Origin of the sequence: Microbispora corallina (assembly GCF_016863035.1) — a bacterium.
Classification (GTDB): Bacteria; Actinomycetota; Actinomycetes; order Streptosporangiales; family Streptosporangiaceae; genus Microbispora; species Microbispora corallina.
Genome location: NZ_BOOC01000039.1, coordinates 1 through 93180 on the forward strand (window position 1 = coordinate 1; position 93180 = coordinate 93180).

General features: G+C 70.2%; 90 protein-coding genes, 1 tRNA gene and 6 pseudogenes. 48 read left to right on the top strand and 49 right to left on the bottom strand.

All coding sequences use genetic code 11. The annotated features are described in order from the left end of the window. Window positions 1–84 precede the first annotated feature (84 nt). Both Mco01_RS31585 and dhaM read right to left on the bottom strand, forming a co-directional pair. Window positions 85–360 (bottom strand): HPr family phosphocarrier protein, encoded by a 276-nt coding sequence (locus Mco01_RS31585; RefSeq protein WP_204060511.1) that lies wholly within the window; start codon window positions 358–360, stop codon window positions 85–87. A 53-nt stretch (window positions 361–413) separates the two neighbouring features. Next, window positions 414–788 (bottom strand): dihydroxyacetone kinase phosphoryl donor subunit DhaM, encoded by a 375-nt coding sequence (gene dhaM / locus Mco01_RS31590; protein WP_204060512.1) that lies wholly within the window; start codon window positions 786–788, stop codon window positions 414–416. Window positions 789–824: 36 nt separating this feature from the next. Here dhaM and Mco01_RS31595 point away from each other — a divergent pair, with 36 nt between their 5' ends. Further along, window positions 825–1613, top strand: coding sequence for an IclR family transcriptional regulator (locus Mco01_RS31595; protein ID WP_204060513.1), 789 nt, complete (start codon window positions 825–827; stop codon window positions 1611–1613). A gap of 11 nt (window positions 1614–1624) precedes the next feature. Here Mco01_RS31595 and dhaL read toward each other — a convergent pair whose 3' ends face one another. Genes dhaL through Mco01_RS31610 form a run of 3 tightly spaced genes read right to left on the bottom strand, consistent with a single transcriptional unit; the run spans window position 1625 to window position 4034 of the window. After that, window positions 1625–2251, bottom strand: coding sequence for a dihydroxyacetone kinase subunit DhaL (gene dhaL / locus Mco01_RS31600; protein WP_239104049.1), 627 nt, complete (start codon window positions 2249–2251; stop codon window positions 1625–1627). A 26-nt stretch (window positions 2252–2277) separates the two neighbouring features. Continuing rightward, on the bottom strand, window positions 2278–3270 hold the full coding sequence (gene dhaK, locus Mco01_RS31605) for a dihydroxyacetone kinase subunit DhaK (protein WP_036321152.1): 993 nt from the start codon (window positions 3268–3270) through the stop codon (window positions 2278–2280). Continuing rightward, the gene (locus tag Mco01_RS31610; protein ID WP_204060514.1) at window positions 3267–4034 is read right to left on the bottom strand and encodes an MIP/aquaporin family protein; all 768 of its coding nucleotides are present in this window, start codon (window positions 4032–4034) and stop codon (window positions 3267–3269) included. The genes dhaK and Mco01_RS31610 overlap by 4 nt, the downstream gene beginning before the upstream one ends. Before the next feature lie 175 nt (window positions 4035–4209). Between Mco01_RS31610 and Mco01_RS31615 the strand changes: the two genes are divergently transcribed. From Mco01_RS31615 to Mco01_RS31635, 5 genes are all read left to right on the top strand, one after another. After that, the gene (locus tag Mco01_RS31615) at window positions 4210–4983 is read left to right on the top strand and encodes a cyclase family protein (protein ID WP_204060515.1); all 774 of its coding nucleotides are present in this window, start codon (window positions 4210–4212) and stop codon (window positions 4981–4983) included. Beyond that, a complete protein-coding gene (locus Mco01_RS31620) occupies window positions 4980–6731 on the top strand; it encodes a thiamine pyrophosphate-binding protein (protein WP_204060516.1) in 1752 nt (583 codons plus the stop codon). The genes Mco01_RS31615 and Mco01_RS31620 overlap by 4 nt, the downstream gene beginning before the upstream one ends. Window positions 6732–6814: 83 nt before the next feature. Then, window positions 6815–7552 carry a lysophospholipid acyltransferase family protein gene (locus Mco01_RS31625; protein ID WP_204060517.1) on the top strand — a complete coding sequence of 246 codons (738 nt, stop codon included), beginning with the start codon at window positions 6815–6817 and terminating at the stop codon, window positions 7550–7552. 21 nt (window positions 7553–7573) lie between these two features. Further along, complete coding sequence (locus Mco01_RS31630) at window positions 7574–7999, top strand: PPOX class F420-dependent oxidoreductase (RefSeq protein ID WP_204060518.1); 426 nt, start codon at window positions 7574–7576, stop codon at window positions 7997–7999. A gap of 59 nt (window positions 8000–8058) precedes the next feature. After that, window positions 8059–8931: an LLM class F420-dependent oxidoreductase gene (locus Mco01_RS31635; protein WP_204060519.1), complete on the top strand. Its 873-nt coding sequence runs from the start codon at window positions 8059–8061 to the stop codon at window positions 8929–8931. Window positions 8932–9066: 135 nt separating this feature from the next. Here Mco01_RS31635 and Mco01_RS31640 read toward each other — a convergent pair whose 3' ends face one another. The 5 genes from Mco01_RS31640 to Mco01_RS31660 form a co-directional block, all read right to left on the bottom strand. After that, window positions 9067–9867: an SDR family NAD(P)-dependent oxidoreductase gene (locus tag Mco01_RS31640; RefSeq protein ID WP_204060520.1), complete on the bottom strand. Its 801-nt coding sequence runs from the start codon at window positions 9865–9867 to the stop codon at window positions 9067–9069. A 10-nt stretch (window positions 9868–9877) separates the two neighbouring features. Further along, on the bottom strand, window positions 9878–10351 hold the full coding sequence (locus tag Mco01_RS31645) for a DUF6789 family protein (protein ID WP_239104050.1): 474 nt from the start codon (window positions 10349–10351) through the stop codon (window positions 9878–9880). A 32-nt stretch (window positions 10352–10383) separates the two neighbouring features. Beyond that, window positions 10384–10794, bottom strand: a complete 411-nt coding sequence (locus tag Mco01_RS31650) for a hypothetical protein (RefSeq protein ID WP_204060521.1) — start codon at window positions 10792–10794, stop codon at window positions 10384–10386. Between the two features lie 312 nt (window positions 10795–11106). Further along, entirely contained in the window at window positions 11107–11523 is a 417-nt protein-coding gene (locus Mco01_RS31655; protein ID WP_204060522.1) for a CBS domain-containing protein, read from the bottom strand. Between the two features lie 139 nt (window positions 11524–11662). Next, window positions 11663–12193, bottom strand: coding sequence for a copper chaperone PCu(A)C domain-containing protein (locus tag Mco01_RS31660; RefSeq protein ID WP_204060523.1), 531 nt, complete (start codon window positions 12191–12193; stop codon window positions 11663–11665). Between the two features lie 160 nt (window positions 12194–12353). Here Mco01_RS31660 and Mco01_RS31665 point away from each other — a divergent pair, with 160 nt between their 5' ends. From Mco01_RS31665 to Mco01_RS31705, 9 genes are all read left to right on the top strand, one after another. Beyond that, window positions 12354–12683 (top strand): putative quinol monooxygenase, encoded by a 330-nt coding sequence (locus tag Mco01_RS31665; RefSeq protein WP_204060524.1) that lies wholly within the window; start codon window positions 12354–12356, stop codon window positions 12681–12683. A gap of 169 nt (window positions 12684–12852) precedes the next feature. After that, window positions 12853–13584, top strand: a complete 732-nt coding sequence (locus Mco01_RS31670) for a TetR/AcrR family transcriptional regulator (RefSeq protein ID WP_204060525.1) — start codon at window positions 12853–12855, stop codon at window positions 13582–13584. 20 nt (window positions 13585–13604) lie between these two features. Continuing rightward, window positions 13605–14888, top strand: coding sequence for a cytochrome P450 family protein (locus tag Mco01_RS31675; protein ID WP_204060526.1), 1284 nt, complete (start codon window positions 13605–13607; stop codon window positions 14886–14888). A 42-nt stretch (window positions 14889–14930) separates the two neighbouring features. Continuing rightward, window positions 14931–15359: a hypothetical protein gene (locus Mco01_RS31680; RefSeq protein ID WP_239104051.1), complete on the top strand. Its 429-nt coding sequence runs from the start codon at window positions 14931–14933 to the stop codon at window positions 15357–15359. Continuing rightward, complete coding sequence (locus tag Mco01_RS31685; RefSeq protein ID WP_036321124.1) at window positions 15353–15586, top strand: helix-turn-helix transcriptional regulator; 234 nt, start codon at window positions 15353–15355, stop codon at window positions 15584–15586. Before Mco01_RS31680 ends, Mco01_RS31685 begins: the two co-directional genes overlap by 7 nt. Further along, window positions 15583–16554 carry an NAD(P)-dependent alcohol dehydrogenase gene (locus Mco01_RS31690; RefSeq protein ID WP_204060527.1) on the top strand — a complete coding sequence of 324 codons (972 nt, stop codon included), beginning with the start codon at window positions 15583–15585 and terminating at the stop codon, window positions 16552–16554. Before Mco01_RS31685 ends, Mco01_RS31690 begins: the two co-directional genes overlap by 4 nt. Before the next feature lie 40 nt (window positions 16555–16594). Beyond that, complete coding sequence (locus tag Mco01_RS31695; protein WP_204060591.1) at window positions 16595–16978, top strand: TraR/DksA family transcriptional regulator; 384 nt, start codon at window positions 16595–16597, stop codon at window positions 16976–16978. A gap of 66 nt (window positions 16979–17044) precedes the next feature. Beyond that, a complete protein-coding gene (locus Mco01_RS31700) occupies window positions 17045–17287 on the top strand; it encodes a hypothetical protein (RefSeq protein WP_204060528.1) in 243 nt (80 codons plus the stop codon). Further along, a complete protein-coding gene (locus tag Mco01_RS31705; RefSeq protein WP_204060529.1) occupies window positions 17284–17709 on the top strand; it encodes a type II toxin-antitoxin system VapC family toxin in 426 nt (141 codons plus the stop codon). The genes Mco01_RS31700 and Mco01_RS31705 overlap by 4 nt, the downstream gene beginning before the upstream one ends. Before the next feature lie 41 nt (window positions 17710–17750). Here Mco01_RS31705 and pruA read toward each other — a convergent pair whose 3' ends face one another. Next, window positions 17751–19376: an L-glutamate gamma-semialdehyde dehydrogenase gene (pruA, locus tag Mco01_RS31710; protein ID WP_204060530.1), complete on the bottom strand. Its 1626-nt coding sequence runs from the start codon at window positions 19374–19376 to the stop codon at window positions 17751–17753. Beyond that, window positions 19376–20287 carry a proline dehydrogenase family protein gene (locus Mco01_RS31715; RefSeq protein WP_204060531.1) on the bottom strand — a complete coding sequence of 304 codons (912 nt, stop codon included), beginning with the start codon at window positions 20285–20287 and terminating at the stop codon, window positions 19376–19378. The genes pruA and Mco01_RS31715 overlap by 1 nt, the downstream gene beginning before the upstream one ends. An 83-nt stretch (window positions 20288–20370) precedes the next feature. Here Mco01_RS31715 and Mco01_RS31720 point away from each other — a divergent pair, with 83 nt between their 5' ends. Then, on the top strand, window positions 20371–21414 hold the full coding sequence (locus tag Mco01_RS31720) for a PucR family transcriptional regulator (RefSeq protein ID WP_239104052.1): 1044 nt from the start codon (window positions 20371–20373) through the stop codon (window positions 21412–21414). Here Mco01_RS31720 and Mco01_RS31725 read toward each other — a convergent pair. From Mco01_RS31725 to Mco01_RS31745, 5 genes are all read right to left on the bottom strand, one after another. After that, window positions 21411–22697: a family 16 glycosylhydrolase gene (locus Mco01_RS31725; RefSeq protein ID WP_204060533.1), complete on the bottom strand. Its 1287-nt coding sequence runs from the start codon at window positions 22695–22697 to the stop codon at window positions 21411–21413. The genes Mco01_RS31720 and Mco01_RS31725 overlap by 4 nt on opposite strands. Window positions 22698–22784: 87 nt before the next feature. After that, window positions 22785–23834, bottom strand: a complete 1050-nt coding sequence (locus tag Mco01_RS31730) for a glycosyltransferase (protein WP_036321112.1) — start codon at window positions 23832–23834, stop codon at window positions 22785–22787. A 113-nt stretch (window positions 23835–23947) separates the two neighbouring features. After that, complete coding sequence (locus tag Mco01_RS31735; protein ID WP_204060534.1) at window positions 23948–24886, bottom strand: anti-sigma factor RsbA family regulatory protein; 939 nt, start codon at window positions 24884–24886, stop codon at window positions 23948–23950. After that, the gene (locus Mco01_RS31740) at window positions 24883–25701 is read right to left on the bottom strand and encodes an MEDS domain-containing protein (RefSeq protein ID WP_239104059.1); all 819 of its coding nucleotides are present in this window, start codon (window positions 25699–25701) and stop codon (window positions 24883–24885) included. Before Mco01_RS31740 ends, Mco01_RS31735 begins: the two co-directional genes overlap by 4 nt. A gap of 46 nt (window positions 25702–25747) precedes the next feature. After that, window positions 25748–27556, bottom strand: coding sequence for a SpoIIE family protein phosphatase (locus Mco01_RS31745; protein ID WP_239104053.1), 1809 nt, complete (start codon window positions 27554–27556; stop codon window positions 25748–25750). A gap of 97 nt (window positions 27557–27653) precedes the next feature. On the opposite strand from Mco01_RS31745, the gene Mco01_RS31750 reads away from it, so the two are divergent. Then, window positions 27654–28367: a GAF and ANTAR domain-containing protein gene (locus tag Mco01_RS31750; protein ID WP_204060536.1), complete on the top strand. Its 714-nt coding sequence runs from the start codon at window positions 27654–27656 to the stop codon at window positions 28365–28367. A 72-nt stretch (window positions 28368–28439) separates the two neighbouring features. On the opposite strand, the gene Mco01_RS31755 is transcribed toward Mco01_RS31750, so the two are convergent. Then, window positions 28440–28796: an STAS domain-containing protein gene (locus tag Mco01_RS31755; protein WP_239104054.1), complete on the bottom strand. Its 357-nt coding sequence runs from the start codon at window positions 28794–28796 to the stop codon at window positions 28440–28442. 187 nt (window positions 28797–28983) lie between these two features. Here Mco01_RS31755 and Mco01_RS31760 point away from each other — a divergent pair, with 187 nt between their 5' ends. The 3 genes from Mco01_RS31760 to Mco01_RS31770 all read left to right on the top strand — a co-directional run bounded on the left by Mco01_RS31760 (window position 28984) and on the right by Mco01_RS31770 (window position 31619). Next, window positions 28984–29763: a SigB/SigF/SigG family RNA polymerase sigma factor gene (locus Mco01_RS31760; protein WP_204060538.1), complete on the top strand. Its 780-nt coding sequence runs from the start codon at window positions 28984–28986 to the stop codon at window positions 29761–29763. Between the two features lie 109 nt (window positions 29764–29872). Then, on the top strand, window positions 29873–30295 hold the full coding sequence (locus tag Mco01_RS31765; protein ID WP_204060539.1) for an ATP-binding protein: 423 nt from the start codon (window positions 29873–29875) through the stop codon (window positions 30293–30295). 19 nt (window positions 30296–30314) lie between these two features. Continuing rightward, on the top strand, window positions 30315–31619 hold the full coding sequence (locus Mco01_RS31770; RefSeq protein ID WP_204060540.1) for an NAD(P)/FAD-dependent oxidoreductase: 1305 nt from the start codon (window positions 30315–30317) through the stop codon (window positions 31617–31619). A gap of 141 nt (window positions 31620–31760) precedes the next feature. Here Mco01_RS31770 and Mco01_RS31775 read toward each other — a convergent pair whose 3' ends face one another. From Mco01_RS31775 to Mco01_RS31790, 4 genes are all read right to left on the bottom strand, one after another. Next, window positions 31761–32180 (bottom strand): CBS domain-containing protein, encoded by a 420-nt coding sequence (locus tag Mco01_RS31775; RefSeq protein WP_204060541.1) that lies wholly within the window; start codon window positions 32178–32180, stop codon window positions 31761–31763. Between the two features lie 403 nt (window positions 32181–32583). Continuing rightward, on the bottom strand, window positions 32584–32772 hold the full coding sequence (locus Mco01_RS31780) for a hypothetical protein (protein WP_204060542.1): 189 nt from the start codon (window positions 32770–32772) through the stop codon (window positions 32584–32586). A gap of 7 nt (window positions 32773–32779) precedes the next feature. After that, window positions 32780–33922 (bottom strand): hypothetical protein, encoded by a 1143-nt coding sequence (locus tag Mco01_RS31785; RefSeq protein ID WP_204060543.1) that lies wholly within the window; start codon window positions 33920–33922, stop codon window positions 32780–32782. Then, the gene (locus Mco01_RS31790) at window positions 33922–34830 is read right to left on the bottom strand and encodes a hypothetical protein (protein WP_204060544.1); all 909 of its coding nucleotides are present in this window, start codon (window positions 34828–34830) and stop codon (window positions 33922–33924) included. Before Mco01_RS31790 ends, Mco01_RS31785 begins: the two co-directional genes overlap by 1 nt. Window positions 34831–34948: 118 nt before the next feature. Here Mco01_RS31790 and Mco01_RS31795 point away from each other — a divergent pair, with 118 nt between their 5' ends. Further along, window positions 34949–35284, top strand: coding sequence for a DUF6458 family protein (locus tag Mco01_RS31795; protein WP_204060545.1), 336 nt, complete (start codon window positions 34949–34951; stop codon window positions 35282–35284). Between the two features lie 125 nt (window positions 35285–35409). Here Mco01_RS31795 and Mco01_RS31800 read toward each other — a convergent pair whose 3' ends face one another. Next, window positions 35410–36840: a sigma-70 family RNA polymerase sigma factor gene (locus Mco01_RS31800; protein WP_204060546.1), complete on the bottom strand. Its 1431-nt coding sequence runs from the start codon at window positions 36838–36840 to the stop codon at window positions 35410–35412. Continuing rightward, a complete protein-coding gene (locus Mco01_RS31805) occupies window positions 36837–37451 on the bottom strand; it encodes a hypothetical protein (protein WP_239104055.1) in 615 nt (204 codons plus the stop codon). The genes Mco01_RS31800 and Mco01_RS31805 overlap by 4 nt, the downstream gene beginning before the upstream one ends. 80 nt (window positions 37452–37531) lie before the next feature. Between Mco01_RS31805 and Mco01_RS31810 the strand changes: the two genes are divergently transcribed. Beyond that, window positions 37532–37605, top strand: a tRNA-Pro gene (locus Mco01_RS31810). Between the two features lie 236 nt (window positions 37606–37841). On the opposite strand, the gene Mco01_RS31815 is transcribed toward Mco01_RS31810, so the two are convergent. Continuing rightward, window positions 37842–38111 (bottom strand): hypothetical protein, encoded by a 270-nt coding sequence (locus tag Mco01_RS31815; RefSeq protein ID WP_204060547.1) that lies wholly within the window; start codon window positions 38109–38111, stop codon window positions 37842–37844. Between the two features lie 895 nt (window positions 38112–39006). Between Mco01_RS31815 and Mco01_RS31820 the strand changes: the two genes are divergently transcribed. Continuing rightward, window positions 39007–40863 carry a DUF262 domain-containing protein gene (locus Mco01_RS31820; protein ID WP_204060548.1) on the top strand — a complete coding sequence of 619 codons (1857 nt, stop codon included), beginning with the start codon at window positions 39007–39009 and terminating at the stop codon, window positions 40861–40863. Between the two features lie 156 nt (window positions 40864–41019). On the opposite strand, the gene Mco01_RS31825 is transcribed toward Mco01_RS31820, so the two are convergent. Beyond that, window positions 41020–41736: an IS110 family transposase gene (locus tag Mco01_RS31825; protein WP_204060549.1), complete on the bottom strand. Its 717-nt coding sequence runs from the start codon at window positions 41734–41736 to the stop codon at window positions 41020–41022. A 235-nt stretch (window positions 41737–41971) separates the two neighbouring features. On the opposite strand from Mco01_RS31825, the gene Mco01_RS31830 reads away from it, so the two are divergent. After that, a complete protein-coding gene (locus Mco01_RS31830; RefSeq protein ID WP_204060550.1) occupies window positions 41972–43237 on the top strand; it encodes an IS3 family transposase in 1266 nt (421 codons plus the stop codon). Here the strand turns inward: Mco01_RS31830 and Mco01_RS31835 are convergent. Then, complete coding sequence (locus tag Mco01_RS31835; RefSeq protein ID WP_204060551.1) at window positions 43212–43352, bottom strand: hypothetical protein; 141 nt, start codon at window positions 43350–43352, stop codon at window positions 43212–43214. The two genes, Mco01_RS31830 and Mco01_RS31835, sit on opposite strands and share 26 nt — an antisense overlap. A 269-nt stretch (window positions 43353–43621) precedes the next feature. On the opposite strand from Mco01_RS31835, the gene Mco01_RS31840 reads away from it, so the two are divergent. The 3 genes and pseudogenes from Mco01_RS31840 to Mco01_RS31850 all read left to right on the top strand — a co-directional run bounded on the left by Mco01_RS31840 (window position 43622) and on the right by Mco01_RS31850 (window position 47916). Beyond that, complete coding sequence (locus Mco01_RS31840; protein ID WP_204060552.1) at window positions 43622–46018, top strand: helix-turn-helix domain-containing protein; 2397 nt, start codon at window positions 43622–43624, stop codon at window positions 46016–46018. A gap of 22 nt (window positions 46019–46040) precedes the next feature. Further along, on the top strand, window positions 46041–46721 hold the full coding sequence (locus Mco01_RS31845) for a YdcF family protein (RefSeq protein WP_204060553.1): 681 nt from the start codon (window positions 46041–46043) through the stop codon (window positions 46719–46721). Between the two features lie 47 nt (window positions 46722–46768). Next, window positions 46769–47916, top strand: a pseudogene (locus tag Mco01_RS31850) (IS3 family transposase). Window positions 47917–47961: 45 nt separating this feature from the next. Here the strand turns inward: Mco01_RS31850 and Mco01_RS31855 are convergent. Together Mco01_RS31855 and Mco01_RS31860 are read right to left on the bottom strand one after the other, a co-directional pair. Next, complete coding sequence (locus tag Mco01_RS31855; RefSeq protein WP_307825710.1) at window positions 47962–48267, bottom strand: IS3 family transposase; 306 nt, start codon at window positions 48265–48267, stop codon at window positions 47962–47964. 46 nt (window positions 48268–48313) lie between these two features. Then, complete coding sequence (locus tag Mco01_RS31860; protein ID WP_204060555.1) at window positions 48314–48892, bottom strand: TetR/AcrR family transcriptional regulator; 579 nt, start codon at window positions 48890–48892, stop codon at window positions 48314–48316. Between the two features lie 89 nt (window positions 48893–48981). Between Mco01_RS31860 and Mco01_RS31865 the strand changes: the two genes are divergently transcribed. Continuing rightward, the gene (locus tag Mco01_RS31865) at window positions 48982–49428 is read left to right on the top strand and encodes an anthrone oxygenase family protein (RefSeq protein ID WP_204060556.1); all 447 of its coding nucleotides are present in this window, start codon (window positions 48982–48984) and stop codon (window positions 49426–49428) included. A 167-nt stretch (window positions 49429–49595) separates the two neighbouring features. Here the strand turns inward: Mco01_RS31865 and Mco01_RS31870 are convergent. After that, window positions 49596–50024, bottom strand: a pseudogene (locus Mco01_RS31870) (IS5 family transposase); the annotation flags it as partial. A 250-nt stretch (window positions 50025–50274) separates the two neighbouring features. Between Mco01_RS31870 and pepN the strand changes: the two are divergent. Continuing rightward, window positions 50275–52707 carry an aminopeptidase N gene (gene pepN / locus Mco01_RS31875; RefSeq protein ID WP_204060557.1) on the top strand — a complete coding sequence of 811 codons (2433 nt, stop codon included), beginning with the start codon at window positions 50275–50277 and terminating at the stop codon, window positions 52705–52707. A 4-nt stretch (window positions 52708–52711) separates the two neighbouring features. Here pepN and Mco01_RS31880 read toward each other — a convergent pair whose 3' ends face one another. Beyond that, window positions 52712–53410: a hemerythrin domain-containing protein gene (locus Mco01_RS31880; protein WP_204060558.1), complete on the bottom strand. Its 699-nt coding sequence runs from the start codon at window positions 53408–53410 to the stop codon at window positions 52712–52714. A gap of 414 nt (window positions 53411–53824) precedes the next feature. Between Mco01_RS31880 and Mco01_RS39360 the strand changes: the two genes are divergently transcribed. The 9 genes and pseudogenes from Mco01_RS39360 to Mco01_RS31925 all read left to right on the top strand — a co-directional run bounded on the left by Mco01_RS39360 (window position 53825) and on the right by Mco01_RS31925 (window position 58230). Then, window positions 53825–54208 carry a transposase gene (locus Mco01_RS39360; protein ID WP_239104056.1) on the top strand — a complete coding sequence of 128 codons (384 nt, stop codon included), beginning with the start codon at window positions 53825–53827 and terminating at the stop codon, window positions 54206–54208. Beyond that, complete coding sequence (locus Mco01_RS40315; protein WP_204060559.1) at window positions 54193–54465, top strand: IS3 family transposase; 273 nt, start codon at window positions 54193–54195, stop codon at window positions 54463–54465. The genes Mco01_RS39360 and Mco01_RS40315 overlap by 16 nt, the downstream gene beginning before the upstream one ends. Beyond that, complete coding sequence (locus Mco01_RS31895) at window positions 54381–54761, top strand: DDE-type integrase/transposase/recombinase (RefSeq protein ID WP_239104057.1); 381 nt, start codon at window positions 54381–54383, stop codon at window positions 54759–54761. Before Mco01_RS40315 ends, Mco01_RS31895 begins: the two co-directional genes overlap by 85 nt. Window positions 54762–54795: 34 nt before the next feature. Then, a pseudogene (locus tag Mco01_RS31900) lies at window positions 54796–55098 on the top strand (IS30 family transposase); the annotation flags it as partial. Beyond that, entirely contained in the window at window positions 55010–55198 is a 189-nt protein-coding gene (locus Mco01_RS40320) for an integrase core domain-containing protein (RefSeq protein WP_372445001.1), read from the top strand. The pseudogene Mco01_RS31900 and the gene Mco01_RS40320, both read left to right, overlap by 89 nt. Window positions 55199–55526: 328 nt before the next feature. Next, the gene (locus Mco01_RS31910; protein ID WP_204060561.1) at window positions 55527–56072 is read left to right on the top strand and encodes a dihydrofolate reductase family protein; all 546 of its coding nucleotides are present in this window, start codon (window positions 55527–55529) and stop codon (window positions 56070–56072) included. A gap of 78 nt (window positions 56073–56150) precedes the next feature. After that, window positions 56151–56492, top strand: coding sequence for a DUF1801 domain-containing protein (locus Mco01_RS31915; RefSeq protein WP_204060562.1), 342 nt, complete (start codon window positions 56151–56153; stop codon window positions 56490–56492). 44 nt (window positions 56493–56536) lie between these two features. Beyond that, window positions 56537–56959 carry a YciI family protein gene (locus Mco01_RS31920; protein ID WP_204060563.1) on the top strand — a complete coding sequence of 141 codons (423 nt, stop codon included), beginning with the start codon at window positions 56537–56539 and terminating at the stop codon, window positions 56957–56959. Further along, window positions 56956–58230, top strand: a complete 1275-nt coding sequence (locus Mco01_RS31925) for an RNA polymerase sigma factor (protein ID WP_204060564.1) — start codon at window positions 56956–56958, stop codon at window positions 58228–58230. Before Mco01_RS31920 ends, Mco01_RS31925 begins: the two co-directional genes overlap by 4 nt. 11 nt (window positions 58231–58241) lie before the next feature. Here the strand turns inward: Mco01_RS31925 and Mco01_RS31930 are convergent, their stop codons facing one another. The 4 genes and pseudogenes from Mco01_RS31930 to Mco01_RS31945 all read right to left on the bottom strand — a co-directional run bounded on the left by Mco01_RS31930 (window position 58242) and on the right by Mco01_RS31945 (window position 73475). After that, the gene (locus tag Mco01_RS31930) at window positions 58242–59234 is read right to left on the bottom strand and encodes a hypothetical protein (protein WP_204060565.1); all 993 of its coding nucleotides are present in this window, start codon (window positions 59232–59234) and stop codon (window positions 58242–58244) included. A 96-nt stretch (window positions 59235–59330) separates the two neighbouring features. Then, the gene (locus Mco01_RS31935; protein ID WP_204060566.1) at window positions 59331–59693 is read right to left on the bottom strand and encodes a DUF4259 domain-containing protein; all 363 of its coding nucleotides are present in this window, start codon (window positions 59691–59693) and stop codon (window positions 59331–59333) included. A gap of 115 nt (window positions 59694–59808) precedes the next feature. Beyond that, window positions 59809–60024 (bottom strand): annotated as a pseudogene (locus tag Mco01_RS39365) (transposase); the annotation flags it as partial. A gap of 359 nt (window positions 60025–60383) precedes the next feature. Further along, entirely contained in the window at window positions 60384–73475 is a 13092-nt protein-coding gene (locus Mco01_RS31945) for a Tc toxin subunit A-related protein (protein WP_204060568.1), read from the bottom strand. Window positions 73476–73687: 212 nt separating this feature from the next. On the opposite strand from Mco01_RS31945, the gene Mco01_RS31950 reads away from it, so the two are divergent. From Mco01_RS31950 to Mco01_RS31970, 5 genes and pseudogenes are all read left to right on the top strand, one after another. Then, the gene (locus Mco01_RS31950; RefSeq protein ID WP_204060569.1) at window positions 73688–75277 is read left to right on the top strand and encodes a hypothetical protein; all 1590 of its coding nucleotides are present in this window, start codon (window positions 73688–73690) and stop codon (window positions 75275–75277) included. Between the two features lie 14 nt (window positions 75278–75291). Continuing rightward, window positions 75292–76722, top strand: coding sequence for a hypothetical protein (locus Mco01_RS31955; RefSeq protein WP_204060570.1), 1431 nt, complete (start codon window positions 75292–75294; stop codon window positions 76720–76722). A 92-nt stretch (window positions 76723–76814) separates the two neighbouring features. Then, the gene (locus tag Mco01_RS31960) at window positions 76815–77063 is read left to right on the top strand and encodes a hypothetical protein (RefSeq protein ID WP_204060571.1); all 249 of its coding nucleotides are present in this window, start codon (window positions 76815–76817) and stop codon (window positions 77061–77063) included. After that, complete coding sequence (locus Mco01_RS31965) at window positions 77060–78772, top strand: hypothetical protein (RefSeq protein ID WP_204060572.1); 1713 nt, start codon at window positions 77060–77062, stop codon at window positions 78770–78772. The genes Mco01_RS31960 and Mco01_RS31965 overlap by 4 nt, the downstream gene beginning before the upstream one ends. Window positions 78773–78817: 45 nt before the next feature. After that, window positions 78818–78943: pseudogene (locus tag Mco01_RS31970) on the top strand (IS3-like element IS1141 family transposase); the annotation flags it as partial. Between the two features lie 63 nt (window positions 78944–79006). Here Mco01_RS31970 and Mco01_RS31975 read toward each other — a convergent pair. The 5 genes from Mco01_RS31975 to Mco01_RS31995 form a co-directional block, all read right to left on the bottom strand. Continuing rightward, complete coding sequence (locus Mco01_RS31975; RefSeq protein WP_204060573.1) at window positions 79007–80023, bottom strand: sigma-70 family RNA polymerase sigma factor; 1017 nt, start codon at window positions 80021–80023, stop codon at window positions 79007–79009. Window positions 80024–80486: 463 nt separating this feature from the next. After that, window positions 80487–81737, bottom strand: a complete 1251-nt coding sequence (locus Mco01_RS31980; protein ID WP_204060574.1) for an RNA polymerase sigma factor — start codon at window positions 81735–81737, stop codon at window positions 80487–80489. A 168-nt stretch (window positions 81738–81905) separates the two neighbouring features. Next, on the bottom strand, window positions 81906–82211 hold the full coding sequence (locus tag Mco01_RS31985; RefSeq protein ID WP_204060575.1) for a hypothetical protein: 306 nt from the start codon (window positions 82209–82211) through the stop codon (window positions 81906–81908). A 112-nt stretch (window positions 82212–82323) separates the two neighbouring features. Beyond that, window positions 82324–83079, bottom strand: coding sequence for a tautomerase family protein (locus Mco01_RS31990; protein WP_204060576.1), 756 nt, complete (start codon window positions 83077–83079; stop codon window positions 82324–82326). A 172-nt stretch (window positions 83080–83251) separates the two neighbouring features. After that, on the bottom strand, window positions 83252–83917 hold the full coding sequence (locus Mco01_RS31995; protein WP_204060577.1) for a winged helix-turn-helix transcriptional regulator: 666 nt from the start codon (window positions 83915–83917) through the stop codon (window positions 83252–83254). A 77-nt stretch (window positions 83918–83994) separates the two neighbouring features. On the opposite strand from Mco01_RS31995, the gene Mco01_RS32000 reads away from it, so the two are divergent. The 5 genes and pseudogenes from Mco01_RS32000 to Mco01_RS39385 all read left to right on the top strand — a co-directional run bounded on the left by Mco01_RS32000 (window position 83995) and on the right by Mco01_RS39385 (window position 85873). Further along, complete coding sequence (locus tag Mco01_RS32000; RefSeq protein ID WP_204060578.1) at window positions 83995–84534, top strand: pyridoxamine 5'-phosphate oxidase family protein; 540 nt, start codon at window positions 83995–83997, stop codon at window positions 84532–84534. After that, window positions 84535–84762, top strand: coding sequence for a hypothetical protein (locus tag Mco01_RS39370; protein ID WP_239104058.1), 228 nt, complete (start codon window positions 84535–84537; stop codon window positions 84760–84762). A gap of 20 nt (window positions 84763–84782) precedes the next feature. Continuing rightward, window positions 84783–85157, top strand: a pseudogene (locus tag Mco01_RS39375) (MFS transporter); the annotation flags it as partial. A gap of 154 nt (window positions 85158–85311) precedes the next feature. Continuing rightward, window positions 85312–85554 carry a hypothetical protein gene (locus Mco01_RS39380; protein WP_239104060.1) on the top strand — a complete coding sequence of 81 codons (243 nt, stop codon included), beginning with the start codon at window positions 85312–85314 and terminating at the stop codon, window positions 85552–85554. A 157-nt stretch (window positions 85555–85711) separates the two neighbouring features. Beyond that, the gene (locus Mco01_RS39385; RefSeq protein WP_239104061.1) at window positions 85712–85873 is read left to right on the top strand and encodes a hypothetical protein; all 162 of its coding nucleotides are present in this window, start codon (window positions 85712–85714) and stop codon (window positions 85871–85873) included. A 99-nt stretch (window positions 85874–85972) separates the two neighbouring features. Here the strand turns inward: Mco01_RS39385 and Mco01_RS32010 are convergent, their stop codons facing one another. From Mco01_RS32010 to Mco01_RS32050, 9 genes are all read right to left on the bottom strand, one after another. After that, window positions 85973–86527, bottom strand: a complete 555-nt coding sequence (locus tag Mco01_RS32010; RefSeq protein ID WP_307825708.1) for a GNAT family N-acetyltransferase — start codon at window positions 86525–86527, stop codon at window positions 85973–85975. Window positions 86528–87104: 577 nt separating this feature from the next. Beyond that, complete coding sequence (locus tag Mco01_RS32015; protein ID WP_204060580.1) at window positions 87105–87902, bottom strand: alpha/beta fold hydrolase; 798 nt, start codon at window positions 87900–87902, stop codon at window positions 87105–87107. A gap of 1 nt (window position 87903) precedes the next feature. Next, window positions 87904–88239, bottom strand: a complete 336-nt coding sequence (locus Mco01_RS32020; RefSeq protein ID WP_204060581.1) for an antibiotic biosynthesis monooxygenase — start codon at window positions 88237–88239, stop codon at window positions 87904–87906. A 66-nt stretch (window positions 88240–88305) separates the two neighbouring features. Beyond that, complete coding sequence (locus tag Mco01_RS32025; RefSeq protein ID WP_204060582.1) at window positions 88306–89784, bottom strand: MFS transporter; 1479 nt, start codon at window positions 89782–89784, stop codon at window positions 88306–88308. 582 nt (window positions 89785–90366) lie between these two features. After that, window positions 90367–90639 carry a VOC family protein gene (locus tag Mco01_RS32030; RefSeq protein ID WP_204060583.1) on the bottom strand — a complete coding sequence of 91 codons (273 nt, stop codon included), beginning with the start codon at window positions 90637–90639 and terminating at the stop codon, window positions 90367–90369. Beyond that, window positions 90639–90914 carry a maleylpyruvate isomerase N-terminal domain-containing protein gene (locus Mco01_RS40325; protein ID WP_204060584.1) on the bottom strand — a complete coding sequence of 92 codons (276 nt, stop codon included), beginning with the start codon at window positions 90912–90914 and terminating at the stop codon, window positions 90639–90641. The genes Mco01_RS32030 and Mco01_RS40325 overlap by 1 nt, the downstream gene beginning before the upstream one ends. A gap of 239 nt (window positions 90915–91153) precedes the next feature. Next, complete coding sequence (locus tag Mco01_RS32040) at window positions 91154–92032, bottom strand: SDR family oxidoreductase (RefSeq protein ID WP_204060585.1); 879 nt, start codon at window positions 92030–92032, stop codon at window positions 91154–91156. Window positions 92033–92104: 72 nt separating this feature from the next. After that, window positions 92105–92329: an SDR family oxidoreductase gene (locus Mco01_RS40330; protein ID WP_372445000.1), complete on the bottom strand. Its 225-nt coding sequence runs from the start codon at window positions 92327–92329 to the stop codon at window positions 92105–92107. After that, the gene (locus tag Mco01_RS32050; protein ID WP_204060587.1) at window positions 92326–92589 is read right to left on the bottom strand and encodes an SDR family NAD(P)-dependent oxidoreductase; all 264 of its coding nucleotides are present in this window, start codon (window positions 92587–92589) and stop codon (window positions 92326–92328) included. Before Mco01_RS32050 ends, Mco01_RS40330 begins: the two co-directional genes overlap by 4 nt. Between the last annotated feature and the right edge of the window lie 591 nt (window positions 92590–93180).

Consider the following 93180-nt stretch of genomic DNA (forward strand, 5'->3'; position numbering starts at 1 on the left):
CGCACCCGAAGTCCCGTGGCGCGGCGGTCCACGACCGCCGCGCCACGGCGCTGCTTCCCGGCGGGCGCCGCGCCCGGCCCGGCCTCAGGCGCCGAGGACGGCGCCCAGGGCGGCAAGGGCCTCGGGGGCGTCGGAACCGGTGGCCCGCAGCGTGACGGACCCGCCGCCGGTCGCCCCCAGGCTCATGACGGACAGGACGCTCCGCACGTCGGCCGCGCGGGAGCCGTACGAGATCGTCACGGACGAGGCGAACGCGGCGGCGACCTGGGCGAGCGTGCTCGCGGGACGCGCGTGCAGATCCTCGGTCAGAACGATCGAGCGCTCGGCGGTCTCCGGGAGCGGCTCAGGGCGTGCGGACATGCCGTGCCTCCTCGGCGGGGACGATCGAGCGCCCGGCGGTCTGCGGGAGCGGCTCAGAGCTTGCGCACATGCCACGCCTCCTCGGCCGCCGCGAGGACGCCGTCCAGTGAGGCCCCGCCGCCGGCCGCGACCACCGCGCTGATCGCGCCCTCGACGAACGGGACGTCGGCGATCACGACGGATCCGGGGCTCTCCAGCAGCCGCGCGGTCAGCACGGAACTGCCGAGGTCGGGGATGAGGACCACCCCGTCGCCGCGGTCCACGTCCTTGATCGCCGCCGCCACCTGGTCGGGGCTGGTCCCCAGGCCGCCGTCGTCGGTGCCGCCCGCCGCCGCCAGCGGCACCCGCGCCCCGCCGATCTGCCGGGCCAGCGCGGCCACCTCGGCGGCCAGGCCGCTGCTGTGGGAGATGAGTACGATGCCAACCATTCGGTCTTCCTGAAGTTCGTTCGGCATAATCGAAAAGTGATCCAATCGGTGGAGCGCGCCGCGCTCATCCTGAAGGCTCTCGGGTCAGGCACCCCCAGACTGGGCGTCACCGAAATCGCCGAGCGGGTCGGGCTGGCCAAGCCGACCGTGCACGGCCTGCTCCGCACGCTCGCCGCGTGCGAGCTCGTCGTCCAGGACTCCGACACCGGGAAGTACGCCCTCGGGCCCGCCGTGCTCCAGCTCGGCAACGCCTACCTGGACGGCTCCGAGCTGCGGGCCAGGAGCCTGCTGTGGGCCGACTCCCTCGCCCAGCGGGTGAACGAGGCCGTCTGGGTCGCCACGCTCTCCGGGACCCGCGTGATCGTCCTGCACCACGTGTTCCGGCCGGACGACGTCGTCCAGATCCTGGAGGTCGGGGCCGCGATCCCGTGGCACGCCTGCGCGCTCGGCCACGCCATCGCCGCCCACGACCCCCGCCGCGAGGAACTGCTGTCGGACGACCTCCCCCCGTTGACCGGGCTGACCAGGACGACCCGGCCCGCCCTGGAGGAGGCGCTCGCCGAGGTGCGCCGGCGCGGCTACGCGGTCGAGGACCAGGAGGCCGCGCTCGGCGACGCGGGCGTCGCCGCCCCGGTCTTCGGCCGCGACGGCACGCCCGCCGGCGCGGTCGGCGTCGTCGGCCCGGCGGAGCGGCTGCTCGACCCCGCCCGCCGGGACGCGATCACGCTGGCCGTCCGCGAGACCGCCCGCGCGCTCTCGCGCGACCTCGGGGCGCCGCGCTCGATCTCCCCGCACCCGGCGTCCCCCGGGGGCTCGGCCGCCTGACGGGCGCGCCCTCATCGGGATCCGGCGGCCCTGAGCGCCCCGAGGATCAGCGCGGTCGAGGCGGCCCCCGGGTCCTCGTGCCCCACGCTCCGGGGCCCGAGGTAGCTGGCCCGCCCCTTGCGCGCCTGCAGGGGGATCGTCGCCTTGGCGCCCTCCTCCGCCGCGGCGGCCGCGGCGTCGAGCGCCTCCTCGGTCTTCAGGCCCTCCTGTACGGCCCGGGCCAGCGCCCGCACGGCCGGGGCGAGCGCGTCGACCATGGTCTTGTCGCCCTCCGCCGCCGCCCCCAGCCGCTGGACGCCTGACAAGGCCGCGTTCAGGGCGTCGGCGAGCCGGCCCGGCGACACCTCGGCCGTGTCGCCGAGCAGCTTGCCCATCTCCCGGAACGCGGTGCCGTACAGGGGGCCGGAGGCGCCGCCCACCTTGCGGATCAGCGTGGAGCCGACCAGGACGAGCAGGGCGCCCGGGGTCTGCGGGGAGGCCCCCGCCAGCGCCTCCCCGGCCGCGGCGAAGCCGCGGTCGAGGTTGGCGCCGTGGTCGGCGTCGCCGATGGCGGCGTCCAGTTGGGTCAGGTGGTCGCGCTGGGCCCGCACGGCCGAGGCGATCTCCTGGATCCAGGCGGCGAAGAACTGCGTGTTCAACAGGGACTCCAGAGGGTCGAGGGCGGTCAGCGGCCCCAGCGCAGCGCCGGCGTCTCCACGGGCGCGTCCCAGAGCCGGGTGAGCTCGTCGGTCAGCGAGCAGGTCGTCACCGAGAAGCCTTGCATGTCGAGACTGGTCACGTAGTTGCCGACCAGGCTGCGCACGGGCGTCGCCCCCTTCTCCGCGAGATAGGCGGCGACCTCGGCGAAGACGATGTAGAGCTCCAGGAGCGGGGTGCCGCCCATGCCGTTGACCAGGACGAGCGTCTCGCCGGACAGGGGGAGGTCGTCGTTGATCGCGTCCATGGCGATCCGGGCGATCTCGCGGGCCTCCCGGTGGGGGGCGCGGGTGCGGCCGGGCTCGCCGTGGATGCCGATGCCGAGCTCGATCTCGGTGTCCCCGAGCTCGAAGGTGGGCTTGCCCGCCGCCGGAACGGTGGAGGGGGTCAGCGCCACGCCGAACGACCGGCTGCGGTCGTTCACCTCCTTGGCGACCCGGGCCACCTCCGCGAGCGGCGCCCCGGTCTCGGCCAGCGCTCCGGCGATCTTCTCGACGAACAGCGTTGCGCCGGTGCCCCTGCGGCCGGCGGTGTAGAGCGAGTCCTGGACGGCGACGTCGTCGTTGACCAGCACGCTGGCCACCTCGACGCCCTCGTCGCCGCTGAGCTCGGCGGCCATCTCGAAGTTGAGCACGTCACCGGTGTAGTTCTTCACGATGTGCAGCACCCCGGCGCCGCCGTCGGCGCCCTTGGTGGCCTCGATGAGCTGGTCGGGGACGGGGGAGGTGAAGACCTCGCCCGGGCAGGCGGCGTCGAGCATGCCGTACCCGACGAAGCCGGCGTGGAGGGGCTCGTGCCCGGAGCCGCCGCCGGAGACCAGGCCGACCTTGCCGGGGCGGGGGGCCTGGGCGCGGAACACGACCTTGTTCTCGACGTCCACCCGGAGGGAGGGGTGGGCGGCGGCGATGCCGCGCAGCGCGTCGGTGACGACCGCGTCGACGCCGTTGATCAGTTTCTTCATGATGCCGTCCCTACTGCAGCTGTGCTCTTCACCTGTGCCCTGGTGCGTGTCGCGGCGAGCGCCGCGTACGCGGCGGCCCCGAGCAGGCCGCCCGCGAGCTCCCCGATCAGGTAGGCGGGGAACTGTTCCCATGCGACCCCGCCGCCGAACGCGGCGTCAACCAGGAAGGGGCCGGCGTAGCGGGCCGGGTTGATGGCCGCGCCCGTCGCCGGGCCGACGATGATGATGATCGCGAAGACGATCGAGCCGATGGCCATGGGCGCCCACCCCGGGACCGCCCGCCGGTCGAGCACCCCGAAGATGACGAAGACCAGCATGAACGTGCCGATGCCCTCGATCAGCGTGCCCCGGGCGAAGCCGACCTGAGCGGCGTAGGCCGTCACGCCGCCCCCGGCCGCGCGGGCCGCGTCGGCGCCGAGCGTCACGAAGATGCCCAGCCCGCCCGCGACGGCCCCGGCGACCTGCGCCAGGACGTACCCCGGCACCTCGCGCCAGGGGAACCGGCCGGTGGCGGCGAGCGCGACCGTGACGGCCGGGTTGACGTGGGCGCCGGAGATGTGCCCGATGGCGTACACCGTGCCCACGATGACCAGCATGAACGCGAAGCTGATGACGCCGAGTTGCGCCATCGAGAACGGCACCTTGGTGCCGGCGGCGATGACGCCGGTGGCGGCGGCGGAGCCGGCCCCGACATACACGAGGAATGCCGTGCCGAGCAGTTCGGCGAGGAGCTTCTGGAGGGTGGAGGGGGGTGAGTCGTTCATGGGACCGTCCCGGTGGTGAACGTCGTTCGACGATGTCGAACGGGATTTCATAGAAGTTAAATCGGGAGCCCACGCGCGTCAAGGCCCGAGCCCGACCGCGCGGTGTGGCGCCGCATATGGCGCTCCGCCCGCGCTGTGTAGGAGGATCTGTGCGTCCTGACCGATGGGAGGCGGCATGTCGCTGTTACGGGATCTGGTGGAGGCCGTCAGAGGCGGCGGGATCGAGGTGCTCGACCTGACCGCGCCGCTGGGGGAGAAGACGCCGATCCTGACCCTGCCCGAGCCGTTCGGGCAGACCGTGCCGTTCACGTTGCAGGAGATCAGCCGGTACGACGACCGAGGCCCGGCGTGGTACTGGAACAACTTCACGACCGGCGAGCACACCGGCACGCACTTCGACGCGCCGATCCACTGGGTCTCGGCGCGGGAGGGCGAGGACGTCGCCCAGGTGCCGCCGTCCCGGCTGGTCGCGCCCGCCGTGGTGCTCGACTTCGCCGCCGAGGCCGCCGCCGACCCCGACTTCCTGCTGGAGGTCGAGCACGTCGACGCCTGGGTGCGCGAGCACGGCCCGCTGCCGGACGGCGGCTGGCTGCTCTACCGCACCGGCTGGGACGCCCGCGCGAACGACCAGGCGGAGTTCCTGAACGCCGACGACACCGGCCCCCACACCCCGGGCATCTCGGTCGCGTGCGCCCGCTACCTGGCGGAGGAGACGCCCATCCTGGGGATCGGCGTCGAGACGGTCGGCACCGACGCCGGGGCCGCGCACTCCTTCGACCCCGCGTTCCCGTGCCACTCGTTCCTCCTCGGGGCCGGCAAGTACGGCCTGACCCAGCTGCGCAACCTCGACCGGCTGCCGCCGACCGGGGCGGTGATCCTCGCAGGGCCGCTGCCCATCACCGGCGGCTCCGGCAGCCCGGCCCGCGTCCTCGCGCTGGTGGAGCGGTGAACGTCGCCGAGGCCGTGGGCGCCGTCCTCGCCTCCCTCGGCGTCCGGGCCGCCTTCGGCGTCGTCGGCAGCGGGAACTTCCACGTCACCAACGCCCTGGTCGCCGGCGGCGTGCGGTACGTCGCCGCCCGGCACGAGGGCGGGGCCGCGACCATGGCCGACGCCTACGCCCGGATGAGCGGCACGGTGGCCGTGCTGACGGTCCACCAGGGCCCCGGGCTCACCAACGCCCTGACCGGGATCACCGAGGCCGCCAAGAGCCGGACCCCGCTGCTCGTGCTGGCCCCCGAGGCGGCCTCGGCACGGTCCAACTTCGCCCTCGACCAGGCCGCGCTGGCCGCCGCCGTCGGCGCCCACGGGGCCCGGGTCGGGTCGGCGGAGACGGTGGTCGACGACACCGTCATGGCCTACCTGGCGGCCCTGCTCGGCCGCCGCACGGTCGTGCTCACCCTGCCCCTCGACGTCCAGGCCGAGGAGCTGCCCGAGGAGGCCGTGCACGCCGTACGGGACCTGCGGGCGGGCCGGGGCGGCGCGCACCGGAAGGCCGCGAGCCGGATAGCGGGGCCGTGGGGCCTGACGTTCCCCGCCGAGCGGGACGCGTCGGGGGGCGAGCCGGAGGACCTGCCGGGAGAGCCGTCCGACGCCATGACCCGGCTCGCCGGGCTGCTCGCCCGCGCGGAGCGGCCGGTCTTCGTCGCGGGCCGCGGCGCGCGCGGCGCCCGGCGGGAGCTGGAGGCGCTCGGCGAGCGGGTCGGCGCGCTGTTCGCCACGTCGGCCGTCGCGAAGGGCCACTTCCACGGCAGCCCGTGGGACCTGGACGTCATCGGCGGGTTCGCCTCGCCGCTCGCCGCCGAGCTGGTCAGCGGCGCCGACCTGGTGGTCGGCTGGGGTTGCTCGTTCACCATGTGGACCACCCGCCACGGCGCGCTCATCGGGCCGGACGCGACGGTCGTCCAGGTCGACCTCGATCCCGACGCGCTGGGCGTGAACCGGCCGGTCGACCTCGGGGTGATCGGCGACGTCCGGGAGACGGCCCGCGCCGTCGGCGCGCTCGTGGACGGCCCCGCCCCGGCCGGCGACCCGTCCTCCCGGGGCTACCGCAGCCCCGCGCTCGCCGAGCGCATCGCCCGCGAGGTGCGCTGGCGCGACGTGCCGTACGAGGACGCGACCGGTGGCGGGCGCATCGACCCCCGCACGCTGACGATCGGCCTCGACGACCTCCTCCCGGCGGAGCGGGTGGTGGCGGTCGACTCCGGCAACTTCATGGGGTACCCGTCGATGTTCCTCGCGGTGCCCGACGGGAGCGCCTTCTGCTTCACCCAGGCGTTCCAGGCGATCGGCCTCGGCCTCGCCACGGCCATCGGGGCGGCTCTCGCGCAGCCGGACCGGCTGCCGGTCGCCGCGCTCGGCGACGGGGGAGCGCTGATGAGCGTGGCCGAGCTGGAAACCGTGGTGCGGCTCGGGCTGCCCATGGTCGTGGTGGTCTACGACGACGAGGCGTACGGCGCGGAGGTGCATCACTTCGGGCCGCACGGCTTCCCGCTGGAGACGGTCACGTTCCCGCCGGTCGACATCGCGGAGATCGCGCGGGGCTTCGGCTGCGCGGCCGTGACCGTGCGGGACGAGCGGGACCTGGGCGGGGTGGCCGAATGGCTGAAGGGCCCGCGCGACCGGCCGCTCGTGGTGCACGCCAAGGTCACCGGCGACGCGCCCTCATGGTGGCTGGAGGAGGCGTTCCGCGGCCACTGAGGGTCCCCGGCGCTGAGGGTCCGCGGCCATCGGACTTTCTTCGCGGGGCGCGGGTTACGGCTCGGTAGGTTACGGTTCCAGGCATGGCTGAGTTCGTGTACCGGCCGGTCATCCGCACCGCGCTGACCGCCTTCAGGCTCCTCGACCTGCGCATCGGGATCGAGGGGGCGGACCGCGTCCCCCGCACGGGCGGGGCCGTGCTGGTCGCCAACCACGTCAGCTACCTCGACTTCGTCTTCGCCGGGCTGGCCGCCCTCCCCTCGGGCCGCCTGGTGAGGTTCATGGCGAAGAAGGAGGTGTTCGCCCACCCCGTCTCCGGGCCGCTCATGCGGGGCATGCGCCACATCCCGGTGGACCGGTCGGCCGGCGCGAACGCCTTCCAGGCGGCCGTACGGGCGCTGGAGGCGGGCGAGGTGGTGGGCAACTTCGCCGAGGCGACGATCAGCCGGTCGTTCACCGTCAAGGACATCAAGAACGGGCCGATCCGCATGGCGGCCGAGGCCGGGGTGCCGCTGATCCCCGTGGCGCTGTGGGGCGGGCAGCGGCTCTGGACCAAGGGGCGGCCGCGCCGGCTGCTGCAGCGCCACGTGCCGATCACGATCCTGGTGGGGGAGCCCACGCACCCGGCACCCGGCGACGACGTCGCCGAGCTCACGGCCGACCTGCGCCGCCGCATGTCCGCCCTGCTCGACGAGGCCCAGCGGGCCTACCCCGAGCAGCCCAAGGGCGTGTGGTGGCAGCCCGCCCACCTCGGCGGCACCGCGCCCACCCCGGAGGAGGCGGCCGCCCTCGACGCGGAGGGCAGGCGCCGGAAGGCGTAGCGCACGGCCTAGGGTCGAGTCATGGAACGGATGACAGACGCCGAGTGGCGGGCGTTCGCCGCGGAGGGGACCCGGACCGGCAAGCTGGGGATCACGCGGGCCGGCGGACGGCCCCACGTGACGCCCATCTGGTTCGCGCTCGACGGGGACGACGTGGTGTTCACCACCCACGAGTCCGGTGTGAAGGCCAAGGTGCTGCGCCGCGACCCCCGCGCGACCCTCTGCGTCGACGACCAGCGGCCGCCCTACTCGTACGTCATGATCGAGGGGGAGGCGGCGCTGTCGGCCGATCCGGAGGAACTGCTGCACTGGGCGACCGTGATCGGCGGCCGGTACATGGGCGAGGAGCGGGCCCGGGAGTACGGCGAGCGCAACGGAGTCCCGGGGGAGTTCCTCGTGCGGCTGCGGATCGGCAAGGTGATCGCGTACCGGGACGTCGCGAGCTGATCGCCGAGGCGTATCGCTCGGCGCCGGTGTCGTGTAAGCATGTAATCAGGAGGTGCTTCGTGAAGGTTGGACTGCAGATCCCCGATTTCACATATCCCGGCGGGCCCCCGACGCTCGGGGCCGACCTGGCGGCCATCGCTCGGACCGCCGACGACGCCGGCTTCGCCACCGTCGCGGTGATGGACCACTTCTTTCAGATCGGCGCGGTCGGGCCGCCCGAGAACGACATGCTGGAGGCCTACACGACGCTCGGCTACCTGGCCGGCCACACGTCCCGCGCCAAGCTGCTCACGCTCGTCACCGGGACCGTCTACCGGCTCCCCGGCCTGCTGGCCAAGACGATCAGCACGCTCGACGTGCTGTCCGGCGGCCGTGCCTGGCTCGGCATCGGCGCGGCGTGGAACGAGGAGGAGTCCCGCGGCCTGGGCTTCCCGTTCCCGCCGGTCGCCGAGCGGTTCGAGCGGCTGGAGGAGACGATCCAGATCTGCCTGCAGATGTGGGCGGGCGACGAGCAGCCGTACACCGGGCGGCACTACCAGCTGGAGCGGCCGCTCAACCGGCCGCAGCCGCTGACCCGCCCGCACCCGCCGATCCTGATCGGGGGCGGCGGCGAGAAGAAGACGCTGCGCCTGGTGGCGCGGTACGCCCAGGCCTGCAACCTGTTCCCGACGCCGGACCTCGCCAGGAAGCTCGACGTGCTGCGCGCCCACTGCGAGGCGGAGGGCCGCGACTACGACGACATCGTGAAGACGGTCTACTACCGGTTCGACGCGGGGGAGAAGGGCGAGAACGCTCAGCAGATCGTCGACGACCTGGGCCGCCTCGCCGAGCTCGGCTTCGGGGAGGCGCTCGGCGCCGTACGGGACGCGCACCGGCTGGAGCCGCTGGAGGTCATCGGCTCCGAGGTCATCCCGGCCGTCGCGTCCCTCTGACCGCGGGACGCGGAGGGGGCGGCGGTCTCCGCCGCCCCCTGCAGTAACTGCGCGGTACGGCCGTCCGCGGTTCCGGACCGCCGGGGCGGTCCTGTCACGAACGGCGCGGTCACGGAGCGGCGGTGTCGGGCGTGCTCACTTGTCGCCGGAGCCGGGTTCGGACATGCGGCGGTGCATGGCCGCCTTCACGGTCTCGGGCGTGACCTTGCTCGCCGCGCCCTGGACCTTGTTCATGAACGAGCCGGCGATCACCCGGTCGTCGCCCTTCATCAGCGCGTCGAAGCCCTGACGGGCCACCTCGGCGGGGTCGTCCTTCGAGCCGGACCCGACCTTGGTGTCCTCCATGCCGGCCCGCTCGAAGAACTCGGTGTCGGTCGGGCCGGGTAGCAGCGCGGTGACCGTGACCCCGGAGTCCTTCAGCTCGTTGCGGATCGCCTGCGAGAACGACTGGACGAACGCCTTGGAGGCGGCGTAGACGGCCTCGAACGGCCCGGGCATCAGCCCGGCGATCGAGGAGGTGAACAGGATCCTCCCCTCGCCCCGGCCGACCATGTCCTCGGCCACGCGCTTGGCCAGGTGGACGGCGGAGGTCACGTTGAGCTCGATGACCCTGAGCTCGTCGCGCAGCGAGGTGCCGCCGGCGAACGCGCCGCCCGCGCCCACGCCCGCGTTGATCGCGACCGCGTCGAGCGGCCGCCCGGCGGAGGTGCTCTCGGCGTAGACCCGCTCCACCTCGTCGTACTCGGTGAGGTCGGCCGGCACCGCGGTCACCCGGCCGCCGTACTCCTCGAGGGACAGCGCGGCGGAGGCGAGCTCGGCGTCCTCGGCGGTGATCACGAGGTCGTACCCGTGCTGGGCGAACTGCCGCGCGAGTTCGAGGCCGATGCCGCTTGAGGCTCCGGTCACGAGCGCGAGCGGCCTGGTCGGTGTCGTCATGTCCTGCTCCCTATGGTTGCGTTGCTGCCGTCCCCCGCCGGCGGAGCCGGTTGAGGGCCAGGGCCAGCGCGGCGCCGTACACCACGTGGCCCGCCGCCATCACGGCCGGGCGGCCCGGCTCGGGGTCGCGGGAGATCGGCGGAAGGATGTCCATGGCCGGGACCCAGCCCTCGTAGCTGGTCACCCAGATCAGCAGGCCGTAGCCCACGCCGAGCGGCAGCCGGACGCGGCCGTCCCGGGCCAGCAGCCCGAGCAGCGCGCCGGATCCCATGCCGAAGGCCAGATGGGCGCCGGCGCCGAGGGCCTTCTCACCCCTCTTGGGCCGTCGCCGGTGGCCGGGGAGGGCCGCCCGGACGATGTGCCTGGGCGGCTGGCCCGGCAGCAGACCGGCCCGCTCGCCGGCGAGCATCACCGCGCTCATCGCGCCGGTGGCGAGCAAGCCGGCCGCGGCGCCGCGGGCGACGTGGCGGATCACCGGGATCACTGCCGCTCCTCCTGTCTGGTCGTGAGGGGGCGTCACCGCCGCGTGGACAGATGTCCGGCGAGCGCCGCGGGGTCGGCGACGGTCACGGTGAGCCCGGGGTGGCGCAGCAGCCCGAACGGGTCGCCGCCGCGCACGGGCTCGCGGAAGCGGACGCACAGCCCGCTCCGCGTGTTGGTGGCGAACGTGAGCCCCCGGTCGGCGAGGGACACATGCGCGCCGATCGCCTTCCACGGCGTGTACGGTCCGGTCGTCTCCGCCCCCACGATGTTGTCCAGGGACGTCTCGACCACCCAGGGCCCGAAGCGGACCCGCAGGGTGCCCCGGCCGACCAGCACTCCCGCCGTGGCGGGCGTGACGCCCAGGACCGTCAGCACGGGCGAGTAACGCGGGTCGAAGTCGAACAGGAAGCGCTCCCGCTTCCCCGGCCGTTCGTTGTCGCTCATCGCCGTCTCCGCTCCTCGGTCGCGCGGCGCCGGGTCGCCCCGGGCCGTACGGGTGCCGTCGCGGCGGCCCGGGAGGGGACGCGCTGCGGCGGCGTACGGGCGCCATACCCTCCTCCGGAGGGCCAAACGGGAACCGCGCGGATCGGCCGTCCGCGCCGGGCGGGCGATCCGGACGCGCGAAGCCCCGGCCGGGGGGCCGGGGCTTCGCGGCGGTGTGAGCCCGCGTTCACGCGTGCGGTGCGCGCCCGAGGTGGGCGGTGCGTGCCCGCGTTACGGGCGCCGTGGGTGCCCGTGCCGGGACGGCGACAGGCGTCAGTCGGTGGTCAGCGCGTCCACCAGGTCGCCGACCGGCGAGTCGGGGAGGGCGCGGGCCACGTCGGCCAGCGCGACGATGCCGACCAGGCGGTGGCCGTCGATGACCGGCAGCCGCCGGACCTTGTACGAGGCCATCGTGCGCAGGATCTCCGCCGCGTCGTCGTCGGCGCCGATGGTGACGGCCTCGCCCTGGGCGAGCTCGCCGGCCAGGCACGACTTCGGGTCCCTGCCCGTGGCCAGGACCTTCACCACGATGTCGCGGTCGGTCAGCATGCCCTTGAGGCGGTCGTCGGTGCCGCAGATCGGCAGGGAGCCGACGTCGAGGCGGGCCATCTTCGCGGCGGCGTCGAGGACGCTCTCGTCCTCGTTCACGCACTCCGCGCCGGGGGTCATGATCTCGCGTGCGACCGTCATGTCACTCCTTCCGTCCGAAATGTTCCGGAAATCCGGCTACCCCTCATCCCTCGCCGTACACGACACCGTTCGTTTTGTTCGGGGTCATCCTGTGATCGCGGTGGTCGTGCTCAAGATCCCGTAGTGCGGTCCTCCCCGGTCACGGCGACGGGGTGGGCGACGGAGCCGGTGAGGCCGACGGCCAGGGGGAGTAGGTGGCCCGCCAGTCCGTCGGCGGCAGCACGGGGACCTGCACCGTCGTGCTCCCCGCGTGCTCGAACGTCAGCCGCATGGGGATCGCCGTGCCGCTCCACAGCGGCCTGAGGAGGCCGGTCATCAGCGCCTGCGGCGCCGGCGTCCCCCCGACGAACCCGTTCGGGGGGACCGCGAGACCGCCGGCGGGCAGGGTCGCCCCCTGGAACACGCCGGGCGCGCTCACCGACACCAGCCTGTCGGCCGCCGCGCCGTCGTTCAGCAGGGCGAGGTACATCGGGACCGAGGCCCCCGGCTGGAGCGGCCGCCCCGGGGGCCCGCCGATCAGGAAGGCGTTCCTGAGCTTGACCCGCCCGAGGTCGGCGTTGGCGCCCTCGTTCTGCGGGATCACCTGGGTGTTGTAGTCCTGCTTGAGGTCGGAGCAGGCGGGCGCCGTCAGGGCGGCGGCCGCGAGGACCGCGGTGAGGATAGGGCGCATGGCCACCTCGGCTCGATAGTCCTGTCCGGTCCGGCAGGCGTACCCCGTCCGCGCCGCCTCTACCGCGAGGACGGCCCGGGCGATCCGGGGGGAGGCCTGCCAGGACGGGGACGTCGCTGTGATGTGATCGGGGGCCGTAGGACATGAGGAGGAAAACGAGATGATCTTCATCGCCGCGAAGTTCCGGGTGCTGCCGGAGTACGCCGACCGGTGGCCCGAGATCGCGGGTGAGTTCACCCGGGCCACCCGGGCCGAGCCGGGCTGCCTGTGGTTCGACTGGTCGCGCAGCGTCGAGGACCCCGAGGAGTACGTGCTGGTGGAGGCCTTCCGGGACGACGAGGCGGGCGCCGCCCACGTCGGGTCGGAGCATTTCCGGCAGGCCCAGCGGACCCTGCCCGCCCACCTCGCGGAGACGCCCCGGATCGTCAACACCACGATCCCGCAGGACGACTGGTCGCTCCTCGGCGAGATGACCGTCGACCGGGCCTGACGCGTACACCCGCCCCGGAGACCCGAGCCCGAGACCTGGAGACCCGACCCGGGGATCCGCGGCGGGGTGACCCTCGCGGACGGACCGCCCTGCCGTTGCCCCCGGCTTCGGCGCGTCGTATCGTCGACTGTATGACCGGATTCGTCAATCTGGTCACGAGGGAGGCGTCGTGACGGAGGCCGACCGGCGGACGGCCGTCCCCGCGGGCGCGGGGCGCGACCGGCGGACCGAGTGGATCCTGGACGCGGCCGGGGAGCTGCTGGTCTCCCGCGGGTACCGGCGGGTGACGATCGAGGAGGTCGCCCGGCGCGCCGGGGTCGGCAAGGGCACGGTCTACCTGCACTTCCCCGGCAAGGAGCTGCTCTTCCTGACCGTGCTGATGCGGGCCCAGAGCCGGATGATCGACCGGTTCGTCCGTCAGGCGGGGGACGACCCCTCGGCCGTCCTGCTGAGCAGCGTGGCCAGGTCGGCGTACCTGTGGGTGCACGAGGAGCCGATCGCCCGCGCCGTGCTCATCGGGGACGTGGAGACGCTGGGCACGCTGAGCAGGAGCGCCGCCCGGGACACCGGCGACCTGCTGACCGTGCGCGAGCGGACCGTCGACGCCCACTTCTCCGCGCTGCGCGAGCACGGCCTCGTCCGCGACGACCAGCCGTTGGAGCTGCAGCGGCACGCGTACGAGGCGATCCTGACCGGGTACCTCATGATCGAGCCGATGACCCCGGGCGCGGCGCCCGACGTGCCCGCCGCCGCCGGCATGCTCGCCCACGTCGTCCGCTCGGCCTTCGAGATCCCCGGCGACCCGGGGGCGGCGCGGGCCGCGGCGCCCCGAGTCGCCGCCGCCTACCGGCGCCTGCTCGACCGCCTGCACGAGGAGATGCGCAGGCGGACACTCATCTGACCAGCCCCTGGAGGGCATACATGAGCACTCCCAGCACGGTCGGCCACCCCGTCAACCTGATGGACCCCGAGCTGATGCGCGACCCGTTCCGCGGGTTCTCCCGCATCCGGGAGCTGACTCCGGTGACGCGGGCCGCGTTCCCCGGCCAGAGCACGCCGATCTGGCTGATCACCCGGTACGACGACGTGGCGGCGGTGCTGTCCGACCACCGCTTTGTCAACGACCCCGCGAACGTCCCGGGGACGGACGCCCCCAACGTCCGCGAGGAGCTGCTGCGGGTCCGCGGCATCCCGGCCGAGTACGCCCGGTTCGTGCTCGACACCGTGCTCGACGCCGACGGCCACGACCACATCCGGCTGCGCAGGCTGGTCTCCCGCGCCTTCACCGCGCGCCGCGTCCAGGAGCTGCGCCCCCGCGTGGAGGAGATCAGCGACCGCCTGCTGGACGCGCTCCCCGGCCGGGCCGAGGACGGCGTCGTCGACCTCGTCGAGCACTACGCCTACCCGCTGCCGATCACGGTCATCTGCGAGCTGGTCGGCATCCCCGAGGAGGACCGACCGCTCTGGCGGGGATGGGGCAGGGCCCTGGTCAGCCAGCGGCGGGGAGCGATGACCGAGCCGCTGCGCGAAATGATCGGCTACATCCGCGGCCTGATCGCCCGCCGCCGGGCTGAGCCGGCGGACGACCTGCTCACCGGCCTGATCCGCGCCCACGACGAGGACGGCGACCGGCTGTCCGACGACGAGATGATCACCATGGTGCTGACGCTCGTCCTCGCCGGCCACGAGACCACCGCGCACCTCGTCGGGAACGGCATGGCCGCCCTGCTGGCCCACCCGGACCAGCTCGCGGCCCTGCGGGCCGACCCGGCGCTGGCTCCTCTCGCCGTCCACGAGCTGATGCGGTGGTGCGGCCCGGTGCAGGGCACCCGGTTCCGCTACGCCGCCGAGGACGTCGAGATCGCCGGCACGCGCATCGGGCGCGGCGAGCCGGTGATGGCCGTGCTGGTGTCCGCCAACTACGACCCCCGCCGGTTCGACGACCCCGAGCGGCTCGACATCACCCGGCAGACGGACGGGCGGCGTGAGGTCCACCTCGGGTTCGGGCACGGCCTGCACTACTGCCTCGGCGCCGCGCTGGCCCGGCAGGAGGCCGAGGTCGCGTTCACCGCGCTGCCGCGCCGCTTCCCGCGGATGGAGCTGGCCGTGCCGCCCGAGGACCTCGAACGCCAGCTCCTGCCCGCAGCGTGGCGGCTGGCCCGGCTCCCTCTGCGGCTCGACCGCGGGCTCGGGAGCGCGATGTAAAGAAAAGTAGACACGAGGTCCGTTTCGTTTTACATTCGGGGCGTGCCCTTCGAAGAGAAGCTCGCGTGGATCATGGCGACGGTCTCGGCCGTCGCCTACGCGGCGTACGTCGTCCTCCTCCTCGGCAGGGCGGGCCCGGTCCCGCTCGCCGAGGTGCCGTACGTGCCGCTGATGCTGGGGACGATCGGCGGCGCCATCGCGGCCCAGATCGTGCTGCGAACGGTGGCGGCGGCCCTCGCCCCCGAGGACGCCGGGATGAAGGACCAGCGCGACCGGGAGATCAACCGGTTCGGCGACCACATCGGCCAGTCCTTCGTGGTCACGGGGGGCGTCGCGGCCTGCGGGCTGGCCATGGCGCGGGCGGACCAGTTCTGGATCGCCAACGTGCTCTACCTGGCGTTCGTACTGTCCGCGATCCTCGGCTCCGTCGCCAAGATCGTCGCCTACCGCCGCGGCTTCTGGCCGTGGTGAGGCCGACCAGGGTCACCAACTCGATCCGGGCCCTCCGCTTCGCCCACGGCGAGATGACCCAGGCGGAGCTGGCGTCCCGCATCGGGGTGACCCGCCAGACGGTCATCGCGATCGAGCAGGGCCGCTACTCGCCGTCCCTGGAGATGGCCTTCCAGATCGCGCGCGTGTTCGGCGTCCCGCTCGACGACGTGTTCCACTACCCCGACGAGCCCGAGGAGGCCTCGTGAAGGCGATCGTCCAGGACGCGTACGGCCCGCCCGACGTGCTGGAGCTCAGAGACGTCCCGATCCCGTCGCCGGGGGACGGCGAGGTGCTCGTGCGGGTGCGCGCGGCCGGCGTGGACGCCGGGGTCGTGCACCTCACGACCGGCCTGCCGTACCTGCTGCGCCTGGCCGGTTTCGGGCTGCGCGCGCCGAAGGTCCCCGTCCGCGGCATGGACGGGGCGGGCGTCGTGGAGGCCGTCGGGCCGGGCGTGACCCGCTTCCGGCCGGGCGAGGAGGTGTTCGGGGTCTGCCAGGGCTCCTTCGCCGAGTACGCGCTGGCCCGGCAGGACAGGCTCGCGGCCAAGCCGGAGGCGCTCACGTTCGAGCAGGCCGCGGCCCTGCCGACGTCCGGGCTGACCGCCCTGCACGGCCTGCGCGACCGCGGCCGGGTCCGTGAGGGCCAGCAGGTGCTGGTCATCGGCGCCGGAGGCGGCGTGGGGACGTTCGCGGTGCAGCTGGCCGGGGTGTTCGGCGCGCGGGTCGCCGGGCTGTGCGGCCCGGGCAAGGCCGATCTCGTCCGCTCGCTCGGCGCCGCGGACGTCTTCGACCACACCCGCGTGGACGTCGCGGACCTGCCGTCCCGGTACGACCTGATCCTCGACATCGCGGGCAACCGCCCGCTGTCGCGGCTGCGGCGGGCCCTCACGCCCCGGGGGACGCTCGTCCTCATGGGCGGAGAGGCGGGCGGCAGGTGGACCGGCGGCATGGGCCGCCAGCTCCGGGCCGCGCTGCTGTCGCCGTTCACGCGCCGGCGGCTGACCTCCCTGCTGTCGCGGCCGCGCGAGGAGGACCTGCGCCTCCTCGCGGAGCTCGCCGGGTCGGGCCGGGTCACACCGGTCGTGACCGGGACCTTCCCGCTCGCGGACGCCCCCGAGGCCGTCCGGCGCCTCGCCGCCGGCCACGCCTCCGGCAAGATCGTCGTCATCGTGTGAGGCGGGCAGGCCCGGCGCCCCGGCGTACGCTGGCCGTGTGATGGCCGAACAGCCGTCCCGCGCGCTGTCCGCGTCGGACGAGGCGGCCCTGCGGGATCTCCTCGCCGCGGAGCGCGCGGCCGCGGTCACCCGGATCGGGGTGCTGACGCGGGCCTGGGACGACATCGTCGCCTCCTCCTCGCTCGTGGCCGTCGACGACGAGCACGATCCCGAGGGCGCGACGATCGCGTTCGAGCGGGCCCACGTCCAGGCCCTGCTCGACCAGGCCAGGAGTCAGCTGGCCGACCTGGACCTTGCGCTGGAACGGCTGGGCCGGGGCCGCTACGGCACCTGCGAGCGCTGCGGGCAGCCCATCGCCCTCGAACGGCTCCGGGCCCGTCCCGCCGCGACCACCTGCGTCCACTGCACCCGCCCCCGCCGCTGAACTCCCGCCCTGCGGCCGTGGTCGCGGCCCCGGCGCCGTTACGGCGAGGTGCGTACACTGGCGGACATGACGGCTGCCCATGATTACGAGGAGATGCATCACCTCGTCGACCGGCTTCCTCCCGCGGGGGTGCGGCGGCTGCGGTTGCTTGTCGAGGCCGACCCTGAACTGGCCAGGTTCGTGGAGGAAGGCGAGGGCGAAGACGCGAGCCGCCGGCTCTCGTTCATCGGGCTTGGAGCCTCAGGCCGATCGGATGTGTCGGAACGGCATGACGAGATCCTCCGGGAGGGGTTGGATCGTCTCCCGTGACGGTCACCCTTGTGGACACCGGCGTGCTGTACGCCGCCATCGATCGGTCGGACGCGTATCACTCGGTGTCGGCTCGGCTGCTCTCCACGCTCCCCGGCCGGTTGCTCGTACCCACGACGGTACTGGTCGAGACCTCCTGGCACGTGGAGAAGAATCTCGGCGGCAAGGCGGAGGCGGCGTTCCTGGCGTCGCTGGCGCAGGGGGAGCTGGAGCTGACCGAGCTCCTTCCCGACGATCTCCACCGGGCGTCGGAGCTGGTCGAGACGTACGTGGAGCTTCGCCTCGGACTGGTGGACGCCTCAGTGGTCGCGCTGGCAGAACGGCTGGGAGTGCACCAGGTGGCGACTGTCGACCGCCGTCACTTCACGGTGATCCGCCCGTGCCACGTGGCCGCGCTGACATTGCTCCCCGCCACCTTGTGATCCGCCGGACGCCCCGCGCCGGGGCGCCCGGCGGAGGGGGGTCAGCCCATGTAGGGGTAGCGGTGGTCGGTCGGCGGGGCGAACGTCTCCTTGATGGTGCGGGCGTTGACCCAGCGGATCAGGTTGAAGATCGAACCGGCCTTGTCGTTGGTGCCGGAGGCCCGGGCGCCGCCGAACGGCTGCTGGCCGACCACGGCCCCGGTCGGCTTGTCGTTGACGTAGAAGTTGCCGGCGGCGAAGCGGAGCCGCTCGGTCGCCGCCGCGATGGCGTGCCGGTCCTGCGCGATGACCGCGCCCGTCAGCGCGTACGGCGACACGCCCTCCATCTGGTCGAGCACGGCGTCGTACGACGCGTCGTCGTAGACGTGCACGGCCAGGATCGGCCCGAAGTACTCCTTGACGAAGATCTCGTCGGCCGGGTCGGAGCACTCCAGCACCGTGGGGCGGACGAAGTAGCCGGCGGAGTCGTCGTACGAGCCGGTCAGGACCTCGATCGAGTCGGTGGCACGCGCGCGGTCGAGGGCCTCCCGGTGCTTCGCGAACGCCCGGGCGTCGATCACCGCGCCCATGAACGTGGACAGGTCGCCCGCCACGTCGCCGACCGTGAGCGACTCGGCGAGGGAGACGAAGTCGTCGCGCATCCGCGACCAGATCGAGCGCGGCACGTACGCGCGGGAGGCGGCCGAGCACTTCTGGCCCTGGTACTCGAACGCGCCCCGGATCAGGGCGGTCGACAGCACCTCGGGGGACGCGGACGGGTGGGCGACCACGAAGTCCTTGCCGCCGGTCTCGCCCACGAGCCTCGGGTAGCCGCGGTAGCCAGTGATGTTCTCGCCGACCGTGCGCCACAGGTGCTGGAACGTGGCGGTCGAGCCGGTGAAGTGGACGCCCGCGAGCTCGGGGTGGGGGAGGGCCACCTCGGACACGGCACCGCCGTTGCCGGTCACCATGTTGATCACCCCGGGGGGCAGCCCGGCGGCCTCCAGCAGGCGCATGGTGAAGTGGGCCGCGAACTGCTGCGTCGGCGACGGCTTCCAGACGACGACGTTGCCCATGAGGGCCGGCGCGCACGGCAGGTTGGCCGCGATCGAGGTGAAGTTGAACGGCGTGATCGCGAGGACGAAGCCCTCCAGCGGCCGGTACTCCATCCGGTTCCACACGCCGGGTGACGACAGCGGCTGCTCGGCCAGCAGGCGGCGGGCGTAGGAGACGTTGAAGCGGAAGAAGTCGATCAGCTCGCAGGCCGCGTCGATCTCGGCCTGCTGGACCGACTTCGACTGCCCGAGGACGGTGGCCGCGTTGAGCGTCGCCCGCCAGGGGCCGCTGAGCAGGTCGGCGGCCTTCAGGAAGACGGCGGCGCGCTCCTCGAACGGCAGCGACCGCCAGGCCGGGGCCGCGGCGCGCGCGGCGTCGACGGCGGCCTGGACGTCACCGGCCGTCGCGTCGGCCGTACGGCCCAGCACCGCGGCGTGGTTGTGCGGCTGGACCACGTCGATCGGCCGGCCGCCGGCCATCCGGCTCTCGCCGCCGATCGTCATCGTGAGGTCGAGGCCCGTCCCGGCGAGCTCCTTGATCCGGCTCTCCAGGGCGGCGCGCTCGGCACTGCCCGGGGCGTAGCCGTGCACCGGCTCGTTGGCCGGGACCGGGACGTCGGTGATCGCATCCATTACTTACCCCTCAGAGCGCGCAGGAAGAAGGCGACGTTGGCCGGGCGCTCGGCCAGGCGGCGCATGAAGTAGCCGTACCAGTCGTCGCCGTAGGGGACGTAGACCCGCACCCGCGACCCGGCCTCGGCGAGCGCGAGCTGCTTGTCGGTCCTGATCCCGTAGAGCATCTGGAACTCGTACGCGTCGCGGTCGCGGTCGTGCCGGTCGGCGAGGAGCTCCGCGATCGCGATGAGCCGGTCGTCGTGCGTGGCCACCATGGGGTAGCCCGTGCCGGCCATGAGCACGCGCAGGCACCGGACGTACGCCCGGTCGACCTCGCCCTTGCTCTGGTACGCGACGGAGGCGGGCTCCCGGTAGGCGCCCTTGACGAGCCGCACGCGCGAGCCGGCGAGGTCGCGGCAGTCGGCCTCGCTGCGGAACAGGTACGCCTGGATCGCCACCCCGGTCTCCGGGAAGTCCTCCCGCAGCGCCCGCAGGACCTCCAGGGTCGAGTCGACCGTGGTGTGGTCCTCCATGTCGAGCGTGACCGTCGACCCGCAGTCGCGGGCGGCGGCGCAGATCTGCCGGGCGTGCTCCAGCGCCATCGCCTCGTCGAGGCGCTGCCCGACCGCCGACAGCTTCACCGAGACCTCGGCCCGGCGGCCGAGCCCCAGCGGCGCCAGCGCGTCCAGCAGGGAGACGTACGCCTTGGCGGCGGCGCGGGCGGTCGCGGCGTCGCGGACCTCCTCGCCGAGGTGGTCGATCGTGACGGCGAGCCCCGCGGCGGTGAGGCGGCGGGTCGCCTCGACGGCGTCCGCGGTCGTCTCGCCCGCCACGAACCGGTCGACGACCTTGCGGGTGACCGGGAGTCCCGACACCGCCCGGCGGGCCAGCGGGCTCCGCGAGCCCGCGAGAAGCAGGGAACCGAGCATGTCCACAGGCTAAATCCGCACGTCACCCAGGTTCCACGGACATCCGCCACAGGCTTTTCCTACAAATGCACAACAATGTCACCATGCAGGACATCGTCGATGAGATCTCCCGGTTGCTCGACGCCTCGGTCACCTTGGAGGACCGTTCGTTCAACCTCCTCGCGTACGGCGCGCAGATCGGCGACGTCGACCGGGTCCGGCAGGAGTCGATCCTGCGCCGGCGCGCCACGGCGGAGGTGCGCGCCCACTTCGAGGCGTACGGCATCGCCACGGCCACCGCGCCGGTGCGGATCCCCGGCCTGCCCGGCATGCTGGGCCGCGTCTGCGTACCCCTGCGGCAGGGCGGCGTGACGTACGGGTACCTGTGGCTGATCGACTCGGGCGCGCTGACCGACGAGCGCCTGGCCGCCGTGGCCCCTCTCATGGCCCGGGCGGCGGCGCTGCTGGCCCGGGAGGCCCGCGGCCGGCACGCCCCGCTGCGGGCCTTCTTCTCCACCGACCCGGCCACCCGGGCCTCGGTGGCGGTGGACGCGGAGGGGCCCGTGGCGGCGGTGGCCGTGCGCACTCCGGCCGACGACGCCGACGGTCCCTGGACGCTGCCGCGCGGCGTGCTCGCCGACCCCGACCTCGGCGAGCCGCTGCTCGCGGTCCTCGCACCCGCCTCCCAGGCGGGGGAGGTCGCGCGGCGGATGCAGGGCCTGTACGGCACGGCCGCCGGCGTGGGGGGAGTCCGCGACGACGCCCAGGAGGCGTGGGAGAGCTGGCGGGAGGCGCTGCTCGCGCTGCGGGTGGCCGAGCACGTCCCCCGGCAGGGCCCGGTCGCGAGCTGGCCGGACCTCGGCGCCTACCGCATGCTGGCCCGGCTGTCCCACCGGGACCTCGCCGACCTCGCCGGCGAGTCGGCCGCCCTGTGGGCCGCCGGGGGCGACCTGGCCGGCTCCGTCGAGGCGTACCTGGACCACGCCGGGCAGGTGAAGGAGACGGCGGCACTGCTGGGCGTGCACCGGCAGACGCTGTACTACCGGCTCGGCAAGGCCGAGCACCTCACCGGCCTCGACCTCGCCGACGGCGAGGACCGCCTGCTCCTCCACCTGTCGCTCAAGGCCGCGGCCCTGACAGGTCCCTAAACCCCGGCGGGGGCGCGGTAGACGCGGACCCAGTCGACGTACATGCTGACGGTCTTCGGCGTCGAGGCGTTTCGGCAGGGCGACCACTGGTTGCAGACCACGTCGTTCTGCAGGGTCAGGCCCATCCGCTGGGAGCGGGGGATCCGGTCGCCGGTGTAGTTCCAGACCATCGTGCCGTCGAGCCAGAACGTCAGCCGGTCGGGCAGCCAGTCGACCGCGACCGTGTGCCACTGGGTGAAGTCGGCGCGCATCTCGTTCTGCGCCTGGCCCTGCTCACCCTTGTGGACGTAGATGCCGCCGGTCTGCCGGGTGGGGTCGATGATCTCGGTGAAGTCGATCTCGCTGTACTCCGGGTCGTTCTGCCGCTCGGGCCACAGCAGCGCGACCGCGCTGTAGCCGGCGCCCTTCTCGGCCCGCAGCCGCACCTCCCACCGGCCGTACTTCTGGGTGATGGAGCTGGCGACGCCGCCGGACAGGTCCTTGCCGCCGTAGAAGCCGCCCGTCATCTTCAGCACGCCGCCGCCGACGCTCGTGGCCTGGTACGTGCGGGGGTTGACGCTCGCGTTGGGGGAGTCGTAGACGCTCCACCGGCTCTGGTCGATCCGGCTGCCGTCGAAGTCCTCGACCAGGATCGGCTGACCCCACTGGGCGCCGGTGGTGGTCCCGCTCGAGGAGCCGCCCGAGCCGGTGGACCCGGCCGATCCGCCCGAGCCGCCCGAGCCGGTGGACCCCGCGCCGTCGGACCCGGTGGACCCGCCCGCGCCGGCCGATCCGCCCGCGCCCTGGGAGCCCTGGGAGCCCTGTGATCCGGAGCCTCCCCACCCGGACGACGGGCGGGAGGGGTGCGGCCGCGGGGGGCGGGTCTCCTGGCCGCCGCCCTGCACCTCGGGGATCGGCTCGATCCCGGACGGCGGCTGGTCGGAGATCACGTAGTCGTTCCCGCCGGGCTCGGGCTCCGGCTCCACGATGTCGACCCGCTTGGGGTGCGGGCGCAGCCGCGCCGGGGCGGCCAGCCGCAGCGGCGGCTCGGGCGTCGCGGTGGGGGACGGCCGGGGCGGCGTGCTCCGCGTCGGGGAGGGGACGGGAGAGGGGGTGGCCTCAGGCTCGCTCACGGGCTCGGAGGCGGTGGGCACCGCGGCCGGGGTGGCGGTGACGGTCGCCCCGTGACCGCCGGCCGACGCGGCGGTCGCCTGCGTCCCGGACTCGCCGGCGGCGGTGAAGACCTTCGTGGAGTCTGCGCTCGAACACGCGGTGGCGGCGGCGATGAGCGTCGCCGCCGCCACGGCTAAACCAGGCCCATGAAGTGACATGGACGCATCTAATCACAGGATTTCACTTCAATAACGGCATAATGCCGATTGCGCAACCGCTCAGGCGCAGGTGCGCTCGTAGACCCGCAGCAGCTCGGCGCTGATGCGCTCGACCGAGTAGCGGGAGCGGGCCCGGTCCGCGGCGGCGTACCCGATGGCGGTGCGGAGGGTGGCGTCGCCGAGGAGCCTGCGGATGCGGGCGGCGATCTCCAGCGGCCGGTCCGGGCGGATCAGGTAACCGGTGACGCCGTCGACGACCGAGTCGAGGTGGGCGCCCGAGGCCGAGGCGATGACCGGGATGCCGCAGGCCATGGCCTCCAGCGCGGCCGTGCCCGTCGGGACGGTCGACGGCAGCGACAGGACGAGGTCGACGCTGCGCATGAGCTTCGGCATCGCGGTGTGCGGCACCTCGCCGAGCATCTCGACGCGCTCGGCGACCCCGCGCTCCTTGGCGAGGATGCGCAGGCGCTCGACGCTCGGGTCGTCGCCGCCCGCGACGACCAGCTCGGCCTCGGGGACGGCCCGCAGCGCGTTCACCGCGCTGGCCGCGCCGACGTGCCCGACGTGCAGCAGCCGCGGCCGGTCTCCGCGCGGGAACGCCGGGCCCTGGCGGCGGAAGCGCTCGATGTCGACGCCGTGGGGGACGACCGAGATGTTGCGCCGCGGGACGCCCATCCGGATCAGCTCGTCCTCCTCGTCGGCGCAGTTGGCGATGACGGCCCGGGCCCGGCGGCCGATGGCGCACTCCAGGCGCCGTACGGGGGCCGGGGTGGCGGCGTCGCCGTGCCCGTGGAACGTCTGCGTGACCGGCACCCCGAGGCCCTCGGACCCGGCGATGGCGGCCAGGCCGCTCGACCACGAGTACGCGTGGATGATGTCCGGGCGGTGCTCCCTCCATCGGCTGCGCAGCCCGGCGCTGAAGTCCGAGATGTACGGGAGGAGGTCGCTCTCCGACAGCTCGACGTCGGGGCCGGCGGGCACGTGCTCGACGGCGGCGCCCTTGACCCTCGAACGCGTGTACACGGTGACGTGGTGGCCGCGGGCCAGCTCGCGGGCGATGGCGGGAGTGTCGGGCGTGAGCTCGTGAGCAGAGACGATCGCGATATCCATGGCACACCTCAAGACAGGAAGGCGCTTGAAAAGGTGTGCCTGCGTCCTAGGCACGATCGATGTGAGGTTGTTTACCTTACTCTGATTCGCGCTAAACGCCTAATCGGGAAAAATCATCCACTCTCCTGCAGGCGGGAGGTCGCCGCCTGCAGCCGTATGGTGCGCGAACCCCCGTCGGAGCGGATGTCCACATGGTCGCACACCTGGCGGGCCAGCCACAGCCCCTCGTCGGCCCGCTCCCCGGCGTCCGGCGGCACGAAACCGGCCAGGGGGTCGTGGCCGGCCACCCCGCCGCCCCCGGCCGCGCGCAGGTCCCACACCGGCCCGCCGAACGTCTCCCACACCCGGATCGTGACCGGCAGACCCAGGTAGCGGGCTGCCTCGTGAACGGCGAGGGCCAGCATCACGGCGCGGTCCCCGGTCACCCCGCGCCGCCCGGCCTCCTCGGTCACGAAGGCGCGCACGTCGGGCAGCACCTCGGCCGTCACGGTCGCGGCGTCGCCGGGAGGCGCGGGCAGCGGCGCGGCGTCGCACGCGCCGATGAACGCCGCGGGGTCGGCGTAGGCGGGCGACGCCTCGACCCGCCTGCCGTCGGGGCTCACCGACGGGTGGGTGCGCAGCGCGTCCTCCGCGACGTCGCGGCCGACCGCCCGCAGGTCGTACGGGCAGATCATCCAGACGCCGGTGCCGGCGAGGAGCACGTTGAGCGCCGACTCCATGCGGGTCCAGGCGAGCACGTCCCGCTCCGACCGTCCCGGCCACACCGGCTCGGCCAGGACACGCACCCGGCCGCGCCCGGCGTTGCGCCGCCAGTACCGCAGGAACGCGGTCGCGCGCTGGGCGGTCCGGCCGCCGAAGTAGGCGCTCTCGGCGTAGTCGACCCGGTCCGCGTCGGCGCCCAGCGCCCCGCCGACCAGGTCGAGGTTGGCCGAGGTGGTGGTGACGAGCACGGGCTCGCCGCGGTCGATGCCGTCCCGGACGAAGGGCACGGCGACCTCGAGGAACTCCTCGTCCGAGCCGTACAGGCTCGCCTGGTGGATCATCTCGGTCATCGGCGGTCGCTCCCGCCCAGGCGCAGGCCGGGGGTGCCGTCCCAGCCGATCAGGAGGATCAGCTCCCGCACGTGGTCGGGGACCCGCTCCAGGACGAGGGAGCGCCGGCTCCCCAGCGAGCCGGCCGTCTCGAGCAGGGCCCGCAGACCGGACAGATCGATGAACGAGACGCCGCCGAGGTCGACGTGCACGTCGCCCCGGCCGCGGGAGGCCGCCGCCCGCAGCGACCTCGTCAACGGCTCCAGCGTGCTCGCCTCCACGTCGCCCTCCACCCGTATGCCGGCGGGCTCGACGGTGCGGCGGATCCGGAGGAGCGCTCCGTCGAACTCCAGGTCACTGTCCGGCTCTTGATGTATCCGGTACAGATCCGACAAAACAACCGGCGGGAACAGGCGGCGGTCGTACTGGCACAGGCCGAGGGCCGTGCCCGTGGAGAACAGGCCGTGCACCCGGCTCTCGAAGTCGGCGAGCCGGTCGGCGCCCTCGCGCAGCCCCCAGCTCATCTCAGCCGTGACCCGTAAGGCCCGGTACCCGTCGGCCCGGGCCAGCCGCGCCGCCTCCGTCAGGTCGCCCAGCATCGTGTCGGCGTCGTACACCTCGATGCGGCGCACGTCCAGGCGGCGGGCGGCGACGTGGCAGCCGGTGTCGACGCCCCACCCGCGCAGCAGGCCGATCGCGACGGCGGGATGCGTGACGTCGGTGAGGTAGAGCACGCGGTCGCCCCCCGCCAGCCCCTCCGACACGTACGGAGCGAGCACCGGCTCCAGCTCCGCCTCGTCGGAGAAGGCCACCGCGCGGTGGTCCCCAGGCCGCATCCCCACCGGTCAAGTCCACCACCAGCCGGGGCCGGGCGGCAAATCCTCAGCGGGCCCGGCGCAGCGTGAGCAGGGTGATCTCGTCCACGGCGTGGGTGCCGGAGAACGCCCGGTGGTCCTCCTCGACGGCCTTCACGACGGCGCCCGGCGGCTGGCCCGCGCAGCGCGCGAGCACCTCGGTCAGGCGTCCCTCGCCGTACGTCTCCCCGGCCGGGCTCTGCGAGCCGACGAGCCCGTCCGAGTAGAGCACGAGCGTCTCGCCCGCCGCCAGCGTGATCTCCTCCGTGGCGGGCACCGAGCCCTCCTCGAACCCGAGCGGGACGCCGCCGCCCTCCGAGAAACGGACCCCGCCCCCCGCCTGCAGCAGCGCGGCCGGGTGGTGCCCCGCCGAGGCCAGCCTGATCTTCCTGCCGCGCACGAACCCGGCCGCGGCCATGACGAACAGGCCGGTCCGCTGCGCCACCAGCGCGTCGTTGATCTTGCGGAGCGCCTCCCCGGGGTCGTTCTCCCACACGCTCAGCACCCGCAGCCCGTTGCGGACCATGGCGGTGACGGCGGCGGCCTCCTCGCCCCGGCCGGCCGCGCTGCCGATGACGAAGCCCCAGCCGCTCTTCACGGGGAACACGTCGTAGAACTCGCCGCCGATCGCGCGCATCCCCGACCCGGGGTGGTACACGGCGCCGATCTCGAAGCCGGGGACGTCCGGCAGCGTCCGGGGGAGCACGCCCGTCTGGAGGGTCTCGGCCGCCTGCGCCCGCCGCTGGAAGCCGTGCTGCGCCTGCATCGCGAGGCCCAGGTGGAGCCCGATCTCCTCCAGCAGGCCGAGGTCGGCCAGCCCGAACGGCGGCCGGTCGCGCAGCCGCACCAGCGTGAGCACGCCCCGGACCTCGTCGTCGGTCCGGATCGGCACGCTGAGCAGCGACCCGGCCCGCATCTGCTGCAGGACGTCCCCGCCGAGCAGCGACTCGTCCGAGAGCATCTCGTGCACGATCCCGCTCTCCGTGGTCAGCACCCGCTCGACGACGGGGGCGAGCCGCGGCGGCGTCTCCTCCACGACCCGCTGCAGGCGGCCCACCGGCTGGTCGCTCGGGGCGATCACGGTGGCCCGCCGCGCGACGCCGTCCCTCAGCACGTCGGCGATGACCCAGTCGGCGGTCTCGGCCGCGAGCAGCCGCGCCGTGCGCAGCAGCGCCACAGGCTCCCGCAGGCTCTCCTCGTCGAGCAGCAGCCGGGTCAGCCGCGACAGCAGCTCGTGCCGCCGGGCCGCCGCCATGATCGCCGGCTCGTCGGGCGAGCTCCCCGCCGGCGCGGCCGGCTCGGGCAGCTGCACCTCCGTCGGCAGCGCGACCGCCGCGATCATCTCCTGCGGCTCGCCCGGCATGCGCAACCGGCTCAGCACCAGCCGCACGGTGTGGGCGCGGCCCTGATGGGCCAGCCGGGTCTGGAACGACGCGCTCTCCTCGCCGTGCAGGACCGAGGTGAACCGCTGGCGGAACGCGGCCCGGCTCGACACGTCGATCAGCAGGGGGAAGGCGCGGCCGATGAGGTATCCGGCGGGGCTGCCGAGCAGGCGCGTGGTCTCGTTGTTGATCCGCCGCACCGTGCCGCCGGTGTCCATGATGATCACGGGGACGGGCAGCGAGCGGAAGACCTGGCGCAGCAGCTTCTGCTCGCGCTGGCTGCCGCCGTCCTTGCGCCTGCGGCTGCGGGCGAGCTCGGTGAGGGCGGCCCTGACCAGCTCCTCGGCCTCCTCCAGCCCCTGGAGTGCGGCCTGCGGCCCGGGGTCGTCCCGTAGGGTGGCGATACGGTCGGCGAGCCCGCTCAGCGCGCGCTCAAGCTCGGCGATGTCGGGCAAGCTGCCCCCCTCTCTCGACGTAGACGCTACGCCAAAGACCGGGTCTAATCGATCCAGCCTGGAATAACCCCGCAACTATGGGAATGGTCTTTCTACCATGGAGACGACGTCCATCCTCGCCCGTGACCTCGCCGCCCTCGGCCGTGTGACCGAGGGCACGTCCCTGGAAAGCGTCCTGCGCGGCATCACCGAGGCCGTGGCCCGCGGGGTGCCGGGATGCGCGGGCGGCACGGCCGAGCTGTGGACGGAGGAGCGGGTGCTGCTCGCGGCCTCCCACAGCGAGCTCACCTCACTGATCGACCGCGAGCGCGACCTGCGTGAGGGGCCGTCGAGGGAGGCGCTGTCGTCCGGGCGGCCCGTCGCGGTCCCCGACGTGATCCGCGACCCCCGCTGGCCCCGGTACGCCGCCACCGCCGTGCGGCACGGCGTCCGCTCGGTGCTCGTGGTCCCCATCGAGGTCGACACCGCCGTCGTGATCATCGGCCTGTACGGCGTGCGGCCCGGCGTGTTCGCCGCCTCCGGTGACGCGGTGACCCCGCTGCTGCGCGAGCAGGTCACGGTGGCGCTGGCCAACATCTGGGAGTTCGACGACGTGCTCACCGGCGCGGCCCAGATGCAGGAGGCGCTGGCCGGCCGGTCGGTCATCGACCAGGCCAAGGGGATCATCATGTCGAAGAGCGGGTGCTCGGCCGAGGAGGCGTTCGAGGAGTTGCGGAGGGTGTCCCAGCACCACCAGGTCAAGGTCGCCGACCTGGCCAAGCTCCTGGTGACCGAGCACCAGCAGAAACACGGGGGAGCGGCCCCCGCGTGAGCCGCCGCGCCGCCTCCCGGCCGGCGCCGTACCCGTACGGACGCGCTGGTGGTGGGGGTGGACGCGTCCGCGCTACGCGGCGAACGCCGTCAGGGCGTCGTCGAGCGTGTCGAACAGCGGGAGGCGCTGGGACAGCCCGGTCACCCACATGACCTTGGAGTTGGGGTACTGCACGGAGACCAGGGCGAAGTTGCCCCCCGCCGTGGTGGACCGCTGCCAGTGGTGCACGATCAGGCCGAGCGCCCGCGAGTCCATGAACGTGACGGCGCCCAGGTCGAGGATCATGTCGGGGCCGTGGTCGTCGGCCTCGGCGTCCAGGTAGTCCGAGAACTGCTCGCGCGTCGTGGCGTCGAGGACGCCGTTGACATGGATCACCACTATGTCTCCCGCCATCGTGGACGACAGGGACAGCAGTCCGTTGTTAGACACCTCGCGCCTCCTCTGCGGCAACATTACTGGTGCCGAAGGGGTGGTGATACTCCCGGATTTGCGGCAATATACTTGACCAGAGGTCCAGCAGAGGGCCTCGTCTCGATACTGTAGCGAGGCGTGCCTTCTGCATGGTGATCCCGGCACGGCAGCGTCCTCGCAAAGAAAATACGAGGGGACTGCGCAGATGGCTGCCGAGGTCCATGGAGTGACCGTCAGCAATCCGACCGCCGAGGAGCTTCTGGACGAGCTGGCCCAGGACGGCCTCTCCCAGGAGCGGCGGGAACGCCTCCGTGAAATGATCGTCGAGATGCACCGCCCCATGGCGAGGGACATCGCCCGGCGGTACCTGAACCGCGGCGAGCCGATGGAGGACCTCCTCCAGGCCGCCTACGTCGGCCTGATGAAGGCCATCAACGGCTTCGACGCCAGCCTCGGCCACAGCTTCCGGGGCTACGCCATGGTCACGATGACCGGCGAGGTGAAGCGGCACTTCCGCGACCGCACCTGGGCCGTACGGGTTCCCCGCCTCTACCAGGAGCGCCGCGCCGAGCTGAACCGGCACGTCGCCGACATGACCCAGGAGCTCGGCCGGTTCCCCACCGTCGCCGAGCTCGCCAAGAAGATGGGCATCTCCGAAGAGGACATGATCCTCACGATGGACGCCTCCGCCGCCTACAGCACGCTCTCCCTCGACGCCCCGATCGGGGCCGACGACGACGCGGCGGCGCTCGGCGACGTCATCCCCGAGGAGGACGACGCCCTGGACACGCTGGTGGACAGGGAGGCCGTCAAGCCGCTCATCGACCACCTTCCCGAGCGGGAGAAGAACATTCTCCTGCTGCGCTTCTATGGCAACATGACCCAGGCCGAGATCGCGGCGGAGTTCGACATATCGCAGATGCACGTCTCGCGGATCCTCCGCAAGACCCTCGACCAGCTCCGGGCGGAGCTCGTCGCGGGATGACGCTGCAGCGGGATGCCCGGGATGCCGCCTATGACCTGGCGGTATCCCGGAGTATCTTCGTCGGTGCCACGGCCCACCAGGTTTGATCGAGCGACATGCGGGGGGAGGCGTGTACCGGGTGAATCAGGACGGCGTTCCGGCGCACGTCGCCAGAGCGGTCAGGGAGCGCTCCTTCTCCTTAGCCGACCTGCCCGACCTGCGGGAGTTCGCCGCCGCCGAGGCCCGCCGCCGCGGTCTGGCCGAGGACGCCCTCGGCGACTTCCTGGTCGCGCTGAACGAGGTCGCGACCAACGCCGTCACCCACGGCTCGACCAAGGCGAGGCTCCGGATCTGGGTCGACGGCGGACAGCTCGTGGTCGCCGTGCACGACGACGGCCGGCACTGGCGCCCCGAGGGCGTCCCCGGCCAGACGCCGCCCCCCGAGAACGCCACCAGCGGCATGGGCCTGTGGGTCGCCCGTCTGCTCAGCACCGATCTCCAGGTGTCCACCGAGCCCAGCGGGACGACCGTCACGATGCGTTTCCCCCTTTAGGGCGGGGTAGGGGACACCCATGGCTGTCCCACGGATCCTGATAGTCGGCGGCGGATACGTCGGCATGTACACAGCGCTCCGCCTGCAGCGCAGGCTTCGCCGCGGCGAGGCGCACGTCACGGTCGCGGACCTCGACTCCTACATGACCTACCAGCCGTTCCTGCCCGAGGCGGCCGCCGGGAACATCGAGGCGCGGCACGTGGTGGTCCCGCTGCGCCGGGTCCTGCCGTCCTGCCGGATCCTCAGCGGCCGGGTCACCTCCGTACGCCTGGACGAGCGCAGGGCGGAGTTCAGCCCGCACGAGGGCCCGAGGCTCACGCTCGACTACGACTACCTGGTCTTCGCGGCCGGCTCGATCTCCCGGCTGCTGCCGATCCCCGGACTCGCCGAGACCGGCATCGGGTTCAAGACGGTGGAGGAGGCCATCCACCTGCGCAACCACGTCCTCGGCCAGATGGACGTGGCCGCGTCCACCCCGGACGAGGAGGTGCGCCGCCGCGCGCTGACCTTCGTCTTCGTCGGCGGGGGGTACGCCGGCGTGGAGGCGATGGCGGAGCTGGAGGACATGGCCCGCGACGCCTGCACGTACTTCGACGGCATCCGCCGGGAGGACATGCGGTGGGTCCTGGTCGAGGCGACCGACCGCATCCTGCCCGAGGTCGGGGCCGACATGGGCCGATGGACGGCCGAGGAGCTGCGCCGGCGCGGCATCGAGGTGCGCACCCGCACGCTACTCAAGTCGGCGGAGGGCGGCCGCATCGTCCTCGACGACGGCGACGAGTTCGACTCCGACACCCTGGTCTGGACGGCAGGCGTGAAGCCGAACCCGCTGGTCAAGTCGGGTGACCTGCCCGTAGACGAGCGGGACCGGATCAAGGCGGACGCCTTCCTGCGCGTCGAGGGCACCGATTTCGCCTTCGCCGCCGGCGACTCGGCCGCCGTTCCCGACCTCACCCGGCCCGGCCAGACGTGCCCGCCCAACGCCCAGCACGCCGTACGGCAGGCCCGGCGGCTCGCGGACAATCTGGTCGCGACGATCAGGGGCGAGCGCTGCCGGCCGTACATGCACAAGAACGCCGGGTCGGTGGCGAGCCTCGGGCTGTACAAGGGCGTGGCCCAGGTCTACGGCAGGGAGCTGCGCGGCTTCCCGGCCTGGTTCATGCACCGGACCTACCACCTCACCCGGATGCCGACCGTGAACAAGAAGACCCGGATCCTGATGGACTGGACGCTCGGGCTCTTCTTCCCGAGGGAGATCGTCTCGCTGGGCGCCATCCAGCACCCGCGCGAGGAGTTCACGCTCGCCGCCCGCAGCGGCAGCTAGGCGCTCCGGACAGCGTGATACGGACGATTGCGCGCAGCAGAGTGCCGCGCGACCAAGGCCCGTGAGGTCACGCGGCACGTCTCTGCGGTCCGGCGCCGTTCCGGTCGACGCCGGCCCAGGCCGTTGGGCTTGGGCGTCGGGCTAGGCGTTGGGCGGGGTCACCGCGATGTCGGACATCGGCGAGGCGGGCGCCCACTCGACCGCGAGGTCGCTGAGGGTGACGATCCCGACCGGCCGCCCGTCGACGACCACGGGAATCCTCCTGACCGCCTTGTCGCGCATCAGCCGGACGACCTCCTCGGGGTCGTCCTCCGGGCCCACAGTGATCACGTCGGACGTGCACAGCGTCGCGAGCGGGGTCGCGGCGGTGTCCCGGCCCTCGGCGACCGCGCGTACGACGATGTCCCGGTCGGTGACGACGCCGCGGAGCTGGTCGCCGCTGACCACGAGCACGTCGCCGATGCCCTGGTCGCGCATCAGCTTGGCCGCCTTCACGACCGTCGCCTCCTCCGGCAGCGTCACCGGGTCGGGGGTCATGACGTCTTCGACTCTGCGCGGCATCTCGGTCTCCTCGGGGCGGGGAACGCCGGTGTCTTCATGATGAGGGGTACAGGGGGTGGGCGGTGGCGGGATTCCGCCTGCCGGAGGACCGCCGGTTCGTCTGCCGGCGGCCCTCCGGGGCCCGCGCTCGCCAGGCCGTCTCCACAGTGGCGCACGGGCCCGTTCATGGGGGAGCGGCGCTTCTCGGGCGGTTCCCGTGTCCGTGCCGTTCTGTTTGTCTGTGCCGTTCCGGTTGTCCGTGCCGTTCTTTTGCCCGGTCCGCACCGCCGCTCTCGCGGCCGGGGCCACGCCACGAGGTGGCGGGCGGTGCCTCAGTGATGAGGCGGTGCCGCGGTGGCGGCGGTGCCGGACGGGTCCGACGGCTGGGGCCGGGGGCGTGGCCGCTGTCGTCGGCGGGAGGGCGTCAGCGGCGGGCGCGGCGCCAGCCGCCCCGCCAGGAGTTGACACTCGCCGTGCCCACGCCGGCCTGGTGGAGCGCGAGCAGGCACAGGCCCAGGGCCAGCAGGGCCGTCAGCCCGATGCCGATGCTCGCGTTGAGGAGATCGAGGAGGAAGGCGATCCCGAAGACGACCGCCGCGGCGATGGCCAGCATGGCTACCTCACTTTCCGTTCAGCTGCAGGAGAAGCGTGTGGTACTCGCGCAGGGCGAGCCGCAGCGCCTCGGTGTCGGAGTTCTCACTGTTCTTCCACTGGTCGAGGAGCGACTGGCGCCGCTTCGTGAACACGGCGAGCGCCTCGTCCACCAGGGCGTCCGCCTGCTCGACCGACTGGCGCGGGTCGTCCACGAACCCGGCCTTGATCTCGCGCCACCGCTGGTCGACGTCCTCGGCGAGACCGTCGGGGCCGGCGGGGGGCGCGGGGGTGACCGGAGTGGCGACATGAGCCATGTCCGGCGCGGGGCCGGGGCTCGCGGCGGGGGCGACGACGATGGGCGCGCCCGCGACCCGGACGTCACCGGCGACGCCGGTGTCGGGCTGGGTGTCGTCCGGTCCCAGCGCGGGGTCCGAGGCGAACGAGCCGTTCCGCCGGTGGGCGTCGTACCCCGGACGGTCGAGGGCGCCGGACGCCGGACGGTCGAGGGGATCCGCCGCGTCGCCGTCCGTGTCGTCCGCGCCCAGGTCGGGCCGGTTCGCGGGGTCGGCGCTCAGAGCGTCGTCCCTGCGGTCGGGGTCGCGGTCCAGGGGGTCGTCGCTTCGGTCGACGCTTCGGTCCATCGCGGTGACGACCGAGGCGTCGTCGGTCCGGCTGGCGGGAGCGGCCTCCGGCGCGAGGACGTCGTCGGGGCGGTACCCGGTGCGGCCGGCCGTGCGGTCGCCGGTGAGGCCGGGATCACGGTCGCGTTCCCCGGCGCCCTCGAACGTCCCGGCGCCGGCTGCCGTACGGTCGTCGTCCAGGTCGGAGCCGTCGTCGTCCAGGTCGGAGCCGTCGCCGTCCAGGTCGGAGCCGTCGCCGGCGTTCGGACCCGAGCCGTCGTGGGTGCCGTCCACATCCGAGCCGGGACGGCCGTCGCGGGTGAAGGAGTCGCGCTCGCCGGGGACGGTGGTGTCGACGGGCTCGTCCGCGGCCGTGCCGGTCTCCCGCGCTCCCGCGGGGGAGAAGACCGGTCCGGGACCCTCGTGCTCGTCGCGGCGGGCGGCCAGGGCCTCCTCCCGGCGCGCCTCCTCCTCCAGCGGCTCGGGAGACTCGGGGGTGGGCCGCTCGGTCAGGTCGTCGCGCCGCTCGGGCTGGTGGTCGGTGCGCATCAGCGGCCCGCCTCCCTGATGTCGGAACGGGCGGCGTGCCGGCCGTTCACGGAACCGGTGGTCACGTCCTCGTCGACCGGGTCGTCCAGGCGGCGTCCGCCGGTGCGGTCGTCGGCGCGGTCGTCAGCGCGGTCGTTCTCGGCGCGCTGCGCGGCGGCCCGTTCGGCGGCGACACGGTCAGCGGCGGCATGGTCGTCACGGAGGGCGTCGTCACGGAGCTGGTCGTCACGGACACGCTCGTCGGTCACGCGTTCGTCGGCGGTGCCAGTGTCGTCGAACCTGCCGGCGCTCACGGAATCGGTGGTCGCGGGGTCGGTGGTCACGGAGTCGGCGGGGACGGCGCCCGCGGCGGTCGTCCGGTCGTCGTGATCGCCGGCGCCGGCCTCCAGGAGCTCCTGGAACAGGGCGCGGTAGTGGACCATCGCCTGGCGGAGCTCCTCGGTGGTGGCGTCCTGCCGGGCGGCGCGGCTGCTGATGTCGTGGGCCTGGCGGTAGTGGTCGAGCGTGGCGGCGTGCGCCACGGACAGGTCGCTCAGGCGCTGCTCGAAGTCGTCGGTCGGGTAGCCGCGGTCCGCCATGACGGCGGTGACCAGGGCGTCCGCCTCGGTGACGGCGAAGCCGGGGGCGTCCACGAACCGCTCCTGGACCTCGGTCCACTTGCGGGTGTAGGTCTCCCGGGCCTCCGGCGCGAGCGGGCGGATGTCGAGCTGGGCGTGCCGCTCCTCACGCGCGAGCAGCTCCTGCTCGGCGGCCTTACGGCTATCGCTCTCCCGCACGGCCCGGTCGTACTCGGGCCCGAAGCGGTCTTGCAGATGACGTCGCCGGTTCTGACGTGACACGAAGTAGCCGATTGCCAGGATCGCCAGCACCACGACTATGACGACGGCCACCCATGCTACGGCGTTCATACCTGCCTCCAGGGGTGAGTGCGTTGTTCATCCGCACTGCCCTGGAAAGCGGCCTTCACGCGTTGCGTAATAAGCGATTTCGCGGGTAAAGGCGGGTCTACCAGCAGAGGAGGTAGCCATGGGCTTCGGAGCCAGTCTCGCCTTCATCGCCGTCGGCGCTGTTCTCGCGTTCGCCGTGAAATGGGACGTCCCCGGGATCGACCTGCAGATGATCGGCTGGATCCTGATGGCCGTCGGCGTCGCCGGCGCGTTGCTGACCGGTCTGTACACGCGGCGCCCGCAGGCGGAGGACACGGTCGACGTGGTCGAGCCCGACATCGTGTACACCGTCGATCCGGCCGCCGAGCCGCACGTCCACGTGCACGAGACCGAGTCGCACGCCACGGTGAACCCGGGTGAGCGCCACGTCCACGTGCGGGACGAGACCAGGCCCCTTGGCCGCGACGACATCTAGGCCGTCTCCCCGCCGGCCGTGACCCGCCGCCATAAGAGAATTCACGCGACGGCACGGCCGCGGGGTTTTCGCATGAACGGGTTCCGTGTTCCGGCGTCCGGGTTCCGCGATTTCGGGAAAGGCCGTCAGGACGTCACTGTCCCGAAATCGGCCTCACGGACGCCGACGGCCCCCTCCCCGCGCAGCGTCACGCCGAACAGCAGGAACACCGCGTCCGGCGGGACCTCGGTCTCGACCACCAGACGCTCCCATCCGCCCTCGTCCTCGGGAGCGGACGTGAGCCGGCCGGCCTCCGGGCCGCCCGTCCGGTCCTCGCCGACGATCCGCAGGTAGAGGGCCGCCCCGCCACCCGTTCCCCGCACCAGGGCCCTCAGCCGTACGCGGCGGCCGTGGTACGGCTCGGCGAGCACCGCCTGGCGCAGGTCGGCGAAGCCCAGTGGCCGTTCGACGGCCGAGCGCAGCCACGCCTCGCCGCCGTGCGCCTCGCACGAGTAGTCCCGCCAGTGGGCCCCGCCGGTGTCGTGGAGGAAGCTGCCGCGCAGGTCCCAGAACCGCAGCCCCTCCGAGAAGTCCATGTTCCTCGGCTCGGCCACCCGCGGCTCCGCCGCCCGTACGGCGGGGGCGGGCAGACCTGCCTCTCTCGTCAACGCCGCCACGGCCTCCTCGATGGACGTCCCCCTCAGCGACACGCCCCGTTCGCCGATCAGCTCCTCGCCGACGAGGACCGGGCAGCCCCACCGATGGGCCAGCGCCAGCCCCTCGGCGACCTCGACCGGCAACGTCGTCGTCCCGTCACCGGTCCTCAGGCGGAGCTCCGCCTTCTCGGGGCCGGCGACGTGCACGGCCTCAAGAGCCGTGCCCGTCGCCGCGAGCACGCGCGCGGCCAGCCCGGCCGCCTTGCCGACCATGGCCCGAGGGGGCAGCCACAGGGGCAGGATCCGGCCGCCGTCCTCGTCGTGCAGCACCACGAGCAGCCGGGGAGCGGCGGGCACGATCATGGCGATCCGTACGGGTGTCATCGCGGGCCTCCTCTGGCGCCGGGGGAACTCCTCCGCGAGCCGCCCCCGAAGCTGGAGGCGGCCCCGATGCAGGCGCAGCTTGACGGCGGACGCGGACAGGCCGAGCGACGCGGCCACCTGCTCCACGGTCAGGTCGTCGAAGTAGTAGAGGACGACCGCCTCGCGGCTGCCGGGAGGCAGTTGGCGTACGGCCTCCCGGACCAGCCACCGCGCCTCGATCGACGCGAACGGGTCCACCGGGTCGCCCTCCCAGTAGTCGTCGAGCGGCGACTCCCGGGTCACGAGCCATCGGCGGCTGAGGTTCAGCAGGATGCCGTACAGCCAGCCGCGGAACCGGTCGCCGTCGGCCAGCCGGCCGAGCGACGTCCACGCCTGCAGGAACCCCTCCTGGACGAGGTCGTCCACCGCGTCGGGACGGCCCACGAGATGGACCGCCGCCGACCGGGCCATCGACCGGTGCCGCCGTACCAGCTCGTGGAACGCGGACGCGTCGCCGGCCCTGGCCCGGTCGACGAGCTCGCCGTCGGAGGGGTTCACATCTGATTAGTGGGGCGCGGAGGGCTTCCGGTTACGTCGTCCGGCGCCGTATCCGAGCGTGGAGCGCCCGTGGATTCGTCTGCCGTCGTGGTCGCCGGCGCCGGGTCCCCGCTTGCGTGCTGGGTGCCGCCGCTTGTGTCGTCGGCCGGATGCGCGGCGGCTTCGCCTGCGTCGTCGGCCGGCTGCGTGGATGCGTCGTCCAGGGCCGCGCGCGCCTCCGCGAGGACGCGAGCGATGTGGGACGAACCCCTGGCGGGGACCTCGTGGAACCCGCGCTCCTGGTCGTACGCGATGTCGAGTCCGCCGTCGACGAGCCGTGACGCCCATCGTACGGCGGTCGCGACCTTGTCCTTGGGCACAGGGCGCCCCTGGGCGACGGCCGACAGGTTGCGCAGGTTCGTGGCCGGCCCGCTCTGGCTGTGCTCGCGCCGCAGTCGCCAGGGCAGGGCCCGGCTGTGGTCGGTCATCGGCTTGGACAGCCCGGCCGCCCGTTTCGCCTGCAGAATCCCGGACTCGGATACGCCGAAGTGCTCGGCCAGCCGGGCGTTCGACCACCCCTCGGCGGCCAGCCGGGCGAGCTCGTCCTGGTCGATGCGAGGCTTCCTCCCCATGATCCACAGCCTAGGCCTTCAGGTACGCACGCGGCCGGAAACTACGCTAAGGTTGGGGAGTCGCCCGGGAGACTGGGCGCCGGGACGTAGCGCAGTTTGGCAGCGCACTTGACTGGGGGTCAAGGGGTCGTGGGTTCAAATCCCGCCGTCCCGACACTGTTCTAGCAGCTCGGAGCCGTGATCACGAGAGTGTGATCACGGCTTTTCTGTGTTTCGTTGCTCGTTTGTTGCTCGGACAAGCCGTCAGTTGCTAGCACCGCGCTGCCCGCCCTTGCCGCAGGCTGCCGTCTGTTCCGGCCATCGCGAGGCCCGGTACGCCGAGGATGTTCAAACGAAGTGGCGCCAGATAGGCATATGTGATCTACAGCGTAAAGGCCCGGGGTTTCTCAACTACCCCCGACCAACCGGGTGGGCGAGGACCTTGCGGAGGACGCCGAGGTTGTAGGCGTGCAGCTTCTGCTCGGGCGTCTTGGGTGTGTAGTTGGTGTAGTCGAGGGCGAGTAGGACGGGGCCGCGCTGCAGGAGGAGCAGGGTGCTGACCGAGGCGCGTTCGCCGTTGCGATTCATGGTCTGCTCGATGCGGTAGCCGTGCCAGCCGAAGGAGTCGCGGGCGTACTTCTGCGGCATGGAGGTGCCGCTGATGCGAGTACGCGGATCCATCGGGGAGTTCGTGCTCCCGGAGTAGCGGCACCGGGGGAAGGTTCCTTCGTACCTGCTTCATGACGTGCGCGGCGTCGGCGTCTGTCGGCAGGACCCAGCCTTGCTGGGTGAGGTGCCCCCTGTAGGGCGAGCCGATCTCCTGCTTGGCGGTGGCGTAGCGCTTGTCGATGGCCACGGTGGGAGTGTTCATCGGGTCGAGTGGTACGCAGACGTCGAGGTTGGTGATCGTGCCCGCGGGAACGGTGCGGGTCTCGCCACCGGACAGGCCGGCTGTCGCGGGGGTGAGGAACAGCGCGGTCACGTCCTCTCGGGTCCATCGCTTCGCTGCGAGGCTTGTCCGGTGAGCGGCGAGTGAGGAGCCGGATGCGGACACCTGCATTCGGCCGTCGTCCCCAGCGGGCCCACCCCAGGCGGTGAGGGCCATGCCGGAGAGCCCAACGACGAAAGGCATCCACCTGCGCACTTCAGCTCCCAGAGTCGACCGACAACGCCCGACAGATTCTGAAGCAGGGAGGTCGGACTCGTGGCCGTGCACCTCCTCAATATGGGCGTCTCCACGACATCTCTTTGGCCGTGCCTGAACTTGTCTTGGGTGGTTCCAGGCCAGGGCACGAGATCTTGTACGGCGCCGTTGACTCGCTGCCCATGGCAAGTGGTCGGCCGCCCGGCATCGCCATCACTTTCGAAGGCCGGCTATCCCCAGCCTTCCGATTGCACAATCAAGATGAGTTACACCACTGACTACTGGATGGACGCCGAGGTGGCGGTACGAGGGCTGTGCGAATGTCGGTCGAGTCATTTATCGTGACCACGGTCACGTAGGCGATGCCTGGTCAGTCGTCCTACGCCAGTTGTTGCTGGCCATGCACCAGATCCCCCTACCCCCCGAGGAAGCATGAAAGCGGAGACTCGCACCCCTGCGGAAATTTTCAACGGCACCGTCCGATACGTCATCCCGCTCTTTCAACGGCCCTACGTATGGAACAAGGCCGACCAGTGGGAGCCCCTGTGGGACGACGTACACGCGGTCGCCGAGCAGGTGCTCGAGACGCTGGACAGCTACGGTGGGGAGGCCAACATCCCGCCGCACTTCCTGGGTGCCATCGTCCTGGAGCAGCAGTGGACCCAGTCCGGTTTCGTTCCGGTGAGGAATGTCATCGACGGCCAGCAGCGGTTGACCACGCTGCAGATCCTGCTCGACGCCGCACAACTGGTAGCCGAGCAGTACGGGCTGCCCATCGACGCCAAGGCTCTCGAAGCGGTCGTCCTTAACAGCCCTGATCTTACGCAGCACCCCGACGAGGTCTTCAAGGTTTGGCCGACCGACCGGGACCAGGACGCGTATCGGGCCGTGATGGATAACGACGGGGCGGTCACGGAGGATCTCGCCACCAGCAGCATCGCCCGGGCCCACGCATACTTCGCCGAGAAGATCACCGAGTGGGTGGAGCCCGAGGGGGACGAGGAGAAGCGTAGGCGGCGCATCTCCGCGCTGACCCGGGCGCTCCGCAGCCATCTCAAGCTGGTCGTCATCGACCTGGAGCCTGGCGATAACGCGCAGGTCATCTTCGAGACCCTTAACCATCGAGGCACGCCGCTTCTGGCCGCCGACCTGATCAAGAATCTGGTCTTTCAGCTTGCTGCGCAGCAGAAGGATGACCTGAAGAGCCTCTACGAGCAGTACTGGAAGCCGTTCGATTCCAACAAGTGGCGGCGAGACGTCCGGCAGGGGCGGCTCTACCGGCCCTACGCCGACATCTTCATGAACTACTGGCTGGTCACGCGCCTGCTGCGCGACGTACCCGCGGACCGGGTGTTCACCGAGTTCCGTGACCACGTCCGGCGCGCGCAGTTGCCAGCCAAGGAGATCATGCGGGACATCGCCGCCGACGCCCAGGTCTACGCCGGGCTGGAGGGCCTGCCCTGGGACTCCATGGAGGGCACCTTCTACTACCGAGTCATCCGGGTCATGGAGGCCTCCGTCGTCGGGCCCTTCCTGCTGTGGATCCTGCGCTGGCCCGAGCAGCGGATGCCGGCCGAACAGAAGCACAAGGCGCTCGCAGCCATGGAGAGCTGGCTGGTCCGCCGCATGCTGTGCAAGCTCACTACGAAGAACTACAACCGCATCCTCCTCGAGCTTCTCCGGGAGCTCGACCAGGGCGGCCCGGAGATCGCGGGAGACGTGACGGAGAGGTTCCTCAGCAGGAGCACGGCCTCCGCCGTCTACTGGCCGTCCGACGAGGAAGTCATCCAGGCGGCACAGACGGTCAAGGTGTACAGGGATCTGACCCGTGGCCGTCTCCGGATGGTCCTCGAAGCGCTGGAGGACAAGACCAGGGACAAGTACGCCGAACACGACCACTGCCCGCGCGGCAACCTGACGATCGAGCACATCATGCCTCAGAGCTGGAGCGAGTACTGGAGTGTTCCGGTCCACGATCACGCCGCCCGGCAGCGCCGTGAGATCCTGGTGCAGACGCTCGGTAACGTGACCTTGGTCAACGAGTACCTGAATCCCAAGCTGTCCAACCGTCCCTGGACCGACTCGGCAGCGATTTCGGACCAAGTGGAGCCGGCGTTCGGCAAGCGGACCCTGCTCGCGAAGTACAGCATGCTGAAGCTGAACTCCGAAATCGTGGAGCAGCACCAGGAATCGTGGACCGACGAGGCGATTCTCGAGCGCTCGACCACCTTGGCGCATCGCCTCATCGAGATCTGGCTCCGGCCAGCTATCGAGACGCAGGAGTCCTGAAGGTTCGCTCTCGATACGGAGTTGCCAGGCCTCTTCCCCGACGAGACACCTGTCCTGATGACCATCAGCTGGCACGCGCTCGCGATCGATGCTGGGCCGGAGGACGTTTTCCGCCAATTCCTCAGACGGCGGCGAGCAACTGCGCTGGTGGCAGTGTCAGATTGAGTGCGTGACGCCGATTCTGTAGGTCGCTTCGCCCGCCGTAAGGCCGGAATGCCTCCGCCAGCGCCACGGTGACGAACCCTCGAAGACCCGCCGCATCTCCAGCAGCAATCCGTCCACGCGTACCGCCGTGCCGTCTCGTCCAGTTCGTACGACCGTCCTCGCAGCAAGAGTTCGGCGAGCCTCAGCGCCCGTATGGTAGCGGGCGTAGAGCCGGCTGGGTTGCCAGGCTGGTAGTGGCATGCACCAGCGGAGACACTTGACCGCCGAGTCCTTGGCGATCTTTACCAGGCGGATCATCTCGACGGCGCCGTCGCCGTCCTTGGCGATGGCGGTGGCCTGCCCGGACAGCACCGCTCTGGCCGCGTTCTCCGCGTCGATGGCGTCGGTCTTGCCCCGCCGTCGCCTGGTGGCCCGGTCGGGCCGGTTGGCCTCCAGGACCTGGAGGTGGTTGCGGCGTAGGTGCCGGGTCAGGGCGGTTCCGTGCGAGCTGGTGCCTTCGACGCCGGCCCGTCGCAGCCGCCCGTGTCCCCGCGCCCAGTCCAGCAGGGCTGCGTAACCGTTGGCGTGGGCGGGGAACGACTTGGTGCCGACCAGCACGCCCATCACGGTGATCACGGCTGCGACGTGGGCGTCGGCGTGGGTGTCCACACCGAGCACGACCTGCTCGGTGTCGTGCTCGGCCACGGTGGGGGCATCTGTGGGGGTCACCTGGGCTCCTCGAAAGCGGGGCAGGGGGTCGCCCGCCAGGCAGAGGAGGTCAGGACTGTGACGATGCGCTCGCAAGGCCCCTATGGGGACACATCCCCGCCTGGTCGGCGGCACCGCCCACGCTCAGGCGACAGGTCATCACGAAGGCACGACGGCCAGTCTCAAGCTGGGTCAGACCTGAGCGTTCCGGGCGGTGCCCTTTCAGTCTCACAGTCCTCAAGCGCAGTCTGGTCCTGTGGGTGACCGACACGACCCGGTGAAGCTGGCGGTGTTCATCGCCGCTCACAGGACCGATCACGGTATCCCGTACGCGACCTCGTGCCGGGCGGTGGGCCGCTCGGTCGCCTGGCTGTACAAATGGCTCGGCCGTGCCCGGGAGGGACCGGGTCCCCGCCAACAGCGGCGGCCGTGCCTGACCGAGGCGGTGGTCTCGATGTTCTGGGAACGCAAGGGCGCCGACGGATCGCCCCGCATCGCCGAGCATTTGCGCCGCAAGGGGTGGCGCGTCTCGGACAACACGGTGGCGGACATCATGCGCGGGCGGGGGCTGGCCGCCCGGCCGGGCCGCGGGCGTAAGAACACCACGCGCCCAGACGGCGGCCGCTGGCACGCTCCGGACCGGCTGCGGCGGGACTTCACGGTGCCCGCTGCCGACCGGCGGTGGGCCGGCGACGGCACCGAGGTCCCCACCGGGGAGGGAACGTTGCAGCTGGCGGCGGTGTCGGATCTGTTCTCCCGCCGCATCGTGGGGTATGCCGTGAGCGCCCACCATGATGCGGCTCTGGCGCTGGGCGCGTTGCAGATGGCGGTGGCCGTGCGCGGCGGGAGCGTGACCGGGGTGGTGATGCACACCGAAGGGGGCGGCGAGTACACCGCACACCTGTTCCGGGCCGCCTGTCAGCGGCTGGGCATCGAGCAGTCGATGGGCCGCAGCGGATCGGCGCTGGACAACGCTGCGGCCGAGTCGCTGTTCTCCTCGATGGAGTTCGAGCTGTTCGGCCTGGCCGGGCCGTTCACCGGTCACGTCGAGGCGCGCCGGCCGGTGGCCGCCTGGGTCGACGATTCAATCATCAGGGGTTGCATACCGCCAACGGGTTGCGGCCGCCGGTGGAGTTCGAGCGGCTGGAGGTGGCCGAGCAGGACAAGATCCGCGCTCGGATCGCCGAGACCAGGCAGGCCCGGCGGGCACGCAGAGCCGCAGCACGGCAGAGCAACAAGGAGGCGGCATGAGCCGCCACGGCCTTTTGAGGACCGCGTGCGGGCCCGGGGCGCGGCGCAGCGTACCGGGAAGAGTCGCTTCGCGATCGCGGTGCGACGGCCTACGGCCGCCCTTGACCCCGGAGCCTCCACGGCCCGGAGGGCAGGAGAAGCGGGCAGGACGGGGCCTGCCCGACGCGAGGACGCGCGGCGAACGAGCAAGATCCTAAAGCCCAAAGATGATCAAGCAGGGCCTCAACGGAACGAGGGGATTGTCATCATCGCAGGAGCAGGTAGATGGTGAAGGGCAGGCACAACGCGGCCCAGATGATGATGAAGCGCCACGTGGCAGCCCACGTGACCATGGCCTTGGCGGCCAGGGTGCCCACTACCAAAGCGATCACCACCAGGACGATCACTGCGCTGGCCTTGGGCGTCTCCGCGGTGGTAGCTACGGAGCTGGGGGTGGGGGCCTGCGTTCGCGGGCGTCGCCCGCTGGCCTGGCGGGTCGGGTAAGGGCTGCTACTCACCAGAGAGTCCTTTCCTAAACAGCTTGGTGGCAGCAGGGTCGGCTTTGAGGGCGTTCGACTTCGAGACGAAATCGATAGTTGTTTGTCGGCCCTGGTCACAGTGGAGGGGTGTGTGCTCAGTTCTGGTATGGAAGCGAACGCCCAACGGGAGCTAGAAGATGGGGATCGACCCGGCGCGGATCCAGACCGGCGAGCAACTACGGGAGCAGCTACAGGAGCTGTTCCACTCCGGCGGGTGGAGCGTACATAGGCTCGCCGATAAGGCACGCCTGAGCGCGGCCACAGTGCAGGGGATCGTCAAAGGCACCACTCGCCTGCCGCAGACCCGTACGTTACGGAAGATCGTCAAGGCCTGCGGGCAGGACCCGGAACCGTGGGTTGCGGCGCGGGGACGCGCGATCCAAGCCGCCAAGCAGCTGGTCGCCAGCGATCCGCGATTCGGCGGACGACATGACGACATCACAGCCCTGGACAAAGTGCGTGCCGAGTTCCGGCGCCAAGACCGCCCGTGCGTGATAGTCCTTTTTGGCAGCCCTGGCGTCGGGAAGACTATGCTCGCAGAACAGTGGGCTGCGCGGGTCTGCGAAAGCGGCATCTTCATCGGCAAGGCCCTCGAACCTCTTAATCTACGCGGATTCTCCGCCGAGGGTCCGCTTACCCGCACCGACGTGGCGAAGGCACTGCTCCAACGCCTCGGGGTCAGCAGTGATCTCGTCCCCCGGGAAGACGATGAATGCGCACGCATGATCCGGAGGCACTTGGAGGCTTCCTCTCACCTGTTGCTGCTCGACAATGTGGGGGAGACCGAGGCGATACGCGATTTCCTTCCGAAGGTTGGGACCTCGATCGTTGTCATCACTAGCCGTGGTCCGCTAATCGGGTTTGGCGTTAAGGAATACCTGGTGCGGCGCGAGGTGCGGCGGCTTTCCCCGGACGGGAGCCTGGAGCTGTTGACCAGGTGGCTTCCAGAACGCGGGGACACGGAGCTCGATGACCGTGAGCGCGTGGCCGAGCTCTGCTTCCACCTGCCATTGGCCCTCGGCATCGTGGCGTCGCGCCTCGCAAGCGATCGGGAACTGAGGTTCCAGGATGTCGCCGAACAGCTTGAGTGGCGTGGCACCCTGCGAGCCCTTGGCGGAACCCGGAGCGAGGAAACCAACCTCGAAACGGTTTACTCGTGGTCCTACAATGCGCTCACCCCGGCCGCGCGGCGGATCTACCGGTTGCTCACGCTACGGCTAGGCGAGGGCATCGACGCCTACGCCGTCGCTTTGACGGGCGGTATCGGCCTCGCCGAGGCCGACGAAATGATCCGTGAGTTCCGGGACACGGGCCTGATCACGAGCCGGGGCAAACGGTTCGACATTCATGACCTGCTCTACGACTTTGCGTTGGCCCGGCGCATTCAGGAGGAGGAGCCTGGAGCCGCCTTCGAATTCTACTCCCGGGTCCTACCGGCTTATTATGGCTGCGTCAACCACGCCTTCAACGTGGTGAACAAACAAAACCCCATGGTCGATGCGGAGTTCCTGGCCGACTGGCGCAACGACGACGGCACGAGGACGGTTGGAGCAGATCCTGCCTCCGCCAGCAGGTGGTTCGGTGAAGAACGGGCTAATCTCGTCCACCTTGCCACCGCCGCCTGTGAGCTCGTGCCACCTCCATCCGAGGCGCCCCGGCTAGCCTTTGCCCTTTTCTACTTCCTCGACATCCAGCACCACTGGGGCACATGGGCCAGCGTCATCGAAGCGGGCCTGCGTTCGGCCGATGCTCTCAACGACCTGTGGTCCAAGGCCCGCCTCCTTCGCGACAGCGGCCGTCTTAGGTACGTCCGAATCCGCGACCTTCATGACCGGCTGCACGATTCGGACTCCGGCGACACCGCCTGGCGCGCGGACGCCCTCACCGCCTGCAGTGAGGCGACTGGCTTCCTCAACGCGAGCGCCGACCATTATCGCAGGCACGGCGGACATCCGGACGAGGCGATCGTCGTCCAACGGGAGCTGGCCGACGTCAGCCTCGAAGTCGCCAAGCTCAGCCGGAGGCAGGAGGCCTTCACACTGGCGATCAACCGCTACCGCGCCGTCGAAGACATGTGGAAGAGATCCACCAGCAGCGTTCGGGACGTCTCCCTTCTCTCGCTCCAGCTGCCGATGAGCGAGGCCTACCGCCTACACGGTGACCTCGATGCGGCCCAGGAGTGCCTGAAAACGGCGAGGGACATGCTCGCCAGCGGCGCCGTCTCCCACGCCAACCTCGAACCGCATCTCTACCGCCACGAGGCAGCTCTCAACGAGGCGCGAGGCGATCTAGAGGCCGCCGCCGCATGCTGGGACAGGACAGTGGCGCTATTCGGTGACACCGAGGAGCGATGGCTCCACCGGGCCAGGGCACTCGCCCAGCGCGGACTGCTCCTGTCCAAGCTGGGCAACCGACACGCCCGGGACTCCCTGCAAGACGCCCGCAATCTTCTCGACAAACACGACTCCCCAGAGGCAGCTGTTGTCCAGACTTGGCTTGACCGGCTCAGCGAAAGATCGTCCCCGGCACACTAGTGATCAAGATTGGAACCGTCAGATGCCCGCGCCCAGCCTTACCCCGTCCGACTACAGCCGCTTGGCCACTGTGATGGCTGGCCCGCACGGCGCGAAGCAGGATCCCGAGCGGCACGTAGACCTGCTCATCGTCTTCTCCTGCGCCGATCCGGAGGTCGGTCGCACCGCTGCCCGGCTCCACGAGCGCGGCGAGGTCCATACCATCCTGTTCTCCGGGGGTATCGGCAAAGATTCAGGCGGCCTCCCTAGTCTGGAGATCCCCGAGGCCGTCTTCCTGGCCTCGGTAGCCATGGCCGAGGGCTTGCCCGCCGAGACCGTCGTCCTCGAACAGCAGGCCCGCAACGGTAGAGAGAACGCGGCCTACGGCCTGCGCCTCGCCCACGACAGGGGCCTACTTGCCCCCGGCTGCTCAGTGGCCGCGCTGGCCCCAGCCGTCCGCAGCCGCCGACTGTTCGAGGAACTGCGCTTCCAGGCCGCAGCGGGCGGCTACGATCTCGGTTCCATTCGGGGCCTGTCCAGCGGGGTGATCGACACGACCAGGCCGGACGTTCGCGCCGAACTCGCCCGCGAACTCAACGGCCTGCACACAATGCACACCGGCGACACCCCCCGAATTTTCCCACAGCCAGACTTCCAACCCGGCGGAGAACACTACGACTTGGTCCAGCACGCAGGCCTGGCTGATGTTCACCGGCTTTCGTAGAGTCGCTTTGGTTGACTGGCATGTCTCGATCCTCAGGAGAGGTCAGCATGCCGAGGAGCTATCCCCCCGCGTTCCGTCGTAAGGTTCTGGACCTACTCAAGGGCGGCCGGACCGTTCAGCAGGTGGCCGCGGATCTGCAGATCAGCGACCAGACGATCTACAACTGGCGCAAGCAGGACCGCATCGACGCGGGGCTCGAGCCCGGCATCACGTCTTCAGATCAGGTCGAACTGGTCGCCGCGCGGCGACGGATTGCGGAGTTGGAGTCCGAGCTGGCGGTGACTCGGCGGGCCAGTGAGCTGCTGCGAGAGGTGGTGTCCCCAAAAGGCGGTTCGAGGCCATCGCGGTGATGGCTGGCGAAGGTTTCCCGGTCCAGGTCTGCTGCCGGGTGATGGGTGTGTCGGAGTCGGGCTACTACGCCTGGCGTACTCGCCCGCCATCAGCCAGGGCGCTGCGCCATGCCTGGCTCACTGACATGATCCGCGAGGTCCACACCGCCTCTCGCGGCGTCTACGGAGGCCGCCGGGTGCACGCCGAGCTCACGCTCGGCCGCGGCATCGCGGTCGGGTACGGCGCCGTCGCCATGCTGATGCATCGTGCCGGCATCAAGGGCCTGCCCGGCACCCGCCGTCGGCGTCCGATTCCACAGGTGCCGACCGCGACCGACATGGTCGATCGGCTGTTCGCCAGGGGCGGGCCGAACCAGTTGTGGGTTACCGACATCACCGAACATCCGACCCGCGAGGGCAAGGTCTACTGCTGCGTCGTCTTGGACGTCTACTCCCGGCGGGTGGTCGGCTGGTCCATCGACTCGGCTCAGACCGCGGCGTTGGTGACCAACGCGCTTGGCATGGCCATCCACAACCGCACCCCGCAGGCCGGCACGGTGATCCACTCCGACCACGGGGTGCAATACACCTCCTGGGCATTCACCGAACGCGCCAAAGCATCGGGGCTGGTCCCGTCGATGGGATCGATCGGCGACTGCTACGACAACGCGGTCATCGAGTCGTTCTGGGGCCGCATGCAGACCGAATTACTCAACCGCCAACGATGGAAGACCCGCATCGAGCTCGCCAACGCGATCTTTGAATACCTGGAGATCTTCCACAACCGGCAACGACGCCACAGCGCCCTGGGAATGCTCACCCCGATCGAATACGAGATGCTTCACTCAAACACCCAGCTGGCATGACAGCCAACCAACCCGGCTCCACGGAACTCGGTGAACATCACTCGGCTACTTGGTTTCTGCCGCGGTGAGTGCGGCCTGTTGGTGACGGTAGTGGATCGCTTCGTAGTCTGCGGGCGGGATGTTGCCGCAGGCCGTGTGCAGGCGGCGGTGATTGAACCAGCCGAGGTATTCCAGGGTTGCCAACTCGACGTCGTCCATGTTCTTCCAGGGGCCGTAGCGGCGGATCAGCTCGGCTTTGAACAGGAGCATCGCAGCTTCCGGGGCGGGTGCCCGTCTGGGGGTGCGGGGCCCGGCGATCTGCCGCTGCGCCGTGTGGGCGCGAGTGACCGGAGCGATGCCGCAGGCAGGCAGCGGCGGGGCCCGAGGGCCTCGGCTGGGTGCCCGCCGGGATGGTGTGTCATACCATGGCGAGCCGGTCCACCAGCAGTTCCACCCTTGGCTCGGTGTCCCCTGGCGGCAGCCGTCCCGCTCGGGTCAGGGTGGTCAGCCCGTGCAGGGCCGCCCAGAACACCTCGGTGAACAGCGCCGGGTGGACGCCGTCCCCGGCCACCTCGCCGAGGCTCTCCAGCAGGGCGGCGAAGGCGTCCTTCAGCGGTTCCGGGGTGTCTTCGTTCGCGAAGGCCAGGCCGCCGTCAAGCTCGAACATGGCGTCGTAGACCGCCGGGTTACGCTCGGCGAAGTCGAGGTAGGCGCGGGCGAGGGCGGTGACCCGGGCGCGCGGACCGTCCGCGGCGGAGGCCGCGGCCCGCAGCGCCGCGGCCATCTCGGTGGCACCCTCGAGGGCGACGGCGCCGATGATCTCGCGCTTGCCGCGGAAATGGCTGTAGAGGACGGGCTGGCTGTATTCGATGCGCTCGGCGAGCTGGCGGGTGGTGACTGCGTCCCAGCCCTGCTGCTCGGCGAGTTCGCGGGCTGTCGCCACGATGAGGCGCTCGCGCTCCGCTCGTTCGCGCTGCTTGCGCTCCTGTATCGACACGGGTTGATCCTAGCATCGCTAGACAAGCGAGCGGTAGCAGTACTAGCGTTGCCTCATCATCTAGCAACACTAGATTCGGGAGGGTCATCATGCTCAACGCACTCGAGGTCTTCACCACCGTGGTCGTCGGCCTGATGGTGGGGGTGGAGTTCTCCGTCGCCTTCGTCATCAACCCGATCTTCAACGCACTCCCCGGTGACAGTGGCCAACTCGGCCGCGCCCACGGGGGTCGGATGCTCGGCGCCGTAATGCCGGTCTGGTACATCGGCTCGCTCGTCCTCGTCGCGGTCTGGGCCGTCGCCGGATGGCACCACTACGGCGCCGGCCTAACCGTCACCGCCGGCGCGCTGCTGATCCTCAGCGTGGCCATGTCGCTCCTGCTGCTCGTCCCGATCAACAACCGGGGCAAGACGTGGACCCCTGACAACCGGCCCGCCGACTGGAAGGAGCAGACGAACCGCTGGGACCGCTTCCACTACGTCCGCGTCGCTGTCCTCATCGCCGCCTTCGCCCTGCTGGTCGCCGCCCTCATCTGACCACGCGGGCCGACACCGCGCCGGTGGCGCACAATCCCCACTCCCCGGGCGGCAGCGGGCCACCGAAATCCCGACATGCAAGGATGAGCTGCCGCTCAGAGCCCACAACTGGGATCCCGACAAGCTACGTCCCTCGATGACCTGCGCGGCTCTCGGCTCTCGGCTCTGGTTCGGGTGAGATCTTTGATCCAGATCACCGAGGCACGCAGCCGAAGCCCGGCGAGGTAGCTTTCCGGGGTCTTGCCGTAGCGGGTCGCGATGCCCCGCCACGCCTTGAGCTTGTTGATCAGGCGCTCGACGGTGTTCCTCTCCTTGTAGAGCTCGGCGTCGTGGTCGATGGGGTGTCCCCCTTTGCGGCCCTTCGTCTTCCGGTTGGCGGCCTGGTCCCGTTTCTCCGGGATGATGGCCTCGATGCCGCGCCTGCGCAGGCGGGCGCGATTGCTGCGGGACGAGTACGCCTTGTCCCCGGCGACCGCGTCCGGCCTGGTGCGAGGCCGCCCCACTGGGCCGCGGACCCTGATCTTCCCCAGCACCGGGATGAACTGTGGGCTGTCGGCCGCCTGTCCCGCGGTCAAGACGAACGCCAACGGCCGGCACTAGGCTACTGGGCACCCTATTTCTCAATCGGGTGATCGCCAGGCTCCACGGCATCAGGCGAGTAGGGACTACTCAATGCAGCGGAGAGGTGATCGTTTACCGTTTCCGGGTGCTCTGTCCTCCAAGGTCTGGGAGGAAGCCGCCGATCAGCCGATAGGCGCCGCGATGGACACACCCCGATTCACGTGGACCGGTTGCTGCTGAACGGGTGGTTCGCAGCGAATGCACGAATCTCCGAGAGGGAAAGCAATGAGCGGCAGGAGTCTGACCCAAACCGAGGCAGAGGGGCGCGCGAGCCTGCTGGCGGTAGAGCGGTATGACGTTGCCGTGGACCTTTCTGATCTGCTGACAGGTTCGCGGGTCCGGTGCGAGTCGATGATCACCTTTACGTGTCACCAGCCCGGGGCCGAGACCTTTGTCGATTGTGCGGCGATGGTTGAGAGCGCCACGCTCAACGGAGTCGTGCTGCGGTCGGCTGTTGAGGGCCGGATCGCACTGACCGATCTTGCCGAGAGCAACGTCCTCACGGTGGTTTCGGTGACGGAGTGCTCGGCCGATGGCCGGGGCGTGCACAAGGCGGTCGATCCCGCCGACGGCGAGACGTATGTCTACACCGACTTCAGTCCCGACTACGCCCGGTACGTGTTGGCCTGCTTCGATCAGCCGGACCTCAAGGCGCCGTGGGCGTTCACCGTGACCGCTCCTGCCGGCTGGCGGGTGCTGAGCAACAGCGGTGCCCCGCAGCTCGAAGACCTCGGCTCTGTGCGACGCTGGACCTTCCCGCCGACGCCGCCGCTGGCGGCGTACAACACTGTGATCAACGCGGGCCCGTACTACGAATTGCGTCGTCGCGGAGCTGGTCATGATCTCGGGCTTTTCGCCCGGCAGTCGCTGGCTTCGATCCTGGACCGGGACGCCGACGAACTGTTCACCCTGACCACCCAGGGGCTCGAGTTCTTCGCCGGCAAGTTCGGCATGCCGTTTCCGCAGCACAAGTACGACCAGGTCTTCACGCCCGAGTTCCCTGGCGCGATGGAGAACTTCGGGTGCGTCACCTGGATGGACTGGTTCCTGCGCAGGACTACTCCGACGAGGGCGGAGTGGGACATCTTCTCGCGGTACCTGTTGCACGAGCTCGCGCATATGTGGTTCGGCAACATCGTCACGATGCGCTGGTGGGACGATCTGTGGCTGAACGAGGCGTTCGCGGAGTTCGCCAGCAACTGGGCCGCGGTGAGCGTGACGTCCTACACCGATGCCTGGACGGCACATCTGGCCGGCGAGAAACTCAAAGCTTATTTCATGGACCAGGGACCGACGACGCACCCGATCCGCCAGCAGGTCCGCGACGTCTCCGAGGCTGCAGCGACCTTCGACGCCATCACCTACCCCAAGGGCGCGTCCGTACTGCACCAGCTGATGACGTACGTCGGCGAAGCGAACTTCTCCGCGGGTCTGACCAACTACTTCGCCACGCATGCTTGGGACAACACCACGCTGAAGGACCTGATCGATGCGGTCGCCGATGCCAGCGGACGTGACCTGGACCAGTGGCGTGCGGGATGGCTGGAGACAGCGGGCACCGACCGGCTGACTCTTGACCACGACAAAGATGGGTTTGCCCTGGTCGCTCAGGGACCGGGTGGCCGTCCACGCCCGCATGTGCTTGCCGTCGGCGCCTACGAGCGTTCCGGGGACCATCTTGAACGCATGGCACTCGTCGAGGTCGAGGTAGCGGGCGAACGGACCCGGCTCGACCTGCCAGCAGGAGCCGACCTGTATCTGGTCAACGATGAAGACCTGACCTTCGCCTCGACAAGACCAGATGTCACGAGCAAAGACGCGTTCTTCCGCAACGCCGCCCGCCTGCCCACTGCGACAGCGCGGGGTGTCGCCGTCACCACGGCCTGGGACATGCTGATCAACGGCGAAGCGACAGCCGCCGAAGCTGTGCAGTGCCTGACCGGAGTGCTGGCTGTCGAGACGTCCGCGTCGGTGATCGAGCCGTATCTCAACCTGGCTGTCGAGGCCGCAGATCTGTGGAGCCCGGAGTCGGAGCGGGACGAGTTGCTGCGAGCAGTGGCTGCTGCGTGCCGCAGCCTCTCTGGCGTCGGCGCCTACCGCAAAGCGGCGTTGCGCGGCTTCGCCCGCACTGCGACCGAACCGGAGGAGGTGGCGTGGCTCCAGACCGAGGCCGGGGAGGACATCGATCTCCAGTGGCGAGCACTGGTTCGCAAGACTCAGCTCGGGAGCCCGACCGCAGCCGAGGCACAGGCGCTACTCGACCGCGACCCGGATCCCGAAGCGTGGGTCAGTAGGCTCCAGGTCCGCGCTGCGACCCCGGACGCGGCAGAGAAGAAAGCGGTGTGGCAGACGCTGGTGACGGACCGAGCGGTGCCTATCGCTTCGGTCCACTCAGTTGCGACGCCGTTCTGGAGCGCCGGTCAGGACGACTTGCTCAGGCCCTACGCGGAGGCCTACCTCGATCTCGTGCCGAACATCCACCGCAGCGGAACCGTGCCGGCGAGGACCTACACCAAATGGCTCTTCCCGCTGTTCGGTATCGACCTGACCTTCGTGGGACGAGCGGAAGAGTTGGCGGCACAGGTTGTCCCGGTCGTCCGCACGAACCTCCTGGACCGGGCTGACCGGATGCGCCGCATACTGCACTCCCGCAGCTGAAGGCTTAGGCGTTCGTCGGAGTCGTCGCCGGCCCATACGTGCCGGGACCCCAGACGGTCGTCGCTCGGCGCCGGTACTTGCGAGCAAAGCCACGCAGCACGATGAACCGTGGAATGGCTGGGAGCAGGTGGATGGCGAACTGGTACCGGACGGGATCGATGCCGTCGATCACCCAGTGCGCCTCCTCGCCGAGCTGCATGAGCCGCTTCGGCTTGATATTGTGCTTCTGGTCCCAGGCGTCCCACTCGGCGGCCGTGATGCTGGCAGACACGACCGGCATGGCCTCGTCCTCCTCGCGACGCAGATGCGGCAGCACCACTTCGCAGAGGTTGTCCAAGGCGGCGAGCAGCTCGGTCCGGGCGGGCGCAGCGTCGTCACCGGCATACCTGGCGGCGGCCGCGGTGACCGTCTCCATCGCGGGGGCGATGCGCGCGTGGTCGGCGTCCATCGCCTCGATGATTGCGGCGGAGTCCGGATTGCGCCGGAGCACCAGCGGCCACAGCCCGTCGTCCTCGCCGGTGTGGTGGTCATGAAGGAGCCGCATCAGCCAGGCCACGTGCTCGGCGATCGCTTCGCGGCGAGGTCCGTCCGGGTACGGCGGGGTGGCCAAGGCGTGCCGAGCGCGCCCGAAGTCACGGCGGTACGCGTCGTGGACGACGCCCATCATGGTGGTGTCGGCGGGTCGTTGCGGATCCGGTTTCATCGTGGCGCTCCGATCAGTCAGGTCAAGGAATGGTGGACTGTAGTCGTCGCGTCCTTGAACCTCGGGGGATGAGATCGCGAGTCATGGAGCCAACGTATGTCTCTGATGGCGCCTGATGCATCCCACTGGCGGTGATCCAGCAGACAGGGGGAGCCACAATCGTGTGGCTTCGGTCGGATGGAGTATGTCTGCGGGGCATAGTGCGCATTCTTTCTGTTCCCCGGCCCGAACGGCGGTGCCCTGAATCGCAACACGTTCAACCACGAGTACTCCGGTCACGCAGACCCTGGCTTCACGCTACGGACGTACATCCACTTGATGTCGAACGCAGCGGACCGAGCGCGCACGGCCTAGCTCTAAAACTGACTGGCTCTCCCCTCGTATCGTGGAGACCTGACCTAAGAAGGGTTGGGCGTGGGAGAGACCAGACGCAGGTTCGATCCGGAGTTCCGGGCGGGTGCGGTGCGCATCGTCCGGGAGACCGGTAAGTCCATCGCTCAGGTCGCCAGGGACCTGGGGATCAACGCGGGCACGCTGGCCAACTGGGTGCAGATGGACCGGTTGGCCCGCGAGCAGGACACCGGCTCAGGCGGGGAGCTGGCCGAGTCCGAGCGTGAAGAACTGGCGCGGCTGCGCAGTCAGAAGGCCGAGTGGGCCAAAGAACGCGCTGAGCTGGAGATGGAGCGTGATGTCCTCAAGCGCTCGGTGGTCCTCTGGGTGAAGGAAGCAACGGGCCGGTTAGCGTGGCGGCCTTTATCGCTTCCCAGAAGACCGACCATGACGTGCCCCACGCGCTGACCTGCCGAATCCTGGGTGTCTCGCAGGCCTGGTTCTACAAGTGGCGTGATCGGGCGCCCACTACCCGACAACTGCGCCAAGACCAGTTGGATACGGCGATCGCCGCGAGATTCACCACCTCCGCGGGCACCTACGGGTCCCCGCGCATTACCCGGGACCTGCACCAGGACGGGTGGCGGGTCTCGGTCAACACCGTGGCGGCGCGGATGGCCGAACTCGCCTGGTCGCCCGCGAGCGCCGCAAACCCCGGGGGCTGACCAGGCCAGGGAAGCGGCCGGCCGCACCCGATCTGGTGCGACGACAGTTCACCGCGGTCGCGCCGGACGTGCTGTGGTGCGGCGATGTCACCGAGATCCCCACCGGCGAAGGCAAGCTGTATCTGGCGACGGTGGAGGACCTGTTCTCCCGCCGGATGCTCGGCTACGCCATGTCCGCCCACCACGATGCCGCCCTCACGGTCGCCGCGTTGCAGATGGCCGCCGCGACCAGGGGCGGGACCGTCGACGGGGTGATCTTCCACTCGGATCGCGGCAGCGAAGGCGGATTCAACTGATCGTCGCAACACTCCGTCCCCGGAGGTGTTGTGCATGGGCCTGGGCAACAAGCAGCGGGCTGTCCGCTTGTATCGCGGTCAGATTCCGTCACCGGGGCGGCCAACGGTCGCCTGGCGACAGGACCGCATCCGGTTTTGGCAAGCGATCGCTCGCGGGGCGACGTCGGAGGACGCCGCAGCGGAGGTCGGCGTGTCGCCAGCGGTCGGGACGCGCTGGTTTCGCCAGGCTGGCGGGGTGAATCCAGGCCTTGCCCCGAGCGTGTCGGGCCGTTACCTGTCGTTCGCCGAGCGGGAAGAGATCGCCTTGTGCCGCGCCCGGAAGGCCGGCGTGCGCGAGCCGCGAATGGGAGGACTACTACAACTACCATCGCCCTCACGGAGCCCTTGGCGGCCAAACCCCCTACGAACGCCTCAAGCAGAAGACGACCCAGGTGTAACCCGGCCCCGTCAGTTGCACACGTGCCAGTTCCTGCACGGTGGGTCGGGCGGGTCCGTTCCGACGTCGACGTGTGCCCGGAGCTCGGCGACCCGCGCGGCCCCAGACCTGACCGGCATCGTCACCCATTCGCGACATCCCACGACAGCGGGGCTGGACTGGGGCCGTACGCCGTCGGGCGCGTCGCGGCTGCCGTCCTGGGGTGGCTCGTAGGGCTCTTGAAAAACTTGTCGGCCGGTTGTCGAAGCCGCCCTCTCCTGTTCGAAGTCTGTACGGAAGCGAGCCCCGTAACCCCAGCCAGCCCGGACAGATACCCGCAGGAGAGTTCCGTGCGCAAGATCATCGCCTCGACCTACGCCACCCTCGACGGCTACATCGACAACCCCCACGAGTGGACGTTCCAGTACTCGGATGAGCGGTCCCAGCAGTACGCGTTCACGATGACTCTCAAGGCGGACTCCCTGCTGCTCGGCCGGATGACCTACGAGGGTATGGCGCAGGCGTGGCCGAGCATGGGCGGCAACCCCTACGCCGACCACGTCAACTCCATCGCGAAGTACGTAGTCGCCAACGGGCCGGTGGACACCGCCGCATGGGGACCCGCGACGGTCATCGCCGGGGACGATCTCGTCGCCGAGGCCACGCAACTCAAGGAGCGAGACGGCGGGGACATCCTCATCTGGGGGACTGGTCGCCTGACCGACGCGCTCGCCGCGGCAGGGCTGCTCGACGAGTACCGGGTCTGGATCCACCCGGTGATCAAGGGGAACGGCGAGCCCCTGTTCCGGCCGGAGAGCGCCACCGCACTGGAGCTCGTCGACTGCACCACTTTCGACACCGGCGTGGTCGTGGTCACCTACCGCCCGGTCAGCTGATCTGACGAGGCGCACCGGAGCGTGTCGGTGACGCACGAGCCCGCACGATGACGAGGACCGAAGCCAGAGGAGATCGACATGAACGACGACGTAACGACCTACATCAACCGGGGACTGCCGTGGCAGGTCGAGGTGTGCGAGAAGCTTCGGCAACTCGTCCATCGGACGGTCCCGGACGTCGAGGAGCGGCTGGAGTACGGCAAGCCGCACTTCGCCAGCCACAGTCGGCACGTGGCAGCGATCCACGTCGCGCGGGGCAAGATCTCATTCTTGATCTTCAATGCCGGCGGCATCGATCCCGTCAAGGGCATTCTCCGGTCGTTGGGCAACGGCGACCGGAAGGCCGCTGACATCAGCGAAGGGCAGGCGGTCGACTACGAGCTTCTCGCCGACGTCCTGACCAGGACCAGCGCCCGCTAGCGTTACGCGGACCAGGGGGAAGCGCGGAGACAGGAGGAGACGACATGCGTGTTCTGGTGATGACGAAGGGCGCTGGCGCCGACGAGGAGAAGGGCACGCCGACGGCGGAGATGTTCGAGCAGATGAAGGTGTACAACGAGCAACTGGTCAACGCCGGCATCATGCTCGGCGGCGAGGGACTGCAGCCCAGCGCCAAGGGCGCACAGGTGGTCTTCACCGAGACCGGCACGTCGGTCGTCGACGGGCCGTTCGCGGAGTCGAAGGAGCTCATCGCTGGCTACTGGATCTGGGAGGTCCGCTCGCTGGAGGAGGCCGTCGAGTGGGCCAAGAGATGTCCGTACGACCCGCGGTACGGCGCGGATCAGGTGCTCGAGATCCGGCCGTTTTATGAAATGGCAGACTTCGATGCCACTCTCGCCGCCGCCAGCGCCGATGAGGAGAGCCCGGCGCCCCGGGAAGAAGGATGACGATGGACGTGCGGCGTACGATCGAGGCGCTCTGGCGGATGGATGCGCCCCGGCTGATCGCCACCCTCGCCCGCCAGATCGGGGACGTGGGGGTCGCCGAGGACCTCGCCTCCGAGGCGTTCGTTGCCGCGCTGGAGCAGTGGCCGGCCGAGGGCATCCCGCCCAGGCCCGGCGCCTGGCTTATGGCCACGGCCCGGCACAAGGCGATCGACCGGGCGCGCCGCGAGGAAGCGGGCCGTCGCAAGGCCGCACTGATCGCGGTGGAAGCGCAGCCGTATACGCCCGACGTCGCCGACGACCTGCCCGACCCGATCTCCGACGACGTACTTACGCTGATCTTCATAGCTTGTCATCCGATCCTGCCCCGGGAGGCGCGGGTCGCGCTGACCCTGCGGCTCATCGGCGGTCTCAGCACCGACGAGATCGCCCGGGCGTTCCTCATTCCCTCGGCGACGCTCGGCCAACGGATCTCGCGGGCCAAACGCACCCTCAGCGAGGCGCAGGTTCCGTTCGAACCACCCGGCGCCGACAAGCTGCCGGCCCGGGTCGGTGCCGTACTCGAGGTTGTCTATCTCATCTTCAACGAGGGCTACTCCGCGTCCTCCGGCGACGGCTGGGTCCGCCGCGACCTGGCCCAGGAGGCGATGCGGCTGGGCCGGGTGCTGGCGGGTCTGCTGCCGGCGGAGCCGGAGGTATCCGGGCTGCTGGCGCTGATGGAGCTGCATGCGTCACGATTCGCCACCCGTGCCGAGCCGGACGGAACACCGGTGCTGATGGACCGCCAGGACCGGTCGCGCTGGGACCGCATCCTTATCGCCCACGGGCTGTCGATGCTCGACCGCGCGGCCAAGCTCGGCCGGCCGCTCGGGCCCTATGCCATCCAGGCCGCGATCGCCGCCCATCACTCCCGCGCGAGGACCTTCGCCGAGACCGACTGGGCCGCGGTCGTCGCGTTGTACGACGCACTCGCCCAGGTCGCCCCCTCACCCATCGTCGACCTGAACCGTGCGGTCGCGCTGCTCTATACGGACGGGCCGGAGGCGGCCCTCGCGGCGATCGACGCGATCCGGGACGACAAGCGCCTGGCCCGCTACCACCTGCTGGGCGCCGTCCGCGCCGACATCCTGATCCGCCTAGGTCGGGCGGCCGAGGCCGCAGAAGAGCTCGAACACGCCGCCGACCTCGCGCCGACGCGCCACGAGCGGCAACTGCTCCGCCGGCGGATGGCCGACGCCCTCGCCGGCTCGCCTTCAACCGGGGATGCGGTCTGATCAGACCACGGTCAATCCTCGGCGCCTTGGATCGTGATCTCGATGGCGGCCGGGGCACTCGCCGCATCAAGTTCGACATGGACAGGGAAGAACCCGTCGCCTACGGACGTCATCGCGAACATGATGCGGGCACCGCCGACGTCTATCGAGGCGGCCTCATTCTCGGACGCGCGAACATCAGCCATCACCCGCCAATGGTGTGAGTGTGGACGGAAATCGAAGGCGAACTTACGGTCCGATGCTGTCTTCCGACGATCGCTCAACGCGACTGCCTTCGCATACGCGTCGCGGACCGGCAGGTTGAGCCAGCCGTAGTGATCCTCGCCGGGCGTGCCGGTACGGGTGGCACCGAACTCAGCCGCGATGTCGGACTCGTGCCTGCCCCAGAACACGACGTCCGCGAGGCCGTCGATCGGGTCGTCGTGTATCCATGCGTTCAACGCGTCCGCGTCGGCGAACACAAACCGTGCGTAGTCGACGCCGATCTTGCCCAGCGAGCAGGTACCCACGACTGGTTCGTCACTGACCACGATGCGGATGTGCGTCCAGCCCCAGTCGCTGTGCGGTGTTGCGGTGACCGGCAGCGGACGGTTGGTCGGCAAGCCTCCGATAGCGATGACTGACACACCGGTGATCAGAAAGTCCGGGTCGTTTCCGGCGATCGCTCGCCGGGCGCGGTCGCGGTGCGGGACCTGCCGTGGAAAGGGGCGCAGCGACGCCTGGTAGCCGAGCTCACGGCAGTGGTCATCGAAGAGCGAGGTGAACTTTGCGACGCCATGCTGCGGGATGTCGTAGAGGGTGCGGCCAGATTGCCGGTCGAACGACCGTGCCGCGGCGTCTGCATCACGCCCGACTACCTCGAAGTCGACGGTTGGCGCGTCGTCGGGCTGCCGCACGTCGTCCGGTGTGCGGTCGCCGGACCATAGGCCGAGGTAGCCGCCATCCATCAGCACCAACTCGCCCGACGGACAGGTCACCTCGCCGAGCAGCACGATCTCCGCCACAGTCCCGGAGTCTACGGCGGTCAGTGCCATTCATCACGACCAGATGACGATGGCGGACGACCCATCCGCTTCTGCCGCCGTCCGCACACTCGTAAGCTACCGATTGTCCAGGGCGGCGTCGATGGTTGTGCGGATCTGCCGAAGGGCTGCGAGGGCTGGCCAGTCCTCCCCGGTTTCCTCCCAGCGTTTTACGCCATTCTGAATCGTCGCCGACGATCCGGTCCAACGCTCGGACCGCCAAGGCTGGAACGTCGTCTGGTACTTCGATGCTGTCGCCCCGAGCAGGGAGTCCGGTGCGTAGGAGGAGGTGATCGCGGTGCCGCCGGGCAGTTGGGAAGCGACGATTGCGGCCGCGGCGATGGCCTCTACCGCCAGATCGCTGTCAAGGTAGTCGCCGCCGTTGTCGACGACTGCGGTGAAGGCACCCCGCACCATGGCGGGCCGCAGCGTCCACGGCAAGGGCACCTACGTGCAGGCGCCGCGGAAGTTGTGGCGCCGGCTATCGGGGGCGGGCAGGAACATACAGGTCGCTCCAGTTCTCTTGAGGCGCCTCCCCTGTTGGCGACGCTAGGCATCACTCCAGCAGAGCCGCAATAGCGCCGTCGATGCGCCGTATGCGCGCGGGTACGGGATCGCCTGGAATCACGCGTAGGCGGGCTTTGGCCAGCACATCCAAGCCCATATAGCGGCGGGCTTCGGTCCACTCGTCGGTATGCTCGGCCAGCACGGCGCCGACGAGGCGGATGATCTCGCCCCGGCCGGGGAAGATGCCCACGACGTCGGTGCGGCCTTTCGCCTTTTGGACCGTCGTTGGACCGACTGTTCCTTGCCAGGGCTGGCTCGACGGGCTCCTAGCCGACATCGGCATCCCTACCACCTTGGCGGACATCGGCGTGGCACGCGCCGACCCCCCGCGCTTCGCGGAGATGGCCAGTGGCGTCACCCGCTTGATCCAGAACCACCCAGGCCCGACCGACACCGCCAGCCTGACCGCGATCCTCGAAGCGGCCTTGATCGGGGACCGGACCCGGCACGTCCTGACTTCGGAGCAGAGATGGTGACGGGCCCGAGCACGGTGCGGGTGGGTGGCGACCAGCAGCCGGGTGATCCCGTGGTCGGCGACCGCACGGCCGCCGACCACGGGAGGGGTTAGATGGCGCGGTAGGTGAAGATGAGCCCGACCGTGCTGAGTGTGGACGGATCGCCGTCGGCGGTGAAGGTGATGTCGTCCGCGGTCATGCCTGCCGCGCGGACCAGGGAGCCCTCGGTGAGGGCTGTTCTCGTGTCGCCGCCCAGCAGCAACCGGACCGAACCGACATCCTCCGGATCGGTGCTGTTCGTGACGTACGTCGCCGCGACGCCGGTGAGCTGGCGTCCGGTCAGCCGCGGGAAGAGCGCGGGGGTGAGCGGCAGCGTCAGTCGGTCGGTCTCCCCTTCCGTGAACGCGGACCACTCGTCGGGGAACTCTTCGGCGACGTCGATGTAGCGGGCGGCCTGGTACGGCTTGAGCATGCCCTTGACTGCGTTGGCGAATACCGCGCCGCCCTGGTCGGCGACGTATTTCACGACGATCGTCACGTCGGACAGGTCGGCGGACGGCAGGCCGGACGTCTCCAGCCGCCACGTGGACACCGCCCCGGTGCCTTCGAACGGCAGGTATCTGTCGTCGTCGAAGCGCAGCTCGAACAGGCCGTTGTTGTCGCGGCCCTCTTCGACGTCGGACAGCGCGATCTGCTGTCCGGCGCGCCAGTCGGAGCGGACCGTGGCGGGGGCCGCGCCGCGGCCGTCGATGAGGTGGCGCACCGCGGCGGGGTCGGAGGTGAGCACCGTGCGGTGGCCGAGCTGCGTGAGCGTCGCGTTGACGTCGATGATCTCCTCGGGGTTCTCGAACGTGACGGACACCGTCTTGATGCGGCGGCGGTAGTGGCCGGGGAAGTCGCGGTCGTACATCGCCTCGGTGAGCGCGAACTCGCAGCGGCCTTCGGACTTGAGTTTCAGCAGCGCCAGCGGGTCGAGCGCGAGCAGCGACACCCGCCGGGTGATCTCCAGGCCGCGCATGTCGCCCGCGAGGTACGCCGTGGCGAGCCGTTGCAGGTCCTGGCCGAGCGCCTCGCCCGCCATCAGGCCGTTGCGCCGGCTCTCCCAGTAGGCGGGCCTGATGAACGTCTGGTCGGTGCCGCGTTCGTACTGGTAGGCCCGTTCGGCCGCGCGGGCCATGTCGTAGGCCATGTTGTACGACTGGAAGTACAGCGTGGCGAGCCGTCCCGACATCCACTGGTACAGGTCGACGTTGCTGAACTTGCCGGTCATGAAGTCGGCGACGGCCTGCGCGTTGGCGATCTCCTGGTTGGTGAGCTCCAGGTCGCGCTGGGCGGAGGCGAGCTGGGCGGCGGCGGACGCCACCTGGTGCTGGATCTCGGCGACCTCGCCCTGGGAGACCATGAGCTGGAACTTCCAGTCGCCTTCCTGCCGTTCCTGTTCGACGCGGACGGCGAACAGCTCGCCGGTGACGCTGAGCGCCTCGCCGATCGACGAGGCGACCTCGGCGCCCTTGTCGAGCACCTGCCCGACCTGTTCGCCGCCCAGCTCGGTGCCCATGATGAACGGTCCGACCAGCGCCTGCGGCGCCGCGAACGCGATGGCCGCGCCGATCTTGAGCCCACTGGCGTACAGGTGGGCGATGGACGCGCCGGTCATGGCGGCGATCTGGGCCAGCTGCAGCGGGGTCAGCCCGGCCGCGATCAGGTCCTGATAGTACGTGACCCGCTTGTTGGCGTAGTCGAGCGAGACCTGCGCCTCCGCGAGGCTCTCGGCGGCCGCCCTGACCTGCGCCTCCTTGATCTCGCGCATCATGATCTGGATCGCGGTGTCCTGCCGGGCGCGCAGCAGGTTCAGCTGTTCGCCGTCGCGCCGTTCCAGGACGCTGACCAGGTCGCCTCCGAACTGGCGCAGCTCGTCCACGAGCTCCTGGGCCTTGCGCATGACGAACGAGAACCGGTAGTGCGGCACCGGCGCGCTCGCCCCGGCGACGACCTGGTCGGGGCTGAGCCCGGCGGCCGCGCCGCGTACCAGGGCCATGACGTCGGCGGGCGGCTCGAACAGCGGCAGCGGCCGGCTGACGCCCATGATGTCGAGCGACGCCCTGATCTTGCGGAGCCGGTCCTCGACCCTGGTCCAGTAGTCGCCGAGCACGGAGTTGCCGGGGATGAAGTAGTACGGGTGCGCGACGCTGGTGTGGATCGCGCCGAGGCCGTCGAGCATCCGGCCGCCCGCGGTGATCCGCTCCGCGGCGGCGTCCGGGGTCCACTCGGCGCTCCGCAGGTCGTCGTAGGTGAGGGTGGGCGACAGGGCGCGCGGGCCGACCCCCTCGGGACGCCTGCCGAGCAGGTCGTAGGCGAGGACGTACAGCATGCGGGCCTCGTCGATGCTCTCCATCGTGTACTGCCGGAAGAGCATGTCGCCCCAGTCGAGCAGGTTGTCCACGTACGCCATGACGACGGCCCGCCGGTACGCCGTCGGCCGCAGCTCGGCGATCGTGTGCGGGTCGAACGGGTCGTCCTGGTACGCCTTGAGCAGCGCGCCGTGGTCGCCCATGAGGTTGTACTGGGCGCGCAGCCGGGCGAGCATGGCGACCTTCTCGCGCAGCGCCACCGCGGTGGCGTTGCCGGTGAGCAGGCCGAGCGCGGTGTCCACGGGGGTGAGCACGTCGGCGGCGAGGCCGTCGAGGAACACGCCTTCCTGCGTGGTGAGCGTTCTGGCCTGCTCGAACGCCGGGGCGACGGCCTCGACGCCGATCAGGACCTGCCGCAGCGCCGTGGAGATGCCGGGGTCGGCGAGCGCGTCGAGGTCGGCGCGGCAGGCCGCGACGAGGGCGCGCACGTCCACCGCGAGGAACGGCAGGAACCGCCAGTATCTCTCCTGCTCGGTGGGGTCGAAGACGTACTCGTACCACTGCCGGGCGTCCTCGAAGCGCTGCGCGGTGGCGAGCGCCTGCGCGATGAGCATCGGCGCGTGGAAGAAGATCTCCCAGTAGTAGCGGCCGTTGGCGCTGGAGAAGTCCAGGTGCGTGCTGGCCGGCATGCCCGCGACCTCCGGGCGCACCTTGATCGTGGTCGGCCCTGAGGTGGCCTTGCTGAACGCGGGCAGTTCGTCGGTCTCCTGCGCCTGCGGGGCGAGCAGCGCGGGCACGCCGCCGACGAGCAGCCGCCGGTTCAGCTCGAACGCGCTGCTCGACGTGAGCCGGACGATCTCGTGCGGCAGCCCGGCGTACTCGTACGGGCGGGGGACGACGGTGTCCTTGGGATAGCTCGCGTACTGGGGGCCGACGAACAGGTAGAGCTGGCTGTCGGCGTCGAGCATGCCGGTGAAGCCGGTCGGCAGGGAGTGCCAGTTGCCCGCGATGTCGTGGAAGGCGTCGGGGGTGAGGTCGCCGGGCTCCTTCCCGGCGGGGAGCACGGCGTACTTGCCGTCGCCGAACACGTAGCGCCGGTCGCCGCGCCCGAACACGCCCTGCACGCGCTGGGGGAGCGCCCTGGGGTAGCCGGGGTCGGCGGTCCTGGCGACGGTGTCGTCGTCGACGAGCGAGTACCGCATGTATTCGAGGCCGCTGGTCAGGTAGACCTTGCGGTCGGCGTGGTAGACGGCGTCCACCAGGCCGGTCGTGTTGATCCTGGTGGGGATGCCGCCGAGGTCGCGGGTCTGGCCCGTGCTCCGGCCGCCGGGGCCGTCCACGAGGTACGTGCCCGCGCCGTTGTCGAAGTAGTGCCAGCTGTCGCCGTAGGCGAAGGCGGCGTCCAGGCGCCGCCAGGCGGGCAGGCGGTCGTCGCCGCTGTCGGTGAGCGCCTTGGGGTAGCCGGGGTCGGGCCGGTCCTGGCGGTCCACGCGGTCGGGCTTGTCGGGCCTGTCGTTGCGGTCGCCGCCGTAGCGGACGTACTGGCCGCCGGTCACGACGAAGGTGCGGCCGTCGCGGACGAACACCGCGTCGGGCAGGGTGCGGTTCCACCCGTCGCGCAGCTTCCTGGGCAGCCCGGACGGCGCCGACTCGTAGTACGTGCCGTCGGACAGCGCGAAGCACTCGGCCCCGGTGCCCGAGTTGAACGCGAGGTCCACCTGGTCCCAGTGCGGGAATCCGTCCGGGTTGTCGCGCAGCGGCTTGGGGTACCCGGGCTGCAGCGCCCCGAACGGCGTGCCCCGGTAGCAGTAGTACTGCGGCCCGGAGAACACGTACGTCAGGTCGCCGCGGACGATGACGCCGTCCACGGCCCCGGTCATCGTCAGCGAGTTGCCGACGACGCCCCACGTCCTGGCGGTCACGTCGTTGCTTGTCCGCAGCTTGCCCCTGGTCTTGACCTCCAGGAACTCGCCGCTGCCGGCGGCGGTCCCGGTGAAGAACAGGCGGGTGCCGCCGGGCAGCTCGACTGCCGCGTCGATCTCGGCCCAGGCGGGCAGCCGGATGCCGTTGTCCTTCAGGTCGGTCAGCACCGGGTCGGTGCCGGGGTCCACGGTGATCGGGCGGCACAGGAAGCTCCCGCCCTTGTGGTCCACGCTGAACCACGGCCCGTCCTGCGACCCGGCCGGGCTGTTGAACCGCACGACGCCGGCCGGGTCGACGGGCGCGCCGCCGGGCTCGTCGAAGATGCGCGACAGCTCGACGAGCCGGGCGGGCTCGGCGGGCGCGTCGACCGGCACCGCGTACAGCTCGGGGGTGAGCGCGTGCGCCGCGGTGACGGTGACCGGGCCGGTGGGCCGGGCGACGGTGTAGGTGCGCGACACCACGATGGAGTCGTGCACGCCGGGGTCTCCGCCGGGCAGCGTCGCGGACGCCTGGACGAACAGGTGGACGTCGCTGATCTGGCCGTCCTCCAGCGCGCCGGGCGGCAGCTCCTGCGCGGGCACCCACTCCTTGTTGAGGTTGTAGAAGGAGTAGTACACGCGCACCCGGTGCTTGGGCGGCGGCGCGGCGACGCTCTGCTTGTCGCCGCTCTGCTTGGTGACGATGGTGGTGGCGCCCGTGGCGTCCGGCGCGACGGTCTCGACGACGCTCCAGAACACGAATACCCGGCCGAACGCGTGGACCGGGTCCACCCGGTCGGCGTCGATCTGGATGTCCACCTTGACCCACGGCTCCCAGGTGGCCGACAGCCGCATGCCGTCGCGGAACTCGGCGGAGCGGTAGTAATGGCGGCGCGGCTCGGTCCTGGTGCGGCCGAACAGCACGAGCTGGCGGGTGCCCTCGTCGTCGCCGTCGGCGGAGTAGACGTACGCGCCGGCGATGGCGAGCCGGGAAACCTCGGTGTACTCGTCGAGGTAGCGCTTGTAGGCGCGCTGCACGCTGTCGGCGGTGATCTCGCCCTGGAGCAGGTCGTTCTCCAGTTCGCGGAACGCGGGGGTCTTGGTGTCGCGCAGCTCGGGCCTGATGTAGTTCTCCGGGTACAGGAAGACCTTCCTGTTGGCCTCCCAGATCCGGTAGTTCTTCAGCCACGCCCACCACGACTTGATCTTCTCCCGGACGTCGGCCGCGGCGGCGCCGGGGTCCTCCAGGTCGAGAAGGTAGCGGTGGATGTAGAGCTGCGTGGCGGCGATGGCCTCGCGCACGGGCGAGGTCGTGCCCTCCGGGCCCATTTCGACGTCGGCGAGCACGTGCTCGTACAGGGCGCGGACGTCGGCGAGGCCGGGGTTGAGGCGCAGCGCGGCGGGCAGCAGCGCGTCGCGCTTGAGGACTTTCAGCTCGCCCTCGACGACCGCCGACAGGGCCTCCCACTCCTGCGGGGCGTGCCGGCGCTCCAGCAGCAGCGCGAGCGCATCCGCGGGCGCGGACCCGGCGACGACCTGCGTGTACAGGTCGGACGGGCCGGCTCCCGCCCGTCCCGCGAGCCGGAACACGTCCACCAGGGCGAGCAGGAACTCGATCTCGAAGCGGTCCTCCTCGGCGGGGAACGCGCTGATCAGCCCGGCGTTGCGGCGCAGCCAGCGGACCTCCTCGGCCTGCCAGCCGAACAGCGCGGCGAGCCCGGCGAACGGGTCGGGGCCGCCCGCGTCGAGCAGTTCGGCCAGGCCGGGGTGGGTGCGCGCGAGCGAGGCGAAGCCCGTGATGGTGTGCACGTCGGTCAGCCGGTAGTCGGCGAGGCCGGACCAGCGGTGCCGGAACAGCTGCGGGAACGTGCGGTCCACGTCGTCGTACGCGCCGGAGTAGCGGACGTACCTGTCGCAGCGGGCCAGGTAGGTGCGGCCCTCCACGACGAACGCGCCACAGATCCCGGCCTCGAACTCGGCGGGGAGCGCGCCCCAGTCGTCCCTGATGGTGCGCGGGTAACCCTCCTCGACGAGGTCGAGCGCGCCGGGCCGGTACTTCACGTACTGGTCGCCGCGGAACGCGTACAGGTCGCCTGCGGGGGAGACGAACGCGGCGTCGATCACCGGGGCGGCGGTGAACTCGTTGCGGATCTTCCCCCACTGGTCGCTGACCGCGCGCGCGGTCGCGCCGTCGTGGAAGAGCGTGCCCTTGAACAGGTACAGCGTCCCGTTCGGGGCGCGGAACGCGGCGTCCAGGCCGTCGTCGAACGCCTCGGGCAGCGCGCCGACGCGCAGGTCGCCGGCGAGCGCGGCGGCGATGGAGCGCGGGTAGCCCTCGTCGGGGTGGTCATAGGCGGAGCCGGTGTAACGGACGTACTGGTCGCCGGAGAACAGGTAGGTGTGGTCGTCGCGGACGAGCGCCGCGTCCACGCGCCGGCGGTCCTGTATCGCGTTGCGCACCCGGCCGAGCAGCGCCAGGTCGTACGTCTGCTCCGGGGCCCGCGACGCGACGTGCAGCACGCCGCCGACGACGAGGTAGGCGGTGCGCCCATTGGCGACGGCCGCCCGCACGACCGGGCCGCTCCCCAGGTCCGCCACGGCGTCCTCGAACGTCTCGGGCAGCGCGGCGAACGCCGCCTCGGCGCGCAGGTTGCCCGCGATGAGCTTGGGGTAGCCCGGGTCGGCGTACTGGTAGTCCGGGCCGGTGTACCTGACGTACCGCGTGCCGGAGAACAGGTAGGTCGTGTCGTCGCCGAAGACGATCGCCGCGTCTACGCCGCGGCTGCCGTCGTCGGGCAGGAACGGGTTGACCGACCTGCCCCAGCGCTGCCTGATCGGTGCGGGTGGGTCGAAGACGCGGTTCGCGTACCGGGCGTAGTGCTCGGTGAAGAAGAAGTACGTCGCGCCGTCCGGAGCGGTGAACGCGGCACGCAGCACGTCGCCCGGCGGCAGGTCGCGGCCGAAGCCGCGCCACACCCGCTCGATCGGCCGCGGGTAGGACCACTGGCCGGTCTCGCTGAGCTGCACGCACCGCTCGCCGTTGAGCAGGATCATCGTGTCGCCCTCGAAGAGCACGGCCGACGGGACGGGGAACCCGTCGGGCGCCTTCCAGAACGTGGCGTCGGCGAGCGCCGGGTAGCCGGGGTCGGGGTCGGCGTACGGGCCGTACTCGCCGCTGTAGACGACGTGCCGCATGACGCCGTCGTCGTCGGGGTGCTCGAAGAGGTAGGTGACGCCGTCGCGCACGTAGGCGAGGGTGACGCTGGTGAGGCCGCCCCAATGACCGACGATCGGGCGGGGCCCGCCGTCGGTGGTGTCGAGGGTGTCGAGGGTGTCGGTGTAGGTGACGAACTGGTCGCCGCGGAACAGGTAGGTCTTCCCGTCTCGACCGACAAACGCCGCGTCCACCGCGTTGTCCTGATAAATCGTGTTACGGGGGCGGCCCCACTCCTCGGCCGCCGGGTACTCCTTGCCCAGCTGAGTGTTGTAGCAGTTCGCGCCCTTGAACAGGTACGTCGCGCCGTCCGCGCCGGTGAGCACCGCGTCCAGGCCGGTCCGGTAGTCCTCCGGCACCAGCCGCAGGGTCAGCGGCCGGACCGTCTCCTCCACGACCGGGCCCTCCAGCGCCGCGCGCCTGGCCCAGCCCGTGTCCCGCTGCACGAGCACCGCGCCGTTCTCCACGAACGCGCAGGTCACCGCCGCGAGGTCGAGGCCGGGGTATGCGCGGTACACGGTGTCGGACACCACGTGCCACTGGCCGCCGCGGAACAGGTACACGTTGCGGTGGTCGGCGAACGCCGCGTCCACCCCGTCGAACTCGATGGACAGCGCCGCCATCCGCGGCTCGGTGCGCAGCGCCGACAGGGGACGCGGGTAGCCGTTCTGGACTACCGAGTAGTCGCCGCCGGCGTAGCGGACGTACTGGTCGCCGGAGAACAGGTACGTGTAGGTGTGCGGCACTGGCGCGCCGTCCACCGTCTCCACCACGTCGAGGACGAGCGTCGCGTCCACCCGGCCGGTGCGCGCGATCGCGTTGGCGACGTTGCCCCAGAACGCCCCGACCCGCGCCGGGAACCGGTCGTCCACCCGCGTGTAGTCCGTGCCGGAGTACCTGACGTACTGGTCGCCGTTGAAGACGTACGTCTTGCCGTCCCGGCCGACGAACGCCGCGTCCACCCGGTCGAACGGGATGCTGTCCCACTGCTCGCGCAGCTGCGCGGGCTCCGACCACCAGCGGTGCCGCGCGTCGAACACCACGAACCGCGACCCGGAGAACAGGTATGTCCGGTCGTCGCGTCCGGTGAACACCGCGTCGATCGTCGCGAACGCCGGGTCGGCGGCGAGCCTCACCGGCAGGTTCCACCAGTTCTCGGCCTGCGGGCGCGGGTACCCGGCGTCGGGGACGGTGTAGTCCCTGGTCGAGTAGCGCACGTAGAAGACGGTGTCGTCGCCCAGGACCTTGATCCGGTCGCCCGCCCTGCGGATCGTCAGCGTGATCGGGCCCTCGGCGACGACCTGCCACTCGGGCGACGTCCCGGTGACCGGCGCGTCGTCCGGCACGGTCACGCCGTGCTCGCGCAGGCGGCGGCGCAGCGCCACCGACAGCCGCCCGTCCGCCAGCTCCGCCTCGTACGCGGCGGGCAGGTCGAGTATCTGGCCGACCGGGCCGAACAGGTGCGTCGCGCCGTCCAGCACGAACGCCGCGTCCACCCGGTCGAGGCCGCCCCAGTCTCCCGCGATGCCGCGCGGGTAGCCGAGGTCGACGACGGAGTAGTCGGCCGAGGAGTAGCGCACGTACCGGTCGCCGCTGAACAGGTAGGTCCTGCCGTCGCGGCCGGCGAAGGCGGCGTCCACCGTGCCGCTCGGCAGGACCGGGGCGAGCACACCCCAGCGCAACGCGGTCTGCGTGACCTCGCCGGAGCCCGTCGGGCCGAGCGCGACGGTCCTGCCGTCCTTGAACAGGTGGATCGTGCCCGTGGCGTCACGGAACGCGGCGTCGAGGCCGGACTCGAACCCGGCGGGCACGTCCGGCCGCCAGTCCTCGATCCTCACCGGGTTGCCGTCGGCGACCCGGACGCCGTCGTTCTCCGGGCTGTCGGTCATCCTGGCGACCTGGTCGCCGCTGAACAGCAGGTAGCCCTCGGCGTCCGCGTACGCGGCGTCCAGCCGGGCCGCCCCCTCGAACGCGTTGCGCGGGCGGCCCCACCGGTCGGCGAGCGGTCGTTCGACGGTGCCGTCGAACCAGCGATCGCCGCTGAAGACGTGGGTGCGCCCGTCGAGGCCGTGGAAGGCGGCGTCCACGTTCCGCTCGAAGCCCGCGGGCAGCGGGGTGTCGTTGCCCTCGCGGGTCCACCAGTCGGCGACGGCGCGCGGGTAGCCCTCGTCGGCGACGGAGAAGTCGGAGCCGGAGTAGCGCACGTACTGGTCGCCGCAGAACAGGTAGGTGCGGCCGTCGGCGTCCACGAACGCGCCGTCGATCTTCTTGGGGTTGTCGAACGTGGTGCGCACCTTGCCCCACACCTGCTCCTTCGGCCCCCAGCGCAGCCCGCCCCGCGACCGGACGAACGCGTGCGACCGCCCGTCCACGCCGCGCCCGACGAGCCACTCGGCGCCGTCCGGCAGCGTGAAGCCGGCGTCCATCCCGGCGAGCCCGGAGAAGTGCGGCGACAGGTCGGTCAGCGCCTTCGGCAGCGGGTCGGCGAGCGCGTACGTGGCGGCCGAGTAGACCCAGTAGCTCGCCCCTCGGAACAGGTAGATCTTGTCGTCCCAGCCGGTGAGCAGCGCGTCGATGCCGTCCACGCCTGGCGGCAGCGCGAGCGGCTCGGGGAACTTGCCCGCCAGGTCCTGGTCGTGGAACGCGACGCGCACCCCGGCGGCGTCCAGGCCGAGCTTGGCGGCGAGCCTGGCGAACCGCCTGATCCGCCGGTAGGTGCGGCGCAGGTGCGGGTCGCCGGGCAGGACGGTCAGGTCGCCCGCGAGCGCGGGCGGTACGAGCAGGTCGAGGGCGTCCGGCGTGATCGCGTCGCAGATGGCCGCGACGACGTCGGAGGGGACACCGAACGCGTCCTGGAGCACCGCGAGCACCGCCGTGTGCTGCCGCTCGGCGAGCGCCGCGACCCGGTTGGCGATCTCGGTCATCGCGTCGGTCGTCTGCTTGGCGACCGCGTGCAGCAGGAAGAAGACGTCCTTGCTGTAGTCCTCCGCGCCGGGGAGCGTGAAGTCCAGCGCGTTGGTGACGGTGGCGAAGTAGTGCAGCATGTCGCGCGGCACGCCGAGCGCCGGGTCGAGGTCGCCCGCGTCGGCGAGCAGCGTGACCAGCTGGCTCCGCTCCTGCTCGTCGAACCCGAGGTCGGCCACCGCCGCCATGTCCAGCTGGTACGGCGCCTGCGCGCGCACGATCGCGCCGATACGCTCGTACACGACGACGCCGTCGGCCTCGGTGAAGCCCGCGCCGAGGTCGAGGTAGCCTTCGGCGTCGCCGAACAGGTCGCGGGAGTCCTCGCGGACCCGGCCGTCCTCGGTGATCGAGCCTTCCAGCAGGTCCACCACGCGCCTGGCCCGCGCGTCGTCGGCGACGTGCAGGAAGTCGCCGGCGCCGAAGGTGAGCAGCTCGCCGCGGGCCGCGTCGACCTGGTCGCGCAGGGCGTCGAGGATGAGGCGGCGCTCCGGGTAGAGCTCCAGCGGCACCGGCAGGTCGTCGGCCCCGAGCGTCAGCAGCGCCACCGGGTCGGTGTACGCGCCGTCGGCGTCGAGCAGGCCGTTGAAGCGCAGCAGGTCGGTGAGCTCGGCGACCTGCGCCTCGGGGAGCCGCAGATCCGCGAGCACGCCGGGGTCGAACGCGATGGCGGCGGCGTCGGCGTCCTCGATCCTGGCCGCCACGACGTCGAGCACGGCGGGCGTGAGGTCCACGATGTCGGCGGACGGGGAGAACAGCTCCACGTTGTCCGGGTCGGCGAAGAACTCCTGGTCGGCGATCTGGCCGTCCTCGTCCAGGTAGCCGTTGTAGACGAGGTTGTCGTACAGCTCCTCCTGGTCCACCTCGTCCAGGTCGGGCAGCAGCGCGGCGACGTCGGACGGGTGGAACGCGTCCCCCGCCTGGGCGAGCGCGTCGAACAGGACGGGCGCGAGGTCGTCGAAGAAGCCCGCGAGGAGCAGGTCCTCCGGAACGTCCTCGACCGTGAGGCGGCCGTCGGACTCGAACAGGCCGAACAGCACGAGGTTGGCGAAGATCTTGGCCCCGACCCGCGGCGCGAGCCCGATGCCCTGGAAGTCCTCCTTGGTCAGCACCGGCAGGTCCGACACGGCCGCGTACGCGGCGTCGGCCAGCCGCGCCGGATCGGCTCGCAGCAGGCGCGAGTCGCGCGGCGAGACGACCCCGTCGTCGTAGGCGGCGAGCACGTCGTGCACGACCTGCGCGGACCGCTCGTCGAACCGGTCGGACACCAGCGACTCGGGCGTGAAGGCGACGTCGGCGAAGCGGTCGGCGATGCCGGTGAGCACCGCCAGCTCCTCCTCGGCGTCCTCGGCCGTGGCCGGCTCGCCGAGCACCTGCCCGAGCTCGGCGACGGCGAAGCCGGACGCGGCCAGCCAGGCGTTCACCGCGCACAGCGTCTGCGTGAGCCACAGCGCGGCCTGCGGGTCGTCGCCCATGAGCGTCTGGTGGCAGTCGCCGGGGCCCGCCTCGGTCACCGGCAGCGCGGCGAACGTCGAGTACCTGACCAGCGCGGGGTCCGCCTCGACGGCCGCGATCAGGCCGAACAGGTCTTCCACCGGCATGCCGAGCGCCGCGGTGAGCCGGGCGACCCGGGCGAGCAGCGACAGCGCGGGCGACCCGATCGCCCGGTCGAACGGGCTCTCCTCCAGGGGCCCGTCGTAGTGGTCGCGGAAGTGCTGGACCACGGCGACCAGGTCGGCCTCGGCCATGTCGAGCGCGACGGACAGCCGCAGCCGGTACTCGCGGTTCTGCGGCCCGAGCACGTCGCCGGACGGCGGGGCGAGCGCGGCGGCCTCGCGCGGCACGCGGCGCATGGCGAGCGTCGCGACCACGTCGAACGGCACGCCGTACGCGTCGCGCAGGTCCACGGCCGCGGCGAGCAGGCGCAGCGCGGGGCCGTCGAGCGTGCCGTCCGCGCAGGCGGCGAGCACGAGGTCGAGGTCGGGGAAGGCGAGCCCGGTGCGCCTGGCCAGCCGGACGAACCGGTTGACCCGGTCGAACCACTCCGCCGGGACGGCCGCGGCGGAGTCGTCGGCGCGCACCAGGGTGAGCCCGTCGTCGGAGACGCGTACGACGGGACCGCCCGCGTGCACGAAGAAATCCTCGGGGGAACGTTCCAGAGCGTCGTTCTGATCGGGGTCGCCGTAGAGCACGACGCTCAACTCGTCGCCGTGCAGCGCGGTCGCCGCCAGGAACGCCTCGACGTCGGTGAGCTCGGCGAGTGGCCTGCCGTACAGCTCGGCGATGCCGGCGTCGTCGGCGCGCGGGGTGGTCACGACCTCGACGTCCAGGGAGGTCAGCCGCAGCCGCTCGCGGGCGACCCGGCCGGGGTCGAGGCGGCCGGTGAAGACCCGGTAGAGCTCGACCGGGTCGAGGCCGAGGTGCCGCAGGTAGGTGGCGACCCGCGCGTCCTCCAGCGAGAACGGCAGCCCGGCCGGGTGCCGCAGCGTCGCCAGCGTCTCGTACGGCCGGGGCCCGACGAGCCCTTCGAGTATCCGCACCACGATGTCCAGGTACGGCACCGGCGGGAACGTGTTGCCGGCGTCCAGCGGGATCGCCGCGATGTCGGGCCTGCGCCGCAGCAGCGCGGGGTCGTCGAACGCGTCGTCCAGCAGGTTGAGCAGGTCGGTGAGGTAGGCGGCGGGCGAGTACACCGAGCGCGCCTCGTCGCCCGCGCGCAGGTCCAGATCTCCGAAGAGCCGTTCGTAACTGGGTAGCCAGGCATCGCTGTGCACGTAGGCACATCCCCTCAGTAATCCCGAATCGGCCCCCGAATCGGCCCCCCATGATTTCCGATCGGGGCGGATGGGAGCTATGTGGCGGGAAGGTGATACTTCCGACCTTGGGACCTCCAATCAGTGGACCGCGCCAATCCGGTCGTTGACCACGCGGCGGCTCGGGACATAACGTCCCGTAGTCGCACTCAACGCCGTGAGAAGGCGGTTCGATGAGCCAGGCACCCGATGAAGGGCAAGGTCCCCCCAAGAAGCGCAAAGCGCCCACCGGAGGCCGGCAGGACGGCAACACGCGCACGAAGCGCCGCAGACTCACCCGCGAGCAGGAGCAGGAGGAGGTCGTCGCGGACCCCGACGACCCCCCGACCGGTCCGGTGCGCCGCTCGTCCCGCAACCTCAACCGGCAGGGGACTTCCGGCTACTACGCGACGATGGAGTCGGGCCAGCCGACGGGCGGCATGGTCGGAATCCTGCTGGGCGACCAGCCGCCGGACGACTCGTCGGAGGAGGAGCGGCCGGTCGAGCTCAAGAAGCGCAAGCGCAAGACGCCCGTGGAGGCGAAGAAGTTGCCGCCCCCGCCGGGCCAGGAGACCGAGGAGGGACCCGACGGCGACGCCCACATGTCCAAGGAGGACGAGGACAGCGGCAGCGGCGACGACGGCGACTGGATTCTCCTCAAGCCGCCCGCGGCCCTCCAGAACCTGGGCGACCGGCCCGACATCGCCCTGGTGACGTCCGCGGCGATCGACGCGAACGAGATCCTCAGCGACTACCTGTACCAGGCGATCCAGAAGATCCGGGCGAGCCCGATCTACACGACGCTGATCGCCGACGTGTCCGCCGTGGCGCCGGACAGCTGGAAGGACCTGATCGCCGAGCACCTTCAGCTCTCGAAGGGCAAGCTCGCCCTGACGGATGTGAGCCTTCTCCAGACCATCGGCGAGGTCGGCGACTCGGCGGGGATCGTGGTCGTCGACGGGGTCGGCTTCCCCGGACTGGAGGAGGTGTACCGGGAGACCAGGGCCATCGCGCACTACAACACGACCCTGCACTGCATCCACCACGGCGCCGTCACCGCGCCGAAGGCCCCCATGCCGCTGAAGGACGGCGGCGCCTACTGGGCGTACCTCAAGAACGTCACGTTCGAGCTCTGCAACGCCGCGAACCGGCAGAAGTGGCGCGCCATCAACGGCGCCGCCGAACGGGGAGCGCTCGACTGTGTCAGCTTCTGCCTTGCGATGGAGACCCTGGAGTCCGCCACCGAGGACCGGTGCGACGAGCACATGCTGCAGGTGCTCGCCGAACCGTCCTTCCGCACCGTGCTCCACGAGCACGACGACCACCGCCAGATCACCCTGACCGCCCCCGCCGACCAGAAGGTCGTCTTCCTGGCGGGGGTGGGCGACCGGAAGAGCCGCCTCGTCAACAACCTCGGCAGTGATCACACGCTCCAGTACGTCATGACCTGGAAGGACAACTACGCCAAGGCGTACCAGGCCGCCAGCCCCGACCTCTTCGCGGCCTTCGACGCGTGGACGCGCGGCCAGGGGCCCGCGCCCGTCATCCAGCACCACCCCGTGATCCTGAAGCTCATCGACATGGACGTGGACGAGGACGAGGTCCGCGAGTTCCAGGAGTACGTGCAGAAGTGCTACCAGGCGGCCCACATGTCCGGCCGGGACGGCGAGAACGCCGCCGACAGCACCTACGTGGACGAGCCCCGGTCCGGCACCGCGGTCAAGAAGAAGAAGCAGACGCAGGCCAAGAAGCCCACGAAGAAAGACCCACAGCTCCGTAGATAGCCGAAGGCGGTGCCATGAGCGAATCCTCCGGCGAGGAGAAGAATGTCAGGAAACGGCCGCCGAGGCAGGCCGTGTCGAAGACGACGGACGACAACTCGCGGGTGAAACGCGCCCGGAGCGTCAAGAAAGAGAAGGACGATCCGGACGCGACGGCGACCACGACGTCCTTTCCCATCTCCACTGTGGGGCCGCCGCTCAAGAAGTCCAAGCGCACCGCGGTCGTGCCGGACGCGACGGTCGAGAAGGACATCGAGAAGGAAGAGGAGCCGGTCGAGACCGTGGGCGGTCCCGACCCGATCATCATCCACGCGCCGGACAAGGTCGATCACGGGCCCGGCACGCACCCCGACGTCGCCCTGCTGACCGCGACGGCCGACACCAGGGACTACATCGAGTCGGACTACCTGTACCAGGCGCTCAAGCAGCTCAGGGAGAACGACCTGTTCGCCGACCTGCTCACGACGGTGACCAGCCAGGGGCCGGACGACTGGGGCGCCCTCGTCGCCTCCCAGTACGACCCGTCCGTGGTGTTCCGGTCCATGCCCGACGACGTGCTCACCCGGATGGCCAAGGTCGATCCGTCCGTGGGCATCGTGGTCGTGGACGGCGTCGGCTTCGACGACCTGGAGGTGGGCAGGGCCAACGGTGGGCCGCTCGCGGCGTACAACTCGATCCTGCACGTCATCGAGCACAACAAGGTGACCTCCAAGGACGCCCCCTACGCGTTGAAGAACGGCGGCGGCTACTGGACGTACTTCCACGGTGTGCTGTTCGAGCTGTGCAACGCCTCCCAGCGAACCGCCATCCAGGCCATCGACAAGGCCGCGGCCGACGGCGACCTCGACTGCGTGAGCTTCGTCCTCGCCAAGGAGACCCTGGAGGCCGCGAGCGAGGACCTGCACGACCAACTGATGACGCAGGCGCTCCAGGACAAGGCGTGCCACACCGTACGCGACGAGGGCGCGAGCACCACGAGCGTCCTGCCGAGCCCGCAGCCCGCGAAGATGCTCTACGGCAACATCTCCGACTCGCGTGCCGCGCGGCTCACCAGCAATGTGAAGAAGGGCCACGCGCTCGGCTACGTGGACGCCTGGAAGCGCGACTACGCGGCCCAGTACAAGGCCAAGAACGCGGAGTCGTTCGCCCAGTTCGAGCAGTGGCTGGCGATGGCGGGCGACCCGCCCGCCATCGACCACGCGGCGGTGGTCCACCAGTTCACCGGCATCAACGTGACCAAGGACGAGGTCACCAGGATTCAGGACCACACGCGGGAGACCTACGCCAACCCGGACACCTTCGACCCCGAGGCCGCCCAGTCCGACGACGAGGACTTCGTCCTGCCGACGACCACCCCTACGAAGTCCACCAAGCCGAAGAGCACGAAGTCCACGAAGACCACCAAGAAGCCGCCCACGAAGCGCAGGAAGACCGGCGTCAAGAAGTGAGGCGCGGCCGACGCCACGAGAGGCGGGCTCATGAGCGAAGCTCCAGAAGGGAGCCCACCGTCCACCCCGCGCTCCGGCCGGACATCGCGCTGGTGACCTTCGATACGTCCGGGCCGGACTACCTCGCGGGCGATCACCTGTACCAGGTCCTCGTCAAGATCCGCGACAGTCCGATCTCCGTCGAGCTGCTCGGGAACGTGACGAACCAGGCGCCGGACGACTGGAAGGCCCTGGTCGCCGAGCCCACGAAGCCCAAGAAGCAGGTCAAGAAGAAGACCAGGACCCCCGCGTCCCGTGGCAAGACGCCCACCCGAAAGCAGAAGAAGCAGGCGGCCTCATGACCCTCCAAGGCGAGAAGAACGCGTTCAACAAGCGCGACAGGTCGAGTTCGACCGTAAAGCCGGTGAAGCGCCCGAGGCAGAACCCCGCCACCCTGGCGCCCCCCACCCCGACCGTCCCCCCGACGCCGGTCACGGCAATCCGGCTGCCCACGATGTCGGACCCGTTCGCGAGCATGACCTGGCTCAACCCGTCGTCGTCGACCACCACCACCAAGCCGCTGAGCACGCCGATCGCGACACCCACCAAGCCGCTGAGCACGCCGATCGCGACACCCACCAAGCCGACGACCAAGCCGACGACCAAGCCGACCTCGACCTCGACCACGACCAAGACGCCCGCCAAGCCCCCGGCGATCAGGAGGCTGACGCCGGCCAAGGGCGGCACGACCCCCACCTCTTCGGGGAGTACGACAACGACGCCCCCGCCCACCACGACGACGAGCGCCCCGACCATGATGGGCGGCCCCGACCCGATCATCATCAAGGGCCCCGCCACGAGCACGAGCAGGGGCCGCTCCAGCTCCGCCCCGGCGCCCCCCACCCGACCGGACATCGCCCTGCTGACCTACGACGCGCAGGACCCGCGCGACATGCGGAGCGACTACCTGTACCAGGCGCTCCAGAAGATCCGCAACAACACGATCTTCACGGACCTGCTCGACAAGGTGACGAGCAAGGCGCCGGACGACTGGAGCTCGCTCGCCACCACCCAACTCAGCCTCCCGGACACCGACCGACTCATGGAAAAGGACGTGCTGGACCGGCTGGTCAAGGTCCCCAAGTCCGTGGGGATCGTGGTCGTCGACGGCGCCCACTTCCCGCAGCTCGAACAGGAACGCGACGACAACGGGCCGCTCGCGTCCTATAACTCGGAGCTGCACGTCATCCAGCACGCTCCGCTGGCGGACACCGACAACACCCCTCTTCCGCTGTCCCAGGGCGGCGGCTACTGGGCGTATCTCCGCGACGTCACGTTCGAGATGTCCAACGCCTCGCAGCGCGACACCCTGCAGCGCATCGACCAGGCGGCGAAGGCGGGCGACCTCGACTGCGTCAGCTTCACGCTGGCGAAGGAGACGCTGGAGACCACGAGTGAGACGATCCATGATGACCTGATGAGCAAGGCGCTCAACAGCAAGGACATCCGCACCATCATCGACGAGGGCGCGACCAGACCCTCGGAGGTGACCGTGCCGGAGCGCGACTCGATCCTCTACTCCACCATCCAGGTCGCGCCTAGCGTCCGGCTCCGTGGGGCCGTCCAGGGCGGGCACGCGGAAGGCTTGATCGGCCTGTGGAAGCAGGACTACGCCGGGCCGTACCAGGCGAAGAACGGCACGCAGTTCGCCGCGTTCGACGCGTGGACGAAGGGCACGGGCGGCAAGCCGACCGGGATTGACCACGCGGGAACCGTCTTGCGGCTCACCGGCCAGCGCGTGAGCTCGTCGGACGTAGGGGTGATCGAGAGCGACACGCTACGGAGGTACGACGGCCTCCAGGTCGACGCCCCCGTCTCGACGACGACCACCGGCACCCCGCACACCACCGGCGGCAGTGGCAGTTCGAGCAGCAGCAATCGCAGCAGTTCGAGCTCGAAGCCGAAGAAGGCGAAGAAGACGAGCAAGTCGGCGAAGAAGAAGACGACCACGCCCAAGACCCCGCGCTCGACGAGCGGCAGTTCCAGCGGCGGCAAGCATGTCATCACGTGACGCGGGACGCCACCGCACTGACGCCAGCCACCGGCTGTGGGACTGCAGGCACACGTGCACGCCGACCGGGGCACCTCGATGACTTCCAAGCCGGTCGCGGCGCTGCTGGTCGACTTGAACATCGCGCAAAGCCACAGCCGGCCCCGAGTGTCTAACGACAATCCCTACTCTGTCGGGGTAAAAGTCTCCTGTCGCCATGATCGGACCACGCAGGCAAAGGTGACCTGGGCAGGGTCAGGGGCATGGAACGTCGTCATTGGCGTCGGGCAGGCTGCTCGGCAGGTCGAACGTCGCGAACAGTGCGCTGTCCTGGAATGAGACCACCCGTGTGATCTGTGACGCGGCGAAGGTCAAGACCTGGATCGAGTGTGCCCGGTGGATGCCGTCATGGTCACGCCGATAGGTGGCGATCGCCGGTTGGCCGTTGGCGGCGGTCGGGATGACGTGGATGTCTGCGGGGTTGGCGGGGATCCGGGAGGCGAGGAAGCGAGCGATTGCCTCGCTGCCGAGGAACCAGGTGGTGATCGGGGGCATTTCGTACACTGCGTCGGCTGCGAGGAGCTCCATGAGCCCGGTGATGTCGGCGTTCTGGAACGCGGTGGCGTACCGGTCGAGCAGCGCGCGCTGGTCTGGGTCGGCTGGTTCGAGGAGCTCGTCTTCGGTGGGTGCGGCCTGTTCGAGGCGTGTCCTGGCTCGTTGCAGCAGGCTGTTGACGGCGGCGTGTGAGATGTCGAGCAGGTTGGCGACCTCGGGTGTCTGCCAGCTCAGCACGTCGCGCAGGATCAGCACGGCGCGTTGTCTGCCGGGCAGGTACTGCAGGGCGGCGATCAGAGCCAGCCGCGTCCCCGCGCGGGAGGCCACGATCGAGGCGGGGTCGGGCGCCGTGGTGACGAGCAGTGCGTCGGGCAACGGCTCCAACCAGGCCACCTCCGTCAACGGCGCGGTAACGGGCGCGTCAGCCCCTTCGGCCGGGCTGTTCAGGCCCGAGGGCAGCAGACGGCGGCGGCGGTTCTCAAGCGCCCTCAGGCAGGCGTTGGTCGCGATCCGATACAACCAGGTACGCAGTGACGCCCTGCCTTCGAAGCCGGCATATGAGCGCCAGGCGCGTAACAGGGTCTCCTGCACGAGGTCCTCGGCGTCGTGCACCGAACCGAGCATGCGGTAGCAGTAGGCCAGCAGTTCGTGACGGTAGGGATCGGTGAGTCGGGCGAAGTCTTCGCTGCCAGACGTCATCGTTGCCGCAGGTTCCATCGCCGTCTCCCCAGTGTCCTCACGCGCGTTTCCATGGCTCGGGTTCCCCCTTTGTACAGACCCCGATCGGGGCCGAAAATCATCGGTCGTTGTCGTGACCCGTCCACGCGGAGCCGCTCGACGGTTCACTGCCCAGCGTCACTACGCCGGCACACCATCATGCTCTGGGCAGGGCCAAGGCCCTGTCCGCAGGTGAAGCGATGGATCGTACGCGGCCGACCGATGAGTTCGGATGCCCGGCCGTATCTGTACGAGTGACGGCACGCGATCGCCCCAGCAACGCGCGGCCGGGAAGTCACCGGGATTGGGGCGTGATGGTGCTGAAGGAGATGAGAGAGAGCGAGCGCTCGATCCGTGACCTCAGCACGGCGATATTGACAGTCCGGCGCTCGGTCTCCTGGGCGAGGGAAGCCCGTCGTCGACCACGAAGCGCACTTCGGGGACCGCTGCGTCCTCGTGCGCGTCAGCTTGCCGTCAGCGCGTCCAGGCGTCGCTCCAGCTCGGTGCGTTCCACGCTGTTCGCGGAGAGCGCGATCGCCCGCTCATAAGCGCGGCCGGCGCCGGTCAGGTCGCCGGCGCGCTTGAGCAGTTCGGCGTGCGCCGCGTGCAACGGCTGGTAGTGCTCCAGCGCCTGATTGCTCAGCAACGGCTGGAGCAGTTCGAGACCGGCCTGTGCCCCGTAGGCGAGCCCGACCGCGGTCGCGCGGTTGACCTCGACCACCGGTGAAGGATCGAGCCGGCCGAGCGCCTGGTACAGTTCCGCGATCCGCGCCCAGGCCAGGGGGTCGTCGTCCGCCACCCGCATGTGCAGAGCGGCGATCGCCGCCTGGAGTTGGTACGGGCCGGGGCCGCCGGAACGCACCGCGCGCTCCAGCGCACGCAGACCTTCACCGATCCGCTCCTCGTCCCACTGGGATCGCTCCTGGGCCTCCAGCGGAACGTAATTCCCTCTTTCGTCGACCCGGGCGGCGCGACGGGAGTCCTGCAGCAGCATCAACGCCAGCAATCCCCACGCCTCGGCATCGCCGGGCATCAGCTCGCACACCAGGCGTCCCAGACGGATCGCCTCGGCGCACAGCTCCGCCCGCACCAGACGGTCGCCCTCGCCGGCGGAGTACCCCTCGTTGAAGATCAGATACACCACGCGGAGCACACCCCGTACGCGACCGGGGAGGTCCTCGTCCGGGGGCACGCGGTACGGGATGCCCGCATTGGCGATCTTGTGCTTGGCCCGGACGATGCGCTTGCCCATGGTGGGTTCCGCGACGACGAACGCTCGTGCGATCTCGCCGGTGGTCAGGCCGCCGAGCGTGCGCAACGTCAGCGCGACCCGCGCCGGGAGGTCCAGCGCCGGATGACAGCAGGTGAAGATCAGCCGCAGCCGGTCGTCGGCGATCGTACTCGCCTCGGCCGCCGGCGGATGCTCGTGTTCGTTCAGGCGCAGCAGCGCGGCCAGCCGCTCGGCGCGATCGGAGATCGACTGTTCACGGCGCAGCCGGTCGATCGCGCGCCGCCGGGCCGCGACCGTGATCCACGCCGCCGGATTGTCGGGAACCCCGTCACGCCGCCAGGTCGCGAGCGCGGCCTCGAACGCGTCCTGAACGGCGTCCTCGGCCAGCTGGAAGTCACCGACGTACCTGATCAAGGTGGACAGGACGGCCGCCCGTTCGTCCCGGAACACTCCTGCGGCCGCCGTCGTGACCACGTCACCCATCGTCAGTCCTCGCCCGTCTCCCGGACGTTCACGCTCACCTGGCCGCCTTCTCGCCCGATCGCGGACGATGGCCGCCTGTGTCATGCCTCGGAAATTTTGGGCCGAGACGCCCGGAGACGGCCAGACCGGTCGGTGACTCCTGTCGCAGGCGGTGCCGCACCGCCGATATCAGGCCCCAGGAAATCTGTAGGACCCGACGACGGAGCCGTGGTTCACCTCCGGCGGTGCGACCATGCGCTCGGTCGCGCTCTGCGCGAACTTCTGAAACGACGGGAGTTCGCCGAGGACGTCGTCCTCGGTCTCGGACAGGAGGAGGTGGACGAAGCCCACCCCGTCGGGCAGGCTGACAGTGAGGTATCGGATACCGCCGGGGTCCTTCTCGTTGAGTTCCGCGTAGACACGCTCGATGAGCTGCTGGTTCTCCTCGGCGGCTTCGGGTTTCGTTTCGTAGCGGATCACGCTGATCTTCTGCATCTCGGCTCTCCTTCGATCGACGGGGACTTACCCGGGCTCTGTGGGATGACGGGGCCCGTGACCACGCGGGGCGTGCCGGTGGATCCGGCACGCCCCATTCCGGCGTATGTGCCTAGTGGTTCAGCGCCGCCACTGCCTTGACGATCTCGGGATTGTCCGACTGAAGGGCGCCGGACCAGCCCGCGTTCTCAAGGGGGTAGTGGTTCATCAGCAGCAGCGTCTCGTCGGTGTCGGCGATGCCCTGGTAGCCCTCCGCGATCGCACCGAGGATCTTCCTCGTCATGGTCCTCTTGACATGGAGGTCGTCGAGTTCCGGGGCTTCGAGGAAGCAGAGCGGCTTGATGGGCCCGTCGTTGACACGCCCGTTCTGGGCGACGTTGTCCGGCGAGTACTCCCGAAGCCAGACCCGGACGTCGGCAAGGTGCTGGTAAGCGGTGTCGATGGCCTCGGTGATCTCCGCCATCATCTTCCGCTTGGCCTGATCACCGATTCCGATGGGGGCTTCGATCAAAAACTGCGGCATGTCTGTCTCCTGTTCGTACATGGCTAGAGGGTGTCGGCAACCAGACGCCGGCGCGCCGGCGTTCTCTCGCCGATCAACACAGTTGGACAATACAATGATCTGGTTGGAAAAAACAACCAGCTTGTTCGTCCAAACCGGCGTGGAGGCTGCGACGGTTGGCCGAGGCGGCGACGACGAGCGCAAGGGCAGGAGGAGACCGTACGGCGGCACGACCATGCGTGGGTTCCATCCGCCTCGTTGGTTCGCCACCACACCGCGGCGGAGCTTTGCGGCCGCCGCCCCCCATGAACTCATCGGCCACGCGAGCCGAAGCAGCTGCTTCGGAGTACGGAGCTCGATGTGCATGTCTTCACGCTCCGCAGCGCCGGCGGAGCGGTGGCCGTCGAAATGCGGAATCCTGATGGCCCGATGGAGGAAACGCCACCAGCCGGCCGGGAAGCGCGCCTGACCCTGTGAGGCCGGGTGAACGCCAGGGTGCGATATCGGCGGGCGATGGCAGACCTATGCGGTCACAGCACTAGCCATCGCTGCCGGAGAACGGTGCGAGGAGGAGGTCGACGAGGCGCTGCCGGGCGTCTTCGTGGCCGTCCAGGCACGCGCTGCCGGTGCGGGCGGCGTCGGCGATGGTCACCTGATGGGCGCACAGGGCGCGGAGGGTGTCCAGGTCCGTACTGATCGTGGCATCGGGGGGCTCGGCCGCCCGACGCCGGTCGATCCGTACGGAATCCGCGCTGACTTCGGCGACGTAGGTCTCCCCGTCGACGTGGAACTCGTAGACACCGCGCAGTTCGGCGGCTCGGCTGGGGTCGAAGCCCGCTTTGACGCTGAGCAGAAGTGAGTCCAGGCCGAGTTCGCCCTGAGGCGGAGAGGGCGCGTCGTTTCCCCATTGTCCGAGTTGGAGCAGGATGGGCTCCAGGCGGCGGCCCCATGCGGTGAGTTCGTAGACGTGGACCCGTGCCGGAGCGCCGAGGTCGCGGCGCTCGACGACGCCCTCCTCGGCCAGCTCACGCAGTCGCTGGCTCAGCACGTTCGGGCTCACGCCGGGCAGGCCGCTCAGCAGGTCGTTGAAGCGCTTGGGCCCGAGCAGCAGGTCGCGGACCACCAGGAGCGCCCATCGTTCGCCTATGGCATCCAGCCCCCGGGCCACACCGCACGCATCACCGTAGCTACGCCTGGCGTTCATGGCTCCACGATATCGGCAGGTTAACCTAAAGGAGTTTAACTTGTTTTTTAGGAGTTGCTTCCTTAGGGTCGGCAGGTATGAGCATCCTCGACAGCGAGACGACGAACCTGCCGCAGGGTGACCTGCGACTGCTGGGCACCCCTACGGCGCAGCGGCTCCTCACCACGGTCCCGGTGGCACGCCTGGCCTACACCGGCAAGGACGGCACGCCGCGGCTGATCCCGGTCAACTTCCTGTGGAGGGGCGGCGAACTGGTCATAGCGGCGTTCGCCGGCACCTACAAGATCCGGGACCTGCGCGCACGCCCCGACGTCGCCGTCTGCATCGACACCACCGACGCTCCTCCGGAGGTACTCATGCTCCGAGGGCAGGTCACGCTGGCCGAAGTCGAGGGCGTTCTCCCCGAGTACGCGACGATGCAACGCACGATGATGGGCGAGGCAGCCGGCTCCGCCTACATCGAGGCGATAGACCAGCCCGGACTGCGCATGGTGCGCATCGCTCTGCGGCCGACCTGGGTAGGCGTTCTGGACTTCCAGCAACGGTTCTCGGAACGGACGCCCGCCCCCGTCCTGGCCGCTCTGGGGGTCGCCGCCGAGACCACCGAGAAGATCTGAATGCACCAGCAGCGGGAGCCCATGACGGTTGTGGCACGACCTTACGCGCCACAACCAGGCTTCACGCCGAAGGTGATTCCCATGGCCCGATCGGGCGTCGAATCCTCCGCGCGACTCCATTCGGCCGGCGCCCCACTCGCGGTCCTGGCCGTCGCGCAGTTCCTCATCGCTGTGGACTACTCCATCGTCTACATCGCGCGCCGAGCATCGGCCAAGAACTCTCCTTGACCGAGAGCTCCGTGCAGTGGGTGGTCAGCAGCTACGCGGTCTTCTTCGCCGGGTTCCTCATCGTCGGCGGCCGGGCGTCGGACCGTTTCCGCCCCCGCACCCTGTTCATCACCGCGATGTTCCTGTTCGGGGCCGCCTCCCTCGCCGGAGGGCTCGCGCCCGGCACGTCCACGCGGCTGATGGCCCGCGCCGCCCGGGGCGTCCCCGCCGCGCTCCTGTAACCCGCCGTAATCAGCCTGATCAACATCTCCTTCGCCACAGGCTCGGCGCGCAACAGGGCTCTGTCGGTGTGGGGAGCGGTCGGCGCCTCCGGCCCAGCGGCCGGCGTGATCCTCGGGGGCCTGCTCACCACGGTCTCCTGGCGCGGGGTGTTCCTCGTCAACTTCCCGCTGGCCGCCGTGTGCGCGGTGACCGCGTCCCGGGTGATCCCCAGGGCCGCCGAGGCCGTGCGCAGGCACACCACGCTGAACCTCACCAGCGCGATCCCTGCTGCGACGGACCAGGTCCCTGATCGTTGGCTGCGGTTCGACGGCCTTCTACATGGCCAGCGTGGGCAACCAGTTCTTCGTCGTGACGCTGCTCATGCAGCAACTGCGCGGCTACGGGCCCATCGCGGCCGGTCTGGCGTTCCTGCCGATGGCCGTCGCCGTCGCCGTCGCCGTCGCCGTCGCCAACTCCGTCTCCGCGCGGATCGTCGCTGCGCTCGGCGTGCGCCGCACGCTGGCCCTGGTCTTCGCCGCCGCCGCGGGCTGCTGCTGGCGACCCAGGCCGGCGGGGACGACTACGTCGTGAACCTGCTGCCCGGTCTGCTGCTCACCGGCTTCGGCCACGGCGTCACCTACGTGGCGATGTTCATCGCCGGTACGGCCAACGTCGAGGACCGCAACCAGGGGGTCGGCAGCGCCATGATGACGACCTCGCAGTACATGGCCGCGCGCTCGGCGTCGCGGTGCTGGTCCTGGTGCTCGGTCCGGAGCCGGGGGCCGCCGGCGTCTGCTGGGCGTTCGCCACCACGGCTGCGGCCACGGCGGCGGGCGCCGTGCTCGCGTGGTTCGGCCTCACCCGCAGGCGGCCGGACGCGGTCCCGGAACCGGCGGAGGAGCGCGCGTGAACCGCCGTGACTTCCGATCACGGCGCCGGGGCGGCGGGATGTGACGGAGGCGTCTTCCGGCCGGAGTTCGGCAAGCACGTCAAACGCAAGTCACGTGCGTCACCGGCTACTTGTCATGTACGGCCGGGGCGGCCCGTCGTGGTGAGCGTGCCAGTCGGGGGCGAGTACCGACATGGCGATGGCGTCGTGCCAGTGGCCGTCCCACAGGAGCGCATCCCGTCGGATCCCCTCGCGGACGAAACCGATCTTCTCGTAGACGTGGAGGGCCCGGGTGTTGAACGCGTACACCTCCAGGCCGACCCGGTGCAGCCCCACCGTCTCGAACGCGTGGGCCAGCACGAGTCGCAGCGCCTCGGTGCCGTACCCCTTGCCGTACACGCGCGAGCCGACCAGGGCGATCCGCAGGTTGCAGGCCAGATTGGCGGCGTCAAGCTCGTTGAGCACGACCTCGCCGACGTACGCACCACTGGCCGCGTCACAGATGGCGAGGTCGAGCCGGTCGTCGTGGGCGGCGCGGGTGGCGTACCACGCGGCGGCGGCTTCGTAGGTGAACTCTCCCTCCCCCTGGGAACCGGTCAGTCGCCGGGTCTCTGGGTCGCGCACCAGCTCCCACAAGCCGTCGACATGCTCAGGGGCGACGGGCTGTAGAACCACACGCTCTCCATTAAGGGTCGGTTTGTCGCTCAGCATCACAAGATCCTTAGTCTCACGGGCAAGTCATCGGTTTCTCAAATCTGCCGTAAAGCCACCAGGCTCCCGACGTTGGCGCAGAACCAACGCCCGCATCCCTATCCAGGGCCCCCGGATTGAGTAGTACGGCATCGGATTTCGACGACGAGAACGCTTACGGGCGGAAAGGGAGGACTTCGGTATCTCCAGCACCGTGCGGAGCTGGTACCGGTCGGCGCAGTAGGTCGAGACCCCGAGCTCGACGCAGACGCCGCCCGAGAACGACCGGCGCTGCAGGAGCAGCACGGCGCCGCCCCGGGGGCAGTTTGAGAAGGCCGGCGTCCCCCCGGGTCGGCGATGCCGCCGTCGATGGTCAGCTCGCCCGCGTCCAGCACCACCCCGTGGCGGGTCTCCAGCAGGGCGTAGAGCGACCGGCCGGACAGGTCGTGGGCGGCGAGGTCGGGGGCGAACGACCGCGCCCGAATCGGTGGGCGAACGCTCGATCGCTGAGCAGACTAACCTGCGGACGAGCGGCTCGGGTGCGTATGGCCCACGTCCATCATCATTCCGCGTCCCCCTTCCGAAGAAATGTCGTGATGATATTCAGCCACTCTTGCGGGCGTTCACCGAATGGCGCATGGCCGGTGTCGATCTCGACTGCCTTCGCACCCGGGATGTTCTCAACGAGGTTTCGTTGCGTGCTGGGATGAACGAGGCAGTCGCCTGCCGTGATGATCACAAGCGTTGGTACTTTGATCTGCGCCAGGTCCTCACTGACATCGACCCGCTCCAAAAAGTCGGCCTGTTCTACCGTACCCGGTGGGAAGGTGCTGGCTATCCGCGCAAGCGTGACCTCCAGTCTTTCGGCTGGCAAGGTGTTCAGAGTCTGAGCGCTGAAGGCCATGAGGGTGCCGAATTGCGCGAGAAGTTCACGATTTCCAGACTCGTACAGCTGGCGCCAGATCGAGTTCCAAAGACGCAATCTGGTATCGGGCCGAGCGAAGGTGGCGGTGAGCACGAGAGCTGTGACGCGCTCAGGGTGCCGTACGGCAGCACGGATGGCAATCGGTCCTCCCATGGAGATGCCGGCGATCGCGAAGGTGTCCAACCCCTCGGCGTCGGCGGCGGCGACCATCTGGTCCGCGAGTTCGTCGATGTCGAGCGGGGTGCTGGACCGAACTGTCGCACCGGACCCCGGGAGGTCGACTCCGACGACGGTGTGATTCGTCGCGAGCCCGTCAAGAATCGATCCGAAATGGCGCTCAATACTTCCGTTTGCGCCATGGAAGAGCACCAGGCCACCACCGGCACCGCCGACCGTACGAGCGAAAATCGGTTCAGGCAGAACAGTGCTTTCCATTTTATTCCTCATTCTTCGCGTCAGGAGCGGCCTGGCTCCAAAAGCGGTACGATCCCACGAGAGTCGCGGTGTTTCGCGTGCGCGTGCCGGGAATCTGGCGCTCACCGATTCCTTGCTGAAACGCCTTGAACGCGGCGGAGTTCGACAGCGGATCGCGTTCATCCTCGGTGATCGCGATATGAACGAACGTCACACCGTCGTCGAGTCGGAACGCGGCGTAGCGCAATCCGCCGGGATCATTGCCAGCGAGCTCGGAGATGACGGTCTCGACCAGGCGCTGATTCTCATCGGCAGATTCAGGACGGGTCTCGTACTGGACTATGGTCACATTGCTCATTACGTTTCCCATGTGCGTGAGATGGATTTCCGACCTGCTGGGTGCGCCTTCATCGGCGCATGGTGCTCATCCGGTGGCATCGAGCCGCTCGGCCCGGCGCACGGTGCGTGCCAGGACGATCCCGCAAAGGACGCCCGCGAGGCTCAGTAGCGCCATCCATTCCGCCGACGTTGACATCGCGTGCGCCGATGAGAGCGCCCGCGCCAGTGGAAGCGCAGGCAGTGGCGTGGCCAGGGAAAGGTAGACGGTCCCGAACGCGGCGACGCCTATGAGCTGCCCGAGTTGCATCGTGGTGGTCAGCACCCCGCTGGCGTCTGCCGCCTTGGTGGACGGCACGTGAACCAGCGCCTGAGTGAGCAGCGGACTGAGGGTCATGCCCATCCCCACTCCGCCGACGACGAGAGCCGTCCACAGGAGCGGGCTGTCTTGAGTACCGTCATGGAATCCGAGGGCGATGCCGATGTAGCCCAGGACGGAGATCGCCATCCCGGCTGGCGACAGGAGGTGGTGGATGCGTTCGGGCAGCGCCCGCCAGGAGAAGCCGACCAGCCCGAACACCGCCGCGACCGGGACGAAAGTCAGACCGGCACGCAGCGCGCTGTCGGCCAGTCCCTGTTGCAGGTGCAGCGCGAGGGTGAACATGAAGCCGCCGTAGGTGACCTGCATGCAGGTCAGGGTGCCAAGCCCTGATATCAGTCCCGGGGCCCGCAGGACCGCCAGGTTCAGCAACGGGTCGCCCCCGCGGGCCGCGATGCTCCGTTCGACCAGGACGAAGACCCCGGCCAGCACGATCCCCGTGGCGATGCATACGAATGTCCAGGCCGGCCAGCCGGCTTCGTGCCCGAGCACCAGCGGCAGCACGACCAGGACCACCGCCGGGACCGCGATGACCAGCCCGGCGAAGTCAAGCCGGCGGGTACCACGGGGCTCATCGGCCGGCACCAAGCGGGGGATCAGCGTCACCAGAATGATGCCGAGGGGGACGTTGACCAGGAAGACCGACCGCCACGAGGCGTCCAGCAGGTTCGTGCTGACCAGCACGCCGCCCAGAATCAGACCCGCCAGGGAGCCGATCGACAACACGAGCCCATAGGCCGACAGCGCCTTCGCGCGTGCCGGACCTTCGAACCGCATCTGGATGACACTCATGATCTGCGGCACCATCACCGCCGCGCCCGCGCCCTGCGCGAAACGGGCGATGATCAGCGTCGCGCTGTTCGGTGCGATGCCGCATACCAGTGAGGTGCAGGTGAAGACGACGGCCCCGAGCAAGTACATCCGCCGCCGGCCATAGAGGTCACCGAGCCTCGCACCGGTGATCAGCAACATCGCGTAGGCGACCGTGTACCCGCCGACCACCAGCTGCAGGGACGCTCCGGAGGCATGCAGATCCGCCCCGATGGTCGGCACCGCCACATTGACGATGGTGACGTCAAGCAGCCCCATGAACTGACCGAGCAACAGCACGGCCAGCATCAGCCAGAGCCGCCCTCCCTGCTGGACCTTCGAGTGGGATGGTCGGGTTGTGAAATCCGGAATGACCATGTTCGGTTCCTTTCCTTTTTGCCCTGTCGTCGCCTGGCAGGGGCCTGCGCCGATGTGCTGCCGCTGAACCCTGTCGAGTCGAGCAGAGGTCGTCCAGAACGACACCTCGCTGCATCCACGGCGACATCCCGGCTGCGGCGCCGGAGGGGGCGATCGTGTGCGGTCACTCGTACAGATACGGCCGATCCCTCAAACTCATCGGTCAGCGCGGACCATTCGCCGATCCGCATGCCGACCTGGTTCTGTCGGTGACACGTGTCGTCGTCTGCCGGTCTCCTGCGACAGCGATCGTTTCCGCTGGAAAGCGATGTCGCTGAGAAGTGACGGCGCACGGCAGCCCGGCACAGGCCGTTTCCGCCAGTGCGGCACTCGCTCAACGCGGGGACGACGCCCTCCAGCAGGCGGTCGAGGTAGTGGCCGGCTTGAACCGGACATGTCCGGGTGCGTGACGGTCAGCCAGGCAAGCACTTGGCCTTCCGAACGCTCCCGCACGACCAGTAAGACCTTCGCAGTATCAGGGCGGGACAGCGGCGTGCGAGGGGCCCTGCACGCCCGGTCGAAGCCGCGGCATGACGTGGGTGGCTACCGGGGACGCACCCCCAGGTGTTGAGAGATGCGCAGTAGGTAGCCGTCCGGGTCCTGTACCGCGAATTGGCGTACGCCGACAGCGTCGACGGTGCGCTCGTACCAGCGCTCTTCCAACGGCAGCCGCATCTCGTGGCCGACAGCAAGCAGCGTGGCGTGGATCTGGTCCACGTCGTCCACATCGACGGTGAGGTTGATCCCACGCCCGTTGGGATGGTCCATTTCCACGCGCGGATAAAGACGGTCGCGGCTCAACGGCTGCTCCAGCATCAGGTCCGCCGCGTCACGTTCGAGGTAAGCAAATCGCTCCTGGGGGCGCTCGATGGCCCTGAAGTGCTGAACGGGAAGGTGACTCCACCCAGCCTGGCCACGTGGATCCTCGCTACGTCGCGCACATGGCGGACGACCTGGTGTATTGACCACTCCGAGCACCGCGACTGCATGTTCCAACATGAATCCGGCATGTTCTGCACCAGGTCGACAAGGGCGCGGCGCCGAATCGTGAGGGGTTCGATGAATGTCTTCCGCTCCGCCGCTCCAGCCATCCATCTCTGACAATTCGTAAGACGCGTCTTCGGACATCACGGATGTGCCTCCGCCTCCTGGCACGGTGGAACGTCGACGCGATCGAGCTGAGGAACGCCGGGACGAGGCAGCCCGGTACGACACCCCGCCCCCACTGCGGTGACGTCCCCGCCGCACGTCGGCGGGAAACGATCGTGCGCGTTCGCTCGTACAGATACGGCAGATCTGCAAGCTCATCGGCCGGCCGCGCGAGCCCCGGTCAAAGGCGGAGGAACGCCTTGGCGTGGCGCTGGGCGAACTCGGCGAAGCTCGTGGGCCGTACGCCGAACGCCTCATGGATCTCCGTACGTACGTAAGACTCGGGATGGCGGCTGCGCTCGGCGAGTTGGTCCTTGATGATCTGCGCGAACGCTTCGGGCACACCCAGCTCCCTGAACTCGCGCAGCTTCTCCTCCAGGGATACGGGCACATAGGTGAAGGTCGTCCCCGTGGCCTGTGAGATGTGCTCGACGACTTCCTTCATCGTCAGGGCCTCCGGCCCCGTCATGTCGTAGGCCATGCCCTCATGGCCGTCGGAACGCATCAGCGCGACCGCGACCTTGGCGATGTCCTCGACATCGACAGGTGACAACTGGATGTCGCCGATCGGCAGGCGGAGTTCCCGACGGGCGGCGTCCACACCGGTGAGGGCGCCGGGCAGGTAGCGGTGCATGAACTGGGAGGGGCGCAGATGCGTCCACGCCAGGCCGGACGCTTCGAGATGGCGTTCGATCTCCACATGTTCACGGGTTCCCTGGAACTTGAAAGGATCGAAGCCGATCCCGGACTCCTTCCCGGACAGCTTCATGATGTAGGGGACGCCGGCCGCCTTGACGGCGTCGATGAAGGCGTACTGGGTCTCCGCCATCCGCTTGTCGGCGGAAGAGATCATGAGAACACGGTCCACGCCGCGCAAGGCCGTTGTCAGCGACTCGGCGCGCAGCATGTCGCCCTGGACCAACTCCACGCCTGTCAATCCGCGCAGGGGCCGGGCCATGTCGGGGCTCCTGAACAGAGCTCGGACAGGGGTGTTCTGCCGGGCGAACTCGCGGACGATCGCCGATCCAGCCAGCCCAGTGGCTCCGGTGACGAGAATCATAGCTACAACCTTAGTAGTAATCACTACAACAAAACAAGCACGTTTGGCGCGACGTGCGTCGCGAGGGTCTAGTCAAAGATGGGGGCCACGGCCTGGGTCTGCTGGGGAATCCCGTGCTCTGCCGGACCAGGCGCGGTGGACGGCCGGAGAAGCAACGACAGCTGTCGTGGTACGGCCGCCGTCCACGTCCAGGACAACGCCGTGGACGAACGCGGCCTCCTCACTGGCGAGGTAGACCGCGGCATGCGCGATGGCCTGGGGCTTACCCATGCCCCCTGCTGGAGTGCCGTTCATCATGACCTCGCCGGGTGCGTCACGCCCGGCATGGGCTCGTGGATCACGCCGGGCGAGATCGCGTTCACGCGCACGCCGTGCCGGCCGAACTCGGCGGCCCAAGCTCGCGTGAGGGTCTCCGGGGCCCCCTTCGTGGAGCCGTAGAGCGTCCCCACCGGAACGCCCAAGCGTACGATCCATGAACTGAGATTGATGATCGCCCCGCCCCCCGCCTCGATCGTGGCCGGAGCGACTGCGGCGGTCAGGAAGAACGGCGCCTTCACTTTGACCGCCTAGACCTGCTCGAAGGTCTTCCGCGACATTGATCAAGCAGGCCCGCGTCGCGAGGCTGCGGGTCGTCGGGGGCCACGGTGATGCCGGCTCTCTCGGCTTTCTCCACCACGCGGAGCGAGGCCAACCGGGTGCCGGCCGCCCGCGAGGCACTCGTCGCGGTGCGGGCGTTCTCCGTCAACCGGGGCGAGCTTGCGCACCTGCAGGCGCGGACCTCGAACTGGCGTCCCGGGCAGGACGTGGCTGGGGTGGTGCTGGAAGCGGCAGATCCAGGCGAACCTGGCAGGGGGAGTGGCCCGGCTCTACACGGCCGCCGGCTGAGCGACCGGTCCGGGCATCGGCCGCCGGCTCACTGCGGTCGGCGATGAGTGCCGTCAGCGCCACGGCTTTCCGGTCCAAGTCGGCATGAGTCTTGCGTCGAGTACATGGGTCACCGCGAAGGCATGGAATGAACACCCGACGCGGCTCAAGCACTGGGAGATGGACATATGGCAAGCAATCGGTCGGAGATGGTCCGGGACCACTGGCGCAGAATGAGGGAGGCGGCCGTCGCGAACCCGGACGAAACTGCTGCCGACGTCCGC

What these genes read in the sequence shown, in the direction of transcription:
- Mco01_RS31980 (WP_204060574.1), bottom strand. Translation starts at nt 81,737, where the DNA reads ATGGGTGACGTGGTCACGACGGCGGCCGCAGGAGTGTTCCGGGACGAA.
- Mco01_RS31715 (WP_204060531.1), bottom strand. Translation starts at nt 20,287, where the DNA reads ATGCTCGGTTCCCTGCTTCTCGCGGGCTCGCGGAGCCCGCTGGCCCGC.
- Mco01_RS32025 (WP_204060582.1), bottom strand. Translation starts at nt 89,784, where the DNA reads ATGGTCATTCCGGATTTCACAACCCGACCATCCCACTCGAAGGTCCAG.
- pruA (WP_204060530.1), bottom strand. Translation starts at nt 19,376, where the DNA reads ATGGATGCGATCACCGACGTCCCGGTCCCGGCCAACGAGCCGGTGCAC.
- Mco01_RS31720 (WP_239104052.1), top strand. Translation starts at nt 20,371, where the DNA reads ATGCAGGACATCGTCGATGAGATCTCCCGGTTGCTCGACGCCTCGGTC.
- Mco01_RS31880 (WP_204060558.1), bottom strand. Translation starts at nt 53,410, where the DNA reads ATGAAACCGGATCCGCAACGACCCGCCGACACCACCATGATGGGCGTC.
- Mco01_RS31630 (WP_204060518.1), top strand. Translation starts at nt 7,574, where the DNA reads ATGGAACGGATGACAGACGCCGAGTGGCGGGCGTTCGCCGCGGAGGGG.
- Mco01_RS32000 (WP_204060578.1), top strand. Translation starts at nt 83,995, where the DNA reads ATGAGCATCCTCGACAGCGAGACGACGAACCTGCCGCAGGGTGACCTG.
- dhaK (WP_036321152.1), bottom strand. Translation starts at nt 3,270, where the DNA reads ATGAAGAAACTGATCAACGGCGTCGACGCGGTCGTCACCGACGCGCTG.
- Mco01_RS31815 (WP_204060547.1), bottom strand. Translation starts at nt 38,111, where the DNA reads ATGGATCCGCGTACTCGCATCAGCGGCACCTCCATGCCGCAGAAGTAC.
- dhaM (WP_204060512.1), bottom strand. Translation starts at nt 788, where the DNA reads ATGGTTGGCATCGTACTCATCTCCCACAGCAGCGGCCTGGCCGCCGAG.
- Mco01_RS31965 (WP_204060572.1), top strand. Translation starts at nt 77,060, where the DNA reads ATGACCCTCCAAGGCGAGAAGAACGCGTTCAACAAGCGCGACAGGTCG.
- Mco01_RS31675 (WP_204060526.1), top strand. Translation starts at nt 13,605, where the DNA reads ATGAGCACTCCCAGCACGGTCGGCCACCCCGTCAACCTGATGGACCCC.
- Mco01_RS31625 (WP_204060517.1), top strand. Translation starts at nt 6,815, where the DNA reads ATGGCTGAGTTCGTGTACCGGCCGGTCATCCGCACCGCGCTGACCGCC.
- Mco01_RS32040 (WP_204060585.1), bottom strand. Translation starts at nt 92,032, where the DNA reads ATGATTCTCGTCACCGGAGCCACTGGGCTGGCTGGATCGGCGATCGTC.
- Mco01_RS31585 (WP_204060511.1), bottom strand. Translation starts at nt 360, where the DNA reads ATGTCCGCACGCCCTGAGCCGCTCCCGGAGACCGCCGAGCGCTCGATC.
- Mco01_RS31640 (WP_204060520.1), bottom strand. Translation starts at nt 9,867, where the DNA reads ATGACGACACCGACCAGGCCGCTCGCGCTCGTGACCGGAGCCTCAAGC.
- Mco01_RS31655 (WP_204060522.1), bottom strand. Translation starts at nt 11,523, where the DNA reads ATGACGGTCGCACGCGAGATCATGACCCCCGGCGCGGAGTGCGTGAAC.
- Mco01_RS31775 (WP_204060541.1), bottom strand. Translation starts at nt 32,180, where the DNA reads ATGCCGCGCAGAGTCGAAGACGTCATGACCCCCGACCCGGTGACGCTG.
- Mco01_RS31795 (WP_204060545.1), top strand. Translation starts at nt 34,949, where the DNA reads ATGGGCTTCGGAGCCAGTCTCGCCTTCATCGCCGTCGGCGCTGTTCTC.
- Mco01_RS31915 (WP_204060562.1), top strand. Translation starts at nt 56,151, where the DNA reads ATGAACGACGACGTAACGACCTACATCAACCGGGGACTGCCGTGGCAG.
- Mco01_RS31845 (WP_204060553.1), top strand. Translation starts at nt 46,041, where the DNA reads ATGCCCGCGCCCAGCCTTACCCCGTCCGACTACAGCCGCTTGGCCACT.
- Mco01_RS31785 (WP_204060543.1), bottom strand. Translation starts at nt 33,922, where the DNA reads ATGCGCACCGACCACCAGCCCGAGCGGCGCGACGACCTGACCGAGCGG.
- Mco01_RS31760 (WP_204060538.1), top strand. Translation starts at nt 28,984, where the DNA reads ATGGCTGCCGAGGTCCATGGAGTGACCGTCAGCAATCCGACCGCCGAG.
- Mco01_RS31610 (WP_204060514.1), bottom strand. Translation starts at nt 4,034, where the DNA reads ATGAACGACTCACCCCCCTCCACCCTCCAGAAGCTCCTCGCCGAACTG.
- Mco01_RS32015 (WP_204060580.1), bottom strand. Translation starts at nt 87,902, where the DNA reads ATGGAAAGCACTGTTCTGCCTGAACCGATTTTCGCTCGTACGGTCGGC.
- Mco01_RS31740 (WP_239104059.1), bottom strand. Translation starts at nt 25,701, where the DNA reads ATGCGGCCTGGGGACCACCGCGCGGTGGCCTTCTCCGACGAGGCGGAG.
- Mco01_RS31995 (WP_204060577.1), bottom strand. Translation starts at nt 83,917, where the DNA reads ATGAACGCCAGGCGTAGCTACGGTGATGCGTGCGGTGTGGCCCGGGGG.
- pepN (WP_204060557.1), top strand. Translation starts at nt 50,275, where the DNA reads ATGAGCGGCAGGAGTCTGACCCAAACCGAGGCAGAGGGGCGCGCGAGC.
- Mco01_RS32030 (WP_204060583.1), bottom strand. Translation starts at nt 90,639, where the DNA reads ATGCTGGAGCAGCCGTTGAGCCGCGACCGTCTTTATCCGCGCGTGGAA.
- Mco01_RS31955 (WP_204060570.1), top strand. Translation starts at nt 75,292, where the DNA reads ATGAGCGAATCCTCCGGCGAGGAGAAGAATGTCAGGAAACGGCCGCCG.
- Mco01_RS31735 (WP_204060534.1), bottom strand. Translation starts at nt 24,886, where the DNA reads ATGACCGAGATGATCCACCAGGCGAGCCTGTACGGCTCGGACGAGGAG.
- Mco01_RS31660 (WP_204060523.1), bottom strand. Translation starts at nt 12,193, where the DNA reads ATGCGCCCTATCCTCACCGCGGTCCTCGCGGCCGCCGCCCTGACGGCG.
- Mco01_RS31920 (WP_204060563.1), top strand. Translation starts at nt 56,537, where the DNA reads ATGCGTGTTCTGGTGATGACGAAGGGCGCTGGCGCCGACGAGGAGAAG.
- Mco01_RS31790 (WP_204060544.1), bottom strand. Translation starts at nt 34,830, where the DNA reads ATGAACGCCGTAGCATGGGTGGCCGTCGTCATAGTCGTGGTGCTGGCG.
- Mco01_RS31615 (WP_204060515.1), top strand. Translation starts at nt 4,210, where the DNA reads ATGTCGCTGTTACGGGATCTGGTGGAGGCCGTCAGAGGCGGCGGGATC.
- Mco01_RS32020 (WP_204060581.1), bottom strand. Translation starts at nt 88,239, where the DNA reads ATGAGCAATGTGACCATAGTCCAGTACGAGACCCGTCCTGAATCTGCC.
- Mco01_RS31840 (WP_204060552.1), top strand. Translation starts at nt 43,622, where the DNA reads ATGGGGATCGACCCGGCGCGGATCCAGACCGGCGAGCAACTACGGGAG.
- Mco01_RS39370 (WP_239104058.1), top strand. Translation starts at nt 84,535, where the DNA reads ATGCACCAGCAGCGGGAGCCCATGACGGTTGTGGCACGACCTTACGCG.
- Mco01_RS31865 (WP_204060556.1), top strand. Translation starts at nt 48,982, where the DNA reads ATGCTCAACGCACTCGAGGTCTTCACCACCGTGGTCGTCGGCCTGATG.
- Mco01_RS31950 (WP_204060569.1), top strand. Translation starts at nt 73,688, where the DNA reads ATGAGCCAGGCACCCGATGAAGGGCAAGGTCCCCCCAAGAAGCGCAAA.
- Mco01_RS31975 (WP_204060573.1), bottom strand. Translation starts at nt 80,023, where the DNA reads ATGGAACCTGCGGCAACGATGACGTCTGGCAGCGAAGACTTCGCCCGA.
- Mco01_RS31750 (WP_204060536.1), top strand. Translation starts at nt 27,654, where the DNA reads ATGGAGACGACGTCCATCCTCGCCCGTGACCTCGCCGCCCTCGGCCGT.
- Mco01_RS31780 (WP_204060542.1), bottom strand. Translation starts at nt 32,772, where the DNA reads ATGCTGGCCATCGCCGCGGCGGTCGTCTTCGGGATCGCCTTCCTCCTC.
- Mco01_RS31730 (WP_036321112.1), bottom strand. Translation starts at nt 23,834, where the DNA reads ATGGATATCGCGATCGTCTCTGCTCACGAGCTCACGCCCGACACTCCC.
- Mco01_RS40325 (WP_204060584.1), bottom strand. Translation starts at nt 90,914, where the DNA reads ATGGCTGGAGCGGCGGAGCGGAAGACATTCATCGAACCCCTCACGATT.
- Mco01_RS31820 (WP_204060548.1), top strand. Translation starts at nt 39,007, where the DNA reads ATGAAAGCGGAGACTCGCACCCCTGCGGAAATTTTCAACGGCACCGTC.
- Mco01_RS31665 (WP_204060524.1), top strand. Translation starts at nt 12,354, where the DNA reads ATGATCTTCATCGCCGCGAAGTTCCGGGTGCTGCCGGAGTACGCCGAC.
- Mco01_RS31700 (WP_204060528.1), top strand. Translation starts at nt 17,045, where the DNA reads ATGACGGCTGCCCATGATTACGAGGAGATGCATCACCTCGTCGACCGG.
- Mco01_RS40330 (WP_372445000.1), bottom strand. Translation starts at nt 92,329, where the DNA reads ATGATGAACGGCACTCCAGCAGGGGGCATGGGTAAGCCCCAGGCCATC.
- Mco01_RS31650 (WP_204060521.1), bottom strand. Translation starts at nt 10,794, where the DNA reads ATGAGCGACAACGAACGGCCGGGGAAGCGGGAGCGCTTCCTGTTCGAC.
- Mco01_RS31805 (WP_239104055.1), bottom strand. Translation starts at nt 37,451, where the DNA reads ATGGGGAGGAAGCCTCGCATCGACCAGGACGAGCTCGCCCGGCTGGCC.
- Mco01_RS31990 (WP_204060576.1), bottom strand. Translation starts at nt 83,079, where the DNA reads ATGCACATCGAGCTCCGTACTCCGAAGCAGCTGCTTCGGCTCGCGTGG.
- Mco01_RS31695 (WP_204060591.1), top strand. Translation starts at nt 16,595, where the DNA reads ATGGCCGAACAGCCGTCCCGCGCGCTGTCCGCGTCGGACGAGGCGGCC.
- Mco01_RS31925 (WP_204060564.1), top strand. Translation starts at nt 56,956, where the DNA reads ATGACGATGGACGTGCGGCGTACGATCGAGGCGCTCTGGCGGATGGAT.
- Mco01_RS31985 (WP_204060575.1), bottom strand. Translation starts at nt 82,211, where the DNA reads ATGCAGAAGATCAGCGTGATCCGCTACGAAACGAAACCCGAAGCCGCC.
- Mco01_RS31770 (WP_204060540.1), top strand. Translation starts at nt 30,315, where the DNA reads ATGGCTGTCCCACGGATCCTGATAGTCGGCGGCGGATACGTCGGCATG.